Origin of the sequence: Hoyosella rhizosphaerae, from assembly GCF_014643175.1 — a bacterium.
GTDB classification, from domain to species: domain Bacteria; phylum Actinomycetota; class Actinomycetes; order Mycobacteriales; family Mycobacteriaceae; genus Lolliginicoccus; species Lolliginicoccus rhizosphaerae.
The window spans coordinates 576,717-663,128 of the sequence record NZ_BMJH01000003.1; the positions used below are offsets into that span (position 1 = coordinate 576,717).

The 86,412-nt window shown below is 58.5% G+C and carries 84 protein-coding genes, 1 tRNA gene and 1 riboswitch (1 of these 86 cut by a window edge); of the genes, 38 read left to right on the plus strand and 47 right to left on the minus strand.

Annotated elements, in window-relative coordinates:
- Positions 1–503, minus strand: partial view of a DUF3558 domain-containing protein gene (locus IEW73_RS14400; protein WP_188676560.1) — the 5' portion only. The gene continues 919 nt to the left of window position 1, outside the view; only the first 503 of its 1,422 coding nucleotides appear in the window; the start codon lies at positions 501–503; its stop codon lies beyond the left edge, outside the window.
- Positions 504–742: 239 nt separating this feature from the next.
- Positions 743–2,737 carry an N-6 DNA methylase gene (locus IEW73_RS14405; RefSeq protein WP_188676563.1) on the minus strand — a complete coding sequence of 665 codons (1,995 nt, stop codon included), beginning with the start codon at positions 2,735–2,737 and terminating at the stop codon, positions 743–745.
- A 75-nt stretch (positions 2,738–2,812) separates the two neighbouring features.
- Positions 2,813–2,925, plus strand: a riboswitch (SAM riboswitch).
- 198 nt (positions 2,926–3,123) lie between these two features.
- Between IEW73_RS14405 and IEW73_RS14410 the strand changes: the two genes are divergently transcribed.
- Genes IEW73_RS14410 through IEW73_RS14420 form a run of 3 tightly spaced genes read left to right on the plus strand, consistent with a single transcriptional unit; the run spans position 3,124 to position 5,047 of the window.
- Complete coding sequence (locus IEW73_RS14410) at positions 3,124–3,801, plus strand: vWA domain-containing protein (protein WP_188676566.1); 678 nt, start codon at positions 3,124–3,126, stop codon at positions 3,799–3,801.
- Positions 3,798–4,679, plus strand: coding sequence for an arginase family protein (locus IEW73_RS14415; protein ID WP_188676569.1), 882 nt, complete (start codon positions 3,798–3,800; stop codon positions 4,677–4,679). Before IEW73_RS14410 ends, IEW73_RS14415 begins: the two co-directional genes overlap by 4 nt.
- Positions 4,680–4,723: 44 nt before the next feature.
- Positions 4,724–5,047: a hypothetical protein gene (locus tag IEW73_RS14420; RefSeq protein WP_188676573.1), complete on the plus strand. Its 324-nt coding sequence runs from the start codon at positions 4,724–4,726 to the stop codon at positions 5,045–5,047.
- 327 nt (positions 5,048–5,374) lie between these two features.
- Here IEW73_RS14420 and IEW73_RS14425 read toward each other — a convergent pair whose 3' ends face one another.
- Both IEW73_RS14425 and IEW73_RS14430 read right to left on the minus strand, forming a co-directional pair.
- The gene (locus tag IEW73_RS14425; RefSeq protein WP_188676576.1) at positions 5,375–6,034 is read right to left on the minus strand and encodes a hypothetical protein; all 660 of its coding nucleotides are present in this window, start codon (positions 6,032–6,034) and stop codon (positions 5,375–5,377) included.
- Between the two features lie 361 nt (positions 6,035–6,395).
- Entirely contained in the window at positions 6,396–6,563 is a 168-nt protein-coding gene (locus tag IEW73_RS14430; RefSeq protein ID WP_188676579.1) for a hypothetical protein, read from the minus strand.
- A 601-nt stretch (positions 6,564–7,164) separates the two neighbouring features.
- Between IEW73_RS14430 and IEW73_RS14435 the strand changes: the two genes are divergently transcribed.
- The 3 genes from IEW73_RS14435 (at position 7,165) to IEW73_RS14445 (ending at position 10,233) form a co-directional block, all read left to right on the plus strand.
- The gene (locus IEW73_RS14435; RefSeq protein WP_188676581.1) at positions 7,165–7,521 is read left to right on the plus strand and encodes a cupin domain-containing protein; all 357 of its coding nucleotides are present in this window, start codon (positions 7,165–7,167) and stop codon (positions 7,519–7,521) included.
- 66 nt (positions 7,522–7,587) lie between these two features.
- Positions 7,588–8,685: a calcium/sodium antiporter gene (locus tag IEW73_RS14440; protein WP_188676594.1), complete on the plus strand. Its 1,098-nt coding sequence runs from the start codon at positions 7,588–7,590 to the stop codon at positions 8,683–8,685.
- 264 nt (positions 8,686–8,949) lie between these two features.
- Positions 8,950–10,233, plus strand: a complete 1,284-nt coding sequence (locus IEW73_RS14445) for a glutaminase (RefSeq protein WP_188676598.1) — start codon at positions 8,950–8,952, stop codon at positions 10,231–10,233.
- Positions 10,234–10,333: 100 nt separating this feature from the next.
- Here IEW73_RS14445 and IEW73_RS14450 read toward each other — a convergent pair whose 3' ends face one another.
- Together IEW73_RS14450 and purD are read right to left on the minus strand one after the other, a co-directional pair.
- Positions 10,334–11,458, minus strand: coding sequence for a pyridoxal phosphate-dependent aminotransferase (locus tag IEW73_RS14450; protein ID WP_241012740.1), 1,125 nt, complete (start codon positions 11,456–11,458; stop codon positions 10,334–10,336).
- Positions 11,459–11,518: 60 nt separating this feature from the next.
- Positions 11,519–12,772, minus strand: a complete 1,254-nt coding sequence (purD, locus tag IEW73_RS14455; protein WP_188676605.1) for a phosphoribosylamine--glycine ligase — start codon at positions 12,770–12,772, stop codon at positions 11,519–11,521.
- Between the two features lie 111 nt (positions 12,773–12,883).
- On the opposite strand from purD, the gene IEW73_RS14460 reads away from it, so the two are divergent.
- From IEW73_RS14460 to IEW73_RS14470, 3 genes are all read left to right on the plus strand, one after another.
- Positions 12,884–13,315: an HIT family protein gene (locus IEW73_RS14460; protein WP_188676608.1), complete on the plus strand. Its 432-nt coding sequence runs from the start codon at positions 12,884–12,886 to the stop codon at positions 13,313–13,315.
- 84 nt (positions 13,316–13,399) lie between these two features.
- On the plus strand, positions 13,400–14,113 hold the full coding sequence (locus tag IEW73_RS14465) for an ABC transporter (protein ID WP_188676609.1): 714 nt from the start codon (positions 13,400–13,402) through the stop codon (positions 14,111–14,113).
- A 104-nt stretch (positions 14,114–14,217) separates the two neighbouring features.
- Positions 14,218–14,616 (plus strand): hypothetical protein, encoded by a 399-nt coding sequence (locus IEW73_RS14470; RefSeq protein ID WP_188676613.1) that lies wholly within the window; start codon positions 14,218–14,220, stop codon positions 14,614–14,616.
- 20 nt (positions 14,617–14,636) lie between these two features.
- Here the strand turns inward: IEW73_RS14470 and IEW73_RS14475 are convergent, their stop codons facing one another.
- Complete coding sequence (locus IEW73_RS14475; RefSeq protein WP_372433643.1) at positions 14,637–15,356, minus strand: dienelactone hydrolase family protein; 720 nt, start codon at positions 15,354–15,356, stop codon at positions 14,637–14,639.
- Between the two features lie 98 nt (positions 15,357–15,454).
- On the opposite strand from IEW73_RS14475, the gene IEW73_RS14480 reads away from it, so the two are divergent.
- A complete protein-coding gene (locus IEW73_RS14480; RefSeq protein ID WP_188676620.1) occupies positions 15,455–16,741 on the plus strand; it encodes a tetratricopeptide repeat protein in 1,287 nt (428 codons plus the stop codon).
- Positions 16,742–16,902: 161 nt separating this feature from the next.
- Here IEW73_RS14480 and IEW73_RS14485 read toward each other — a convergent pair.
- Positions 16,903–16,975: transfer RNA gene (locus tag IEW73_RS14485), tRNA-Thr, on the minus strand.
- Between the two features lie 161 nt (positions 16,976–17,136).
- Between IEW73_RS14485 and IEW73_RS14490 the strand changes: the two genes are divergently transcribed.
- Positions 17,137–17,517, plus strand: coding sequence for a nuclear transport factor 2 family protein (locus IEW73_RS14490; RefSeq protein WP_188676623.1), 381 nt, complete (start codon positions 17,137–17,139; stop codon positions 17,515–17,517).
- Between the two features lie 58 nt (positions 17,518–17,575).
- Here the strand turns inward: IEW73_RS14490 and IEW73_RS14495 are convergent, their stop codons facing one another.
- The 3 genes from IEW73_RS14495 to IEW73_RS14505 form a co-directional block, all read right to left on the minus strand.
- A complete protein-coding gene (locus IEW73_RS14495) occupies positions 17,576–17,809 on the minus strand; it encodes an MbtH family protein (protein ID WP_188676626.1) in 234 nt (77 codons plus the stop codon).
- Between the two features lie 176 nt (positions 17,810–17,985).
- Entirely contained in the window at positions 17,986–19,797 is a 1,812-nt protein-coding gene (locus IEW73_RS14500) for an ABC transporter ATP-binding protein (RefSeq protein WP_188676629.1), read from the minus strand.
- Positions 19,794–21,530, minus strand: coding sequence for an ABC transporter ATP-binding protein (locus IEW73_RS14505; protein ID WP_188676632.1), 1,737 nt, complete (start codon positions 21,528–21,530; stop codon positions 19,794–19,796). The genes IEW73_RS14500 and IEW73_RS14505 overlap by 4 nt, the downstream gene beginning before the upstream one ends.
- 192 nt (positions 21,531–21,722) lie before the next feature.
- Here IEW73_RS14505 and IEW73_RS14510 point away from each other — a divergent pair, with 192 nt between their 5' ends.
- From IEW73_RS14510 to otsB, 3 genes are all read left to right on the plus strand, one after another.
- On the plus strand, positions 21,723–21,896 hold the full coding sequence (locus IEW73_RS14510; RefSeq protein ID WP_188676634.1) for a hypothetical protein: 174 nt from the start codon (positions 21,723–21,725) through the stop codon (positions 21,894–21,896).
- 94 nt (positions 21,897–21,990) lie between these two features.
- Complete coding sequence (locus IEW73_RS14515; RefSeq protein ID WP_188676635.1) at positions 21,991–23,445, plus strand: alpha,alpha-trehalose-phosphate synthase (UDP-forming); 1,455 nt, start codon at positions 21,991–21,993, stop codon at positions 23,443–23,445.
- Positions 23,446–23,544: 99 nt separating this feature from the next.
- A complete protein-coding gene (gene otsB / locus IEW73_RS14520; RefSeq protein WP_188676647.1) occupies positions 23,545–26,124 on the plus strand; it encodes a trehalose-phosphatase in 2,580 nt (859 codons plus the stop codon).
- Here the strand turns inward: otsB and IEW73_RS14525 are convergent.
- Positions 26,121–27,212 (minus strand): LacI family DNA-binding transcriptional regulator, encoded by a 1,092-nt coding sequence (locus IEW73_RS14525; RefSeq protein ID WP_188676650.1) that lies wholly within the window; start codon positions 27,210–27,212, stop codon positions 26,121–26,123. The two genes, otsB and IEW73_RS14525, sit on opposite strands and share 4 nt — an antisense overlap.
- A 143-nt stretch (positions 27,213–27,355) precedes the next feature.
- On the opposite strand from IEW73_RS14525, the gene IEW73_RS14530 reads away from it, so the two are divergent.
- From IEW73_RS14530 to IEW73_RS14555, 6 genes are read left to right on the plus strand one after another with little or no spacing between them, the layout of a single operon-like run.
- Positions 27,356–28,609 carry a metal ABC transporter solute-binding protein, Zn/Mn family gene (locus IEW73_RS14530; protein ID WP_188676659.1) on the plus strand — a complete coding sequence of 418 codons (1,254 nt, stop codon included), beginning with the start codon at positions 27,356–27,358 and terminating at the stop codon, positions 28,607–28,609.
- Positions 28,606–29,481: a metal ABC transporter ATP-binding protein gene (locus tag IEW73_RS14535; protein WP_188676661.1), complete on the plus strand. Its 876-nt coding sequence runs from the start codon at positions 28,606–28,608 to the stop codon at positions 29,479–29,481. Before IEW73_RS14530 ends, IEW73_RS14535 begins: the two co-directional genes overlap by 4 nt.
- Before the next feature lie 5 nt (positions 29,482–29,486).
- Positions 29,487–30,338 carry a metal ABC transporter permease gene (locus IEW73_RS14540; protein ID WP_188676663.1) on the plus strand — a complete coding sequence of 284 codons (852 nt, stop codon included), beginning with the start codon at positions 29,487–29,489 and terminating at the stop codon, positions 30,336–30,338.
- Positions 30,339–30,386: 48 nt separating this feature from the next.
- Positions 30,387–31,145 carry a LamB/YcsF family protein gene (locus IEW73_RS14545; RefSeq protein ID WP_188676666.1) on the plus strand — a complete coding sequence of 253 codons (759 nt, stop codon included), beginning with the start codon at positions 30,387–30,389 and terminating at the stop codon, positions 31,143–31,145.
- A gap of 12 nt (positions 31,146–31,157) precedes the next feature.
- Complete coding sequence (gene pxpB, locus IEW73_RS14550) at positions 31,158–31,769, plus strand: 5-oxoprolinase subunit PxpB (RefSeq protein WP_188676675.1); 612 nt, start codon at positions 31,158–31,160, stop codon at positions 31,767–31,769.
- The gene (locus tag IEW73_RS14555) at positions 31,766–32,623 is read left to right on the plus strand and encodes a 5-oxoprolinase subunit C family protein (RefSeq protein WP_188676678.1); all 858 of its coding nucleotides are present in this window, start codon (positions 31,766–31,768) and stop codon (positions 32,621–32,623) included. The genes pxpB and IEW73_RS14555 overlap by 4 nt, the downstream gene beginning before the upstream one ends.
- Here IEW73_RS14555 and mce1N read toward each other — a convergent pair.
- The 8 genes from mce1N to IEW73_RS14595 form a co-directional block, all read right to left on the minus strand.
- Positions 32,620–33,096, minus strand: a complete 477-nt coding sequence (gene mce1N, locus IEW73_RS14560) for a transport-regulating membrane protein Mce1N (protein WP_188676680.1) — start codon at positions 33,094–33,096, stop codon at positions 32,620–32,622. The genes IEW73_RS14555 and mce1N overlap by 4 nt on opposite strands.
- The gene (locus IEW73_RS14565; protein ID WP_188676682.1) at positions 33,093–33,506 is read right to left on the minus strand and encodes a hypothetical protein; all 414 of its coding nucleotides are present in this window, start codon (positions 33,504–33,506) and stop codon (positions 33,093–33,095) included. Before IEW73_RS14565 ends, mce1N begins: the two co-directional genes overlap by 4 nt.
- Positions 33,493–34,086, minus strand: a complete 594-nt coding sequence (locus IEW73_RS14570) for a hypothetical protein (protein WP_188676684.1) — start codon at positions 34,084–34,086, stop codon at positions 33,493–33,495. The genes IEW73_RS14565 and IEW73_RS14570 overlap by 14 nt, the downstream gene beginning before the upstream one ends.
- A 21-nt stretch (positions 34,087–34,107) precedes the next feature.
- Positions 34,108–35,088 carry a porphobilinogen synthase gene (hemB, locus tag IEW73_RS14575; protein ID WP_188676687.1) on the minus strand — a complete coding sequence of 327 codons (981 nt, stop codon included), beginning with the start codon at positions 35,086–35,088 and terminating at the stop codon, positions 34,108–34,110.
- A gap of 46 nt (positions 35,089–35,134) precedes the next feature.
- Positions 35,135–36,709 carry a bifunctional uroporphyrinogen-III C-methyltransferase/uroporphyrinogen-III synthase gene (locus IEW73_RS14580; RefSeq protein WP_188676690.1) on the minus strand — a complete coding sequence of 525 codons (1,575 nt, stop codon included), beginning with the start codon at positions 36,707–36,709 and terminating at the stop codon, positions 35,135–35,137.
- A gap of 51 nt (positions 36,710–36,760) precedes the next feature.
- Positions 36,761–37,732 (minus strand): hydroxymethylbilane synthase, encoded by a 972-nt coding sequence (gene hemC, locus IEW73_RS14585; protein WP_188676693.1) that lies wholly within the window; start codon positions 37,730–37,732, stop codon positions 36,761–36,763.
- On the minus strand, positions 37,725–39,071 hold the full coding sequence (locus IEW73_RS14590) for a glutamyl-tRNA reductase (protein WP_188676696.1): 1,347 nt from the start codon (positions 39,069–39,071) through the stop codon (positions 37,725–37,727). The genes hemC and IEW73_RS14590 overlap by 8 nt, the downstream gene beginning before the upstream one ends.
- Before the next feature lie 266 nt (positions 39,072–39,337).
- Positions 39,338–39,622: a glutaredoxin family protein gene (locus IEW73_RS14595; RefSeq protein ID WP_229676022.1), complete on the minus strand. Its 285-nt coding sequence runs from the start codon at positions 39,620–39,622 to the stop codon at positions 39,338–39,340.
- 146 nt (positions 39,623–39,768) lie between these two features.
- On the opposite strand from IEW73_RS14595, the gene IEW73_RS14600 reads away from it, so the two are divergent.
- Entirely contained in the window at positions 39,769–40,680 is a 912-nt protein-coding gene (locus tag IEW73_RS14600) for an HAD family hydrolase (RefSeq protein WP_188677018.1), read from the plus strand.
- A 34-nt stretch (positions 40,681–40,714) separates the two neighbouring features.
- Here the strand turns inward: IEW73_RS14600 and IEW73_RS14605 are convergent, their stop codons facing one another.
- The 7 genes from IEW73_RS14605 to IEW73_RS14635 all read right to left on the minus strand — a co-directional run bounded on the left by IEW73_RS14605 (position 40,715) and on the right by IEW73_RS14635 (position 46,785).
- On the minus strand, positions 40,715–41,845 hold the full coding sequence (locus IEW73_RS14605; RefSeq protein WP_188676699.1) for a lysophospholipid acyltransferase family protein: 1,131 nt from the start codon (positions 41,843–41,845) through the stop codon (positions 40,715–40,717).
- A 20-nt stretch (positions 41,846–41,865) separates the two neighbouring features.
- A complete protein-coding gene (locus IEW73_RS14610; protein ID WP_188676702.1) occupies positions 41,866–43,053 on the minus strand; it encodes an NAD-dependent epimerase/dehydratase family protein in 1,188 nt (395 codons plus the stop codon).
- Positions 43,054–43,244: 191 nt separating this feature from the next.
- Complete coding sequence (locus tag IEW73_RS14615; RefSeq protein WP_003402602.1) at positions 43,245–43,346, minus strand: 30S ribosomal protein bS22; 102 nt, start codon at positions 43,344–43,346, stop codon at positions 43,245–43,247.
- Between the two features lie 247 nt (positions 43,347–43,593).
- Positions 43,594–43,845: a helix-turn-helix domain-containing protein gene (locus tag IEW73_RS14620; protein ID WP_229676023.1), complete on the minus strand. Its 252-nt coding sequence runs from the start codon at positions 43,843–43,845 to the stop codon at positions 43,594–43,596.
- Positions 43,846–44,058: 213 nt separating this feature from the next.
- On the minus strand, positions 44,059–44,895 hold the full coding sequence (proC, locus tag IEW73_RS14625) for a pyrroline-5-carboxylate reductase (protein WP_188676705.1): 837 nt from the start codon (positions 44,893–44,895) through the stop codon (positions 44,059–44,061).
- A gap of 46 nt (positions 44,896–44,941) precedes the next feature.
- Positions 44,942–45,832, minus strand: coding sequence for a sugar phosphate isomerase/epimerase family protein (locus IEW73_RS14630; RefSeq protein ID WP_188676709.1), 891 nt, complete (start codon positions 45,830–45,832; stop codon positions 44,942–44,944).
- Positions 45,833–45,837: 5 nt separating this feature from the next.
- Complete coding sequence (locus IEW73_RS14635; protein ID WP_188676711.1) at positions 45,838–46,785, minus strand: Ppx/GppA family phosphatase; 948 nt, start codon at positions 46,783–46,785, stop codon at positions 45,838–45,840.
- 33 nt (positions 46,786–46,818) lie between these two features.
- Between IEW73_RS14635 and IEW73_RS14640 the strand changes: the two genes are divergently transcribed.
- Positions 46,819–47,637: a DUF3109 family protein gene (locus IEW73_RS14640; RefSeq protein WP_188676714.1), complete on the plus strand. Its 819-nt coding sequence runs from the start codon at positions 46,819–46,821 to the stop codon at positions 47,635–47,637.
- Here IEW73_RS14640 and IEW73_RS14645 read toward each other — a convergent pair.
- The 7 genes from IEW73_RS14645 to IEW73_RS14675 form a co-directional block, all read right to left on the minus strand.
- Entirely contained in the window at positions 47,634–48,320 is a 687-nt protein-coding gene (locus tag IEW73_RS14645) for a response regulator (protein ID WP_188676717.1), read from the minus strand. The two genes, IEW73_RS14640 and IEW73_RS14645, sit on opposite strands and share 4 nt — an antisense overlap.
- Entirely contained in the window at positions 48,317–49,519 is a 1,203-nt protein-coding gene (locus IEW73_RS14650) for a sensor histidine kinase (protein ID WP_188676721.1), read from the minus strand. Before IEW73_RS14650 ends, IEW73_RS14645 begins: the two co-directional genes overlap by 4 nt.
- A 145-nt stretch (positions 49,520–49,664) precedes the next feature.
- Entirely contained in the window at positions 49,665–50,411 is a 747-nt protein-coding gene (locus IEW73_RS14655; protein WP_188676724.1) for a phosphoglyceromutase, read from the minus strand.
- 68 nt (positions 50,412–50,479) lie between these two features.
- On the minus strand, positions 50,480–52,069 hold the full coding sequence (locus IEW73_RS14660; protein WP_188676727.1) for an AMP-binding protein: 1,590 nt from the start codon (positions 52,067–52,069) through the stop codon (positions 50,480–50,482).
- A gap of 67 nt (positions 52,070–52,136) precedes the next feature.
- Positions 52,137–52,670, minus strand: coding sequence for a type III secretion system chaperone family protein (locus IEW73_RS14665; RefSeq protein WP_188676730.1), 534 nt, complete (start codon positions 52,668–52,670; stop codon positions 52,137–52,139).
- Positions 52,671–52,730: 60 nt separating this feature from the next.
- Positions 52,731–54,080, minus strand: coding sequence for a D-inositol-3-phosphate glycosyltransferase (mshA, locus tag IEW73_RS14670; RefSeq protein WP_229676045.1), 1,350 nt, complete (start codon positions 54,078–54,080; stop codon positions 52,731–52,733).
- A gap of 128 nt (positions 54,081–54,208) precedes the next feature.
- On the minus strand, positions 54,209–55,036 hold the full coding sequence (locus IEW73_RS14675) for an alpha/beta fold hydrolase (RefSeq protein WP_188676735.1): 828 nt from the start codon (positions 55,034–55,036) through the stop codon (positions 54,209–54,211).
- An 83-nt stretch (positions 55,037–55,119) separates the two neighbouring features.
- Here IEW73_RS14675 and IEW73_RS14680 point away from each other — a divergent pair, with 83 nt between their 5' ends.
- Positions 55,120–55,866, plus strand: a complete 747-nt coding sequence (locus tag IEW73_RS14680) for an SDR family NAD(P)-dependent oxidoreductase (RefSeq protein WP_188676738.1) — start codon at positions 55,120–55,122, stop codon at positions 55,864–55,866.
- Between the two features lie 21 nt (positions 55,867–55,887).
- Here the strand turns inward: IEW73_RS14680 and IEW73_RS14685 are convergent, their stop codons facing one another.
- Complete coding sequence (locus IEW73_RS14685) at positions 55,888–56,937, minus strand: UDP-N-acetylmuramate dehydrogenase (RefSeq protein ID WP_188677024.1); 1,050 nt, start codon at positions 56,935–56,937, stop codon at positions 55,888–55,890.
- 83 nt (positions 56,938–57,020) lie between these two features.
- On the opposite strand from IEW73_RS14685, the gene IEW73_RS14690 reads away from it, so the two are divergent.
- Positions 57,021–57,524 carry a DUF2505 domain-containing protein gene (locus IEW73_RS14690; RefSeq protein ID WP_188676743.1) on the plus strand — a complete coding sequence of 168 codons (504 nt, stop codon included), beginning with the start codon at positions 57,021–57,023 and terminating at the stop codon, positions 57,522–57,524.
- A 139-nt stretch (positions 57,525–57,663) separates the two neighbouring features.
- Complete coding sequence (locus tag IEW73_RS14695) at positions 57,664–58,446, plus strand: LmeA family phospholipid-binding protein (protein WP_188676745.1); 783 nt, start codon at positions 57,664–57,666, stop codon at positions 58,444–58,446.
- Between the two features lie 10 nt (positions 58,447–58,456).
- On the opposite strand, the gene deoC is transcribed toward IEW73_RS14695, so the two are convergent.
- Entirely contained in the window at positions 58,457–59,125 is a 669-nt protein-coding gene (deoC, locus tag IEW73_RS14700) for a deoxyribose-phosphate aldolase (RefSeq protein WP_188676748.1), read from the minus strand.
- Positions 59,126–59,152: 27 nt separating this feature from the next.
- Between deoC and purU the strand changes: the two genes are divergently transcribed.
- A complete protein-coding gene (purU, locus tag IEW73_RS14705; protein WP_188676751.1) occupies positions 59,153–60,040 on the plus strand; it encodes a formyltetrahydrofolate deformylase in 888 nt (295 codons plus the stop codon).
- A gap of 5 nt (positions 60,041–60,045) precedes the next feature.
- Here purU and IEW73_RS14710 read toward each other — a convergent pair whose 3' ends face one another.
- The 9 genes from IEW73_RS14710 to aceA form a co-directional block, all read right to left on the minus strand.
- Positions 60,046–61,053: an alpha/beta fold hydrolase gene (locus IEW73_RS14710; RefSeq protein WP_229676024.1), complete on the minus strand. Its 1,008-nt coding sequence runs from the start codon at positions 61,051–61,053 to the stop codon at positions 60,046–60,048.
- 164 nt (positions 61,054–61,217) lie between these two features.
- Entirely contained in the window at positions 61,218–61,970 is a 753-nt protein-coding gene (locus IEW73_RS14715) for a MerR family transcriptional regulator (RefSeq protein WP_188676753.1), read from the minus strand.
- 468 nt (positions 61,971–62,438) lie between these two features.
- The gene (locus IEW73_RS14720; protein ID WP_268236322.1) at positions 62,439–62,714 is read right to left on the minus strand and encodes a DUF2516 family protein; all 276 of its coding nucleotides are present in this window, start codon (positions 62,712–62,714) and stop codon (positions 62,439–62,441) included.
- Positions 62,715–62,862: 148 nt separating this feature from the next.
- On the minus strand, positions 62,863–63,696 hold the full coding sequence (locus IEW73_RS14725; protein WP_188676756.1) for a hypothetical protein: 834 nt from the start codon (positions 63,694–63,696) through the stop codon (positions 62,863–62,865).
- A gap of 84 nt (positions 63,697–63,780) precedes the next feature.
- Positions 63,781–64,128, minus strand: a complete 348-nt coding sequence (locus tag IEW73_RS16595) for a helix-turn-helix domain-containing protein (protein WP_229676046.1) — start codon at positions 64,126–64,128, stop codon at positions 63,781–63,783.
- Positions 64,129–64,509: 381 nt separating this feature from the next.
- Positions 64,510–65,769, minus strand: a complete 1,260-nt coding sequence (locus IEW73_RS14735; RefSeq protein WP_188677033.1) for a DUF445 domain-containing protein — start codon at positions 65,767–65,769, stop codon at positions 64,510–64,512.
- A gap of 138 nt (positions 65,770–65,907) precedes the next feature.
- Positions 65,908–68,199, minus strand: coding sequence for a 5-methyltetrahydropteroyltriglutamate--homocysteine S-methyltransferase (gene metE, locus IEW73_RS14740; RefSeq protein WP_188676762.1), 2,292 nt, complete (start codon positions 68,197–68,199; stop codon positions 65,908–65,910).
- Positions 68,200–68,362: 163 nt separating this feature from the next.
- The gene (locus IEW73_RS14745; RefSeq protein WP_188676767.1) at positions 68,363–69,289 is read right to left on the minus strand and encodes a 3-hydroxybutyryl-CoA dehydrogenase; all 927 of its coding nucleotides are present in this window, start codon (positions 69,287–69,289) and stop codon (positions 68,363–68,365) included.
- The gene (gene aceA / locus IEW73_RS14750; RefSeq protein ID WP_188676770.1) at positions 69,289–70,575 is read right to left on the minus strand and encodes an isocitrate lyase; all 1,287 of its coding nucleotides are present in this window, start codon (positions 70,573–70,575) and stop codon (positions 69,289–69,291) included. The genes IEW73_RS14745 and aceA overlap by 1 nt, the downstream gene beginning before the upstream one ends.
- A gap of 445 nt (positions 70,576–71,020) precedes the next feature.
- Here aceA and ramB point away from each other — a divergent pair, with 445 nt between their 5' ends.
- The 10 genes from ramB to IEW73_RS14795 all read left to right on the plus strand — a co-directional run bounded on the left by ramB (position 71,021) and on the right by IEW73_RS14795 (position 80,115).
- Positions 71,021–72,487: an acetate metabolism transcriptional regulator RamB gene (gene ramB / locus IEW73_RS14755; protein ID WP_188676773.1), complete on the plus strand. Its 1,467-nt coding sequence runs from the start codon at positions 71,021–71,023 to the stop codon at positions 72,485–72,487.
- Positions 72,488–72,652: 165 nt separating this feature from the next.
- Positions 72,653–72,787 carry a hypothetical protein gene (locus IEW73_RS16650; RefSeq protein WP_268236324.1) on the plus strand — a complete coding sequence of 45 codons (135 nt, stop codon included), beginning with the start codon at positions 72,653–72,655 and terminating at the stop codon, positions 72,785–72,787.
- A 153-nt stretch (positions 72,788–72,940) separates the two neighbouring features.
- Positions 72,941–73,453 (plus strand): DUF6764 family protein, encoded by a 513-nt coding sequence (locus IEW73_RS14760; protein WP_188676775.1) that lies wholly within the window; start codon positions 72,941–72,943, stop codon positions 73,451–73,453.
- Positions 73,454–73,703: 250 nt separating this feature from the next.
- Positions 73,704–74,960: an urea ABC transporter substrate-binding protein gene (urtA, locus tag IEW73_RS14765; RefSeq protein ID WP_188676777.1), complete on the plus strand. Its 1,257-nt coding sequence runs from the start codon at positions 73,704–73,706 to the stop codon at positions 74,958–74,960.
- 82 nt (positions 74,961–75,042) lie between these two features.
- Complete coding sequence (gene urtB / locus IEW73_RS14770) at positions 75,043–75,927, plus strand: urea ABC transporter permease subunit UrtB (protein ID WP_188676779.1); 885 nt, start codon at positions 75,043–75,045, stop codon at positions 75,925–75,927.
- The gene (urtC, locus tag IEW73_RS14775) at positions 75,924–77,024 is read left to right on the plus strand and encodes an urea ABC transporter permease subunit UrtC (protein WP_188676782.1); all 1,101 of its coding nucleotides are present in this window, start codon (positions 75,924–75,926) and stop codon (positions 77,022–77,024) included. Before urtB ends, urtC begins: the two co-directional genes overlap by 4 nt.
- The gene (gene urtD, locus IEW73_RS14780) at positions 77,021–77,836 is read left to right on the plus strand and encodes an urea ABC transporter ATP-binding protein UrtD (RefSeq protein ID WP_188676786.1); all 816 of its coding nucleotides are present in this window, start codon (positions 77,021–77,023) and stop codon (positions 77,834–77,836) included. Before urtC ends, urtD begins: the two co-directional genes overlap by 4 nt.
- Positions 77,829–78,521 (plus strand): urea ABC transporter ATP-binding subunit UrtE, encoded by a 693-nt coding sequence (urtE, locus tag IEW73_RS14785; RefSeq protein ID WP_188676789.1) that lies wholly within the window; start codon positions 77,829–77,831, stop codon positions 78,519–78,521. The genes urtD and urtE overlap by 8 nt, the downstream gene beginning before the upstream one ends.
- A 104-nt stretch (positions 78,522–78,625) precedes the next feature.
- Positions 78,626–79,525, plus strand: a complete 900-nt coding sequence (locus IEW73_RS14790) for an SDR family NAD(P)-dependent oxidoreductase (RefSeq protein WP_188677036.1) — start codon at positions 78,626–78,628, stop codon at positions 79,523–79,525.
- A complete protein-coding gene (locus IEW73_RS14795; RefSeq protein WP_188676792.1) occupies positions 79,522–80,115 on the plus strand; it encodes a carboxymuconolactone decarboxylase family protein in 594 nt (197 codons plus the stop codon). Before IEW73_RS14790 ends, IEW73_RS14795 begins: the two co-directional genes overlap by 4 nt.
- A gap of 71 nt (positions 80,116–80,186) precedes the next feature.
- Here the strand turns inward: IEW73_RS14795 and lpdA are convergent, their stop codons facing one another.
- Positions 80,187–81,590 carry a dihydrolipoyl dehydrogenase gene (gene lpdA / locus IEW73_RS14800; RefSeq protein WP_188676796.1) on the minus strand — a complete coding sequence of 468 codons (1,404 nt, stop codon included), beginning with the start codon at positions 81,588–81,590 and terminating at the stop codon, positions 80,187–80,189.
- 136 nt (positions 81,591–81,726) lie between these two features.
- Here lpdA and IEW73_RS14805 point away from each other — a divergent pair, with 136 nt between their 5' ends.
- Positions 81,727–83,220 carry an amidase gene (locus tag IEW73_RS14805; RefSeq protein ID WP_229676026.1) on the plus strand — a complete coding sequence of 498 codons (1,494 nt, stop codon included), beginning with the start codon at positions 81,727–81,729 and terminating at the stop codon, positions 83,218–83,220.
- 21 nt (positions 83,221–83,241) lie between these two features.
- The gene (locus tag IEW73_RS14810; RefSeq protein ID WP_268236328.1) at positions 83,242–85,275 is read left to right on the plus strand and encodes a prolyl oligopeptidase family serine peptidase; all 2,034 of its coding nucleotides are present in this window, start codon (positions 83,242–83,244) and stop codon (positions 85,273–85,275) included.
- 87 nt (positions 85,276–85,362) lie between these two features.
- Here the strand turns inward: IEW73_RS14810 and IEW73_RS14815 are convergent, their stop codons facing one another.
- Positions 85,363–86,232 (minus strand): alpha/beta fold hydrolase, encoded by an 870-nt coding sequence (locus IEW73_RS14815; protein WP_188676802.1) that lies wholly within the window; start codon positions 86,230–86,232, stop codon positions 85,363–85,365.
- Positions 86,233–86,412: the final 180 nt, after the last annotated feature.

Genomic DNA, 86,412 nt, shown 5'->3' on the forward strand with positions numbered 1-86,412 from the left:
GCACCGAACTTGTCGATGAGATCTCGTTCTTTCTCCATTCCTTTCGCCATGAACAGCCAAAACTCTTTAGCAAAGTCGACGGATAAGTACTGCTCTATCTCAACCAAAATCGAGAGACCGTGGCCATCCACATTGCGATACTCACACCGTGTTGGGAAAGAGAGCCCTGCGTAACTTTCGACCTGCTGAGATGACGTCGACTCATCGAGGTACCGCTGTTCGTACACGGCAGTGTCCGAGAGAGTGCCAAAGATCGCTTCTACTTCCTCCGGCGGAAGTGCACGGCATGGGCTCAGATAGCGATGCCCACCGACAAAAATTGGCGTATCGGCACTGATCGGGGTTGCTGCATCCGGTATCCGAATGGGTGGTTGCGCGCTTTCCTGGGTGCTAGCGCACCCGCCAAGGAGAACCATTGCGAGCAGCACGACAGATGCACTCCGGATTAAACGAATCAACCGATCAACACTATGTACCGCTTCGCTCGCTGCTACGGTTTGCACGCTTAGTTCCTCACAATTTTTCGAACGGCATCAACGCACGCCGACTCCAGGTCACCAGGTTGGACGCACCGCAAGCACGACCGGTTCCCCAAGGATGAAGATTGCCTCCCCCACTTCAGCGGGCAGCTTTCAGACAACGGCACAGCTGAACTCGAAACACCATGCAGCCGAGGTCCTCGTCGACACCTACCGCGAGGTCACTCAAGCCTGCACATCCAGCGGCTAAAGCAGGCTCGCGATCAACTCGCCCCGTATCGCGCCATGTCGAGGATCGCGCTGCTGACGTCGCTTGCGGCTTGCGCGACGGCGGCTGCTTTTTGGGCGAGTTGCTGTGTCTGTCGGACTGTGGCTGCGACGCGGTGTTGTTCGTCGATCATGACCAGTGGTATTTCGAGGTCTCTGATACTGATCCGCTGGGCTGCCCCGCCGGTAGCGAATCGGGTGTTCCAACTGCCGGTGAGGCAGGCAGCAAGGTATTCAGGGTTGCACTGGCGGGTGTCGTTCACGCGGATGCGGTAGACGTTGGGACCGACGGTTCGCCCGCCGTGGTGATCGATGACCGCGTTGATGGGCAGTGTTGTGGTGACGAGGATGTCACCTGCCTGGGTGCAGTCTTTGCCTGCCGAGCGGCCGCTTTGGGCTGGTAGTCCTTCGCGTATGTCGCGAGCGGTGACGATGTTCGACTGGCTGGTGGGTGCCCGTTTACCGAGTTCGATTGCGATGATGCCGTGCTCGGCTAGTTCCTTGATGGTGGTGATGCGCGGCACCGTTGTGAGTTCATCGAGTTGTGGTGTTGTTGTCTCATTGAGTGTTTCGAGCGCAGCGTGAAGGGTTCGGTGAGTGCCGTGGTAGCGGGCTACGACGGTCTCAGGGTGCGCTTCGGTGTGTGGGGTCGTCCACCGTCGGGGGTTGAGGATGGAATCGTTGGCGAGTAGGTCGACGATGGGGATGAGCGCTGTCGCGGCTTCGTCACTTTTTCCCGTTGTGAGCCACGTGTGTGCGTGCTTTTCAGGGGTGGTGACGTCACTGGCGTCGATGAAAAGCACTGCGTCGACAGGGTTTGTGGGCTGACGTAGCACCCAGACCGCGAGCGGAATACTGGTGTGCAGGTGCATTTTTGGGGGTAGCAGAATGATCGATTCAACACATCCGCGTTTGACAAGAGCACTTCGGATGGGTGCGTGCACGACGGAATAAAGCGTGCTCGGCGGAGTGATGATGTACGCCCGGCCGGATGGTGTGAGATGCGCGAGGGCGTGCTGTATCCAAGCGAGGTCGGCGTTTTTGGGGCTGGGAACTCCGTACGCCCATCTCTGGTCGGAAATCGCGGGTTCCCAGGGCACGCCGAATGGTGGTTCGCAGACAATCGTGTCGGCGCGTAACTCTGGGTCGGGATCTTCTTTCAGCACATCTGTTGCATTGAAAGTGGCGGGTACATCTACCAGGAGGGCCCGCATGCGCGCTATGCGAATGGCGTCTTCGTTTATGTCGTGTCCGATGATCCGAACGTCGCCGAGCTGCGGGTCCGTTGTCCGCGTTTTCGCGATGGCGGTGAGGGTTTCGCCGATGCCGCAAGCCGGGTCGTAGATTGTGCCGCGTGCATCGCTGGCGAGGGCAGCGAGCAGTGTGGCGATACGTGACCCGGTGACACCGTGTTCGTTCATTCCGTATCCGGCGATGCGCCCGAGTGGTCCGGCCATGCGGTGCAGCACGGTGTCGACGGCGTCGGAGAGTTGTGTGTCTGGGATTGTGTCGAGCGCGGCGATGACCGCCTTGCCGTTGTCGTTCTCGCCCAGGAATGCATGGTGCTCACTGAGGATTTCGGCGACGATCGTCCAGGCTGGGTCGCGGTCGGTTGCTGCTGATGCGAGCTCACGAAGTTGCCCAAATGGGTCGTCTGCGTGAGCTTGTTCCCCGGAGCGCAGTGAATGCGCGCAACACAGGGCGAGCGCGAGTTCACCGTAGGCAGTTGCGGGTAGGGCTGTGGGCAGTTTGTTCAGCGCAGTCCACAGTGAGTCTGGCGTGCTTGCGGATTGGTCGCCATGTTTGCGTGCGTCGAGCCACTCGATGATGTCGGCTTTGTCGTAGAGAAGTTTGCCTTGTGTGCCTGATGCAGGTTGGGGAAATGGCGGGCTGACGGGGCGTTTGCGCCAGTTAGTGACCGCGCCTCGGGACACGCCCGCGATCTCAGCGATTTCACTCGGGGTGACCAAGACTCTCGGATTCTCGTTCAATCGCCTAATCCTTTTGTGAACTAACTTCACGCCTTGCTTGCTGTGAACTAAATGTCGATGCTACTATGTTAACAGCTTCACGAGATGCGGCGCGAAGCTCCGACTTGCCGCACACCAACCCGAAAGCGTTCCCCGGGTGGTTCGGATGCCGAAGCGGCCCCTACGAGAAGTATGGGCAAGTACGCCCCCGTTCACGGTGGGCCCAACCGCAGGAGATTCACCGCATGAACGACAGATTCACGCCGTCCAACCGGCGCTTCACGCACGCTTCCTAAACCACACTGCGCTGGTACAGCTTTCGACTACAACGGCGCCGCCGATCGCACATGTCCCGAGGTGTCAATCGGCGACCCAGCTGTACCCACAAAACCGCTGAAAGGCTTCGCATGCCCAACCCCAACCGCACCTTGATCACTTTCCTCGTCGACCGTTCCGGCTCCATGCACACCATCAAGACCGATGTCGAGGGCGGTTTCGCCGCCTTCACCGAGGAACAGCGAACCACCACAGGTGAATGCCTGGTCACCTTGGCGCAGTTCAACCACGCCTATGAAGTCACCTATAGCTGGCAGCCCTTAGACGATTTGCCAGCGCTGCACATATCCCCTCGAGGCAGGACCGCACTGCTTGATGCGATGGGCAGACTCATCACCGATACCCGCAGCGAAATCGAGAACATGCCCGACTCCGAGCGGCCCGGCACTGTGATCATCGCAATCCTCACCGACGGGGCAGAAAACGCCAGTCGCGCATGGCCTTGGCCCATAGTCAAACAACTCGTTGAGGACGCCACAAACAACCACGACTGGCAGTTTGTGTATCTCGGCGCCGATCAGGATGCCATCGAAGTTGGTGCCAGACTCGGGATTAAGCGTGAACAAGCCGCCACGTACAGCCGCGGAAAGAGTCGCGACGCACTCACCGCAGTGTCGTCGAATGTCCGCCGGTACCGGTACGACAAAACGCTCAATCCGCAGGCAATGATGCCCGAGTTCAGCGACGCCCAACGCGCTGACATCGCCGACGACTGCACACCACACACCACCCAGGGAGAATCACCATGAAGGTTTTCTACAGTCCAGACTTCGTTGGCGCAGCCCACGGGTTCGACACCACACGCAAGGCCGGATGGGTCGCCGATTCACTCACCAGCAATCCCTATTCAGGACTGACTCTAACTGAGCCCACCCCCCTCGCCGAGTCTGATCTGCTGCGCGTCCATAGCGAGGACTACGTCGATGCTGTCCGCACCGGCAAGCCTGCCCAGCTCGCAGAAACGCAAGGCTTCTCATGGGATCCAGCACTGTGGCACATGGTGCTCGCATCTAACGGCGGCGTAGTTGCCGCCGCACACGCAGCCCTCACCGGCGGTGTCAGCGGCTCACTATCATCGGGACTGCACCACGCCAAACGTGAGCATGGCAGCGGATTCTGCACCTTTAACGGCCTCGTCATCGCAGCGAAAAAACTACTCGACGAGGGTGCCGCACAGTCGGTGATGATCCTTGACCTCGACGCTCACTGCGGAGGCGGCACCGCCGAGCTCGTCAACAACGATGAACGCATTGAGCACGTCGACGTGTCCGTCAGTGCTTTCGACCGCTACACAGATACCGACAATTCACGCCTGCGGATTGTCCACGACGCCGACGACTACCTCACGACCGTTCGCGACATGCTCAACGCGGCCGGTCAGCACAGCTTGTGCCTATACAACGCCGGAATGGATCCACACGAAGACTGTGCCATCGGCGGACTGAACGGCATCACCAACGATATTCTCGCGCAGAGGGAAAAACTCGTGTTCGACTGGTGCCGCGCACACGAAACCCCAGTCGCGTTTGTGCTAGCCGGCGGTTACATCGGATCGCGCCTCGACCAAGCAGACCTCGTCGCCGCGCACCGACTCACCATCGCCGAAGCCACTCGATCACACCTGTAGGCGATCGCTCACACGGGAATCACCACCTCAATTCAGGAGAGGAAATGCCAGTTAAGAAGTACACAGCCAAAGAGATTGCGGCGTCCCACGAGAGGAAACGTGTCTACTGGGCATTCAAAGCCGAGTTCGGCCCAAAGCCTGAGCGGCAACTTATGTCCGATATGAACCACGGTCGTATCGACGCCCTTGAAGACGCCTACTACCACAACGGTGATCCCCAGACCCGGGGTCGCAGACCCAAGGACGAAAACGGCTATCCGATTATGCCGCCAGACAGCGACACTGAACCATGGGGGCCGATGGAGGGTTTCGCATGGCCACCGAAGTACCGTCCGGCAACCCCACCTCCATGGATCGGAGAAGGCTAACGCAGGCTCATCTTGGGTTCTTCAACACCGCTGACCGACACATTGCAATTTTCGTCGAGACGGTCACTATTCGGGGTTCGACGGCCTTCAGCACGCAGAAAGACTCACCAGCTGCACGAACGGAAAATGGACGAAGCTAAGCCGACCGGAAAAGCCTCATTCGCTGAGTTTCAGTTTCCATGACACGATGCGTGGTTCGTTTCCGTGACTCCAATAGCCGACGTCAAAGTCGCCCCTGTGCGCACCCAGCAAGAAGGCCAGGTGCGCACAGCCATTTACGCAGCGTTGCTTCGGACGACCGATTGTTGAAGTGCCTTCGCCGCTGCTTTACTCACCCTCGTTGGAACCGGACTCGCCGTTCTCGCCGTTCTCGCTGCTTTCGCCGGTGTTCTCGCTGCTTTCGCCGGTGTTCTCGCCGGTGTTCCCGTTGTTGTTCGCGGTGTTCCCGTCGGTATTGCCGTCGGCACCGTTGCTGTCGCCGTTGGTGCCATCATCGTTGGAACCGCCCGAATTCCCCGTTTCATCACTGGTGCCCTCATCATCGGGTTCCGATCCATCATCGGTGCCCTCGTCCTCGGGATCGTTTGCGTTACTGGCGTCGTTGTCACCACCACTTTCGGCGGTCTCTTCGTCGCCGCCGCTGTCGTTGTGCGAATCGCCAACATCATCACCATCGCTGGTTCCTGCTGCGGCATCACCAGTATTCTGCTGTGCTGCGGGTCCCGAGTTTTCGACGACGACGGGACTTCTTCCCCCACTGTTAGGCGCGGGCGCAGGAGCTTGGTTTCGGCTCTCTGGGCGCGGAGCAACTCCGGCATTATCGACTCTCTCAGCGGGTTCATCTACGTCGTCGGACTGGCCGTCCGCGTCATCGCTTTCGATCTCGGTTGACGTGGTCGTCGGTGGTGTCGTGGCAGGAACCCGATCCGATTCGTCATCTGTCCCACAAGCCACGGCGGCCAGAACAATCGACGATGTGAACGTCACGTATAACAGTCTTCGGGTTCGCTTCACACTTTTTCCTTACGCGTTAATCAATGTTGGGCCCTTTAGGTAATCACGACAGTGGTGCCTGTGACGGCATATTCACCGAACTCTTTACACGAGCCGCGAATCGGCCGAACGTCGAGTCATTGCCTGATGCACACTGGATGGCAACACTTCCACCTCAGCCCTAGCGAGACCTCTCTTCAACCCCACGCTCACTGATCAGGCGTGATTTTGATGCCGCCGGTTAATCACCGCCAACTACCGCAGCAAGAGCTTTGCAATGACGGTCATGCCGCGCCGCTTAAACAGCAAACCTCCCCTCGGCAACATGGTCACCAAGGGGAGGCTCGCGAGTGTTTTAGCTCTCGCTGAGGCTGCTGAAGTCTGCGTCGGCGAGCGAGTCGGAGCTTCCGGCAATGCTGCCTGCTGCCTCCGTGATGCTGCCGAAGTCTAGGTCGGCAATGCTTCCGGCGAAGTCTGCGACACTACCGGCGAATGTTGCGAGCGCAAGAATTGTGGACAACATTTGTTTTCTCCTTGGTTAAGGTGATTGGGAGCCATTGTGCGGCACCCGAAAAGACCATAACAATCGCTTTGTTATTTTGGTGAGATACGTAATGTGACACTGAACACCAGCGCGCGATTTATTGCTTTTGGGCGAATTGTAAAATTGTCCATAATTCCCGGTATGCAATACCGCAAAGCAATAATTAAGCTTCCGGAAGACCCGGATTCGTCGGCCGCGTGAAATATCATCACCCCCAACCGCTTACACCCATTAGAAATATGCGCATGTCATCATGCATTTTCTCCTCGCCAGACATGGGAGGGCTTGACCGCCGTGTTTCCGTTCAGTCAAGAAACACCCCTGGCGAATTGAACAAAAAATACGAAACAATCCACCAATTCGCACATTCACATGAATTGCATCCTGAGGCCCTCCAGTCTCGAAATAAATCACAAATAAACGCGCGCACCCCAAAACAATTCCAGCGAATCCCCTAGCCGAAAAAGGCCATTCCACCATTCTCCAATTAACGATCAGAGCCGCCACCACTACCAGCGTGAACCAGCAACCACCACTCTGACCGTTCTCTCGGCCGCGTGAGGCGGGCTAGGCTCAAAGTGTGAGTAAGCCAAACGGCACGTCCGATAATCCTCCGCTGTTCGAGTACGTGATTGCCGATCCACTTTCGGCTGCCACTCCCCGACCTAAAGGGCCGGGTGCCGCCGTTATTGTCGATACTGAATTCACTAAGGTTGTGGCGTTCACGTTTGGGCCCGGTCAGGAATTGCGCGAGCATGCCGTGCACCATCCTGGGATTATCACGGCGATCGACGGAACATTTGAGTTCACTCTGCCCGACCGTACTGTCGATCTTCAGCCTGGGCAGGTCGTGCATCTCGCCCCTCTGGTCCCGCATTCGGTCCGCAGCGTGGGCGGAGGGACCTTGACTGTGGCGATGCTGCTACCTCACTCCTGACGCCCGGCGCGTTCCCCGGCAACAAGTCAGCATGCCGCCGAACAGTCCTCGTGCTACCGTTTCCCAGTGAGTGCTATTGCCCTGTTATCCCTGGTGGGAGGCTTTGTTCTCCTCGTTGGCGGCGGCGAGTTCCTCGTCCGTGGCGCCACCTCCCTTGCCCGTAGCATCGGTATGTCTGCGCTTGTTGTCGGCCTCACTGTGGTGTCGTTCGCGACATCCGCGCCAGAGCTCGCAGTGAGCACTGGTGCTGCGCTGAGCGGGTATCCCGGGCTAGCCATTGGTAACGTCGTGGGCTCGAATATCGCCAACATTTTCCTTATTCTCGGCGTCGGTGCCCTTATGGCTCCGTTGATCGTGAAGTCCCAGATCATCCGGGTTGATATTCCGATCATGATCGGGTTCTCGGTGGTACTGCTCGTCGTTGCGCTCGACGGGTCGATCAGCCGTGTCAACGGAATCATCCTGTTTGTGATGCTCTTGATTTACTTGGCGGTCACGGTGACGTCGGCTCAACGGTCCCCCCGACCGGAGGTGGAGGACGACGTCGCACCAGTTATTGAATCCGATTCGCGCGCAAAACAAGCGGCCATGAGCACGCTTCTTGTGGTGATCGGCGTTGGACTGCTTGTTGTCGGCGCACAACTATTGGTCAACGGCGCCACCAGCATCGCCGCAGCGTTTGGCCTCAGCGACCTGGTTATCGGTCTCACTGTCGTTGCTATTGGTACTTCGCTGCCGGAGCTGGCGACGGCCGTCATCGCTGTGCGTAAGGGCGAGGTGGATATCGCTGTGGGCAACATTGTGGGTAGCAACATTTTCAACATCGGTGCGGTGCTTGGCATCACCGCTGTGATTGCACCCAGTGGTATCGAAGTCGCGCCTGGTGCTGTTGGGTTCGACATCCCGATCATGATCGCCGTGGCGCTCGTACTGCTCCCCGTCGCATTTACGGGCCTCGCGATTGCCCGCTGGGAAGGCGGCGTTTTTGTTGTCTTCTACGCCGCTTACCTTGGGTACCTCGTGCTCGATGCCACGGACCACGATGCGCTCGAGCCATTTGGTGCCGCAATGCTGTGGTTCGTCATCCCGATTACCGCGTTCTGGCTGGTGTTGCTCGCGGCGCATGAGGGGCGTAAACGGCTCGCGGGTTCACTACGGCGATGAGCCTTCGTAGCGGTCGGCGATAGCGACGGTCCGATCACGTAGCTCCGCGCGCAACGCCTCCGGTGCGAGAACTTAACCCTGGCACCCACTGGGATGTGGTTCGCCGAGAGGAATTGTGCACACCGCTCGTCCCAGAACCTGTCTAGGCCGAACTCGAAAGAACCGCAATCGCGTATTACGACCTCGGCGAGCACTTAGCGCAGCGCTTCAACGTGGGCACTCTTGCGGTAGCCGACTGCGCAATCCGGTGGCAATATGATCGGCATGCAGACGCCCATCATCGACTACATCAACCTGCTGCTCGAGACGGTCGGCGAGGATTCAGGCGAGGTCGCCTCCTACATCCCTGAGCTCGCACGCGCCGACCCTGACCGACTCGCGATCGCGATGGCGACGCTCGATGGAGAGGTGTACGTCGCGGGTGATTGCGACGTGGAGTTCACTATCCAATCGATCTCAAAGCCGTTCACGTACGCGCTGGCGATTGCCGACCAGGGCCTCGACGTCGTGCTCAAGCACATCGATGTCGAGCCATCTGGAGACGCCTTCAACGAGATATCCCTCGATCCCGTCACCGGCAAGCCAAGAAACCCGATGATCAACGCTGGAGCCATCGCATCTCACGCGCTCGTTCGTGGCGACGACGCCGAAGCGCGCGTCGAGCGCATCCTCGAGCTATACGGTCGCCTTGCGGGACGACCGCTGACGATTGCGGAGGATGTCTTCGAGTCCGAGCTTTCTGAGGCTGACCGGAATATGGCGCTCGCTTACATGCTGCGCACCGCCGGAACACTCGACGGCGACCCCACTGATGTCGTGCGAGGCTACACCCGGCAATGCTCCGTCTCAGTTACAGTGCGCGACCTCGCGCGGATGGCGTCGGTCCTCGCTGCCGGTGGCAGGACACCTAACGGCGATCAGGTTATTGACTCCGATGTGAACCGGCAGGTGCTGAGCGTGATGGCGACGTGTGGCATGTACGACTCCGCGGGTGATTGGCTTACCTCTGTTGGGATACCCGCCAAGAGCGGCGTGGCGGGGGGCCTTATGGGCGTGCTGCCCGGCCAGGTCGGTATAGCCGTGTTCTCGCCCCGCCTCGACGCACACGGTAATAGCTCGCGCGGCGTGCGCCTGTTCGAGCGCATGAACCGCGACTTGGGTCTACACCTCATGGCTGGACCTGAAACCTCTAGTTCGGTGTCGCGTCGGATTGAGCGCGACGGTGCCACGGTGCACGAGATCATGGGCGACCTCCACTTCAGTGAGGGTGAGCAAGTGCTACGCGTCTTCGCAAAAGAACCACCAGGCGACACACCCGTCATCGTCGACTTAGACCGCGTACACCGCGCCAACGATATCGCGAGGCGTTCGGTGCTTGAGGGAATCCGGCGTCTCAACCTCGATGGTCACGACGTGCGGATCGTGGACCCGTGGGGTGTGCTGGGCACCGCCGAGACTGGTACGGGAGAGCTTGTGCGCGGCGAGCAGGCACGTGGCGGGTACGTGCCAGCGTCGTACCCCGACGTCGAGAGCGCATTGCGCGGCTGACGCAGCCAACGCGATCCGCACGAATCGGCTGCCCTAAGTTGCCGACCTAGCGGACCAATACGGCCTCACCGTCATCAGCTGCTGCGACCAAGACTGTTTCTCAACGCCCCGCATCGATCTGCAATAGCGGCGACATGCGGTCGATAGCTGCGTGCATGTCAGAGGTGCTTCCAGCGAAGCATAAGCGGATGCTGGTGTGGCCGTGGACGGTGTCGAAATCAATTCCTGGAGCTACTGCGACACCGGTCTTGTCGAGCAGTTGGGCACTCCATCGCGTGGAGTCGTTAGTGAATTCTGAGATGTCGGCGTAGAGGTAAAACGCCCCGTCGGCTGGTGCGAATTGGGTAATCCCGCAGTCCCTCAGTCCGTCGATAAGGATGTCGCGGTTGCGTTGATATCGGGCGACATGTCCGTCGAGTTCGGCCAGTGATTCGTCGCAAAATGCGGCCATGGCGGCGTACTGGGACACGGCGGGTGGGCAGACGGTGAGGTTGCTCGCGAGCCTGTTGGTGACGTCCCGGTAGCGTTCGGGGATGATCATCCATCCGAGTCTCCACCCCGTCATGGAGAAGTATTTTGACACTGATCCGATGACGACGGCGTTGGGTGACGAGGCCCGCGCACAGGACTCGGTGTATTCGCCGAAGCTGATGCCGTGATAGATCTCGTCAGAGATGAGCAGGGTTCCGTGTTTGTCACACCATTGGGCAATTGCGGCGAGCTCATCAGCATCGATGATAGTTCCGGTGGGGTTGGCAGGGCTGGCCACAATCAGCCCGGCGGGCGGTTGTTCGAGTGCCTCAAGTTGCGCCACGGTGGGTTGGAATCGTGTTTCCGGCCCGCAGTCCAGTTCGTGCACACGGCAACCGAGGGCTTGGAGCACGTTGCGGTACGCGGGATAGCCGGGCCGGGCCATGACGACGGTGTCTCCGACATCAAACGCTGCGAGGAACAGCACCGTGAACGCACCGGATGAGCCTGTGGTGATGACGACATCGTCGGGGCTAACCGTCACTCCGACGCGGCGCTGGTAATAGTCGGCGATCGTTTCTTTCAACGGGCGAATCCCGGTTGATTCGGTGTATCCCAACACCTCCGATGTCACCGCATTGTGTGCGGCTCGAAGCACCGGAGCGGGCGCGGGCGTTGAGGGCTGCCCTGCCGCCAGAGCGATCACATCTCCGTGGGTCCGTTGGCGTTCGGCCGCCGCCCGCCACACATCCATGACGTAGAACGGGGCGATGGCGGACCTGTCAGAAATGCGCACCTCTTCACCGTAGCGGTATCAGAGGGAAATGCGCCCCTCAGCTGCTGCACGCCCGATGTCGGTGCGGAAGTGCCCACCGCGCAACGTGACTTTGCTGATCTTGTCGTAGGCGTCAGCCCGCGCTGCGTCGAGATCCGCGCCGTACCCGACCACGCTTAGCACTCGGCCACCCGCTGAGACGAGGTCGCCGTCAGCGTTGCGAGCGGTACCGGCGTGGAGAACTCCGTCGATATCTGCGCCTGTGATGACGTCACCCGTGCGAGGTGAGGCAGGGTAGTTTTCAGCGGCGAGCACTACGGTGACCGCGCTGCCGTCTTTCCACTTCAGCGGCGCGACGTTACCGAGTTCACCAGTAGCTGTTGCGTGCAATAGACCCGCGAGCGGGGTATCGAGAAGTTCGAGAACAACCTGTGTTTCTGGGTCACCGAAACGGCAGTTGAACTCCACCACAGCTGGGCCTTCATCATCGATTGCGAGGCCTGCGTAGAGAAGCCCACTGAAGGGGCAGCCGCGCTCGACCATTTCCTTCGCTACCGGTTCCACAACCTCGTGAACGATCCGGTCAACCATGCCCTCAGGCAGCCACGGCAACGGTGCGTAGGCACCCATTCCGCCGGTGTTGGGGCCAGCGTCGTTGTCCCCCACCCGCTTGTGGTCTTGCGCCGGAGCCAGCGGAACTACAGTCTCGCCGTCGACGAGACAGAACAGGGAAACCTCCGGGCCGTTGAGGAACGACTCGAACAACACCGGGTGGCCTTTTTCAAGCAGTTCAGCGGCGTGATCGCGCGCAACCAGGCGATCAGCACTGACGACGACGCCCTTGCCTCCAGCCAAGCGATCGTCCTTAACCACCCAGGTGGGACCAAATCGATCCATGGTGGCGTCGAGCGCGGCAGGTGAATCCACGATTTCAGCTCGCGCTGTTCGGACACCGGCCTCGGCCATGATGTCTTTAGCGAACGCCTTCGAACCTTCGATCTGAGCTGCTGCTGCGGACGGACCAAAACATGGCACACCAATCTTGCGCACAGCATCGGCAACACCGAGCACAAGCGGAACCTCCGGCCCCACAACCACGAGGTCTGGGGTCCAGTCACGCACTAGCGCTACAACGTCATCTGTGGATGCGGCGTCAACATCCCTCTGCTCAGCCACAGCGGCCGTACCTGCGTTGCCTGGGGCGCACAACAGATCCGTCACCGCCGGGTCGCGCCTCAGCGCCAGCAGTAGGGCATGTTCACGGGCACCGGAACCAATCACGAGAACTCGCACGGTTCCCAAGCCTACGTCGTCAGACTCCAAATCGAGACATCGGGACGCCGTTTTTCCGACAACCCGACTCTGGTAGTGGCGAATCTGCTTCCGATGCCACATGCTCAACACATGGCAACCCTGTTCAGCAAAATCATTGCCGGGGAAATCCCTGGCCGCTTCATTTGGGCCGACGACGATGTCGTGGCGTTCCTCACCATTGCACCGGTCGCGCCTGGCCACACCCTCGTAGTTCCGCGCCAAGAAGTGGATCAGTGGCAAGACGTCGACCCCGCGTTGTTCGCGCGGTGCACCGAAGTTGCCCAGAAGATCGGCCAAGGCGTCCGCAAAGCATGGGATGCACCACGCGCAGGACTGCTCATCGCGGGGATCGAGGTGCCACACCTGCACCTCCATGTGTTTCCCGCATGGTCGATTCAAGATTTCGATCTGTCGCTCGCCAAACCTGGAGTCGATGCGGAAATGGATGCTGCGGCGGACAAACTTCGCGCAGCTCTGCGGGACCTCGGCTTCGGTGACACCGTAACTTCGAAAGCACCGTAGCTTCCGTAAAGCCGTTTGCATTACGTACGTCACATCGAGAGCTGCACTACAGCGCGGTGAGCGGGCAAAAACTACTATTCGGTCATGAACTTGTTCGCATTAGTAGCCGTACCCGCGCGCGTAGGTATCGCCGCAACGGGCGCCGTCATTGAGATTGCCACAGACACGGCGTCCACTGCGGCTGCCGAAGCGAACAATGTCCTGCGCCTCATTGACCCCCGTGGGCCACTTGAACTGCTGCAACGCGTGTCCGACAGTGCGTCAGACGACCGCGTGCTCGGCCGCGTGCTCGACCCCGAAGGCCCGGTTGAGCGGCTCATGGCTCGCGATGGAGTGCTTGATCGTCTCAGCGAACCGGGCGGCATCCTCGATCGACTTCTAGCCCAGGACGGCCTTGTCGAGCGGCTCATCGAACGCGACGGACTACTCGACAAAATCCTCGAAAAAGATGGAGCACTCGAACGCCTCATTCAGCCTGAAGGGCCGTTGGAGAACCTCCTGAAAAAGAACGGCATTCTCGACAACCTGCTGTCGGAGAACAGTTCTGTCGAACGCGTGCTTAAGCAAGGCGGGACACTTGACCAGCTGATTTCGTTGTCCGACAGCCTCGACCGCCTCGGCCCTAGCCTTGACTTGCTCGCTAATAGCGTTGGTGCGCTGCAAGATGCGATGGGGATTGTTAACGGCGCAGTCAGCCCCGTCGGTGACCTTGTCTCCATGCTGCCGGGCCGCCGCCGCAAACCACGAGCAGTCGCGACGGCACCAGTACCGCTCAGCATCTCGGGCGACCCCGCTTAATGCGCTCTCGGTTTAACCCTCTTGGTCAAACCCACTGCCCCACCGTGCCTCTCGCCCTAGGATCGTTTCTGACACCCGTCTAGAAACACCAGGGAGACGCCATCATGAACCGACATGCTGTGCGGGCCACGCTCGCCACCGCTATTGCAGCACCACTGTTTTTTGTGGCCCCCGCGTTAAGCGCAGCAGCACCCACCGCCGAGGCGAAGGGTGACGGCGAAAACACCGTCGCGGTCACATTCACCAACCCAAGCAACGAACCGGCTAGCTGTGGTGCGCTCGTCCACTTCTTCAGCACACCACTATCGTCGTTTGGGTGGCCACCGGTTGTACTTGTGGCTCCTCAAGGAACGACTACGCAGCAGATTCCTTTTGTGAGCGGCGGGATCCACACGGTTTCCTGGTGGTGCGATGTACCTGGTGAGCAACTACACACCGGCCAGATTGGCCCAGTTGCCGTCGGTGGTGCCTCCGAATCCATCCTCGGCTTCTTCGGATCCTAAAGACGTCACAGCACCGTGGCCTACACGCTGAGGTGCTTGTCGAAGAACGCGAAGACGCGTTTCCAGGCATCGTCTGCCGCCTCTGCGCCGTAGTGAAACCCTGTCACTTTGAGCAGAGGCGTCGCCGGGCCATAGTCCAGTTTGTTGACGAAACTGTGTCCCACACCCGGATACGTTTTGACGTCGTACTCCACACCATGCGCTTCAAGTGCCTTCACCAGGCGCTTCTCGCCGCGCGGCAACAGAGGATCGCGTTTACCGAAGCTCGCCACTACCGGGCAAGCACCATCCAAGGCTTCGTGCAATCCCTTCGGCACGACACCATAGAAGGGTGCGCTCGCATCAAAGCCTTTGGGCGCCATAACAAGAGCGAATCCACCGCCCATGCAGAACCCCACGATGCCAACAGCGCCCGTGCAGTCGTCGCGTTGCAGCAAAAACTCGCGAGCCGCGAGCAGATCGTCAACGGCTTGCCCTCGGCGCGCAATCAGATCCTTGAACACCCGGCGCACGCAGCGCATCTTGCCGATCCTTGAATCGCCGCCGCGGGAAAACAGATCCGGCGCGACCACGACGTAGCCCTGGTCCGCGACGCGTTGACAGATGTCCTTGGTGTCATCCGACAAACCAATCGCATCGTGAACGACCACCACCCCGGGCAGCGGACCTGAACTGGACTCAGGGTGGAAAAGATACGCGGTCATGTCCCCACCCGATGTGTGCAACGAAAATTCGCTCACCACAACACCTCCTCGTCACCCGCTATCCTGCCCTATGTGACACGTGCGCATGCGCAACGACCCCACTCATTCACGAACCGCTATTCAGGAGGCCTCAGATGAGCGACGCGCCACCGCAAGCCGAATCGCTCTCCGATCTCCTCACTCGCCGAAGCGAAGCCAGGTCCAAAGACGACTACGACACCGTAATCGCGACGTCACGCGCCTTGTGGCAACGGTGGAGTGCCACTCGGGAGTTTGATCAACTCCACGCAGACGCACGAGCAGAACGCGGCCACGCACGACGCAGCGACAACACCAACTACCTAGCGCTCAGCGAATCGGCCATTGGCCTAGCACTTTTGCGCCGCAAAGAATACGACGACGCAGCAACATCGTTTCGCACGGCCACCAAGCTTTTCCGCGAGGTCGACAACGACGCGGAACTCGCCGTCGCCGAACACCACCTCGGTGAGGTGTACCAAAACCAGGGCAACATCGACGCGGCACGTCGCCACTTCCAGGCGGCGCTCGGTACATTCCGCAGCAAGAAGGCTGCCCTGTGGCTAGCGAAAGCCCACATCAAACTTGCCGAAACATACGCCCTCACCGACGATCAAACTCGTCAGCACTACAAGGAGGCGCTCACTGCGCTGATGAGCGCGAAACGAGCAGGCGAAGCGGGCGAGTGCGCCATGCGACTCGCCTCTGCACACGCAGCTACCGGCGACACGAAAACGGCCATCAAACTTTACGGGCAAGCTGCACAAGTCCTAGAGCACAGCAAGACCTTCCGGCTCCTCGCCAAATGCCAAGCTGAACTGGGCGCGTTGCTTGCCACCACCGGGAAGATCCGCGAATCAGAGTTCCAGTGGGATGAAGCTCGATCGACGAGCATGTCACTCCCCTACGATCCGATCACCGCTGTCGCCGACATCAGCATCGCACTGCTGTGGGATGAGCAGGCCCGCAAGAGCTACCAACGACCAGCCATCGTCGCCCACGCAGCACACCTGTTGCTGCCCGCGATGATGTATCTCACCGTCGTCCACGAGGAGCGCAAGCAGGCTTGGAACCCAACCTTGAAGACGCTTCTTACCTGGAGTGTCACCGCACTTCCCGGTGTCGACAACGGTCCGCTGCGAACGGCGCTGCGCGATTTTGCGCATCTCCACGACATCACGCTCGACGCGGAAGTATCGCGACCAAAGGGCACTCGTAAGCCCTACACTCCCGTCGTATTCACCTCGATTGCCGCGATCCTCAGCACGATCAAGGATGTCCCCACACCCAAGCTCACCCCAGATGCTTTTGCGACTCCCCTGCACAGCGCGCTCGAACCCTATGCGTCTGCGGTGCTGCGCCGTTACCCCAACAGCTTCCCCGGCGCCCAAGCAGAAAAATAGCGCAGCTGGGACTTGGCTTCTCGGTTGTGTGCACAAACTAGCGCCTCAGCACCCGCAAATCTGCGAGTTTGTGCACACGACCGGCCCCGCGCAGACCACAGCACACGACCGGCGCACAACAAAAAAGTCGCGACAACCCGAAAGTTGTCGCGACTCTTAAGAGCTGGCGAGGGGACTTGAACCCCTAACCGCCCGATTACAAGTCGGGTGCGCTACCAATTGCGCCACGCCAGCATCAGCCCCATAGTGAAGCCAGAAGCCATAGTAGCGGTTAACTACCCAAGTTGCCGAATCGGGTGGTCACCGGTGTCGATCGAAGAAAATCTTCCAGCCCCAACACCAGACTCACCTCATTGGTGCTGCCGCCCGACGCTTTACGTACTAGCGTTAGGAACATGAGCACGTCAGAGATGGCCACAGTCCTCGCCTGGCATGAGGCGTTAAATTCGAGCGAGTTCGACACCCTGTTAGACCTGTCGAGCGACGACATTGAAATCATCACACCGGAACAGGTGGGACAAGGCATTGCCGCCCTTAAGGAGTGGGCGGCCAGCGGCGATGAGTCGTACGTGCCGGGTCGCATTTACGCACATGATGGTGTTGTTGTGGTGGAGGAAAAGATCTTCCACGGCGCATCGGAAAAAGATGTGATTAAGGGTGCGTCGGCGTTTCGGGTCGTCGATGATCAGGTGACGTCAATGTTCCGCCACGCCACCATTGAGGATGCCCTCGCCGCGACCGGGTTGCGTGAGTCTGATCGAGTTGACGACCAGTAGACACCCACCAAACAGCAATGTGGGCGCCCCCAGTTAGGAGGCGCCCACATTACTTGGTTTACTCGTCTTCGTCGTCGGCGTCCGCTGCCATTGCGTCGCGGAGGCTCTTGGGGCGAAGGTCTGTCCAGTTCTTCTCGACGTATTCGAGGCAGGCTGCGCGGCTTTCTTCGCCGAAAACGATGCGCCAGCCAGCGGGAACGTCTGCGAAAGATGGCCACAGTGAGTGCTGCTCTTCGTCATTAATCAGCACGTAGAAGCGGCCATTTTCGTCGTCAAACGGATTAGTGCTCATCTATCCTCACTCTGCATCCAGTGCCGTATGCGGCGGTGTTGCCGCTTCGCCTGTGTTGCTTAACCAGTACGCGAATTGTTCGGGTCCAGGTCCTGCTGCTTGTGGCAGCTTATCTGTTGTTCGCCATCAATGGGCAAACAAGGTCGGTATTCGTGCGGGGATATTGATCACCTCAATCACGTTCCGGCCTGTTGTGCCTCGATGTCGTCGTCGTTAACGCTGTCTTTTGCTCGCCCTTCCCACGCTGACCACAGTTCTGCGTAGCGCCCTTTGCTTTTCAGGAGCTTTGCGTGGGGGCCGTCTTCGATGACGCGGCCCCGTTCAAGAACCACGACCCGGTCGGCGCGTGCAGCTTGGGTGAGCCTGTGCGCAACAATGAGGGCTGTGCGGCCCTGTGTTGCTTCGTAGGCGAAGTGTTCGAGTTCGTGTGCGCCGGCGCTTCCTGCTTCAGCTGTTGCTTCGTCGAGTATGGCGACAGCGGGGTCGGCGAGGACAAGCCTCGCAAGGGCGACTTGTTGTGCTTGCGCTGCCGTGAGTTGGTAACCGCCCTCCCCGACCATGGTGGCAATTCCTTCTGGGAGGTTCTCAACCCAGTGCAGAGCGCCGACCGTGTGGAGCGCGTTATGCAGGGCATCGTGGTCTGCGAAGGGGTTGGCTAGGCGTAGGTCTTCAAACAGTGGTCCGGAGAACACGTGCACTTCTTGACTGATGATGGCGACGTGTTTACGGAGTGTTTTGGAGCCCAGTTCGCTGAGGTCGACACCGCCGATTTTTGCTTGGCCACGATCTGGCTTCAGTGTTCCGGCGGCGATGGCGGCGACTGTTGTTTTGCCTGCACCGGTGGATCCGACGAGTGCGACGCGTTCGCCCTCGGCGATGGAGATGCTCACGTCGTGGAGGACTGTGGTGTGGCCGTCGTAGCTGAATTGGAGGTTCTCGAGTTCGAGCCCAGCGCCTTGGGGTTCGGTGCCTGACCCTTTTTCGCGCACCATTTCGCTGTTGATGAGCCCGACGAGTCTGCGGATTCCTTCAACGGCGGCTTGGATTTCGTTGAACGAAAAGAGCAGGTTCTGCATGGGCGCGAACAAGCGGTAGAAAAGTAGCGCAACGATCGTTGCTTCGCCGACGGTGATTTGTTGGTCGTCTCGGATGAGCACAAAGCTGATGTAGAACACGACGGCCAAGCCGATGTACTGGACAATTTTTCCGGCTGAGACGACTCGGGATAGCCCTTGGGTGCTGCTGAGGATCCGCGCGCGGGCCCGTTGTGAGGCGGCGTCGATGTGGTTTAGCTGATCGTTTTCGAGCCCGTAGGCGTGCACCGTGGGCAAGCCTTGCATGCCCGATACGAGGGCTTGCGACCGTGCTGACATGGCGACGCGTTCGGCCGCGATTGTGGGCCCGACTCGGGGCAGGTATACCCACAGCACGATGAGCCCGAATGGCACGGCTATTGAGGCACCGAGGCCGATTCTGTAGTCGATTGAGAAAATCGCGACGTAGCTGAGCGCGACGAGAGTGAGCGAAAATACTGCGGCCGGTAAAACATTGCTGACGAATTTGGCGATCGCTGCAACATCTTCGTTGATTCTCGACAGGAGGTCGCCTTTGCCTGCTTTTTCGAGAACGGGAAGTGGCAACAATAGTGCGTGTTCGAGTGCCCGCTCTCTGAGGTTCGCGAGGACTGTTTCGCCGACTTTGCTGATGAGGTAGTTGGCGGCTCCGGCGAGGACTCCAGCGGCGAGTGCAGCGAGAAGTATTTGGACGATCACCGCGCCAATGACGGAAGTGTCCGCGCCCGCGAGGACGTCGTCAACGAGGCGCCCGAGAACGTAGACGGGCACCAGAATGGCGGCTGCTCCGACAACGGCGAAGAGTACGGCTAACGCTGCGCGCCATGGTTCACGTGCGAGTTGGGATCGGATCCATAGGGCCGCTTGTTTCGTCGTCGCGATGGGCAGGCCCGGAGTTCGTGTTTTTGCAGTCATCGGAGCACCGCCCGACGGTACTGTTCGCTGTTCTGTACGAGATTCTCGTGAGTGTCGGTCGTGTCGATCTGGCCGTCTTTGAGGACGACCACCCGGTCACAGTGCGACAGCAGCGCTGGGCTGGAAGTGATGACGACGGTGGTGTGCGCTCGCGGTGTGCCAAGGTGCCGGAAGTGTGTCAGCCCCTCGGCGATGATGTTTTCGGTGACGGCGTCCACAGCGGTGGTGGGGTCGTGGAGGACGAGCGCTGACGGCGCTGCCACAAGTGCGCGCGCGAGGGCGATGCGTTGCCGCTGGCCACCCGATAGGCTCTCGCCGCGGTCCGTAACTGGATGATCGAGGCCATCGTCGTGGAGGTTAACAACGTCGTCTGCTGCCGAGGCTGCCAAGGCGCGTGTGATGTGGTCTGGTCTTGCGTCGGGGCGTCCTGCCGTCACGTTGGTGCCGATTGTTCCTGTGAATAGGTCGGTGCGGTGGGGTTCGACGATGAGTGCACTGCGCGCTTGTTCTGCGTCAATGTTGTGCAGATCCACATCGCCTATTTTCACTTGACCGGTGTACTCGGTTGGTGGAACTTGACCGGCGATCACTTCGACAAGGGTTTCTGCGTCGTGTGGGTTGTACGCAACGATGCCGATGAGTTCTCCTGGCGAGGCTGTGAGAGACAACCCGTTGAGTCGCTTGTAGGAGAGATTGTTGATGTGAAGGTCGCGTCGTCCCGGCGGGAGGTCGTGGGTGCGGGTGTCGAGGACGTAGTCCGCACCAAGGACTGCCGAGACTCGCCTCGCTGCGGCGCGTGCCACTGCAACATTGCGTGGCGTCGCGGCGAGAGTTCCCAGCGGTCCTGGGAGGTACTGGGATAGGCCGACTACGGCGATGAGTTCTCCGACGCTGATGGTCCCTGCCAGAGCGAGGTAGCCGCCGTAGCCTGCCACGATAACGGCGAGGATGCCGTTGGCGGTGTGGGACGCACCTGTGTACACGCCGTTGATGCGGGCAGACCTGGTAGCTGCACGAAGAGCAATTCTGCTTTGTGTTCGGTAGCGGTGCGCAGCCATTTCTTCGCCGCCAATCCCGCGCAGCGGCCGAAGCCCACTCACAAGGTCAGTTGCGAGCGCTGATGCCCATCCGCCAGCCGATTGTTGGGCGGAGGCATGTTTGGTCAGCGTTGGGGTGGCACGGTTGAGGGCCCCCAGGATTATCGGTGTTGCGACGATCACCACGATTCCCAGCGCAAGATCAATAACGAGGAGCGCGACGATGGCGACTGCCGCTGCTGTAAACGCACCAGCCGTGCGAGCGAGAACTCCCAGAACATTGGCGGTGCGATCAGCGGAATGTGTGGTGATGTTGAGGAGTTCGCCTATTCGGACCCGGCGGCGCATCCCCCGCGGGTCGAGCACTCGTGCAACAAGTTCAAGCCGCAGGCGGTGGGCTTCGTTTTCGACTACTTTTCGGATGATTTTGCTACCGAATCGCCACGCCACAACAATTGTGACGAACAACCCAATGAGCAGTGCGCCGTATTCGAGCATCGCATCTGTGTCCGCCGAGCGAATAACCCGATCGATGAGCAATCCGATTGCAATGGGAACAAGAGTTTCCGCGATGTGAAAGAGGCAAAGAAACGCCACGCCAAGGGGAAATAGGACTCGGTTTCGCCGAAACACGCGCGGCAGAATTGCGCGCCCTCGCGTGGATTGCGCGTTCTGATTCGAAGGCGTTGCTGTCATATCACCTCCTGTGGGCGCTGTACAGCCGACACTAACGCAGTTGCGGCTGGCAGAATGGTGGTTAGACATCACAAAGTCGCAATCATCAAACTTGTCGGTCATGCTGTATAACGCATGTGACGCCGCCATGATGATAGCGGCGTGTTGCGCACGCCACATTAATGTTGATGAAGAAGCTACCGGAGGACAACGATGGCCGAATCTGCCCCCAACACTGACGTCATCACAGACGACGAGATTGAACCACTAGCCGACGAAACTGCGCGGCAAGCACAGCGGGTGGTAGCCGCGTACGCCAAAGACGCAGACGAGTGCCGGGTATTGCTGTCTATGTTGGGGATTGCACCGGCAGCGCGCGCCGAATAGCGGTGTAGCAGATATTGTCAGTACCGACGAGGCTGAAGTCGTCATTGGTTATATGACGTCAGCGCCGGACCAACCAGCCAGTGAGGTGTCTGCAATGTCGTCTAGAAATGCACGCGAGGCCAACCTCGACGATTCTCAACTCGTTGTCGTTGCTAACCGCTTGCCAGTAGATCTAGAGCAATTGCCTGACGGCACCACTCGATGGAAGCGCAGCCCGGGCGGTCTTGTGACGGCCTTGGAACCGGTCTTGCGCAGCAATAAGGGCGCGTGGGTTGGCTGGCCAGGTGTTGCTGACGTCGACGTGGAACCCATTGTTGAAGACGGTTTGTCGATGTACCCAGTTCGGTTGTCAGCGCAAGAGATTGCTGACTACTACGAAGGGTTCTCGAACGGTACTTTGTGGCCCCTCTACCACGATGTCGTGGTGAAACCGGTGTATGACCGGTCGTGGTGGAACGCCTACGTGAAGGTGAACCGCCGCTTCGCAGAGGAAACCGCAAAGGTTGCTCGTCCCAACGCCACTGTGTGGATTCAGGATTATCAACTGCAGCTTGTTCCGAAGATGCTGCGGATGCTTCGCCCCGACCTTACGATCGGGTTCTTCCAGCATATTCCGTTTCCGCCAATCGAAATTTTTATGCAGCTGCCGTGGCGCGCAGAAATTGTCGAGGGACTCCTCGGGGCTGATTTGGTGGGCTTCCACCTGCCGGGTGGGGCGCAAAACTTCTTGTATCTCGCGAACAAGCTCGCTGGGCACACGGTGACACGTGGCCAAATTGGGGTTCGTTCGAAATTCGGCGAGGTCAATGTCGGGTTCCGTGTTGTACGGGTGGGCGCATTCCCAATCTCTATTGCGTCTTCGGAGATTGATGAGCTGGCGAAGTCGAAGTCGGTTCGTGCCCGCGCAAAGCAGATTCGTGCGGAACTCGGTAACCCAAGCAGGATCATGCTGGGGGTCGATCGCCTTGACTACACCAAGGGCATCAACATCCGACTGCTCGCGCTCAGCGAATTGTTTGCCGAAGGGCGCCTTGACCCTGCCGACAATGTTTTTGTGCAGCTAGCTACTCCGTCACGGGAGCGCGTCGACCATTACATGCAGATGCGCGATGAGATTGAGCGCAATGTTGGGCGCATCAATGGCGACTACGGTGAAGTTGGCCGTCCGGTGGTGCACTACATTCATCGACCAATTCCACGCTCAGAATTGATTGCATTTTTTGTTGCTGCTGATGTGATGTTGGTAACTCCTGTGCGTGATGGAATGAACTTGGTTGCGAAAGAATATGTTGCGTGCCGAAGCGACCTTGGTGGAGCGTTACTTCTGAGCGAGTTCACAGGCGCAGCGATGGAGTTGCGGCAATCGTATTTGGTTAACCCGCATGATCTTGATGGTGTCAAAGACACCCTGATAGAAGCTCTTACGCAGTCAAAAGACGAGGGCAGAAGTCGAATGCGGGCGCTGCGTCGACAAGTGCTCACACACGACGTTGATAAGTGGGCAAAAGCGTTTCTCGGTGCATTGGCTTTGCCGTCCGAGAAATCGTGATGATCCACTCCCCCGTTCCGCGGATTCATTGCTCGCACACTAAGCTCCCTTAATGGGCTCCCACTTAGGAAATAGCAGCCGAAGAAAGGGGTGCAGAGCATGAGTGCTCAGGATTTGCCCGTCGAGCTTCGGCGGGCCTTGTCGCAGGTTGCACGCACACCTCGGCTTCTCATCGCCTGCGACTACGACGGAACGATGGCGCCAATTGTGGCCGATCCCGATTTGGCTTACCCCAATTCGGCGTCCGTGCGCGCGCTGAGGGCTCTGGCTGCACTGCCATCCACCACGGCTGCTGTTATTTCAGGCCGGGCGCTTCGCGATCTCGCAACGCTGTCTCGATTGCCGGTGGAAGTACATCTGGTCGGCAGTCATGGGTCGGAGTTTGAAGTTGGTTTCGTGCACGAAATCAGCTCCAACGCCAAGGACTTGTTGAAACGCCTCGCTGCTGAACTCAGTGAAGTTTCGGACGCGCATCCGGGTACGACGGTCGAGTTAAAGCCCGCCAGTGTCGCGTTGCATGTTCGTCGCGCTGAATCAGATGAAACGGGCGAACAGGCACTAGCCGCTGTTCGTGTCGGTGCTGCTACGTGGGATGGCGTTCAAGTCACTGAGGGCAAAGCAGTCATCGAGCTTGCTGTAATCACGACGGATAAGGGTCAAGCACTCGATATTCTGCGACACCAAGAAGGTGCATCAGCGGCGGTCTTTTTCGGCGACGATGTTACTGATGAGAAGGCATTTCGGCGCCTTCATGGACCTGACATTGGCGTAAAAGTTGGCGGCGGCGACACACTTGCCGGTTTCCGCATCGAATCGACCAATGACGTCGCGATGGCGCTGGCTTACTTGTTTGAAGAGCGCCGCATGTGGTTGCACGGTGACAGCGCAACCCCAATCGAACGCCTGACGATGTTGGCGAGTCCGCGTGCAGTCGCCCTCCTGACGCCCAACAGCACGCTCAGTTGGTTCTGCCATCCGGAACCAGATTCCGCGGCGGTATTCGCTCATTTGCTGGGCGGCGAAAGCGCCGGGCACTTCTCAGTGGGGCCACAGCGGCCATCATTGCCGTTGAGTCAGCAGTACGTCGACGGGACGATGACGGTAGAGACGCGCTGGTCAAGTTTGATTGTGACTGATTACTTGCCGCACGACGCTCCGGTAGGCCGCACTGACCTGACACGGGTAATTTCTGGCGATGCACCCGCTGTGGTGACGTTTGCTCCGCGACCCGAGTTTGGGCAGGCCTCTGTCCGTATCGTGATGAGGCCCGAAGGCCTGCGCGTTGAGGGAACCAACGACCCGATCGTTTTGCGCTCCCCCGGCGTCAAGTGGGAAATTTCCACGGATGGCGTGCATGACACAGCCACGGCAACAGTGGATCCAGCTGCAGGTCCGGTGGTGCTTGAGTTGCGGTGCGGTTCGTCCGACCTCGACCCGCACGCGCAGACCGAAGCGGATCGCCGCAAGGTGTCAGAAGATTACTGGCGCGACTGGGCGCATGCGCTGGATCTGCCGCCCCTCAAGACCGACTTGATGAAACGGTCTGCGCTGACTCTGCGAGGGCTCGTTCACGCCGACACTGGGGCAATTCTTGCCGCAGCGACCACGTCTCTCCCCGAGGAAATCGGCGGGGTCCGCAACTGGGACTACCGCTACTGTTGGCTGCGAGATGCTGCCATGACGGCATCCGCGCTGGTGGCGCTTGGCTCAACGAATGAAGCTGAAGCGTTCTTGGAATGGGTGCACAGGGTGCTGGATACGGTGCCCGGTCCGGAACGACTACACCCGCTGTACACCTTGCACGGCGTTGCACTTCCGCCAGAAGCGGTCATTGATTCACTTCCCGGGTACGCAGGTTCACGTCCTGTACGGGTGAGCAACGCAGCGAACAACCAGGTTCAACTCGACGTGTTCGGTCCTGTCGTTGAACTCATTCACGACCTCACCAATGCTCGTGTGCGCGCAGGTCACGACGAACCGTTGACGAAGCGCGATTGGGAACTCGTGGTGGCGATGGTGTCGGCTGTGGAGCGGCGCTGGGCTGAACCCGACCACGGCATTTGGGAGATCCGCGGCGCCCCCCGTCACCATGTGTATTCGAAGGTCATGTGTTGGTTGACGGTAGATAGGGCGCTCAAGCTGGCCCAACTGTTTGATCATGAGGTGCCGCCAGGCTGGGCGACATTGCGAGATGTGATCTCCCAGCAAGTGCTGTCACGCGGCTGGAATGACGACATTCAGGCGTATACGGCCGCATACGGTGGGGATGACCTTGATGCCGCGACGTTGCATATCGGCTTGTCCGGCCTCATTGATCCCAGCGACGATCGCTTCCGTGCCACGGTTATTGCTACAGAAAAGGAACTCCGCAGCGGATCGACGGTGTATCGGTACCACCACGATGATGGGCTCCCTGGCGGGGAGGGCGGATTTCACCTGTGTGCGGCATGGCTCGTCGAGGCGTATCTTCTCACCGACCAGCGCACACAGGCGGAAGCATTGTTCGCTCAATTAGTAGCAGCCGCCGGTCCGACAGGCCTGTTGAGCGAAGAGTACGATCCGGTTGCTGAGCGTGCGCTCGGAAACCATCCTCAGGCGTATAGCCATATTGGTTTGCTTCGATGCGCGGCGCTGCTTTCGCAGAGCGTGCCGGTAACGCAACCAAGCGCGGCCTCTTAAGGTCGGCGGCGCGGCGGGGCAAGTGTTGAGCCCTGCCTCAGTGTCGTATCGAGGTATTCGCTTCGACTGCTGTGTGCCGCAGGCAGACTCATGAGGATTTCGCCTGCGCGTTTCCCTTTGAGCTCTGAGGGCTGCACAACAGTGGTTAAGTCAGCGCGCTGTGCGTCGCGTGTGCCGTCAAACCCGGTAATGGAAAGGTCACTCGGAACGGAAACCCCCGCCCCTGCCGCCCACGTCATTGCTCCGAGCGCAAGTACGTCGGAGGTGCACACGAGCACTGTGATGTTCGGGGCGACCTCCATGATTGACCGCGCCGCAGCAGCGCCGGACTCACGATTGTGGGATCCAGTTTGCATAACAGTGATGGACACCTCATCGCCGTAATCTGATGCGACATCTGCGATTCCTTGGATTCTGTCGCGCTGCACAGAAAACGTCGAATCTAGTGCCTCGTCAAGTGGTACAACGCCGTCGCGAAAGTCTGTTGTCAGCCGCATCGTCATGATGCCAATCTGCCGGTGTCCCGCAGCGAGAACGTGTTTGGCTAGCGACGCCATCGCTGCCCGGTCATCGATTCCAACCAGCACCACGCCCTCAAGCCCGGTCGGTTGATCGCACACAACGACTGGAACGTGCCTTTCGAGCGCAGCTGCGAGGTATGGGTTGTCGCCACTGACTGAATACGCAACGAAGCCGTCAACGCTTGCTCGGTTGACGACTTCAGCGGCGGCTTGAGCATCGCGACTTCCGCCAGTGGGCACGATGAGAAGCGAGCGGCCTGCCGCGTCGCACGCATCGGCAACGCCTGCAACAAAATCAACGGCGGCGGGATCGCGAAAGGTGTAGTTGAGGGGCTGGTCGAGGAGCAAACCCACTGTATCGGCGCGCCGCATTCGCAGCGACCGAGCAACTGGATCCGGGCCCGAGTACCCCATTTCCTTCGCTGCGGCCAACACCCTGTTGCGCAACTCGGGTGAGAGCTGGTCAGGCCTGTTGTAGGCATTAGACACGGTTGTGCGCGACACCTTCAGTTCAGCTGCAAGGGTGGCGAGGGTGGCACGGCGCCGAGGTCGTGACGAACGAGACATGAGACGAACGCTATCGCTGCACTCGGCGCCATGGCGCACTATTTCCTTGGCGACACTGAATTTGATGCCGTTTCGCGCACACCAACGCCAGACCGTAGACTGAGTTGGAAACCGTTACCATATTCAGATTTGCAGGGGGATTCGTGCGTGCATTGAAAACCACTGGCGTTCTAGCATCCGGGCTAGGACTCCTCGCGCTCAGCGTCACCGCATGCGGCAGCGACGACGTCGACAACGGCAGCACTGACGGCCTCGCCACTATTGTCACTAGCACCAATGTGTGGGCGGATATCGCGCGCCAGGTTGGTGGCGATGATTTCGCGATCGAGGCTCTCATTAGCGACCCGGCTATCGATCCGCATCACTACGAGAGCAGCCCACGAGACATCGCAACCATTCAAGATGCCGACCTCGTCATCTTCAATGGCGGAGGGTACGACCAGTTCGTACAGGATGTCCTCGATGCTGCTGACGCGCCCCCTCGCGTAGTTAATGCCTACGAGATTCATCTTGAGCACGATCACGACAACGATCATGGTCACGACGATGAACACGGCCACGACGACGAACACGGTGACGAGCACGGCCACGACGACGAACACCATGACGACGAACATGGTGACGAGCACGGGCATAATGGTGCTCACGATGAACACGATTCTGATGCGGCGACTCATGACGAGGATAGCCACGGTCACGATGCGCACAACGAAGGTGGGCACGAAGCTCAGCATCGTCATGATGAAGACGGCGACGACCATGCCACGGGCGAAGGCCGCCACCACGAAGACGAGCACTCTGAAGATGAGCACGCTGAAGACGAGCACGGGCACGCCGATGAGCACGGGAATGACGACCACGGGCATGGGCCAGTCAACGAGCACATCTGGTTCGACTTCCACACCGTGAGCGCCGTCGCCGAAGAAATCGCAGTGCAACTCAGTGACATGAACCCATCAGGCGCAGACACCTACCGCGCCAACGCTGAGGCATTCTCAGACAGCATCGAAGAACTCGAAGACCGCGCAGCCGACATCCGCGCTGAAAGCGCAGGCGTCGAAGTAGCACAGACCGAACCGTTGACCGAATACCTCCTCGACGAGCTTGGTTTGATCGATATCGCACCAGTGGAGTTCACTCGCGCAGTCGAACACGGCACCGATCCCTCCGCTGCCGTCACTGCACGCTTCAGTGACCTCCTCGAAGACGGTGAAGCATCAGTTCTCGTCTACAACAGCACACGCGAATCACCCACGACCCAGATCATGCGGGACCTCGCAGAAGAGAACAACATCCCAGTTGTAGCGGTCGCAGAATCCATTCCTGCCGGAATGGACTACCTTGAATGGATGCACTCTGTTCTCGATGATTTTGAGTCCGTACTGAGCGGTGTATGAGCACATCTCCATCTGCACAACCTGACAGGCCAGGCGCCAGTCCCCTTTCACTGACAGATCCCGTCGTGGAATTGCGGGACGCGCGCCTGGCCTTCGGGCATCGAAAGCTTTGGGACGAACTCACCCTCAAAATCCACCCCGGTGAGTTCGTCGCCGTGCTCGGGCCCAACGGGTCGGGCAAGACGACCCTGCTCAGGGTTCTGCTTGGCCTCCAAAACGTCAACGCAGGCCACGTTCGCACTTTCGGCGACCGAACACGCAGAGGCGACTCGCGAATCGGGTATATCCCGCAGCAAAAGACCCTGGACCGTGGCCTTACCCTCCGCGGACGCGACCTCGTAGGCCTCGGCTTTAATGGCCATCACTGGGGCCTCACGGTTTCACCCCGTCGGCGCCGCATGCGCCAAGATCGGGTCAATGAAGCCCTCAACGCCGTGGGTGCGCAAGACTACGCTGACGCACCCGTGGGTCGGCTTTCTGGCGGCGAACAGCAACGACTGCGAGTGGCGCAATCACTGGTGTCTGACCCGGGACTATTGCTGTGCGACGAGCCCTTGTTGAGCCTTGATCTCGCGAGTCAGCGAAAAGTCGCCGAACTCATCGATTCGCGGCGGCACTTGGCGCAAACTGCCGTCATCTTTGTCACCCACGAAATTAACCCGATCCTCAATATGGTGGACAAGGTTCTCTACCTTGTGGACGGTCGTTTCCGAATCGGCCCCCCGAACGAAGTGATGACGTCGCAGGTGCTTTCGGAGCTATACCGCACCGACGTGGAAGTCCTCAAAGTGCGCAATCGTCTCGTTGTCGTAGGGACAGGCGACAGCATCGACGTACTTGGCCGTGCGGGCCAAGAACACCACCTGGAGTGAGCAGAATGTACGACTTTTGGGTGAAATTCTTCGACTTCACTGTCACCGCAGACTTACTGAGCCGCTCCTTCGTGCAGCATGCAATTATCGCTAGTGCCATTCTTGGGCTGCTCGCAGGTGTCATCGGTCCACTCATCGTGAGCCGACAAATGTCCTTTGCCGTGCATGGCACAAGTGAACTCTCCGTCATGGGCGCCGCGGGCGGGCTCCTTCTCGGAATTTCCGTCGGCTACGGCGCCATCGTTGGTTCTATCGCCGCAGCTCTCCTTTTCGGCATCCTCGGGTTGCGTTCCCGCGAACGCGACGCGATCATCGGCGTCATCTTGTCATTTGGACTAGGGCTTGCTGTTCTGTTTTTGTGGCTCAACCCGGACCGCACCGTCAACCAATTTGCCCTGCTCGTTGGGCAAGTCGTCACCGTCAATACCATCGGTTTGCAGCTCCTCATTGGCACCGCCGTTGTCGTCCTGGTGATACTCGCGGCTGTCTACCGACCTCTTTTGTTCGCGAGCACAGACCCGGAGGTGGCGTCGGCTCGCGGCATACCTGTCCGTGGGCTTTCCATCGTTTTTGCAGTGCTCGTTGGTCTTGCTGTGTCCATCGGTGTGCAAATCGTCGGGGCGCTTCTTGTCTTGTCGCTCCTCGTCACCCCAGCGGCGGCAGCGGGCAGACTCACCGCAGACCCACTCAAAGTCACAATCTTCACGCTCATTTTTGCCCAACTGGCTGCCGTCGGCGGAATCATTCTTTCCCTCGCGCCGGGTGTGCCGGTGTCAGTCTTCGTCACCAGCATCGCCTTTGTCATCTACGTGATCTGCCGAATCATTGGCAGTCGGACCACTGCCGCAGCAGCGTAAACACAGCCGCCGCTGCGTAAGAATTCCAGGTATGGAACGGTAGTGACTATGGCGATGATCGATCTCAATTGCGATCTTGGCGAAAGCTACGGCAGCTGGAAGCTCGGCGACGACGCAGCGATGCTCACAGTGGTCACGAGCGCCAACGTAGCCTGCGGCTTCCACGCAGGTGACCCACGCACCTTGCTGGCTACCTGCGAATCCGCTGCTGCCCGCGATGTGCGCATCGGGGCCCAGGTCAGCTATCCCGACCTCGCCGGTTTTGGCCGACGATTCATGGACATAGCACCCGAAGACCTCGAAGCCGATGTCTTGTATCAAATCAGCGCCCTCGACGGCCTCGCACGGGTTTCCGGGAGCAGCGTCCGTTACGTTAAACCGCACGGAGCGCTTTACAACACCGTTGTGCACCACGAGGAGCAAGCAGCCGCAGTCGTACGCGCGATTGCTCGCTACAACCCAGACCTCCCACTGTTAGGACTTCCTGGTTCTGCATTGTTCGATCACGCTGCCCGAGCCGGTATTCGCGCCGTCCCTGAGGCCTTCGCTGATCGTGCCTACAACGCAGACGGCACGCTGGTGTCGCGGCGCGAACCAAACGCCGTTATCCACGACAAGACCGCCATTGCCGAACGCGCACTTGCGCTCATCACCTCCGGCACCATCACCTCGATAAGCGGAACACCTGTACCGATCAGTGCCGAGTCGATTTGTGTTCACGGCGACACCCCAGACTCGGTAGGCATCGCACATCAACTCCGGGCCACGTTCACCGACAACGGTGTCACTATCCGCCCATTTTGCTGAGGTGAACCACCGATGCGCATATCCGCGATGGGCCCCAACGCCTACCTCATCGAATGTGACACCCTCGACGGAGTTCACCAGGCATACCGCCAATTACGTGAACAGAAGCTGCCCGGAATCATCGACCTCGTTCCGGGTGCGGTCACGCTACTTGTTCGCCATGACGCCACCCGTGTCACCGCCGATACCCTGACGAATGCTTTGCGCGACCACGACACATCCGAAGCCCGCACCGACGCACCACGTGTGATCACGATTTCCGTGACGTACGACGGGGACGACCTAGCCGACGTGGCGCACCACACCGGGCTTTCGACCGACGAGGTCATCGAGGCCCACACTGGCACCCAGTGGACCGTAGCGTTCAGCGGCTTCGCTCCAGGGTTTGCGTACCTTACTGGCGGCGATGCCCGGCTACACGTTCCGCGTCGGGCCACGCCCCGCACAACAGTGCCAGCAGGCAGTGTCGGTCTCGCAGGGCACTACAGCGGCATCTATCCTCGCCCATCGCCGGGCGGATGGAACATCATCGGTACCACGACGCAAACATTGTGGGACCTCCACGCGGACCCACCTGGGCTTTTGCAGCCCGGGATGCATGTGAAGTTTGTGGCCCAAAAATGACGGCGACCTTGATAGTTCTGACCACCGGCCCCTTCGCTACCATCCAAGATGGTGGGCGCCCAGGCCACAGCGCGGATGGTGTGACCTGGTCTGGCGCAGCCGACCACGGAGCCTTCGCCGCTGCGAATCGGCTAGTGGGCAACACTGAGCGCGCGCCGTGTGTGGAGATCACCCTCGGTGGCTTCAAAGCGAAAGCAACTTCAACGATGTTGTGCGCCATCACCGGACCAACTGTCCCGGCGACCATCAACGGCACCTCGCACCCAGCCAATCATTCGTTCGTCCTGAACACGGGCGATGTCCTCAGCATCGGCGCTCCCCCTGCCGGGTGCCGCAACTATTTGGCTGTGCGCGGTGGCTTCGTCGCAGAGCGGACGTTGGGAAGTTGCAGCACCGACACCCTGTCCGGACTGGGTCCACCCGTCGTGAAGTCCGGGGATCATCTCTGCATCGGCCCCAGCGAAGGAACATTGTGGCCAGCGGCCACTTCTCTCCCCCACCGATGGCACCCACACCGCACCGCACCGTTGTTGGTCGCTGCAAGCCCCCGCACCACGTGGTTTACACCTGCTGCAATTAGGGCCCTAACCACTACGGCGTACACCGTGTCCACTGACTCAAACCGCGTCGGAGTACGCCTCAATGGGCACAAGTTAACGCGCCAGCGAACTGACGAACTACCCAGCGAAGGGATGGTGCCCGGCGCAATACAAGTCCCACCCGACGGTCAACCAGTGGTGTTCCTCCGCGACCATCCAGTGACGGGCGGGTATCCGGTGATCGGCGTCGTCATCAATGTCGATGCAGTCGCCCAGCTTCGCCCCGGAGACGAAACCCACTTTCGGTGGAGTTAGCGCTGCACCACAGATTCGGCCAGCAATGTACGCAAGGTTTCGTGATCTTTCGCCCAGGCCTGGGTAACGGTGCCGCTACGGAGCACCAACCCGATGCCGGTACGACGTTTGGGGACGGTTGGAAGATCCCCCAACGGCGGCGCGAGTAGCCACCGGTCTGCGACCTTATTTGAGACTGTCGTATCAGATTCAGGTGGCAAGATTTCCGCTATCTCATCGACCTGCAGAGTTTTTGTGCCCTGGCGCAGTGTGTGGCCATCGAATGAGACACTCGCATACGTCCGTGCGGCATAAATTTGCCAGCAGAAAACAAGTCCGACGGCAGTTCCGGCAACACCCCACCCGAGCCAATGCACCGGGCCCCGCAATATCATTTCGCCGATGATGCCAATGCCACACATGATGGGAATGGCAAGGAGCGAATTCCATCGCGCTCCCGGCTCCTCAAATAGCACGTCACCGCTCGCAGTCATGAAAACCAAGACTTTGCTGCGGGCCTGTATACGAGGATTGAGGCCGCTACGACGGGGGCTACCACTGCGATAGCGAAGAAACCGGCCCCGACGAGCCAGATTGACATGATTTGGAAGATCGACAATACGACTGAGAATGCGACTAGTGAACGGCGATAGCGTGCGTCACCACGCCGCATACGGCCAGCGAGGAAGGCAACAAAGACCGCCGACACAAGCGCGATTCCGCCGTACATGCGCATCAAGTCAACGAGCTGACCGGGGTTCTGGAAGTTCGGGTCCGCCGCCAAGATTGTGGCTTCGTCAACGAACAACCATCCAAGTCCCATCAGGATGAGTACGACCGCAGCAGCAAACCATAACCAGTATGCCGCCGACACCACAGTCGGACGAAGCTCAGGCTGATTCACGTCTCTTCTCCCCAGCAAAGTAACGGTTGGATTCTTCGCGGTGCATTGCAATAATCGCACCCACCGCAAGCACTGCCTGCACGAGACCTAGCGCTGAGTCCACAAATGGCAGAACACCAGTCTGGCCACCGGCAAACAACGCGGGGATCGCAAACACGACAAGCACGATGCCCACCGCGGTCAGAACAACTCTCGCCCACGGACGCCCCGCGCGCATCGCGAATGCCGCCACCAACAACGCACCAAAGATCAGTACAAAAATGACCCCGACAGCCCCGATAGCGACAGTCGCCCACATGCGGGCCTGCTCTTCGGTGAGTGACAGGGAATCTTGCTGCTCCACTTGCTCGAGCAGAACCGCAGTCGAATCATCGAGGTTCTGCACCATAAGCAAGACTCGAACAGGAATTGTCGCAATCCCTAGCGCGAGGATGCCAAGCCATAGTTGAAATGCTGTGATGACATCGTGCGGAGGAGTACGCCGCGGACGCTTGCCGCTTGACTTCACAAAGTCGTCGCGGTGCGCCTCATGTTGATGACTCGAGTGCTGGTGATTCGGGTGCTGCTCAGGTGAGTTCATGGGTACGAGTTAAAAATCCTGTCACGATCGGAACATGGACGCGGCATACGTTGCCCAGTACGTGAGCACTATATCGGCACCGGCGCGTTTGATGCTTGTCAGCGATTCCACTATCGCACGGTCTAGATCCACCCATCCTCGTTGCGCAGCTGCAGAGATCATCGCGTATTCGCCGGACACCTGATAGGCAGCGACCGGTACATCCGACTGTTCCGAGGTTTGCCGAATGATGTCTAGGTACATCATCGCGGGTTTCACCATCACCATGTCAGCGCCTTCGGCGAGATCAAGCGCAACCTCGCGACTCGATTCTCTGGCGTTCGAGCAGTCTTGTTGATAGCTGGCCCGTGTCCCTTGCAGTGATGAGCCCACTGCTTCCCGAAATGGTCCGTACAGCGCCGATGAATACTTTGCGGAGTACGCGAGGATAGAAATATCGTGAAAATTCGCGCCGTCGAGAACGTCTCTGATGTAGCCGACCTGGCCGTCCATCATTCCGCTCGGCGCAACCACATGTGCTCCCGCTTCTGCTTGCGCGACAGCCAGTGTTCCGTAGTGCTTCAGCGTTGCGTCATTGTCGATGGTGCCGTCGTCCGCGAGCACGCCGCAGTGGCCATGGTCGGTAAATTCGTCTAGGCAGGTGTCCGCCATCAGGACCGTGTCATCGCCAAGGTCTTCGCGTAGTACGCGCAATGCGCGGTTCAGGATGCCATCCGGATCTGCGCCCTGCGCACCGCATGCATCTTTGTCGCCATCCGCCGGCACACCAAAGATCATCAAGCCACCCACACCTGCGCGAACCGCTTCCTCCGCGGCGCTCCGAAGAGTGTCCATGGTGTGTTGCTGCACGCCGGGCATCGAACTAATGGGGTGCGGCTGGTCGAGTCCGTCGGCAACAAACATGGGCAGCACTAAATGGCGTGGCTGAACAACCGTTTCAGCCACCAACCGGCGTATCGCTGATGTTGTCCGCAATCGCCGCGGACGGTCCGCAGGAAACATTGGCCTTCCTTGGCAGTCGTACCCGGCACAATACCTGCGTCGGGAGTCAGCGCCGAGCGCGTGACCTCTTTTTAGGTGGTGGCAGTAGACCTTCAGCCCGCAAGTACGAAGCATGTGCTGCTAGCGCGTCTACGAGCGAACCCACTTGCGCGACTTCTGGTTGTACGTCAACGCGCAGACCAAATTCCACCGCTGTCTCCGCGGTCTTTGGGCCGATGCAAGCCACGATAGTGCGTTGGTGTGGCTTACCCGCGATACCGACTAGGTTCCGCACGGTCGACGACGAGGTGAAGAGAACGGCATCGAACCCACCGGTCTTGATCATCTCGCGAATTTCGGCAGCGGGTGGTGCGGCACGTACGGTCCGGTATGCAGTGACGTCGTCGATTTCCCACCCACGCTCACGCAAGCCTTCAGCAAGTGTTTCGGTGGCAATGTCAGCGCGTGGCAGCAGGACGCGGTCTACCGGGTCAAGCACGTCGTCATGCGGCGGGAAGTCGGCCAGCAACCCCAAACTTGACTGCTCACCTGAAGGAACAAGTTCCGGAATGATGCCGAAGGCCCGTACCTTCTCTGCCGTCGCCTCGCCCACACACGCAATCTTCACGCCAGAGAACGCTCGGGCGTCGAGGCCGAACTCCTCGAACTTCTCCCACACAGCCTTCACTGCATTGGTAGAGGTGAAGACCACCCATTGGTAGCGTCCGTCCACAAGCCCCTTGATGGCGCGTTCCATCTGTGCCGGGCTACGAGGAGGTTCAACCGAAATGGTGGGGACCTCAATGGGAATGGCGCCGTAGCTAACGAGGCGATCGCTCATCTCGCCAGCCTGATGCTTGGTGCGCGGCACAAGTACCGTCCAGCCGAACAGGTCTCGAGTTTCCCACCACGACATCTTGCTTCGCGACTGCACCACTTTGCCCACTGTCACGATGAGCGCACCCTGCAAGTCTGACCCAGCGTTGTTAAGTGTCGCCAGCGTTGCCTCAATGGTGCGCTGCTTACACGTAGTTCCGCAGATGGTGACCGCAACTGGAGTTTGTGGAGCCAACCCGTGCTCAACGAGGGCGCTCGCAACCTCTGCTAGGTGGCTTGCCGTGGCGTGCAACACCAGTGGTCCCGGTGCTGACGCGAGAGCCGCCCAGTCGACGTTGCATCGAACATCCGCCTCTGTATGTCCCGCACCGAGCGGCATGCCCGCATACGCCGGAACAACCGCACCCGGCGCCAGACCCGGTACAACTTCGAAACTAACCTGAGTTCGAGCAACTGCGGTGATCTCAGCGAGCACAGAGTCAGTGGTCATCGGGTCACCCGAAACGAGCCGAACTACGTCGTGCCCTCGGCGGGCTTCCGCCACAAGGGTTTTAGCCACCTCGCCTGGGTCGCCAAGGGCTGGTTTGATCTCAGGTGTGAAGTCGGCGCCTTCATCGCGGCGGTCTTCAGACGACAGGCAAGTGCCTAGCAGTACGGTCACCGCATCACTCACGTCGGCGTCAACGAACGCGACCGTTGTCGTTTCCAAGACCTGTTTTGCACGCAATGTAAGCAGTGCAGGGTCACCAGGACCTGATCCAACGAAGAGGACCCGACCTGGTGTGCTCTTACGCGCTCGGCTCATTGGCGATTCTCCAGTCAATACGCAAAGTTGACGCGGGGCTAGCGGGGTGGATCATTGCCTTGGCGGACTTAAGCCCGCACCCTGTGTCAGCGGCATGAGATCCCGTGCACCTAAGTCAAGCAGTTCACGGGCAAGTTCTTGGCCGATTTCCACGGCTTTGTTCAAAGCCCCAGTTCGGGATGCCCGAATGGTGTGGGACCCATCAAGCGCGACAACGCACGCCCGAAGGAACAGTTCCATATGTACTTCACCCTGGTCATCGAGTGATTCTGCGACGACCGCAAGAGCTCCAACAGGTGCGGTACATCCAGCTTCAAGTTCGGCGAGCAGTGTGCGCTCCGCTGCAACAACGGCGCGCGTATCACTATCATCCTGCCGAGCAACAAGAGCTACCAAATCGGTGTCCTCGACGCGGCACTCAATTGCGAGCGCACCTTGTGCTGGGGCTGGCAACATCTGCACCGGATCAAGTGATTCCGAGATTTCGGACAGCCGGCCAACCCGTGACAGACCTGCCCGGGCCAGCACTACTGCGTCGAGCTCACCAGAGGTGACACGACCAATTCGTGAGTCGATGTTCCCGCGCAGCGGGACGATGTCTAGCCCAAGCCCTAGGGCGCGCAGTTGTGACGCCCGCCGCGGCGCTGAGGTGCCCACCTTGGAGCCGGTGGGAAGTTCACCGAGCACCATGTTGTCGCGTGCAATCAAGGCATCGCGGGGGTCCTCACGCGCGGGCACTCCGGCGATCACAAATCGCGGGTCCTGCGCTGTGGGCAAATCCTTATACGAGTGGACTGCAATATCAACTTCGCCAGCTGCTAGTGCATCGCGAAGCGCAGCGGTAAAAACACCGACCCCGATGGTTTCCACTGGTGCCGCTGATGCATCACCAGCGGTGCGGACGACAACAAGTTCAGCTGGGTGGCCCTCAGCGATAATGGCATCGCGTACCGTCCCAGCCTGGGTCAGAGCGAGAATGCTTCCACGAGTGCCAATACGGAGCGGTCGGTCCGGGTCAGGCATCTGTTCTGCCCTTCAGACGCTCTGGCTGGGCTTCAAACGTCGTTGATAACAATGCTTCTGGCGCTCCCGTGCTTAGTTCGAACAATTCGCGAAGAGCTTCCGCGTAGTTACTACCGTCCGGCGAACTTGCGAGTTGCTTCACTCGCACTGTGGGAGCGTGCAGCAACTTATCCACTACCCGACGCACGGTGTTCGCTACTTCAGCTCGATCGCGGTCCTGCATTGCGGGCAGTTTCGATTCGAGCCGCATCAGTTCCGCTTCGACTACTTCTGCCGCTCGGCGCCGCAAGGCCGTCACGGTAGGAGTGACCTCAGCGAGACGCTGGCTTTCCAAGTAGGTAGCAATCTCGCCGACGACGATGCTGCGAGCTGCTGCGGCGTCCGCGGCTGCAGCGCCTGCACCTGGATCGCGCTGCAGAGTCTCCATGTCGAGAATGTGCACGCCAGGCAACTCAGCAACAGCGGTGTCGACGTCGCGTGGAAGTCCGAGGTCGCAGATCACCACATCGCGGTGCATGCGTTGTGACATGGCCTGGAGGACGTCACCAAGTTCAACGACCGCCCCGACTGCGCCCGTGCATGTCACTACGACGTCAGCTGCACTGATGGCGTCGACAAGCCCATCGAGGTTGCTTGACGTGGCGGTAGCGCCATTCTCGCGTGCCGTACTTGCGAGGTTTTCGGCCTTGTCGAGCGTGCGGTTAGCCACATGAATTGATGTGACACCCGCACGAATGAGGTGTGCAACGGCAAGACCAGCCATGGCACCAGCGCCTACCACTGTGGCGGTGCGTCCGACCAATCCGCCGTGGATCTGACTGGCATGATCAAGGGCGACTGATACGACTGAAGCCCCAGCGGAATCGATACCCGTTTCTGTGTGGACCCGTTTGCCGACGCGCAGCGCCTGCTGGGCAAGTTCGTGGAGGGTCCTGCCGACGGCCTGGTGTTCGTCAGCTTCCGCGTAGGCGCTTCTAATCTGCCCGAGGATTTGCTGCTCGCCAACCACGATGGAGTCAAGACCGCTTGCAACCGAAAAGAGGTGCTCAACGGCTGCTTCGCTGTAGTGCACATAGGCATGGCGGGTCAGTTCATTCAGGTCGAGGCCTGAATGTTCAGAGACAAGCGCGGTGAGGTCTGCTAGGGCACCGTGGAAAGCGTCAACGACGGCGTAAATTTCGACCCTGTTGCATGTGGATACAAGCATTGCTTCCGACACATGCGGGGACATCATTATCTTGTCGAGCGCCTTGGGGCGATCCCCGTCGGGGAATGCCACCTTCTCCAGAATTGGCACGGGCGCACTTCGATGTGACACACCGAGCAGCAGCACACTCACAGCAGCATCACCGTTCCGACTCCTCGACGCGACAATGGCCCACGAACTCAGTTCGTTGGAGCGATTGTCGCGTGTTCGCTCCGAACTGACATAAACGCTGCCAGGGACTTACGATTTCCCTCACTTCGAAGGCTCCTTGCCAGCCAGTGGATGCACTGTTCACCACAGTAAACCCGAAGCACTCTTTATCTAACGGTAACGGGTGATCACGGCGACGTCCAAGTTCACTCCACTTCACTGACCTGCCCAAATCGATAAGGTGAACCTCACATCGCCAGGTCGGCGCGCAATCGCTGCTCGTCGACTGATCCATAACTGTGTTCTACGCCATTCAGAAGAACCACGGGTAGACGATCGCCAAATTCCTCCCGCAGCTCGGGATCTCGGAGCGCATGCTCATCGACATCAACCACATCGAGCTCAAATCCGAGCTCACCGCTCAGTTTCTCAAGATGTTCCCGCGCCACGACACAAACGGAACACCCGGCACGGCTCAACAATGTCACCGTAGCCTGATCACCAACATCACCTTGAAGAGAAGAATTATTCACAGCCGAGAGGATATGTTGGACAGCGACGTCCCACACCTCTATTGATGTGTACGTAGCCGTCGGGGCAGCTAGTGTAGGGACGAGATTCAAGCGGGAGGTAAAACGTGCCGGACCGTACAAGGTTCTTCAGCACCAGCTCGGAGTGGATGCGCAGCCACTGGGAAGCGCACCGGCCTTTCGGCATGAGCGCTGCAGAAAAGCGCCTCAACATTGCAGGTGAAGCGAGCGCCGAAGCGGCCTACGCCCTCTACGAAGCGCAAGCCGAACAGCGCCCGACTGTCCCCCGTGACCTCACCGCCGCAGCATTTTTTGACGTCGACAACACCATGGTGTCCGGCGCCTCATCAATCCACTTCGCGCGCGGGCTCGCAAGCCGCAACTACATTTCCGTCAAAGACATGGCCGCATTCGGCTGGCAACAAATCAAGTTCCGCATTACAGGAAAAGAGAACAGCCGCGACGTCGCAAGCGGCAAGGAGAAGGCGCTCGCCTTTATCGCAGGGCGCTCCACCGCTGAATTCACGCAGCTTGGCGAAGAAATCTATGACGAGCTCATCGCGGATAAGATCTGGCCGGGAACACGTGCTCTCGCCCAAATGCACCTCGACGCGGGGCAACAAGTGTGGCTTGTTACGGCCACCCCAGTGGAACTCGCTCAGGTGATCGCCAAGCGACTCGGGCTTACGGGTGCGCTAGGCACTGTCCTTGAAAGCGAAGACGGAAAGTTCACTGGCCGACTTGTCGGTGACTTGTTGCACGGCAGAGGAAAAGCACATGCCATCCGCGGACTCGCGGCGCGCGAAGGCCTAAATTTGCGACGTTGCACTGCCTACTCAGACAGCTTCAACGACATGCCCATGCTGACAGCGGTGGGTACTGCAGTTGCCATCAACCCAGACTCTGATCTACGTGCGGTGTCGAAAGACCGCAACTGGGAGATTCGTGACTTCCGAACAGGGCGCAAAGCAGCGAAGATTGGAATCCCCACAGCCCTCGCGTTGGGCGCCCTAGGCGGTACCGTCGCCGCGATTGCGAGTCGCCGCGACAAGTACCGGTGACGGCCCAGGTCCGCTCAGACCTAGGAAAAGCATTTCAGCCTAGGAAGATGTTCCTCCGGTTGGCGAGGACTCGATACAGCGTTTGCTGAATGGTCTCACGCACCTGGTCTGTGAGATCAAAAACGACCATTGGGTCTTCGGCGCATGCTGGACCGAACTCGCTGGTGTCAATGGGCTCACCGAAAACGATGTGCCACTTTGTAGGCAACGGAATCATGCCCACAGGACCGAGAAGCGGGAACAGCGGCGTGATCGGAAAGTACGGAATACCGAGTAGTCGAGCCAAGGCTTTGAAGTCGCCGATCTTCGGATAGATTTCCTCAGAACCGACGATCGAGCATGGAATGATCGGAGCGCCCGTGCGCAGCGCTGCGGAAACGAACCCACCACGCCCAAATCGCTGAAGCTTGTATCGATCGGAATAGGGCTTGCCAATGCCTTTGAACCCCTCGGGGAACACGGCTGTCAATTCACCCTTGCGGAGGAGCCTCTCAGCGTCGGGGTTACAGGCGAGTGTGTGACCCGCTTTGCGCGCCACAGTCGACACGACTGGCATATCGAAAACCAAGTCTGCAGCGAGCATCCGCATGGGCCGATGCCCTGGAGTGCGGTCATGCACGGCAACGGACGTCATCAAACCATCAATCGGCACAACACCCGCGTGGTTAGCCACAATCAGGGCGGCGCCGTGCTCAGGCAGGTGTTCGATGCCGCTGACGTCAACACGGAACCACTTGTCGAATAGTGGCCGTAGGAGCGGCAGCAAAACATTGTCGTTGAGGTGCTCGTCGTAACCGAACTCATCAATCTCGTAATCGCCGGTGACGCGCCTGCGCATAAACGCCGCAGTTTCTGCCACCTGGACCGCGATCTTGCTGCGAACACCGCCAAGGGGAAGCGGAATTGGGAGCGCAAACATGCCTTCGTCAGCCGGTGCAGGTTCTGCGCTGTCCGCGTCCGAGTTGTCTGCGGAGTCGTCGAAATGCTCAGCAGAGTAATCCGCGCCCGTGTACGAAGTTTCACCGTCTGGAGATGGCTGAGAGTCATCGGAATCATCAGGGGTCGGCGGGTGGTGCTTGATCAGGTCATCGCCCACCCCCGTGGAGTCAGGCGCAGCTGACCGGCGACCCATTCCGTCACCGTGCAGCGGAATCACTTTCGCCATGCCTGCAGTCTCCCTTTGCATCATGCCCACCGCGCTACAGCGGCGACTACCTTTGATTCGAGACGTCGGACAGAATCCGGATCCACGATCCTCGTAGATTTACGACTTCGCAGAAAATCGTCAAATGCCTGAAGCGTGGTCCACCGCGGAGTAAAACCTAGCTTCTCTCGCATACGGGTGGTGTCTAGTCCACAACCGTAGACGAGGTAATCCAATTGGTCACTGGCATAGTCGTGCAACCCAAGCCGCTTCTGAACGCCAGACACAAGCGGGAACGCCGGTGTCACAATCGGCATTTGTACGCCGCCCGCGCGACGAATGGCCTGCGACAGCGCGATAACACCATCGGCCGCGACATTAAAGGTGCCAGCGGAACCAGCCAAGGTTGCGCGCTCGAACGCTGCGAGAGCGTCTTCCTCGTGCAGCAACTGGAGTCGTGGATCACGGCCGAAAATCGTCGCAACGACTGGTTGCAACAGATAGCGCGTGAGTTCAGTTTCCAACCGCGGACCAATAATTGGAGCTAGTCGAAGAATCGTCGTCGCAATGTCCGGTCGGCGCCTACCGAGCGCCCTGGTGTAGCCCTCGACATCAAGGCAGTCACGGGCGAAGCCACCCTTGGGGGGCTTGCGTGCGCTCATCTCCTCCGTAAACATCGCAGGGTCCTTCGCGCTCGACCCGTAGATGTTCCACGAAGATTTCAAAATTACTTGTTTGACGTGCGACGACTTCTGACACGCCGCGAGAAGCTGCATCGCGCCGATGACGTTCATCTCTTTGGTTGCGGCCCGGCCACCTGACCGTGAAGGGTGCGGCGACATCGACAGGTGAACCACCGTGTCGACTTCTGCGTTGCGCACCACCTTGGCGATCAGCGGGTTCCGGATATCGGCACGGACAAAGTCGGCGCGCCCCATTCGTCTACGCATATCTTTTGACGGCGGAACCGCATCGACGGCAATCACTCGTTCGATATTTGGATTTTGCGCCAACTTCGCGGTGAGGAACCCACCAAGAAAACGGCTCGCACCCGTGACGAGGACTACACGCGGGGCACTTGGCTCCTCGCCTTTGCTTGACCCTGACTCACCGCTGCTAGGTTCGCGGTCAGCTTGAGCGTCGTCACCCGATATCGAGGCATGATGGTTCGGCGGGTCAGACTCAACGCGAGTATCGCGTTCTGCCACGAGCCCACGCTCTTCAACCATCGTGTCCACCTCGTCTACCCTAGTGCCGCATCACCGGCGTCGACAATCGCCACACCTAGAGAAATGCCGACAAATTGCAATTTTGGTGCACAAATACCGGTGCCCGCCACGAGTTCATCGTGACGGGCACACATGGCACCGTTCGGTAAGCGAAAATACTAGGCGTTTACGGTTGAAACGCCTAGCCCTCGCTACTTACCAAGTTTGCGACGCTGCACCCGAGTCCTGCGAAGAAGCTTGCGGTGCTTCTTCTTCGACATACGCTTCCGTCGCTTCTTAATCACTGAACCCATATTGGGTGCCCCTCGTTCTGCTTGACGTCATCTGCGGACAGGCTTTGCCACGCATCGAGCTACCTGCCGGCCAGCGCCAAACGTGCTGACCGATGATTGCCGGAGTCACCGAACCAATCATCGATGGCCAGCCAGCCGACGCGCCGAGGGTCCATATTACCGCTGATCGAAGCCGATCTGTTAACCGCCGGTCGTTTTGGCGTTTTCACCACCACATTTGTGACCTTTTAGGCCGACTCGTGCGGGGTTAACTCACATCAAAGTACGAAGTTTGCAAGTAGTCGTGCACAGTTTTTGCGTGCACACGGAATGAACGGCCGACACGTACGGCAGGCAACTCACCACTGTGCACAAGTCGGTAAACCGTCATCTTGGAGACCCGCATAAGGGATGCGACCTCGGCGACAGTAAGAAACTGCGTGGAGCCGAAAACTGATTGAGTCACAGTGTTGTCACTTCCACCAGTGTTGGGCCCCGTTGGGGGTAGATCTGTAGCCATACTATTTTCACCTCCAGCACGCCCGGCGCCACCGGCTTCCCCTCCGGCAGTGTTGACACCTACGTGCTGCAATGAGTTTAGCGGGACTCATGTGCATAAAGCGACGGGAGTGCCTAAGCTCAGCGAACCTTGATCCTGAAAGTGTGGCGATCACAGAGTGCCGCTAACGGTTACAGTTCACCGCACCAAAAATCCCACTCCCACAATTTGGGATCAGTACAGCTCGCCAAGCTTCACCGAACGATCTCGAGCAGCTCCGAGCGCATCAAGAACTGCCGCGCGGAACCCCTGCCGCTCAAACTCCGCAAGAGCCGCGGCCGTAGTGCCGCCTGGAGACGTCACGGCGTAGCGCAGCTCAGACGCGACAGCACTGGGAAGAGTTCCGGTCTGCTTCTCTTCGGCAAGGAACATCTCCGCAGACCCGAGAAATGTTTGCACCACCAGCTCCATTGCCGCTGGGCGCGGCAACCCAAGGGCCACCGCCGCATCAACCATGGCCTCCACCATGAGGAAAAAATACGCCGGTCCCGACCCTGATACCGCTGTCACAGCGTCCAATGCTGATTCAGCCATCACAGCAACCCGACCGACCGGTTCAAGCAATTCCGACACAAAGGCCACGTTCTCATCGGTGGCGTAGCGACCGGCTGACACCACGCACATCCCTTTGCCGACGAGCATCGGAGTGTTCGGCATAACCCTCACCACAGCGGTACCTGCTGGAACTTTGGACTCCAACCAGGACGTCGACAAACCGGCGGCAAGCGAAACAACCACCTTGTCGTTGTCGCTCAATTCAAAGACGTCACCAATCTCGGACAGCGCAGATTCGACATCGCCCGGCTTCACCGCAACAACGATGGTGTCCGCGGCCTCGGCAGCGTCGCGGGCAGACAAGGTGCGAATACCAAACCGTCGGGAAAGCTGCGTAGCGCGTTCGCTAGATTTTTCAGAAACAAACACCGTTCGCGGGTCGCGACCTGAGGCCAGAAGACCTGCAATAAGCGCCTCACCGATTCGACCTCCGCCAATAACAGCAATATTCGTCATGGCGTGTAGCGTGCCACGACTGCCGGGCAGCCGCGAAATGAACACGCTAAGGCTTCTGAATGCCGTCCTCGCCGACGGTTGGTCCCACTCCCACCTCGAGGTTCGTTCGCGCAAACTGAAGCGCCTCAGACAGCAACAACGAGCGCTCCGCAGCTGTGCGCGCATGCTTCGTACTGATCTCAAGAATCACTTGCCCAGTGAACCCCTGCACCGCGAGTTGCTGACACAGCTCCGCGCACGGCTGCGTCCCATGGCCCGGCAACAAGTGTTCATCGATGGACGCCCCACGTCCGTCCGCCAAGTGAATGTGCGTAAGTCGGTCGCCCATTCTCGCAGCAAGTTCCATCGCATCCGTGCCCGCGGTGGCGGTATGAGATAGGTCGAGCGTGTAGTGCGGGTGGTCAATGTCTGTCGGGTCATACGACGGCGCAAATGCAGTCAACCCTGGGCCCGGCCCCCCACGCTCCTTCATCCGCTCAGCGGAGCGGGTACGCCGACCAAAAAATCGATCGGCGCGCATCGGGAACATATTTTCCACCGCTAGCTTCACCCCGGTGTCGCGTTCAAGCCGCCATGTTTGCTCCTGGAACCCCTCGACGTACCGGCGCTGCCAACGAAACGGCGGGTGCACAACGACGGTCTCAGCGCCGAGGTCGGATGCCAACTGAGCTGACCGGTCAAGCTTCGAGACTGGATCACTCCCCCACACTCGCTGCGAAATCAGCAAGCACGGTGCGTGAATCGACAGCACCGGAATCCCATACTTTTTAGACAAGGCGCGCAGTGCCGAAAATTCCTGACTCACGGACTCCAGCCACACCATTACTTCAACACCGTCGTAGCCAACTTCGGCCGCGTACCGGAAACCCGCCTCAGTGTTTTGCGGATACACCGACGCGGTCGACAACCCAACGCGGATCCTGTGTTGACTTGTCACGGTTCTCACTTGCCTTTCGTTACGCCATCCAAACCGGTATCGAGTTTGCGCAGGATCAACCCTTCGCGCAAAGCCCAAGGGCAGATGTCGACGCTATCCACACCCAGTGCCCGCATGCTTGCCTCAGCAACTAGCGCACCCGCAACTATTTGCGGCGCCCTATCTGAACTTACCCCTTCAAGTTCCGCGCGGTCAGCAGCCGTCATTCGCGAAATAAAAGCAATAATTTGTCGCAAACCTGTGGCGGTGAGTGTGCGCCGGACACGTGGGCCAGCAGAACTTGGCGCTGCGCCCGTCAACCTGGCAAGAGACCGGAACGTCTTCGACGTCGCTACTGCCAAGTCAGCTTTGCCCGCTTCTTTGACGACTTTGGCCGTGTCTTGCAGTTCCGCATCTAGCCAGTCGCGCAAGACCGAAATGCGACGCCGGTCGGGTGGATCTTCTGGCAGCCAATCCCGCGTCAATCTGCCAGCACCAAGCTGGAGAGACAGCGCAACATCAGGGTCTTCGTCAATGCCGCTGCAGATTTCCAGCGATCCACCGCCGATGTCGAGGTTGAGTATCCGCCCCGCGCTCCAGCCGTGCCAGCGGCGCACCGCGAGGAAGGTTAGTCGGGCCTCATCCTCACCAGGTAGCACTTCAAGAGTGACCCCAGTTTCCTTCAGGACACGATCAAGAACTTCCTCAGAGTTCCCCGCATCACGCACCGCGGAAGTCGCGAAAGCCATGAATTGTTCGCAACCCGACGAAGTGGCGATACCGGAAAACTCTTTGACCGTGTCGACCAGGCTTTCGGCGCACTTATTGGTCAAGTTTCCGTTCTTATCGATCTGTTCCGACAGCCGCAGAACAGCCTTAGTAGAGCTCATCGGAGTCGGATGCCCACCCCTGTGAGCATCCACCATCAGCAGATGAACCGTATTACTTCCCACATCGAGGACCCCTAAGCGCACATAGTCAACGCTATACCGCTACCGTCGGAGGCTGTGAAGCACCCTCTCTCTTCGGCAGACCAGACGCCAGCCCCGGCGCCTGAGGTAGCCCTCGATTTTCCTCGCGAGTGGATCGAGTTCGTCGACCCCGCTAACAGTGAGCATGTGATTTCGGCGGACCTCACGTGGCTCCTGTCCCGATGGACGTGTGTTTTCGGCACGCCAAGTTGTCAGGGAATCGTCGAAGGACGCGGCTCAGACGGTTGCTGCACCCACGGCGCTTTCCTTGCGGACGACGAAGACCGCGACCGCGTAATCGACGCTGTGGGCGACCTTACGGAGGACGACTGGGAGCTGATGTCCGAAGCCATTGACGCTTCGGGAACTGAGTTCGACATCTTTGAACTCGACGAACTCGACGGTGAAGAAGCGTTGCGCACGCGCCGCTTCGATGGGGCATGCATCTTCCTCAATCGCCCAGGATTCCACGGCGGTGTTGGCTGCGCACTGCACCATATGGCCGTGCGCACCGGACAAGACCTCGTCGACGTCAAACCAGACGTCTGCTGGCAATTACCCATTCGTCGTACTCAAGAATGGGTTGACCGTCCCGACGGGGAACAGATTCTCAGAACCACGTTGAGCGAATACGACCGCCGAGGATGGGGCCCAGGCGGCGAAGATCTCACGTGGTGGTGCACGTCATCACCGGACGCACATGTCGGTAGTGAACCCGTGTGGAAGTCGATGGCAGCAGAGCTCCGCGCCCTTGTCGGAGTTGACGCCTACAACGAACTTGCCGAGTTGTGCCGCCGTCGCTCACAACTCGGGCTGATCGCCATCCACCCTGCAACGAAAAACGCCACCGCTTAAGGTTCGAGCTTGTACCCAAGCCCACGAACTGTCACAAGGTGGCGCGGCTTGGCCGGATCCTGTTCGATCTTGGAGCGCAGTCGCTTGACGTGCACATCCAAAGTTTTGGTGTCTCCGACGTAGTCGGCGCCCCACACGCGGTCGATGAGTTGCCCCCGAGTCAGGACTCGACCACTATTGCGCAACAGATACTCAAGTAGGTCGAACTCTTTCAGCGGCAACGTGATGGCGCTGCTGCCGACCTGCACGATGTGCCGATCAACGTCCATGCGCACCGGCCCCGCCTCAAGGACAGTGTCACTCGACATCTCTGCTTCTGGTTCGAACCCGCGACGAAGTACAGCTCGGATGCGAGCAATCAGTTCACGTGATGAATACGGCTTGGTGACATAGTCGTCTGCACCGATTTCGAGGCCCACCACTTTGTCGATTTCGCTGTCACGAGCCGTCACCATGATCACGGGCACAGCAGACTTGGAGCGCAACTGTTTGCACACTTCAGTTCCGCTCATGCCAGGCAGCATGATGTCGAGTAGCACGATGTCTGCACCGTCGTTATCGAACGACTCGAGAGCAGACGGCCCGTCGACAGCAATGGTGACCTCGAAACCTTCCTTGCGGAGCAAGAATGCTAGCGGGTCGGCCAACGATTCTTCATCCTCCACGATCAGAACTTTAGTCACCGGCGTAGGTCCTCTCTTCGTTCCGCTGGGGAATTCCCAGGATTCGTGCTCTCCGGTAATTCCGGAGCCTCAAAATATGCAGGCAGAACAAGCGTGAATGTTGACCCAGTTCCAGGCCGACTCCACATTCGTATCGATCCATTGTGATTAGCCGCTACATGTTTGACGATTGCCAACCCGAGACCCGTTCCACCCGTGGCGCGAGATCGCGCTTTGTCGACGCGAAAGAACCGCTCGAACACACGCTCATGATATTCGGGGTCAATTCCAATTCCGCGGTCCGTGACACTGATTTCAACATTGTTGCCACGGAAGTTTCGACTAATTGTCACTGGAGTGTTCGAGGGAGAATACGAAATTGCATTCGACAAAAGGTTAGAAAGCGCCGTCACCAGAAGTGTGCGGTCACCCAAGACCTCAAGCCCACTGGGAAAGTCAGTAGTGATGGTGATATCCGCAGCATCGGCCGACACAGCGGCACGCTCTAGGGCTTCGCTCACGATCTCATCGACGTCGACAACGTCAAGGTCAGGCAACTTTTCCGCGCCTTGAAGTCTCGACAGTGCGATGAGTTCACTGACCATGTTGCCCAGCCGGTTAGCTTCATGGTGCATCTTCGCACCAAAATGACGCACAGATTCTGGGTCATCGCTTGATTCCAGTAAAGCCTCTGCCAACAAACTAATGGCCCCTACTGGCGTTTTAAGTTCGTGGCTGACGTTAGCGACAAAGTCCCGCCGGGTCGCCTCCATGCGAACCTGCTCCGAGTCGTCTTCTGCGTAGATTACTGCAATGCGCGGATCCACCTCGTGGAGTAAGTGCACATGTCCACGCACTGCAACGGCGCCCCGCGCCAAAGTTCGCGTTTTTGCTGAAAGGTCAAAATCGACACTTTCGCTGGTATCAAAAACTTTCTTTGTTGCCACCCAGGCGCGCTCGTCAAGAAGGTGGTTGCGCACGACTCCGAGTTGTTCCACGCGTTCATTCGACAGCAGAACGTGTTGGTACTCGTCAATGACTGCGATACCGATGGGGGAAGAAGTGACAACGAGATCAAGTACCTGCGACACGGTCAATGAGTCTTCTTTTTCGCGGGACCCCTCAGCCTGGCTTTGCAGTCGCGAATTAATCAGCGAACCGGCAATGCCGCCGATAGCTGCCGCGCACAATGCGAGCACCAGTGCCTGGAGAATCGTCACGTTTCGAATCGTACGGGTGATTGAACAAACACCCTAATATCGTGCGCGACTTCTAATGCATGTCACACTGTGCGCGACGTATGTTCGCCGTCTGTTAACCGCGACGCTACCTACAGCCTCCTACTTACCCGGCTTGCCCGGCTTTTTACTTACCCTGGGCAGCTACTGCCGCAGCCCCCGCCGCTGCCGCATCGGGATCTAGGTATGTGCCACCAATCTTGCGAGGAGTTAGATCATCATTATCGAACTCATACACCAACGGAATTCCAGTTGGAATGTTCAGTTGTGCAATATCGGCATCTGAGATCCCGTCGAGGTGTTTAACCAAGGCGCGCAATGAGTTGCCATGCGCCGCGACAAGAACTGTTTTTCCCGCTTTCAGATCCTTCGCAATTGTTTCCTCAAAATACGGAATGAACCGCTTAACCACATCAAGGAGGCACTCCGTCAATGGGGCATCGGAAAGGTGTGCGTACCGGGGATCGCTGTCCTGGCTATATTCGGTGCCCGACTCGATCGGCGGCGGCGGAGTGTCGTAGCTACGACGCCACATCATGAATTGGTCATCACCGTACTCGGCTTTAACTTGCGCTTTGTTTTTGCCTTGCAGCGCGCCGTAGTGCCGTTCGTTGAGCCTCCAGTCGCGTACCACTGGAATCCACAGACGATCAGCGGCATCGAGGGCCACATGCGCTGTGGTGATCGCACGCCGTAGCAGCGAGGTGTACAAGATATCTGGCGTCACTCCATGTTCGACGAGCAGTTCGCCAGCTCTTTTCGCCTCACCCATGCCTTTCTCAGTCAGGTGTACATCCACCCAACCGGTGAACAGGTTGAGCGCATTCCATTCACTTTCGCCGTGCCGAAGCAAAACGAGGGTTCCGATAGTCATGCCTTTATCCTTGCACGCTAGGTGGTGACGTCTTGCGTGGTCCTCAAAGTTGATCGCAAGCACACAATTTACTGGGCAGCAGCTTCACGCGCGCGCAGATCTTTCCGCAGGATTTTCCCCGCGGCAGATTTGGGAACGACATCGATGAACTCGACAGCGCGCACCTTCTTGTGTGGCGAGACCTTAGCCGCGACAAACTCCATCACGTCGTCTTCGGTCAGCCCTGCCTCTGCTTGCTGCACGACGTAAGCCTTTGGAACTTCTTCTCCCTCGGAATCAATGACCCCGATTACGGCAGCATCAGCGATCTGGGGGTGCGACAACAGCAGCGCTTCAAGCTCGGCTGGGGGCACCTGATAGCCCTTGTACTTGATGAGTTCCTTCAACCGGTCAACGATTGTCACAACCCCTTCGGCACTCACAGTCGCCATGTCACCGGTGCGTAAGAATCCGTCGTCGGTGATCGTTTCAGCAGTCGCCTGCGCGTTGTTTAGGTACCCAGGCATGACGTTAGGGCCTTTGCACCACAACTCACCAGCTTCACTCACGCCGGATTCGGGAACGGGAATCTCCTTCTCCGAAACAGGATCGACCAGTTTGCATTCCATGTTCGGGATTGTGAAGCCAACCGAGTCGAGTGGCACGTCCGCACGATCAAGTGGAATGAGGTGGCTGACGGGGCTCATTTCACTCATGCCATACCCCTGGCGAACAATGCAACCGAGTCGCTTTTCGACCGCGTGACCGAGATTCGCATCGAGGGGCGCAGCGCCGGAGAAAACGAGTTCCACGCTGGACAGGTCTACCGAGTCGACCGCGGGGTGCTTAGCGAGGGCTACCGCGATGGGCGGAGCGATGAAGATCTGCGTGCACTTGTGCTCAGATGAGATGCGTAGGAACTCATCCAGATCGAACTTCGGCATCGTCACCAATGTGGAGCGGTTGAGCAATGCCAAGTTCAGGAGAACTGTCATTCCGTAGATGTGAAAGAACGGCAGAACCGCAAGTATCCGTTGCGGCTTCCCGCCGATGAGCCCGTTGGTTTGGCTGACGTTTGCCACCAAGTTCTTGTGCGTCAGCATCACTCCCTTGGGGCGGCCCGTCGTGCCTGAGGAGTACGGGAGAACCGCAAGTCGTTCACTTGGATCAAACGTCACTGTGGGTGCGGGTGCGCCTTCGGTCAGTAGATCCCGCAGCGATTCGTGGCCAGGTGCACCATCGAGAACAATTACTTTAGATGCGTCCAAGCCTGCTTTTTCAGCGCCTGCGACTGCCTGTGGCAACAGTGGTGACACCGTGAATAGCAATACCGCACCGGAGTCGTTCAGTTGATTGGCGATGTCATCGGCGGTGTACAGGGCGTTCACCGTCGTGGCGGTGGCGCCTGCACGCAAGATGCCGTGAAACACCGCGCCAAAAGCCGGAATGTTGGGCGAGTGCAACGCCACCACGTCCCCGGGTTTCACGCCGCGAGCTGCTAGAGCGCCTGCTACACCATTAATGTGAGCGATCAGTTGGCCATAGGTCATTACCTGCCCCGAAGGTCCGTCAATAAATGCGGGAACTTCAAGTTCGGCATCGCTGATGGAACCGAACAGGAAGTCGTACACACCTTGGTTCGGAATCTCTACGTCGGGAAATGGACTTCGAAAGCTCATGGCGCTCCTGTCAGGCCGGGTATGACATGTGCGTGATGTTGCTCACGCTATCACCGCCGACTTAACATCAGTTGACAGACGACTGAGGTTCAGCGCTCTCACTGTCGTCGTCTTTAATCAGGTGCTTAAACGCCTGCAGGTTCGCCAGCGACTCCCCCCGCGACACGCGCCAAGCCCATTCCCGCCGAATCGACGTGATGAAGCCAATTTCGAGCAGCACATTAAAGTCGCTGTCCGCCGCCTCAAGCACTTGACCCAAAATTCTGTCGATTTCATCTGGCGTCACCGCATGGTGGGACATTCTTCCTACGAGGTAGATATCTCCACTGCGGTCGACCGTGTACGCGACGCCATACAGGCGACGGTTCCGTTGCAGTAGGTACTGGTGTAGGGAGGGCTCATTTTCATCAGGATGACGACAAACAAAAGCCTCAATGCGCACGCCGTGCGTTGAAGGGGTTAGCAAACACGTCGTCTTTAGCTTTCGCACCCCAGGAAGCTCAACAACAATGTGCTTGTCGCCGCGCAACTCGTAGTCGATACCTCTGGAGGTCAGAGTTTCCTCAATGACCTGCAACGATCCGGTGACATCATCAGACATGCAGCGCTCTCCTCACGGAATTGGTCGTGCCCCTTCCAGAGTGCCATGCATCACCAATGTTTAGCCGCCGAGGGTGTGGGCGCGACTGTAGTTTCGCTTGCGGCGCAACACTCGCGCCCGCCCTGCAACGCGTCGTGGCGTTAACTGGCTGCTCGGAGGCACCGCGGCACCTAAGGCCCGCCGATAGCATTCGACCAGAGCGTCGACGGTGTGTCCCCAAGAAAACTGGGCCGCATGGATCGGTGCAGCGTGCGCGTAGCGGGCACGCAATTCGTCGTTGCCCACAATCTCACGCAGCGCCGAAGCCCAGTCGTGCACATCGTGCCCATCGACTAGCTGTCCTGACACCGCGTCGGCAACAGCTACGCCCAACCCGCCAACGTGCGCGGCAACGACGGGGGTGCCGCACGCTTGTGCCTCAAGAGCAACAAGCCCAAATGACTCCGAATAGCTAGGCACTGCCACAACGTCTGCAGCTCGATATACCGTCACCAGGTCTTTGGCCGGTTGTGGAGGGAGGAACGTCACGCGATCCTCGATACCGACCTCGTGGGCGATCGCATCCAGCGAGTAACCGTGCTGACCCGTTCCGGAAGTTCCACCAACGATTAAAACCCGCACCGGCACAGTGTCGTCAGCATCTAACATCGCACCGACGGCTCGCAGGAGCACGTCAGGCGCCTTCAACGGTTGAATGCGGCCCACGAAAGCAATGACCTTCTCCGCAGGATCAATCCCAAGCGTTTTCCGCGCCTGGAGTTTGTCGCCTGGTGTGAACTGCGCGAGGTCCGCACCGGGAGCTGCGATATCAATTTTCCGTGGATCAGCGTGATAAAAATGCTGCAACTGCTGAGACTCTTCGTCGGTATTGACGAGTAACCGGTCAGACTCATTGACAATCTGCTGCTCGCCGACCTGTCGCGCAAGCGGTTCCGGCACATCACCGTGGGCAAGCGACGCGTTCTTCACCGCCGCGAGCGTGTGCGCCGTGTGGACCAAAGGAATTCCCCAACGGTCACGGGCGAGCCAACCAACCTGGCCGGAAAGCCAATAGTGCGAATGAATGAGGTCGTAGTGCCCCGGTTCGTGAGACGCTTCCTCACGTAAGACAGCTGCAGTGAAAGGGCACATCTGGCTCGGCAAATCCGTTTTGCCTAATCCTTCAAACGGTCCGGCCACAATGTTGCGCACTGTCACCCCAGGCGCGGCCTCCACCGAATGCGGGTCGAGCGACGATGTCGCACGCGTGAAAATGTCGACCAGTATTCCTCTGCGAGCAAGTTCTTTGGCTGTTTCCAACACATAGACGTTCATGCCTCCGGCATCGCCTGTACCGGGCTGAGCAAGCGGCGAGGTATGAACTGAAATTACCGCCACACGCCGAATGTCAGGCGCGTTCAAGCCGGTCACATCACGTGCTTCACGCGCAACCGCATCGTCGTCGGCGCTCGTACATCGAGAAATCACTCGGCCCATCCTGCCCTATCTGGTCACGCAATACGAAGTCTGAGGCCACAGAGGTGCAACTCAGTTCTCTTCTAGTCACAACTCGCAAAAGCGCGAATTTCTTCCGCACAGCGCACTGGGTCTTCGAGGAACGGGGCGTGCCCAACACCTTCCCACTCACTAAGCTGGGACTTCGGCACCACAGTTACCCCATGGCGCGACGCGTTGATATCAACAAATTGATCGTTGGTGCCGTGAATGAACAGCGCCGGGATAGTGAGGCTGCCCAGTGTTGCGTCGTGATTCACGTGACGTCGAAACAGCGCGGTACGGACGTGTGGCGGTGTACATAAACTCGTTCCGAAGAGGGCTTGCTGCATCGGGCCCAAATCCGTTCGTTCCGTCGGAACGAGCGCAGTGCCGAAACTACCCAAAGCGCGGATCGCTTCGCTAGGCACGGCGGATAGCCCACCTTGAATGACGTTGCGCATCGCGCTACCGATCGCTCCGCCGGGGCAGTCCCGCCCGATGCTAGTAATCGCACCAACAAAGACGACGCCAGAAATGTCCGCGCAGCCCCGTTCGGCCAGATAGTCGCAGATCACCAGACCGCCATACGACCAGCCAACCACCATTGCACTGTGCGCGTTTTCACGAGCTAGAACGGCGGCGATATCGTCAGCCCACAGTGTCGAATCACTGTAAGCCGCGTGCGGGGCGTCGGAATACCCGTGACCACGAAGGTCAATCGCGATCACCCGAAACGTCTCCGACAGCAGCGTGATGAGGTCCGGTCCCCAGCATTGTGACGATTGCGCCCAACCGTGCACCAGCAACAACGGTGGAGAGGCACGATCACCTGTAACGCGATACACAATTCTGGTGCCATCACTGCTAGAGACTTGATACACCGCACTCATGCCCCAACCGTAGCGGCAACTGGCCTCACCGCGCGCTGCTGCTACCGCGCATCATCGTAGTTGACGCCACTAAGATCGGCCGCATGACGATTCCTGCTAATTCACGTATCGCTGTCGTTACCGGTGCAAGTTCGGGAATTGGTGACGCCACAGCCCGAAGCCTGTCCAATCTCGGCTTTCACGTCGTGGTAGGCGCACGGCGGATTGACCGCCTTGAGGCCCTCGCGAACGACATCGGCGGGACTGCACTCCCCCTCGACGTGACCAATGACGAGTCCGTCGCCTCTTTCGCCCAGGCACTACCCCGCGTCGATGTGCTTGTGAACAATGCAGGCGGCGCAAAAGGACTCGACACGGTCCAAAACGCGAACCTGGATCACTGGCGGTGGATGTGGGAAACAAACGTCCTCGGCACGTTGCGTATGACAAAAGCGCTGATCCCCAAACTCGCAGCATCTGGGGATGGGCTCATCGTGACCGTGACGTCCATTGCTGCGCTCGAAATTTACGCAGGAGGTTCGGGCTACACATCCGCCAAACATGCCGAAGGCGTGCTGCACAGAACGCTGCGTGACGAGTTGTTGGGTCAGCCGATTCGGCTAACGGAGATTGCGCCGGGCGCAGTCGAAACCGAATTTTCATTGGTTCGCTTCGACGGTGACAATGACCAAGCAGCCAAAGTGTACGAAGGCTTCACTCCCCTGGTCGCAGAGGACGTCGCGGAAGTTATAGGTTTCGTCGCATCCCGACCGTCACACGTCAATCTCGATCAGATCATCATCAAGCCACGCGCTCAGGCTGGTCCAGGCAAGTTTCATCGCGAACTATGACGGTGTATTAACTGCAGTGGACTAGATGTGCACACCGACGCACACAGGTTCTGGGTGTAGCCGGACGCCAAAAGCATCCTCGACCCCGCGTTGCACTCGCCGCGCCAACTCAACGAGATCAGCAGTCGTCGCGGAACCCCTGTTTGTCAGCGCCAGGGTGTGTTTCGTCGACAACCGCACAGGCGCGTCCTCACCCGGGAATCCGCGCGAAAAACCTGCACGCTCAATGAGCCACCCCGCCGATAGTTTGGTGCGCCCAGGCCCGGCGGGGAACTGTGGCATCGTCACGTCGGCCCCGAGCAGGTCCTGGGCCTTGCGTAGGACTTCTGGAAGCTCCTCAGTGGGAATGATTGGGTTGGTGAAGAACGACCCCGCGCTCCACGTGTCGTGGTCGTCGCTGTCGAGGACCATCCCTTTTCCCGCACGCAACGCGAGGACTGCCTCGCGAACGTCGGCGACAGGAAGACGGTCTCCTTCACTCGCGCCTAGTGTTCGAGCGAGTTCGCCGTAACGCACCGGAGCGCTGAGGCCATCGGGCAGAAGATCAAGTTCCACCGACAGCACCACCGCTGTGTCAGAGTTTTTGAGGATGCTGTGTCGATACGACAGATGCAGTTCCTCAGGACCAGCCCAGTGCACTGTGCCGCTTGCGCGGTCGAGCAATTCGACGCGACGTAGCACCGATGCAATTTCCACACCGTATGCGCCCACATTCTGCACTGGAGTCGCACCTGTTGACCCCGGGATTCCCGACAAGCATTCGATACCACCGAGCCCTTGCGCGACTGACGCAGTGACCGCAGCATCCCAATTCACACCGGCTTCGGCGTGCATGACACTTCCGTCGAACTTGAGATCAGTGGTGGCCACTCGGACCGCAACCGCATCGACACCGTCGTCCGCGACGACAAGGTTTGACCCGCCTCCGACGATAAGAATGGGAATCTGCTCGCTGTCGAGTCTTCGCACCACCCCAGCCAACGCTTGGGTGGTCGGACAGCTAACAATCGCTGAGACTGGCCCCCCAAGGCGCAGTGTTGTGTGTGCCGCTAGTGGGGAGTCATACGTCACTTCGGCGCCGAATTCTTCGCCAAGTCGCGCCACGAGGCTCAATGAGTGGATTGGAGACACAAGAGAACGGTAACCTGCCGATCATGGCTCGCCGCACAGAGTACAAAAAAGAACTGTCATGCACCGCCGAACAGGTGTACAAAGCACTGTCCTCCCGCCAGTATTGGGATGACCGCATCGCCGACATTGGTGGCACCAATGCCAGCGTTGTCAGCTTCAATGCTTCGGACAACGGGATCGAAGTCGAACTTCAACAATTCATCAAGCGCGAAAAGCTACCTTCGGTTGCTCAAGCCGTCATTAAAAACGATATGACGATCATCCGGAAAGACACCTGGGGTCCATTCAACGGCTCTGCAACTGGCGACTTCTTCGGAACAATGAAGGGCGGACCTGGCGACATCAAGGGACCCCGCACGATCACAGCGTCCGGCGACGGCTGCGTCATCAGCGCCACGGTTGAAGCCAGAGTGAGCGTCCCCATCGTTGGCGGGAAGCTAGAGAAGTTGCTTCTCCAGAACGTCGAAAGCCTTTTCTCCGACGAAGATGACTACACGGCGAAGTGGGTTGCTAAGAATCTCGCCTAGCACGCCTCGGTTGTTACCGCGTGGGTGTGGCTGCCATCTGTAGCCGCACCCACGTTTTTTGATTCACTTCCCACTTACTCAGCCAATCCACAGTCGCTCACAAGGAACCATGTATCTGACTGGGGCACAATGGGAACTAATGAAGACCACTCCGATCACCCCGCCGCGCCGAAATCGTCGGACCGCAACCATTGCGATCTTCGTCGTCGGCTTTCTATTTGTCGGCCTAGCCGCAGTCGCTGTGGGCAGCGAGATCTACCTACGCAAGCGGGTTTCTGACTGCATGGCTCAGTCAATGACCTACTCGATCGGTTCACCCGTTGAGATCGAGATGAGTCGTAAACCCATGGTGTGGCAACTCATCGACGGAAAAACCCCGTACATCACAATCTCCACCGTGGAGGACCGTGTTGGGGACGCCGAAGGAATGTCGATGGACCTCCGCCTCAATGATGTCGAGTCATTGAGCGATGGGCCGGTCGCCAATACCGTGCAAAGCAGCTCCGCTGAGGTCAGGTGGACCGCTCAGGGCATCCTTGCGACACTGCAACAGCAAGGCGTGCTCGCTGTGGTGTCATCTGTCGTTCCCAACGAACAGGATCAAACGCTCAACGTCCAAATCGTCGGAGCCATCCTTGGCGTCACCATCAAGCCGTCCGTCGCAAACGGCGCGCTCGACCTCGAAGTCGTTGAAGCAAACATCCTGGGTTTCCGCATTCCTCGCGAAATCCCCCAGATGATCATCGGCACGATCGGAAGCCAACTTGCCGAGTTCCCACTCGACATGCAAGCCAAGGACGTGGCCGTCACCAATGACGGAATTGTGCTTCAACTTGAAGGTGGGTACACCGAGATCGAACGCGTCGATCCCGCCGACGCCGACATTCCTTCGGAGCTTGAGGAAGCGTGCACCCTCGTCTAGTCGCGAGTAGCTAGTCGGTGAAACCGGCCAACACAGTGGCACTCGATGACAGCCCAAGGCGCGTCGCCCCTGCTGCAATGAGATCCCGCGCTGTCTCTGTGGTGCGGATTCCACCGCTGGCTTTCACGCCGAGGGAGTCACCGACAGTCGCTGCCATCAACTGCACAGCGTGCACAGAAGCCCCGCCTGCCGGGTGAAACCCCGTGGATGTCTTTACAAAGTCAGCACCTGCCTGCTGTGCGGCTTTGCACACAGCAACAATGGCGTCGTCTGACAATGCCGCTGACTCGATGATGACCTTAAGGATGACATCGGGGCCTGCCGCCTCGCGAACGACCACAATGTCCTGGAGTACCTCGTCGTAGGCACCGGCAATCGCAGCGCCGACATCAATCACCATGTCAATTTCGTCGGCACCGTTCTCTACCGCAAGGCGAGCTTCTGCACCTTTAATAAGCGAATGATGTTTACCGGAGGGGAAACCCACCACCGTAGCCATCACGAGCCCGTCACCGTTGATCGGCAACATTGACGGCGATACACACACGGCCAAAACGCCGAGCTCATGGGCTTCATCGATCAACGACACAACATCAGCGCGCGTCGCTTCCGGTTTAAGCAAGGTGTGGTCGATCATCTGGGCAACACGGGCCCGTGTGAGAGTCTGAGGCACATCCATTCTGCTGAGCTTGTCATACTTACCTACATGGCAGTGAACGAGGTAGCAGATGATCGTCGATACACCCTCTCGCTTGGGTGCCCAGACGCACTTGGAATCGTGGCGCGACTGGCTGGTTTTCTTGCAGATGCAGGTGCCTGGATCGTCGAAGCGGCCTACCACGCAGATCCCGACACAGGGTGGTTCTTCACCCGTCAAACAGTTACTGCGTCGTCAGTGCGTATGACCTTGGACGAATTCCGGGATCAGTTCGCCGAAATCGCCGCAACCTTTGGTACCGAAGCGGAATGGTCTGTCCATGATTCCGCAGAACGCAAGCGCGTAGTGCTGCTCGTGAGCAAAGAGGGCCACTGCCTTCACGACGTTCTAGGCAGGGCTGCGACGGGCGAACTAACAGCAGACATTTGTGCCGTAATCGGCAACCACATGACACTCGAACCTGTCGCTCGGGCACACGGAGTGCCGTTCCAACACGTCCCCTTCCCCACTGATGCCGAGGGCAAAACCGCAGCATTCGAGGAAGTTCGCACACTCGTTGATGCCCACAACCCTGATGCAGTGGTGCTTGCTCGTTTCATGCAGGTTCTACCGCCACAACTATGCGAGCACTGGAAACACCGTGCGATCAACATTCACCACAGCTTCCTGCCATCATTCATGGGCGCGAAGCCGTACCACCAGGCACACGAGCGTGGAGTGAAAATCATCGGCGCTACCTGCCACTACGTCACCGCTGAACTCGATGCTGGTCCCATTATCGAACAAGACGTCGTTCGCATCGACCACTCATACACCATCGCGGATATGGTGCGGCAGGGCCGCGACATCGAAAAGATCGTGCTGTCGCGCGGTCTCCGATGGCACCTTGAAGGGCGAGTGCAAGTACACGGCCGCAAAACAGTGATCTTTAGCTAGGCTGTTTAGCCAACGCGTCGGTACATTGCAGGCATTCCTGCAAGACGGCGGATCTCCGAGTTAACAGCCTCGGGTGCTTCCACCGGACTCATGTGGCCGACGTGCGGCAGTTCGATGAACTGTTCGAGATTGCCGCGGGCTTCGAGCTTGTCACGGAGCCTGTACGAGTGCACCGGTGGCGTCAGTCGGTCACGGCTTCCTACCAGCACAGTTGTGGGCACAGCCAAATTGTCGAGCGCTTCACTAATGTCGAGCCGGCCGAGTACGGTACCCCACTTGCCTCGCACTTTGCTCGGGCACGTGCGAACTATGCTGTGGCAAAAGTTGCGCTGTTCGGCGGTGGCGTAGGGGCCCATGGTCGCGTACTCGAGTGCACTACTGTGCAGGAAGTTCGTCGGGATCGGTGCGGAAATTGCAGCACCCACGATTGTTGGTCGAAGTGGAACTGAACGGAACAGTCCAGGCAACACAGTTTCGTCTGCCGTTAGCCGACCTGAGGCTGTGCTGAGCAACATCGCCGCCGTTGCATATCGCGCGACTTCCTGAGGGTATTTTTCGGCCCAGGACATCAGCGTCATTCCGCCCATGCTGTGGCCAATGATTACAGCACGTTCAGAAGGTTGGAGTGTGGTGCCGAGCACTGCCGAAAGGTCGTCGGCGAGGACTTCTGGGCTTAGTCGTGTCCGGCCGAGTTCGCTGGCGCCATGGCCGCGCTGATCATAAGTGATCACACGAAACTCGCGAGCTAGATCATTGATCTGTGGCCGCCAGAATGCGCCACTGCATGTCCATCCATGCGCGAGAACGAGCGGTTGCGCTCCCCTGCGTCCGTATACCTGCACATTTAACTTGGTGCCGTCGTACGAGGTGACATAGCGGGTCAGTGTTGGTTCAACCGCTTCCACCAAGAGATTCGCGATGCTTGAGGGTGCATTATCGGTTACGTGCTGTTCAGCTGCCCCAGCAATTGACATGCGGGGCATTGAGATACCGCCCAAGATCGGCAACTTCACGTGTTCCACCTCATCGTGTTCCGCAGCACCAACAGTGTGCTGGGGAGCGCTCCGTTGCGCCCCTTGCGGCAATACTTTTACAGATTAGTGGAAAATGCAAGCACTTGGAACGGTTTTTTGACATATAGCCCAAAAGTGTTAACGGGTGACTCAGGTCACAAGTGCTACGTGTCCGCGTCCTGATTGAGCGCAGCCGCGGCCCTGTTGATCGCCTTGCTGATCTCAATCTCCATAACCTCAGTGAAGATTATGTCGACAACCTTGTTCGCCAAGGGCCGCAATTTTCGCGAGACTTCAGCTAATTCCGCAATACGTTCTTCGTCGAAGTTGCCGCTCATCACATCAAGATCACCATTGTCGGAGAGGAACGTAGCGGTAATGGTCTCGACAAACATCTGCGCAACATCGCGGAGATCCTCGCGAACGCGTTGCCCGTTTTCCGTAATGGTTTCCAAAGGAACCCCAGCGTCGACCAGTACCTGGGCAATTTCCAACAGCCGGGGGTTGAGGACAGAAATGTCCTCACCACTCCCCGCGAGGACGCCGAGTTCTTTGCTTCTCTCAAACGCAGTAGGCGGATTCTGGTCTCCGAAAATTCGACGCAATTCCCCGAGGGTGATTTTCGCCTTGGAGCGAAAGAACCCAAGTGGCCCACGAAGGTCGTCTGACTCAAGGATTTCATCGATACTCATGCCGTACTGAGAGGCAGCCAGGAGCTCACTGATCGTCGCAAAGGTGTACCCGCGCTCAAGCATGCGGGTAATGAGACGCAGCCTCGAGAGGTGCGATTCGTTGTACCAACCAGTGCGGCCCTCTTTGCGCGGGGGTGGCAGCAGTCCACGATCCTGGTAGACACGCACGTTACGAACGTTTATTCCGGCCGCACGCGCCAGATCATCGATCCGGTACTCTTTCATCTCCCGCTTTCGCTTCCCCACAATGCGGGGGCCGTCTTTGGCGAATACGTTTTCAGCCTCAATGCCTGTGGGCGAGTATACCCATGATCTAGTGAATCAGATCGTCGTCAACCGACGGCTGACATTACAAAACTGCACCAACTCGATATTGAACTTTTGTCAACAAATCGGCGCACGATTGCGCTCCCCCGGAATTCGATTTGGCCATCCTGCAAAATTTCCAAAAAAATAGGTGCGAGACATCATTGTCCGCACCAGGAAAGATAAAGAAGCCAATCAGTTGGGATGAGTACTCACATCTGCGAGTACACCCAAGCTTAAGGAAGGGCACCCACTGCCGGGATTCGCCGTTGAACACCCCTGGGCACCATCCTGCGCTTCGACGCTGAAGCCACGGTGCACACTACCATTGTGACAATGAGTGTTGTCAATATGGCATCCGCGGCGCGTCAAAACCCTACATAACGGCTACCAACGGGGGCCGCTTTGAACCTCATCAACCTTTGGGCGCACGTCAGCCAGATACACACCGATCGCGACAACCGCCGCTAGGCCGAAAATGCTCCCAACCGTAAAGACAAACAGGAAGAACGTCGCTGCAGCCAAAATAGCCACCCACACCGGCTTCGTTAGCTTGTCAACAGCCGTGAAAGCGTCAGGGCGCTGCCTCAAAGCATGAACGAAGGAAAAGACCCCACCGCCAATGGCGACGGCTGTAAGGACCATCAGAGTCAGTTGCTGCACGCCACCATTCTAGTGTGCCCACCATGAACCGCAATATTTGACATGACAAGCATTTAATACAGCAGGTATTCGATAAAACAGGGGCCTGGTAGACGCACAACTGCGCGTACCAGGCCCCACAAGGTCTTCCAGCAAACTAGCTACAGACTTAAGCCTCAGACGCCTTCGCTGATGCACGACGTGGCGCCGCCGCGCGCTTCGCTGGTGCACGACGCTTTGGAGCAGGCTTAGCAGCCGGGGTCTCTTTAGCCTGAACTGCCTCAGATACCTCTTCCGCTTTAGCTACCACTGCATCCGCAGCGGCCTCCGCCTCCGCCTTCAGCTCTGCCTTCGCTACAGAAGCCTCGGCCTCAACCGAATCAACTGCCGCAGCCAAAGTTTCCTTCGCCTCATCAGCAAAATCTGACGCAGCCTCAACGACATCGGATGCCGATTCCGCAGCCTTGTCGGCAACTTCTGAAACCTTCTCAGAAGCAGCACCCACGGCCTGCTGAGACTTTCCGCTAATCTTTGTGACCGCACGCAGTGCAAGTTCACGAACCAAACGCGAACGTCGGGTCAGCTCTTCAATAGCCTCGCCGGTGACCTCTACAGCATCGTTAACGCGAGTCTCCACGAGCGGCTGCAAACGGAGCTGCTCCACCCGAGTCTCACCGCGTTCCGCCAAAGCACTGTATGTCTCTGACGCAGTCTGTACGTAAGCTTCGGCTTGCTTCTTCAACTCGTCACGGCTGAGACGTCCCCGCAATTCCGACAAGTCACTCGGAACCTGCGACGGCAACGAAACTAAACGGTCGCGCGTGCGGTCCAGCCGTGCCTGAGTGTCTGTCGCTGCATTGCCAGCGAAACGGCGAAGGTCCTTGACGAACCCTCCCAACGTCTCAACTGCATAGTCGCCTGCTCCGACTGCCACAAAAAGTGGAGTCTTAACAGAGTCGACTGCCTTGATGTCGATGGAATTCTTACTCAATGTTTTAGCCACGTGTCGTGCTCCCCACGAATGTCGATGTCATTGTTAAACCCCGAGGAACCGTGGTGCATATAGGGTCAAGCCCACAGTTCCGCTTCACTCACCGGCCTGGTTCTCGTGGCAGAACGAATTATAGATTTCAAGGATTACCTGCTTCTGCCGTTCCGTAAGAACAGCGTCAGCGAGCACTGCATCATTCACTGGGCTTGATTCCCGCTGCTCAAGAATCCCAGCGCGCACATACAACGCTTCAGCGGAAACCCTTAATCCTTTGGCGATCTGACCAAGAACTTCGGCGGACGGTTTTCGTAGCCCACGTTCGATCTGACTGAGGTACGGGTTGCTCACTCCTGCGCGCTCCGCCAACTGCCGCAGAGACACTTGCGCCATCTCGCGCTGCGCGCGAATGAATCCGCCAATGTCTTGCGCCGCGTTGCTCACCACACGGACTGCAGAGGATCCACCGCCACTGCGTGTTTCCTCTGAACTCGTATCTCGATCGGACGACTTTCCGACTTCCTTGTCGGCGCTTTTGGAACTAGTGGAGGAAGGTTCAGACCCGTCTCGGTCATCGGATGAGATCGCAACATCGTTTTTCTCATTCGGTGCTTCGCTGTCGGAATCACCTGCGTTTGTGGCCCCGACAGCCTGATCGCTGACTGCGTTGTCATCACCGATATTTTGGCCGCTCGATTGAGTCATCGACTCTCCTCCGCTCCGGCTACGTGCGTGAGAGTACCCACGTGTGCTAACTCCTGCAAGCACTCACACTAGCGGTGTCGAAACTGACCCGTACAAGGTTTCTGACAAGTAAATAAAAATGCACTATCCGCCAAACATTAAATGCGTGATGCTGTGAATTGAGAAGCCCGCCAAGGCACCTACAACAGTTCCGTTAATGCGAATGAATTGAAGATCACGACCGACCTGAAGTTCGATCTTCATGCTTGCCTCATCAGCATCCCACTTCGAAACCGTGTCGCTAATAATTCCCGTGATCTCGTGCGCGTAGTTGTCTACCACGTAACCCGCACCTTCAGTGAGCCATCTATCAACCTTGGCGCGCATCGCATCGTCATGAGTTAGCCGATTACCGAAGTCCATGACCCAATCGCGAATCTTCAACCGCAACGTGCTGTTGGGGTCATCCACGGACTCAAGAATCATTTTCTTCACTAATGCCCATGCTGCGCTGGCGAGGCTCGTAACCTCGCGGCGGTTCATCAACTCATCTTTGATGCGCTCCGCCTTCGCGATGGTCGCCTCATCGTTTTGCAAGTCATTCGCAAAATCGAACAGGAACTTGTTCACCGCAACGCGAACTTCATGCTCAGGGTCAGCACGCACCTTCCACGCAAACTCCACCAGCTCGCGGTGAATCTTCTCGCCAACTAGTAAGTCAACAACCTTCGGCGACCACGTCGGGGAATCACGCGTGACAACGCGATCAATTGTGTCCTGCGAACCCAACGCCCACTGATACGCCCGATCACACAGCAACTCAATGACAGGTTGCTGCCGATTTTCCTTCAGAAGCTCATCGAGGATCTTCCCCAACGGCGGGCCCCACTGCGGTTCGGCGATCTTGCGCACCAATGTTTGGTCAATCACCTGCTGAACATCTTCATCTCGCAGAACCACCACAATTGCACGAAGAATCGTGGCCGCCTCCATAGACAGCCTGTCTGCGTGATCGGGATCAGACAACCACTCCCCTGCCTTGCGTGGCAGTTCCACAGACTTGAGCCGCTGAGTTACAACATCCCGCGACAGAAAGTTGGTACCAACGAAGCTTCCCAAGCTTTCACCAAGCTGATCTTTCTTCTTCTTAATCAAAGCGGTGTGCGGGATCGGCAAGCCCATCGGCCGTCGGAACAGTGCCGTGACGGCGAACCAGTCGGCGAGTCCCCCAACCACGCCTGCTTCCGATGCGGCGCGCAAGAAACTCACCCACGAGGCCGTATCCTCCTGGGATTCCAGCCACCGGCAATACAGGTAGATAGATGCCGCGATGAGCAGACACCCAATCGCGAACGCCTTCATCTTTTGGAGATCACGGCGTTTGGCTTCGTCATTGAGATCCATGAGCTGCACAAAACCATTGTGTCCCAGTGGGTCGAGTCTCGCGCAGTTGCCCTACATTTTTGGTTGCAACACCCGAGAGATAGCAGAAGGGTGGGCTGAATCGCCTATGCGATTGCGCCCACCCTTCCGTACCATTACCTAGGCGTCAGAGGCCCTACGTCGAATGCGTCGGGCAGCGGCCACAAGGTTTCGTAGTGACGGCTCAAGCTGCCAGTGATGGCGAGTCTTCAATCCACCATCAGGGTTTGCCCACAAGCGTTCCGGCTCAACCGCCTGGACTGCACGAGTAAGCAATTCATCAATCTCGTCGATATCAGGGATGCGAGCTGAGCGACTTTCGTAGACACCCGGACCGACACCGCGTGTGAGGCCAGCATCTTGAAGCGCATCGAGGACCCAATACAGCGACCGCGTGGCCGACACAATGTAGGTCACGTCAGCATCGAGGTGCTCAATAGCCTCAACTACAGCTGCAACACCAGAAAGACCAATGTGGGTATGAATTTGAGTCTCTGGCCGCACACCCGCAGTAGCTAGCCGGAAGGCGCTAACTGCCCAGTTGAGGTACTCTTCACGCCCCTCAGGTCGGCGCGGCAGCAGAGTCCTAATCGCCGGCTCGTCAACCTGAATGATCTTGATTCCAGCGTTTTCAAGATCCACCGTTTCGTCCCGCACTGCCAGCGCGATTTGCTTGACGGTTTCCTCAAGCGGCTGATCCTCGCGAACAAAGGAGAACGCCAACATCGTCACAGGCCCCGTGAGGATCGCCTTCACTGGTTTGTCGGTGAGCGACTGCGCGTACCCAATCCACTCCAGCGTCATCGGCTTCGGACGAGACACGTCACCGTAAATGATGGGTGGACGAACACAACGCGACCCGTAAACCTGCACCCACCCATTTCGGGTGACCGCAAAACCGTTCATCAGTTCGGCGAAGTACTGGATCATGTCGTTGCGTTCAATTTCGCCGTGGACAAAGACATCGAGGCCAATGTCTTCCTGCAGCCGCACCACGCTCGCGATCTCGGCTTTGATTACCTCGACGTAGTCGTCGTACGACAGGCGATCTTGGCCCAAGTCATACCGCGCTTGCCGAACCGCATTTGTTTGCGGGAATGATCCCAATGTTGTCGTGGGAACAATTGGCAGAGCCACGGCTGCGCGTTGCGCTTCGCGGCGCTCCGCGTAGGGAAGCCTGGTTGCGTCTTCGTCCGTGATCGCCGCTACTCGTTCGAGAACAGCGTTGTCAGGTTCAATGGGGGCGAGCTCATCGCGGGCTTGCCATTTGTCGGGCGCGCCGTCTCGAAGTGCCCGCGCAAGCGCAACAACTTCGCCGACCTTTTGTTTAGCAAACGCCACCCGGTCCGCGACGGCACCGGGCAAGTCATACTCAGACAGCACGTCAACCGGAACATGTAGCAATGTGCACGACGTTGAAACCACAATGTCAGGCACCACGGCTTGCAGTTCTTTGAGGTAATCAAGCGCGGCGGTCTTGTCCGTCTTCCACACATTTCGGCCGCTGACGACGCCCGCATACAAACGCTTGCGCCGAAGGCCCGGTATTGCTGCGAGCTCTTGCGGTGTCTTACGTGCAGCCACAAGGTCGAGGCCGATAGCTTCAACTTTCGACGCGGCCAAAATGTCCAATGCGGGACCAAAGTCGCCGTACTGGCCGGTGACGAGGAGTCGAGGGCGCAAACCGGCGGAACCGAGTACGTCATAGGCCCTGCGGAACAGAGCTAGTTCGTCATCGGTGCGTTCCAGTGTGAAGTACGGTTCGTCGAGCTGAACGCATGTAGTGCCAGCCTTAACCAGTTGCTCGCACATCTCCACGTACTTCGGCAACAACGCATCGAGCATGTCCAGTGGCACAAAATCTTCTGGCGCCCCTTGCGCCGCTTTGCTCATGAGCAGCAGCGTCACAGGCCCCATGATGACGGGACGCAACTCAATACCCGCAGCCGCGCCGCGCTTAATTTCGTCGAGGATGCTCGACACGTCAACGCTGAACTCCATGCCGGGTTCAATCTCAGGTTGCCGGTAGTAATAGTTGCTACTGATGAACTTCACGAGCTCAAGCGGCGGAAAATCAGGCTTGCCGCGAGCCATCGTGAAGTAGAGGTCCAGCGGATTCAGTTCCTCTTTCAGGGCGGCAAATCGGCTAGGGATCATGCCGAACATGAATGCCGCATCGAGAACGTGATCGTAGAACGAGAACGTGTTTCCAGGCACTTGCGACAGACCGGTGGCAGCGAGTTCACTCCACGTTTGCTCCTGAAGCTCACGACCCGTGGCAACAAGTTCGTCTTGAGTGATGCCGCCATGCCAATAGGAATCGAGGGCCCGCTTGAGTTCACGTCGCGGACCAATCCGCGGGTAGCCCAGGATGCTGGAGCGATAGTCACTCATATGGGGGGAACTGGTCATTCCTGCCTTAACCTTTCCTGCGCCGCTGACCTCACTCCTTGGCAGGAGCGTTGGAAGGTCACTCTGTGCTCGATGCAACCCTACTGCGAAACGGTGTCAAACAAACAGAAAGGGGCGCGGACTTTCGTAAAGAAAGCACCGCACCCCTTGCCATTTTATTGAACTACTTTGAGGAAGGTCGCCCCGAAGCAGGGTATTGGTAGAAACCATGCCCTGTCTTTTTTCCTACCCGACCGGCTTCAACCATGCGCAGAAGCAACGGCGGCGGGGAGTACAGCGGCTCCTTGAACTCTTCGTACATTGAGTCCGCAATCGCCTTGATGGTGTCAAGCCCAACCAGGTCGCTCAGAGCGAGCGGTCCCATTGGATGCGCTAGACCCAAAACGATTGCCTTGTCGATGTCTTCGACTGTGGCAAACCCTGATTCCACCATTCGAATGGCGGAGAGGAGGTATGGAACCAGGAGTGCGTTCACCACAAATCCCGACCGGTCTGCTGATCGGACGACCTGTTTGCCCAGGACGTCGCGGGCGAAAGCTTCCGCCCGGACCGATACTTCAGTGCTGGTCATCAGCGTGGTCACTAGCTCAACCAGGGGCAGCACAGGCACCGGGTTGAAGAAGTGCATGCCGACGACACGCTCGGAATGCTTAGTAGCCATTCCTAGCTTCATGATGGGGATCGAAGAAGTGTTCGATGCGAGAACCGCTTTGGGATCGGTGACGATCTGATCAAGCTCCGCAAAGATTGCAGTCTTAACCTTTTCGTCCTCGAGAACCGCTTCCACGACAAGCTGACGATCCGCGAAATCGCCGAGATCAGAGGTGAAGCGAAGTCGCCATGCGGCTTGTTCGCGTTCCCGCTCGGTGATTTTTCCGCTGCTCACACCGCGGTCGAGCGAACGAAGAATCCGTGCCCGACCCGCTGCTGCGAGTTCCCGAGTTTGTTCGAACACCAGTACGTCGACGTGTGCGCGAGCGCACACCTCCGCGATACCCGCGCCCATCTGCCCGGCGCCGATAACACCTACTCGCGAGATTTTATCTCCGGCAACTGCATTGGTGGCTGGAGCGTCAGCTTGTCCCGACATCAGTGGAACTGACCTTCTTCAGTGGAGCCCTTGAGAGCTGCAGTGGAGGTGTTGGGGTCGACCGTGGTGGCGATCTGGTCGAAGTACCCGGCGCCAACTTCACGCTGGTGCTTGGTGGCGGTGTATCCACGTGACTCTGACGCGAATTCGCGCTCTTGAAGGTCGACGTATGCAGTCATGCCTTCGCGTGCGTATCCGTATGCAAGGTCGAACATGCTGTAGTTCAGCGCGTGGAAGCCAGCAAGCGTGATGAACTGGAACTTGAAGCCCATGGCGCCGAGTTCACGCTGGAACTTCGCGATGGTGGCGTCGTCGAGGTGCTGCTTCCAGTTGAAGGAAGGCGAGCAGTTGTAGGAGAGCAACTGGTCGGGGAAGTCAGCCTTGACTGCTTCCGCGAACTTCTTAGCAACCTCGAGGTCCGGTACACCGGTTTCCATCCAGATCATGTCGGCGTATGGAGCGTATGCCTTCGCGCGAGCGATGCATGGCTCGATGCCGTTCTGGATGTTGTAGAAGCCTTCAGCGGTGCGCTCACCGGTGATGTATGGCTTGTCGCGCTCGTCCACATCAGAAGTGATGAGTGTTGCGGCCTCAGCGTCGGTACGTGCAATCACGACGGTAGGGGTGCCAGCAACGTCAGCTGCGAGGCGTGCCGAAGTCAGTGTGCGGATGTGCTGCTGCGTCGGGATCAGAACCTTGCCGCCGAGGTGGCCGCACTTCTTCTCCGAAGCGAGCTGATCTTCCCAGTGGGTGCCGGCGGCGCCCGCAGCGATCATGGCCTTCTGCAGTTCGTAGACGTTAAGTGCGCCACCGAAGCCAGCTTCACCGTCAGCAACGATCGGCACTAGCCAGTTGTCGATGGAGGTGTCACCCTCAGCGGCAGCGATCTCGTCTGCGCGGAGAAGTGCGTTGTTGATACGGCGAACCACTGCCGGTACCGAGTTTGCTGGGTACAGGCTCTGGTCTGGGTAGGTGTGACCTGAAAGGTTCGCGTCACCAGCTACCTGCCAGCCGGACAAGTAAATTGCCTTGAGTCCCGCGCGAACCTGCTGAACGGCCATGTTGCCGGTCAGTGCGCCGAGGGCGTTGATGTAGCCGTCGCCGTTAACGCCTTCCCAAAGGATTTCAGCGCCGCGACGGGCAAGGGTGTGCTCTTCGACAACACTGCCCTGCAGGCTAACAACCTGCTCGGCGGTGTAATCGCGGGTGATTCCGTTCCAGCGTGGGTTGGTGTCCCAATCCTGCTGGATTTCGGCTGCGGTACGTGGCTTACCGACGTTAGACATCGATGCTCCAGTTTCTCTGAGTTGTAGTCCTGGTGATACGACCGCACCGGACGCTGGTGGCCGCCCAGTTTGTGAGTGGCCAACGCGGTGGTGATTTCACGGCAGTGTTTTCACGCCTATGATTTCGCAGCGGTGTATCTCATCGGATCTGTTACCTCTCCGACAATGCCATACATTAAAGTCGCAGGTCTACCACTTGCAAATGCCAAACTTGGCTATGTTTTCAGCGGGTTTTGCAAATTTTGCTAATTTGCTCTGCGAATCCAGCGTCAGAAAACAGTACAAGCGTTACGTTACCGCAGGTAGCTCCACACCCTCCCACAGGCGCTTGCGCCGCCGCCACCACACCAACGACCCGACAAACGCACCCTTCACCGCAGGCCACTGTGAGCGCACTCACATACCGACCTCGCCGATTTCACTCCCAGTAGATAGCCTAGGAATTGTGGCGAAGACATACGTAGGGGCCCGACTTCGACAGCTACGCGCCGAGCGCGGGCTGTCCCAAGTCGAACTCGCAAAAATGCTCGATATTTCGCCAAGCTATCTCAACCAGATCGAGCACGATGTTCGCCCACTCACAGTCCCAGTCCTCTTACGGATCTCAGAACTCTTTGGCGTCGACGCAACATTCTTCGCATCTCAAGACACCACCCGGCTTATCGCCGAAGTGCGCGAGGTTCTCCTCGATGGAGAAATTGGCGTAGACGCAGACGCACAAGAAGTTGCATCGCTCGTCCAGTCACATCCCCAGATAGCGCGGGCGATGGTGAACCTGCATCGCCGATATCGGATCACCACCTCACAACTAGCCGCAGCGACGGCAGACCGATTCAATGACGGTAGTGGCTCCGCCGCGATCAGCATGCCCCACGAAGAAGTGCGCGACTACATCTACCTGCGGCAAAACTACTTTCACGAACTCGACACCGCCGCAGAGAATCTCACGACCCAAATGCGGATGCACCACGCCGATGTGCGCCGCGAAATAGCACGCCGACTGGAAACTAAACATGGCGTCCAGATACTCAAGCGCGTTGACCTAGGCGACGCCGTCCTGCACCGCTATAACCCCGAGACGCGCGTCATGGAAATTTCCACGCACCTCTCGTCGGGGCAACAAGTGTTCAAGTTCGCCACCGAACTCGCCTACCTTGAGTGCTCAGACTTACTCGACGCCCTCGTCGCAGAGGGAAATTTCACCTCGGAAGCAGCACAGAAACTCGCACGAATCAGCCTGGCAAAATACTTCGCGGCCGCCACGGTCCTCCCCTACCGGCAGTTCCACGAAGTTGCAGAAGACTTCCGCTACGACATCGAACGCCTGTCTGCTTTTTATAACGTCAGTTTCGAAACCATCTGCCACAGACTGTCGACGATGCAACGCCCCAACCTTCGCGGTGTGCCATTCTCGTTCGTCCGAGTAGACCGCGCCGGGAACATGTCAAAACGACAATCGGCGACCGGATTTCACTTTTCATCCACCGGTGGCACCTGCCCACTGTGGAACGTCTACGAGACATTTGCCTACCCCGGCAAGATGATGCGCCAGATAGCTGAAATGCCAGACAAGCGCCGCTACCTTTGGGTTGCGCGCACCGTCGAGCGTCGGGCGTCGCGCTACGGGCAACCAGGCAAGACGTTCGCAATTGGACTCGGCTGCGAACTGCGTCACGCGGGTCGCACGGTGTACGCCGACGGACTAGACATCACTAGCGTTGGCACAGCGACGCCCATCGGAGTTGGCTGCCGCATTTGCGAACGCGAACGCTGCCCTCAACGCGCATTCCCCGCCATCGGCAAGGATCTAGACCTAGACGAGCACCACAGCACCATCTCGCCGTACCTCATCCACGAGGGCCCAACTCCCGGTGAGCGCATCCCTGACGAGGAGTTCGCCCCGCACCTTTGACTCCGGGCGGTGGAGGCAAACGACGCAGCGAGACATCACCGTTCGTGAATCGCAACCGCATATTGACACAACGGTGATCGCTGGCCGGGCCTGTGCCCCTACTGTGAAAGTCGACTGCGCCAGCACCACTCATCGCGCAGCAGACTACGTCGTAAGGAGAACTCAGTGCTGACTGAATTCATCGGAATGTTGTCCGAATTCGCCCTCTTCATTCAAGAAAACGGCGGACGCGGCGACTTCGACAACCTTGAGATCGTCCTCGGTGCATTCGAAGACCAGATCTCGATGTTTGGTTCCTGATCAACCAGAGGTGGGGTGGATGACCCTAATCATGCACCCCACCTGGGACTTTAATTTAGTTTCAACGAGTTTCTATTTCCGCCCAATCCGCCACCGCAACGCCTTCGAATCACCTGTGTAAGGAGCATCACAAACCCTCACACGGGAGTTGCCATGAGTACCCTACGGCACCGTCTAGCGCTTACGCTGGGCGCTTTTTTTGTTGCTGGTTCCGCGTCGGCCGTGGCCGCAGGTGCGGCGTCGGCCAGCCCTGTTGATTGCCCTGCTCTACCTGGAGCAGCGCAGACTTTAATCAGTTCCACTTCGGAGTGCGCAGCCAATGCCGACGCCTCAAGCGCTGCCGCCGCGTTTGGCAACGGCGGCTCTGCGACCGCCAACGCGACGAATATGGGCCTTTCCCTCGCGATTGGCGCCGATGGTGGAATCGCCGTTAGCGAAGCAACGAACTTCTCTGGCCCCGCAGCAATTGCCATCGGCCAGGGCGCACGCGTTGAAGCGTGGGGTGTCAGCCCAGGCTTGTCGATTGGTATAGCCGGACCTGGCGCCACTGTGACAGTCTCAGGAACCTCTGCCCCACAATGCTCCGGCGGACCCTCATTTGCTGGCGACTTCCAGACGCTCAAAGGCTGTGTGTCCGATGGGAACACAGTGATTCCGCTGGGTTAGTTTCCCGGGGTTAGTTTCCCGGGTTGAAAGCCGCAGGTGTGCGCACGGCTGCCGCCCAACCGCGCCGTGCGTACGCCTGCCCCACGCGTCATTTGCGAAGTTTAACTCGCACGTAACGGTGGTTAATGCCTGCGTGACAATCTGTCACTTGACCGAAACAGGCGCGCTCTAACGTTCCACACAACGGTCAGCGGCCCCGAATACAGCCGCCGATCAATCCCGAAGTTGAGTGGAACGAAAGGTGTGCTGGATGAGGTTGACTAAGCGCGGCGTAGCCGCCCCCACCGCATTAATTGCGGTTGGTCTAATGCTTACCGCCTGCGGAAGCCGTGCCGGAGACGAATCGGTGGTCGGTTCCGCAGCATCATGCGTAGACACGTCCGGCGACACAATCAAGGTCGGGTCGCTGAACTCACTTTCCGGCACAATGGCGATCAGCGAAGTCACCGTTCGCGACTCGATCCGTCTTGCTGTGGACCAGATCAACGAGGACGGCGGAGTTCTCGGCAAGCAAATCGAGATCGTTCCCGAGGACGGGGCGTCTGACCCAGCAACATTCCGCGAGAAGGCCGAAAAACTCGTCCGCCAGGACTGCGTCGCGGCAGTATTCGGTGGATGGACCTCAGCGAGCCGCAAGGCGATGCTCCCAGTCTTCGAAAACAACAACGCACTCCTGTACTACCCAGTGCAGTACGAGGGCCTTGAATCATCATCCAACATCTTCTACAGCGGCGCCACCACCAACCAACAAATCGTGCCTGCGCTTGACTACCTCAAGGAACAAGGCATCTCATCGATCTACCTTGTTGGCAGTGACTACGTGTTCCCTCGCACCGCAAACGACATCATCAAGGCCTACGCCGCAGCCCACGACATCGAAGTTCTCGGCGAAGACTACGTACCACTCGGCGGATCAGCCGACTTCTCCACCATCCTCAACAAGGTTCGTTCAGCTAGCCCAGACGCCATCTTCAACACCCTTAACGGTGATGCGAACGTCGCGTTCTTCCGCGAGTACGCAAACGTGGGACTAACCCCGGAGACGACACCGGTGATGTCTGTGTCGATCGCTGAAGAAGAAGTAGCGAGCATCGGGGTCCAGAGCATCGAAGGCCAGCTCACTGCCTGGAACTACTACCAGACTGTAGACACACCTGAGAACGCTGCGTTTGTTGCGGCATACAAGGATCGCTACGGCCAGAACAAGCCCACCTCGGATCCCATGGAAGCTGCATACACTTCAGTCTTCCTATGGGCAGCAAGCGTAGAAAGCGCCGACTCATTTGATGTCGATGCAGTTCGCGACGCAGCCGGTGGAATTAGCTTCGATGCACCAGAAGGCACAGTCGTCATCAACGGCGACAACAACCACCTCACCAAAACCTCCCGTATCGGCGTAATTAACTCCGAAGGGTTGATCGACACAGTGTGGGAATCGGACGGACCGATCGATCCGGACCCCTACCTCACCTCGTACGACTGGGCTGAAGGGCTCAGCGGTAACTGATTTCGGTCGTGGGCCCGTGCCGCTTGGTGCGGGCCCACTTGCGTGCGACCATATCCCCTCATAGGAAGGACTGGGATCCGCGATGGATGTCGTGACCAGCCAGCTCTTCACCGGGCTCAGTACGGGGTCAATTCTCCTACTCATCGCTCTCGGTTTGTCTCTTACCTTCGGCCAAATGGGCGTCATCAACATGGCTCATGGTGAGTTCATCATGGCCGGTTCTTACACCGCTTTTGTTGTTCAGCAAGTGTTTTCCAGCGCTGGGGTCTCGCTCTTCGCGTCGCTCTTCATCGGCTTCTTAGTCGGCGGAATCTTCGGTGTGATTCTGGAAATGACACTCCTCAGACGCATGTACCACCGACCGCTTGACACCTTGCTTGTCACATTCGGTGTTGGGTTGATCTTGCAGCAGCTGGCCCGAGACATTTTCGGGGCACCAGCCGTCAACGTCGTAACACCAGAATTTCTGCGAGGCGGGGTGGAAATCCTCGGCGCTGTCGTCCCGAAAACCCGCCTGTTCATTTTGGTGCTCGCCATCGTTTGCGTCATTGCCTTGGCCGCAGCATTGAAGTACACGTCGATGGGTCGACGGATCCGGGCTGTGGTTCAAAACCGTGACCTTGCTGAAGTCAGCGGCATCTCCACCCGCCGTACCGACATCACAACATTCTTCATTGGCTCTGGGCTTGCTGGTGTCGCAGGTGTGGCTCTGACCCTCATAGGTTCGACCAGCCCCACCATCGGACAGAGCTACATCGTCGACGCATTTCTCGTCGTGATTGCCGGCGGGCTCGGCCAGATCCGCGGCGCGGTGATCGCAGCGTTCACTCTAGGACTTTTGCAGTCAGTGTTTGAATACTCGACCACTGCGAGCATCGCCAAGGTCCTGGTGTTCTTCGTGATCATCATCTTCCTACAGGTTCGCCCACAGGGTCTGATCAGCGTGAAGACAAGGAGTCTCGCATGAGCCAGACTGCAACAGCTACTCGAAAATCAGCCCCGGCGCACAGTTGGCGTGATCGCTACGGCGCTCTTGCCGGATTCGCCGCGGGGGCCGTAGTGCTCTTCGCTGTCGCCCCGCTCGTCCTCAGCGACTTTCGGCTCGGCCTTCTCGCAAAGTTCATCACCTTCGCCATCGTCGCGGTAGGCATCGGTCTTGCCTGGGGTCGCGGAGGCATGCTCACCTTGGGCCAAGGTGTGTTCTTTGGGCTCGGTGCGTACATGATGGCCATGCATATGAAGCTGGCTGACGCTCAACTTCAAGGCCCAGGAACACTGCCGGACTTCATGCAACTCGGCGGTCAGCGAGAGCTTCCAAGTTTCTGGGTACCGTTCACCAGCCCAGCGTTCACCCTGATGGCGATCGTCACAGTCCCAACGCTGTTCGCCTTCGTCCTCGGACTCGGGATCTTCAAACGACGGGTGAAAGGCGCTTACTTCGCCATTCTGAGCCAGGCTCTGGCAGCAGCGTTTGCGATCTTGTTGGTGAGTCAGCAAAACACGTTGGGCGGCTCCAACGGGATCAGCTACTTCCGTACCTGGTTCGGGTTCAACCTCAACGACCCCGCCAACAAGCAGATGCTGTATTTCATTGCCGCCGCAACTCTGCTCATCGTGATGGCTATTACGCGACAGATCATGAACAGTCGCTACGGTGAACTCCTGATCGCGGTGCGTGACCAAGAAGAACGAGTCCGCTTTCTCGGGTACGACCCCGCCAACATCAAACTATTTGCTTACGTGATAGCTGCTCTATGGGCATCCATAGCTGGCGCGCTTTTCGTACCCATCGTTGGCATCATCACGCCGCAAGACGTGGGTGTTCTCGCCTCCATTGCATTCATCATCGGTGTCGCAATCGGTGGCCGCACCACCCTATTGGGCCCCGTGCTCGGTGCCATCGCTATTGCGTGGGCACAAACGTCGCTGTCGGAACAGTTCCCCTCCGCGTGGACCTACGCACAAGGCGCACTGTTTGTACTTGTCGTCGGGTTCTTGCCCGGCGGAATCGCATCGCTGCTGGTGTGGCGCCGTTGGCAGCGCAAAAAGGAGGCTGCGCGATGACACAGCAAACACACGAACCCACCTTCGGCGGCAATGTCGGAATGGGCTCGGAATACCTTGAAGTACGAAACCTCACCGTAGATTTCGATGGCTTCAAAGCGGTCTCCGGCGTTGACCTCACCCTTGTTCAAGGTGACCTTCGCTTCCTCATCGGCCCCAACGGTGCAGGCAAAACCACTTTGGTTGATGCCATCACCGGCCTAGTGCCTGCCACGGGTTCGGTCGACAAATCCGGCGTGGAACTCGTCGGTAAGCCCGCCCACAAGATCGCGAAACTGGGTGTTGGACGGACATTTCAAACAGCCAGTGTGTTTGAAGAACTTTCGGTCCTGCAAAACCTCGACATCGCAGCCGGTGCACACCGGTCAGCATGGTCCCTGCTGCGCACGCGGCGGTTCGTGGAATCCAAAATTGAAGAGGCACTGGAAGTCACAGGACTTGCCGCCCTACGCGACCAACCAGCAGGCGTGCTCGCCCACGGGCAAAAGCAGTGGCTTGAGATTGGGATGCTGCTGGTTCAAGACGCCACAGTCTTGCTCCTTGATGAGCCCGTCGCTGGGATGAGCCACGAGGAGCGGGAAGAAACAGGCCAGTTGCTCCGGCGCATCGGTGGCGAACGCACCGTGGTCGTGGTCGAGCACGACATGGATTTCATGCGCCAGTTCGCAACGTCGGTCACCGTGCTGCACGGTGGAAAAATCCTGAGCGAAGGCACCGTAGCCCAGGTGCAAGCTGACCCACGCGTCCAAGCTGTCTACTTGGGCACAGCTGCCGCTGTCGGCTCCGAACTGGAAGGCGAAGACGATGCTTGAGTTACGCAATGTCAACACCGGCTATGGCCGTTCAACTGTCGTATACGGCGCATCCGTCGACGTCCCCTCCGAAGGTGTCGTCGCGATCATGGGACACAACGGCGCCGGCAAAACAACCCTGCTGCGCGCCGCCGTAGGCTTGTGCAAAGTCACCAAGGGCAGCGTCTTTCTTGATGGTGAAGGCGTGACGTCGCTTCGGCCGAGCGCACGAGTGGCGCGCGGACTGGCGTACGTACCGCAGGGACAGCAATCCTTTGGCCAGCTCACAACAATGGAAAACCTCCAACTCGTGGCCGACGGGCGTCAGCGTGGAAAACAGCTCATCGACGAGTCGTTGGACATGTTCCCAGCGCTGACGGAGCTGTTGACCCGCAAGGCGGGACTATTGTCAGGCGGCCAACGGCAACAACTCGCGATTGCACGGGCACTGATCACCGAGCCTCGGATGCTCATTCTCGATGAGCCAACCGAAGGTATCCAGCCATCAGTTGTGAAGGAGATCGAGGAAAAGATTCTCGCTTTGACGCAGCGAGGAAACCTCGGAGTCCTGTTAGTCGAACAGCACATCGGATTTGCATTGCGAGCAGCCCATCGCTACTACGTCATCGAAGCGGGCCGCATCACTGCATCTGGCGCCGGCGGAACGGGCGCCGCCGACGAGGTACGAAGCGCGATGGCAATTTAACCCAGCATGTGAAGGTGCCCTGAGACATGGGGCGCCTTCACATGACACGGCCACACGACGATCCACACTCGTCACCGCACGCAGGCACGTATGGTGAGGAAGTGATGCCCAAACGTCGAACAAGTCTCAGCGGTCAACGAATCCTCATCACCGGTGCGGCTCGCGGAATAGGTGCCGCCCTCGCGCGAAGCCTCACCCACCAAGGCGCATACGTCGGGCTTCTCGGAATCGAACCTGAACTGCTCGCCGCTGTCGCCAACGATTGCGGGACCGCCAGCGGGCCAGCGCCGTGGCGGGAATGCGACGTCACAGACGCAGACGCTACCGAAAAGTGCATCAATGACATCGTCGCCGAACTCGGCGGGCTCGACGTCATCGTCGCCAACGCCGGTGTCGCAGCACAATTACCTCTCGTAGGCGGAAACCCGGAGATCTTCCGGCGCACCATCGAAGTCAATTTGATGGGGGTATACAACACCGTCCGCGCCGCAGGTCCCCACATCTCTCACAAAAATGGCTATGCCCTGCTCGTGTCATCGCTTGCCGCTGCGATCAACCTGCCACTACTAGGTGCATACAGCGCATCGAAGGCAGCTGTTGAAGCACTGGGCAACACGTTGCGCACCGAGTTGCACCCCTATGGCGCAACAGCAGGGGTCGCATACTTCGGCGAACTTGATACAGAAATGACATCGCGCGGATTCGGCACAGAAGCTGCCAAGGAATTAACGAAATCAGGACCACTCCTCAAAGTCGCTCCCCTCGCGCCCGCAATTCGCCGCGTTGAACGCGGAATTGCGCGCCGGTCCCGCATCATCGCGGCCCCCTGGTATGTGCGCCCACTCTTGCCGATGCGCCCAGTGGCGCAACGCGTAATTGACGTGACGATTAGGCGAAACCTTGCATCCGCCCTGGAGATCGCCCGCGCCGAGAACGCACCATTAACCACCGCGCAACGGGAAACCGTGTTGCGGCCCCCCAACCAAGGAGATACGACCGCATGACTCCACGAATCCCACCGGGTTCGCTTCGAGAACTCGGCCCCTCAAACTGGGCGTTCTCCCGGTTCGCAGCCAAGGTCATGCGCGTCAACGACGTTCACCTCTTCAGCACACTGGGACATACCCGCGGACTTTTCCGCGCGTGGCTCATGTTCTCTGCCCGACTGATGCCGTTCGGTTCCCTGCCGCGCTACGAAGTCGAAATGATGATCCTACGAATCGCGATTCTGCGCGGTTGCACTTATGAATACGATCACCACGAAAAATTGGGTAAACGAGCTGGGCTCAGCCGCGCCATCATCAACCGAATCGAAGCCGGACCCTCTGCGCCGGGATGGTCGACCCGTCACCACGCGCTACTAGTTGCTGTCGACCAGCTCATCAACACCAAAGACATCGACGACGAGACGTGGGCCAGGCTCGATCGGTTCTTCAATCACCGTGAGCTTGTTGAAATTGTCCTACTCATCGGTCAGTACGATTCGCTCGCCACCACGATTCGCGCACTACGGATCGAACGAGACCAACGCATCGTCAAGCCCCAACGCATCGTCGAGCCACAGCCCAGTCACGGCCAGCTGGCCGAACGCTAGCGGACACAACTATGGGCGGCCCCTGGAGGAACCGCCCATAGTTAAGACCCGCCTAAAGGCGCAGCACTGGATCAGAAGTTGATCATGTGCCCAGCAAGTCCGTGAATAGCTTCCTGCAACGCTTCGCTGAGCGTCGGGTGCGTATGCACATTTCGAGCCAATTCGTTGACGGTGAGATCCCACTTCTGCGCCAAGGTCAGCTCAGGTAGCAGTTCCGATACGTCAGGGCCGATGAGGTGTCCGCCGAGAAGTTCACCGTACTTTTTGTCCGCGATGAGCTTCACAAACCCGGTAGCGTCGCCCAAACCGTGAGCCTTACCGTTCGCCATGAACGGGAATGTCGCCACCTTGACGTCGTAGCCTTCGTCCTTGGCTTGCTGCTCAGTCAAACCAAATGACGCGACCTGCGGCTGGCAGAATGTTGCCCGCGGCATCATCCGGTAGTCACCAAGCTCTAAGGTCTCGGCGTCACCGATAGTTTCCGCAGCGACCACACCCTGTGCCTCCGCGACATGTGCTAGTTGCAGCTTCGCGGTGACGTCACCAATGGCGTAAATGTGAGGCACGTTGGTACGCATCCTCGCATCAATATCAATCGCACCACGGTCAGTGACTTTCACGCCGGTGTTCTCAAGGCCGTAGCCCTTCACCCTCGGTGCGAATCCGATAGCCTGCATCACCTTGTCAACGGTGACGGTCTCCACCTTCTCGGACTTGTTGTCCTTGATTTTTACCGTCACCTTCGAACCATCGTCATCGAGGCTCTGCACTGCGGCGCCCGTCTTGATTGCGACGCCGAGTTTTTTGTACGCCTTCTCGATTTCCTTCGACACATCGGCGTCCTCATTGGGCAACGCACGGTCAAGGAACTCGACAATCGTCACATCGACGCCGTAGTTCGCAAGCACATACGCGAACTCCATACCGATAGCGCCGGCGCCAATGATGAGCATCGAACCAGGCAAATCCTTCGTCATGATTTGCTCTTCGTACGTCACAACATTTTTGCTCAACTCAGTGCCAGGCAACAGTCGTGTACTGGTGCCCGTCGCGATGATCGCGTTGTCAAAGGTGACAGTGTCGGTGCCGCCCTTAGACAACGAAACTTCAATAGTGTGGTCGTCAGTAAACGCCCCGCGACCTTCATATTCTGTGATCTTGTTTTTCTTCATCAAGAAGTGAACGCCCTTGACTCGGCCGTCCGCGACTTTTCGGCTCCGGTCAAAAGCTGCCCCAAAGCCCATCGAAGGGTTACCTTCGATTCCGAAAAGTTTCGCTTCCTTCGTGATGATGTGCGCAAGCTCAGCGTTTCGCAGCAGAGCCTTCGACGGAATACACCCCACGTTCAGGCACACACCGCCCCAATACTTCTCCTCAACGATCGCGGTTTTCAGGCCCAGTTGCGCGCAGCGAATCGCCGCGACGTACCCTCCGGGTCCCGCTCCAAGAACAACTACGTCATAATGTGCAGCCACGATTCACGAGCCTAGTCGTGTGGGCTCGTTATGTCCTGCGTTGGGGGTCGAATCTGAAAATTCCCACCGCCGCCCACAGCCCAGGCGCATACTGTCAACACTTCAACCACTACTCAATGGCGAGGAACTGGGAAGCATGCCTGAAACAACCAAACGCCCCATGCGCGAGCACCCGCTCTCCGGTGATGACATCACCCAGTGGTCCGCAACCCGGCTAGCCGACGCCATTGCGCGCGGTGAGATCTCATCACGCGACGTTGTCCAACAACACATCTCAACGCTTCAACGCTTCAAGGCACTCAACGCGATCGCCAAAGACCGATTTGACGCAGCCCTCCGTGACGCGGACGAGGCCGACGAACGCATCGCCGATGCGAAAGTGACCAACACGACGTCGGACACAGCGCTACCTCCGCTCCTCGGCGTCCCGTTCACAGTCAAAGAATTCATCGCAGTCAAGGGAATGCCCAACACCGCAGGCTTCCCCCATAGGCGCCACCAACTGTCCACATCCGATGCCCCAGCAGTGCAACGGCTTCGCGACGCCGGTGGCATCCCTCTAGGCGTCACAAACTCTGCTGGGCCCATCTTCTGGATGGAGACCTACAATCCCCTCTACGGTCGCGTCAGCAACCCGTACGACCTATCGCGTACAGCAGGCGGATCGTCAGGCGGAGACGGCGCAGCAGTCGCCTGCGGAGGATCACCACTATCGCTCGGATCGGACCTGGGCGGATCGCTGCGCATACCCGCATTCTTCAACGGCGTATTCGCGCATCTCCCTTCCGTCGGGCTCGTTCCCAACACCGGGCACTTCCCCATGGCCTACGGAGAAGCACGCCGTAACCTCTACCTCGGGCCTGTCACCCGGAAATCCGAAGACCTCTATCCACTTCTCAAAATTTTGGCCGGACCCGACGGATTCGACCCGCACGCGCGCGTCATGCCGCTGCACAACCCGGCTGACGTGTCACTCACTGGCTTGCCCGTCATATTGGCTGTCGACTCGACCATCACAAAGCCCGGCATCGAGCTCGAGACAGCCCGCTACCTCGCTGCACGCACACTGGAAGCACGCGGCGCCATCGTTACTGAAGCACCACTGCCATCACTGCGATGGGCAATCGCGCAGGCGCTAGCGTCATTCAGTTCCACACTCGACATCGCCGGAACCGTTGCCGACATCATTGGTACCCACCCCGAGCAGTCACCCGGACTTGTCGTCTCCCTCCTCAACGCGCCCATAGCGCTGCTCCGCCTCGCGGAACTTGCACCGGCACGACGCGTTCGGACACTCGCCGCCCGTAGGCTCGTCAACGCAGCCACCAAGGCCGCCGACCAAATCGTTGACCTTCTCGGCGATGGCGTGATGCTCTACCCGCCCTTCCCACGCGTCGCCCCCAAACACTTCACCACCTACGGGCAACCGTGGCTCGCCACCAACACACTCGTCTTCAACATGCTCGGATTTCCCGTCACCCAAGTACCCACTGGGATCGGCAAAAGTGGCCTACCCCTCGGACTGCAAGTGGCCGCAGCACCTGGGAATGATCACGCAACCATTCGAGTCGCACGTGCGCTCGAAAAAGGCCTCGGCGGTTGGCGCCCGCCACGCATGGCGAACTCCTAGCAACCTGAAAATAGTGCGGCAATCGCGCACACTGGTGTCATGGAAGACCCCTACCTGTGGCTCGAAGAAATCGATGGCAGCGACGCGCTTAACTGGGTTCGTCAACACAATGACACAACCACGGCAGCATTTCGCACCGACGAATTCACCGAACTTGAGCACCGCATACGACAAGCCCTCGACACCGACACCCGAATCCCCTACGTGCGCCGACGCGGCAACTACCTTTACAACTTCTGGCGCGACGCCACCAACCCCCGCGGGCTGTGGCGTCGAACCACACTGGACGAATACCGTAACGAAGCGCCAACGTGGGAAGTCCTTATCGACGTGGACGCCCTCGCCGAAGCTGAAGACGAAAACTGGGTGTGGGCAGGAGCAACAGTCAGGCACCCCCAGTTTGACCGAGCACTAATATCACTCTCGCGCGGTGGGTCAGACGCAACAGTGGTCCGGGAGTTTGATCTGCAGACTCAACAGTTTGATGCCGCCGGATTCACACTCCCAGAAGCAAAATCGGATATCACCTGGATCGACCGAAACACGGTCTTTGTCGGCACAGACTTCGGCGACGGCACCCTCACCACATCCGGCTACCCACGCACTGTACGACGGTGGAAACGAGGCACACCGCTAGGCGACGCCGAACTAGTTTTTGAAGGCGACAGCACCGATGTGGCCGTAGGCGCCTCGCATGACACCGCAGAAGGATTCGAACGCTCGTTTGTTGAACGCGCCATCGACTTCTACCACGCCGAACACTATCTACTCACTGATGCTGGAACCATCCGAATCGATGTTCCAGACGACGCTCAAATCTCCGTGCACCACGCGTGGCTACTCGTTCGCCTCCGCTCGCCCTGGACAGTTGGCGGCGTCGAATACCCGGCAGGCTCATTGCTGCGGGCAAACTTCGAAAACTTCCTCGGCGGCGACCACACAGTGACACCGGTGTTCACCCCAGACGAGCAAACCTCGTTGCTGCAAATGTCGTGGACTTCGAACTTCCTGGTCCTTGTCACCATGACCGATGTGCGCACAGCAGTGCGAATCATCAACCCCACCGACTGGGCCGACACCACCGTAGACGATCTCCCACCATTGCAGTCCGTCACGATCACCGCCACTGACGACGACAGCGACGAAGTTTTCATCACCTCAAGCGGCTACACAACACCAGCAACGCTCTGGCACGGCACGATCGAAGAACCAGGCACCATCGCGCTCCACGACATCAAGAAGTCTCCCGAACTCTTCGATGCGAACGCAGTGGTCACCACCCAACACTTCGCCACCTCGGCCGACGGGACACGGATCCCCTACTTTGAAGTCCGCTCGCCACATGACACACCTGGGCCCGCCCTGCTGTACGGATACGGCGGATTCGAAAACTCGCTTGTACCCGGATACAGCCCTGGAGTGGGACTCGGCTGGATTGAACGGGGAGGTACTTTCGTCGTTGCAAACATTCGAGGCGGAGGAGAATACGGTCCCAACTGGCACACCCAGGCACTGCGGGAAAATCGACCACGCGCCTACGAAGATTTTGCCGCTGTAGCCCAAGACCTCATCAGCAGGGGCGTGACAACCGCGAAAATGCTCGGCGCACAGGGCGGAAGCAACGGTGGTCTCCTCATGGGCGTGATGCTCACCCGATACCCCGAACTGTTCGGCGCGATCATCTGCCAAGTTCCACTTCTCGACATGAAGCGGTACCACCTACTGCTCGCAGGTGCGTCATGGAAAGCAGAATACGGAGACCCGGACGACCCCAACGATTGGGAGTTCCTCAAGCAGTACTCGCCGTACCACAACACAAGCGAAGATCAGGTGTATCCACCGGCTCTGATCATGACCTCGACGAGGGACGACCGAGTCCATCCCGGGCATGCGCGGAAGATGACGGCGCTCCTCGAACAGCAGGGCCACCCTGTGCACTACTACGAGAACATCGAAGGCGGGCATAGTGGTGCCGCCGACAACGCGCAGCTTGCGTTCAAAACTGCGTTGGCATACCAGTACCTGTGGACGCAGCTGAACAGCGACAACAGCTAGTTCCGGCGTGGGCAGGTATGTCGGGGTGGTTCCGGGTTGGTTTCGGGCCACCCCTCCCCTGCCCATGCTGAGGGTCCGTGGGCGAACCTAGAGTTTCGTCTCCAGCCACTGCAAAATGCGGTCCACCGTCAGTTTCGGTGCTCGGATCCACCCATTATGGCCCTGAGGTTCCGAATTGAACCAATGCTCAACGTCGGACTTCTCCAGTTTGTTGACAAGGTTATTTACTGACGTCGATGGGGCAATGTCGTCGCGCGCCACGGTTACTGCTAACACGTGGAGGCTGGATTCGGATAGCGCCGATTCATAGTTGATGTCCGCCCCTGCGGGGTCAATCCGACCGGTTCGCGCAAACCGTGACCAGTCTCTTACTAGGACTCGGGATTGTCGACCGAAGCCAGCGAGATTCACTTTGTCGCCCGGCCAGTAGCCGGTTACTTGCGCTGTCATGGACATCATTTGGCCACCTACGAGGGGGCCGAGTGCGCGCATACCAGGAAATCCCCGAAAGTACGGCGATCCTGCGCCGACCAGCACTATCCCGCCAATTGAGTGGGGGTTTCGGGCTCCGTACAGGCAGGACAGCTGGCCGCCGAGGGAGTGTCCAATGAGCACTGGTACATGTTCGGGAGCGTTTTCGCGGAGGACCTCTAGTGCTGCAGGGATATCTACGGTCACGAGATCGTGGTATCCGTATTCGCTTTCCTTGTGAGGGCTTGGGTCGCTGGCGCCTTGACCTCGAAGCTCTGTCACTGCGGTGGGAAACCCTCGGTCGCTCAGCATTTGTGCGAGCGGATCGTAGTACGAGGCGGGTGATCCTAAGCCTGGTATGACGAGGAAACTGATCCGGCGGGGAGCGATTTCGTGGCTTGCGCTACCTGTGGTTTTGTCTTGTTCAACAAATACACGCACCGGCGTAATTGTGTTGTCAGGCATTTGAACTGGCACAACGATCATGTTTTGTCGCCTCCCCGGTCAGATTACTTCACTGTATTGGAAGCATCATGTTCGGGACAGTGCCCAAGGCACTTGTGTGGCGTCGTTGTACAACTGTTTTTGGGTAAAAAAATAGTGGTGGGGTGCACCAGAACTATGTCTGACACACCCCACCACCAACAACCCTTGTCCGGCAGTGAC

Bases quoted from the DNA above. Each gene is read 5' to 3' on its own strand.
- IEW73_RS14600 (WP_188677018.1), top strand. From the start codon at position 39,769: ATGCGCAGCCACTGGGAAGCGCACCGGCCTTTCGGCATGAGCGCTGCA.
- IEW73_RS14480 (WP_188676620.1), top strand. From the start codon at position 15,455: ATGAGCGACGCGCCACCGCAAGCCGAATCGCTCTCCGATCTCCTCACT.
- IEW73_RS14545 (WP_188676666.1), top strand. From the start codon at position 30,387: ATGGCGATGATCGATCTCAATTGCGATCTTGGCGAAAGCTACGGCAGC.
- IEW73_RS14675 (WP_188676735.1), bottom strand. From the start codon at position 55,036: ATGAGTGCGGTGTATCAAGTCTCTAGCAGTGATGGCACCAGAATTGTG.
- IEW73_RS14505 (WP_188676632.1), bottom strand. From the start codon at position 21,530: ATGACAGCAACGCCTTCGAATCAGAACGCGCAATCCACGCGAGGGCGC.
- IEW73_RS14805 (WP_229676026.1), top strand. From the start codon at position 81,727: ATGCCTGAAACAACCAAACGCCCCATGCGCGAGCACCCGCTCTCCGGT.
- IEW73_RS14535 (WP_188676661.1), top strand. From the start codon at position 28,606: ATGAGCACATCTCCATCTGCACAACCTGACAGGCCAGGCGCCAGTCCC.
- IEW73_RS14495 (WP_188676626.1), bottom strand. From the start codon at position 17,809: ATGAGCACTAATCCGTTTGACGACGAAAATGGCCGCTTCTACGTGCTG.
- IEW73_RS14415 (WP_188676569.1), top strand. From the start codon at position 3,798: ATGAAGGTTTTCTACAGTCCAGACTTCGTTGGCGCAGCCCACGGGTTC.
- IEW73_RS14760 (WP_188676775.1), top strand. From the start codon at position 72,941: ATGAGTACCCTACGGCACCGTCTAGCGCTTACGCTGGGCGCTTTTTTT.
- IEW73_RS14745 (WP_188676767.1), bottom strand. From the start codon at position 69,289: ATGTCGGGACAAGCTGACGCTCCAGCCACCAATGCAGTTGCCGGAGAT.
- IEW73_RS14500 (WP_188676629.1), bottom strand. From the start codon at position 19,797: ATGACTGCAAAAACACGAACTCCGGGCCTGCCCATCGCGACGACGAAA.
- IEW73_RS14620 (WP_229676023.1), bottom strand. From the start codon at position 43,845: ATGGCTACAGATCTACCCCCAACGGGGCCCAACACTGGTGGAAGTGAC.
- IEW73_RS14615 (WP_003402602.1), bottom strand. From the start codon at position 43,346: ATGGGTTCAGTGATTAAGAAGCGACGGAAGCGTATGTCGAAGAAGAAG.
- IEW73_RS14605 (WP_188676699.1), bottom strand. From the start codon at position 41,845: ATGGCGAAAGTGATTCCGCTGCACGGTGACGGAATGGGTCGCCGGTCA.
- IEW73_RS14610 (WP_188676702.1), bottom strand. From the start codon at position 43,053: ATGGTTGAAGAGCGTGGGCTCGTGGCAGAACGCGATACTCGCGTTGAG.
- urtB (WP_188676779.1), top strand. From the start codon at position 75,043: ATGGATGTCGTGACCAGCCAGCTCTTCACCGGGCTCAGTACGGGGTCA.
- IEW73_RS14795 (WP_188676792.1), top strand. From the start codon at position 79,522: ATGACTCCACGAATCCCACCGGGTTCGCTTCGAGAACTCGGCCCCTCA.
- mce1N (WP_188676680.1), bottom strand. From the start codon at position 33,096: ATGACTGCGAGCGGTGACGTGCTATTTGAGGAGCCGGGAGCGCGATGG.
- IEW73_RS14655 (WP_188676724.1), bottom strand. From the start codon at position 50,411: ATGACTATCGGAACCCTCGTTTTGCTTCGGCACGGCGAAAGTGAATGG.
- IEW73_RS14690 (WP_188676743.1), top strand. From the start codon at position 57,021: ATGGCTCGCCGCACAGAGTACAAAAAAGAACTGTCATGCACCGCCGAA.
- IEW73_RS14580 (WP_188676690.1), bottom strand. From the start codon at position 36,709: ATGAGCCGAGCGCGTAAGAGCACACCAGGTCGGGTCCTCTTCGTTGGA.
- IEW73_RS14450 (WP_241012740.1), bottom strand. From the start codon at position 11,458: ATGGATGTGTGGCGGGCGGCGGCCGAACGCCAACGGACCCACGGAGAT.
- IEW73_RS14660 (WP_188676727.1), bottom strand. From the start codon at position 52,069: ATGAGCTTTCGAAGTCCATTTCCCGACGTAGAGATTCCGAACCAAGGT.
- IEW73_RS14420 (WP_188676573.1), top strand. From the start codon at position 4,724: ATGCCAGTTAAGAAGTACACAGCCAAAGAGATTGCGGCGTCCCACGAG.
- otsB (WP_188676647.1), top strand. From the start codon at position 23,545: ATGAGTGCTCAGGATTTGCCCGTCGAGCTTCGGCGGGCCTTGTCGCAG.
- IEW73_RS14790 (WP_188677036.1), top strand. From the start codon at position 78,626: ATGCCCAAACGTCGAACAAGTCTCAGCGGTCAACGAATCCTCATCACC.
- IEW73_RS14490 (WP_188676623.1), top strand. From the start codon at position 17,137: ATGAGCACGTCAGAGATGGCCACAGTCCTCGCCTGGCATGAGGCGTTA.
- metE (WP_188676762.1), bottom strand. From the start codon at position 68,199: ATGACCAGTTCCCCCCATATGAGTGACTATCGCTCCAGCATCCTGGGC.
- hemB (WP_188676687.1), bottom strand. From the start codon at position 35,088: ATGTTTCCTGCGGACCGTCCGCGGCGATTGCGGACAACATCAGCGATA.
- IEW73_RS14410 (WP_188676566.1), top strand. From the start codon at position 3,124: ATGCCCAACCCCAACCGCACCTTGATCACTTTCCTCGTCGACCGTTCC.
- IEW73_RS14815 (WP_188676802.1), bottom strand. From the start codon at position 86,232: ATGATCGTTGTGCCAGTTCAAATGCCTGACAACACAATTACGCCGGTG.
- IEW73_RS14695 (WP_188676745.1), top strand. From the start codon at position 57,664: ATGAAGACCACTCCGATCACCCCGCCGCGCCGAAATCGTCGGACCGCA.
- IEW73_RS14665 (WP_188676730.1), bottom strand. From the start codon at position 52,670: ATGTCTGATGATGTCACCGGATCGTTGCAGGTCATTGAGGAAACTCTG.
- urtC (WP_188676782.1), top strand. From the start codon at position 75,924: ATGAGCCAGACTGCAACAGCTACTCGAAAATCAGCCCCGGCGCACAGT.
- hemC (WP_188676693.1), bottom strand. From the start codon at position 37,732: ATGCCTGACCCGGACCGACCGCTCCGTATTGGCACTCGTGGAAGCATT.
- IEW73_RS14465 (WP_188676609.1), top strand. From the start codon at position 13,400: ATGAACTTGTTCGCATTAGTAGCCGTACCCGCGCGCGTAGGTATCGCC.
- aceA (WP_188676770.1), bottom strand. From the start codon at position 70,575: ATGTCTAACGTCGGTAAGCCACGTACCGCAGCCGAAATCCAGCAGGAT.
- IEW73_RS14570 (WP_188676684.1), bottom strand. From the start codon at position 34,086: ATGAACTCACCTGAGCAGCACCCGAATCACCAGCACTCGAGTCATCAA.
- IEW73_RS14515 (WP_188676635.1), top strand. From the start codon at position 21,991: ATGTCGTCTAGAAATGCACGCGAGGCCAACCTCGACGATTCTCAACTC.
- proC (WP_188676705.1), bottom strand. From the start codon at position 44,895: ATGACGAATATTGCTGTTATTGGCGGAGGTCGAATCGGTGAGGCGCTT.
- IEW73_RS14735 (WP_188677033.1), bottom strand. From the start codon at position 65,769: ATGGATCTCAATGACGAAGCCAAACGCCGTGATCTCCAAAAGATGAAG.
- urtD (WP_188676786.1), top strand. From the start codon at position 77,021: ATGACACAGCAAACACACGAACCCACCTTCGGCGGCAATGTCGGAATG.
- deoC (WP_188676748.1), bottom strand. From the start codon at position 59,125: ATGGATGTGCCTCAGACTCTCACACGGGCCCGTGTTGCCCAGATGATC.
- IEW73_RS14460 (WP_188676608.1), top strand. From the start codon at position 12,884: ATGGCAACCCTGTTCAGCAAAATCATTGCCGGGGAAATCCCTGGCCGC.
- IEW73_RS14445 (WP_188676598.1), top strand. From the start codon at position 8,950: ATGCAGACGCCCATCATCGACTACATCAACCTGCTGCTCGAGACGGTC.
- urtA (WP_188676777.1), top strand. From the start codon at position 73,704: ATGAGGTTGACTAAGCGCGGCGTAGCCGCCCCCACCGCATTAATTGCG.
- IEW73_RS14540 (WP_188676663.1), top strand. From the start codon at position 29,487: ATGTACGACTTTTGGGTGAAATTCTTCGACTTCACTGTCACCGCAGAC.
- urtE (WP_188676789.1), top strand. From the start codon at position 77,829: ATGCTTGAGTTACGCAATGTCAACACCGGCTATGGCCGTTCAACTGTC.
- IEW73_RS14555 (WP_188676678.1), top strand. From the start codon at position 31,766: ATGACGGCGACCTTGATAGTTCTGACCACCGGCCCCTTCGCTACCATC.
- IEW73_RS14680 (WP_188676738.1), top strand. From the start codon at position 55,120: ATGACGATTCCTGCTAATTCACGTATCGCTGTCGTTACCGGTGCAAGT.
- pxpB (WP_188676675.1), top strand. From the start codon at position 31,158: ATGCGCATATCCGCGATGGGCCCCAACGCCTACCTCATCGAATGTGAC.
- purU (WP_188676751.1), top strand. From the start codon at position 59,153: ATGGCAGTGAACGAGGTAGCAGATGATCGTCGATACACCCTCTCGCTT.
- IEW73_RS14510 (WP_188676634.1), top strand. From the start codon at position 21,723: ATGGCCGAATCTGCCCCCAACACTGACGTCATCACAGACGACGAGATT.
- IEW73_RS14430 (WP_188676579.1), bottom strand. From the start codon at position 6,563: ATGTTGTCCACAATTCTTGCGCTCGCAACATTCGCCGGTAGTGTCGCA.
- IEW73_RS14470 (WP_188676613.1), top strand. From the start codon at position 14,218: ATGAACCGACATGCTGTGCGGGCCACGCTCGCCACCGCTATTGCAGCA.
- IEW73_RS14715 (WP_188676753.1), bottom strand. From the start codon at position 61,970: ATGAAAGAGTACCGGATCGATGATCTGGCGCGTGCGGCCGGAATAAAC.
- IEW73_RS14525 (WP_188676650.1), bottom strand. From the start codon at position 27,212: ATGTCTCGTTCGTCACGACCTCGGCGCCGTGCCACCCTCGCCACCCTT.